Below are 115,343 nucleotides of genomic sequence, written 5' to 3' on the forward strand. Positions count from 1 at the left end.
ATTACAATTTTAGTTATTAAAAGTTTCCTTAACTTGGAAGCTTTTTTATTTCATGACATTTTTAATGCTTAAGCTATATCCCAAGAAATGTATATTTGAAATGTACTTGCAACTATAGCTTTATGATACACCTGGATTTTGAAAAAGATTACATTTTAGAAAATGATCGGGTAAGACTCCGTCCCCTTGTTTTGGATGATATAGAGATACTTACCAATTTTTCAATAAACGAACCTGAATTATGGAAGTATTCATTGTTACCGGCAAATGGCATTGAGAATTTACAGATCTATATAAAAGCAGCTTTGGAAGCACGGGCCTCAAAGACCGCCTATCCATTCATAGTATTCGATAAAGCAACCAGGCAATATGCTGGCAGCACCAGATTTTACGACATACAGCAGCATCACCAGACCACACAGTTAGGTTTTACGTGGTATGGGAAAAAATTTCAGGGTGCCGGCCTTAATAAGAATTGCAAGTTCCTCTTACTTCAATTTGCCTTTGAAGAAATGAAGGCGTTTCGGGTTGAATTTAGAGCAGATAACACCAATAAGCGGAGTATTGCCGCCATGAAAAGCATAGGCTGTAAAGAGGAAGGTGTACTTCGGGATAATTGCGCCAGCCCAACCGGTAGAAGAGATAGTATCGTTCTCAGCATTTTAAAAGATGAATGGTTTGAATACGTGAAAACCGAGTTGATGAATAAGATTGTTATATAAAGTCCTATAGACTTTTAAGGATAAAGATTTACTCCACATATTGGGTAGTAGGCCTTTTTGTAATTTTAGGAATATATCGTACTTTCGAGGTTTATCACACCACATTTATGTCGCAATTTTGGTTATACTATAAACTAGGCCTGGAACATGTACTAGACTGGCTGGCTTATGATCATATTTTATTTTTAATTGCTCTGGTAGTCTCCTACTCCTTTTCAAGTTGGAAACGTGTACTTTGGCTAGTAACCATTTTCACAATAGGCCATACTTTAGCACTATTCTTATCGGTTTATCAAATCGTTATCGTTAAAAGTAAATGGGTAGAACTACTTATTCCGGTTACCATTTTAATTACGGCCCTATTCAACATATTAACCGCCAAAAGGAAGGAACATCATAAGAACATAGCCATTCTGTATTTTACAACGGCATTTTTTGGAATTATTCATGGGTTAGGGTTTTCCACCTATTTCAAGATGATCGCGGCTAACAGTTCAGCTAAATTTTTTCCGCTATTAGAATTCGCATTGGGAATAGAGTCTGCTCAAATAATAATTGTGTTATCTGTGCTCATTTTAGCTTTCATATGTCAGGAAATCTTTAAAATCTCCAGAAGAGATTGGATATTGGTTGTATCGGCTATCGTAATTGGAGTTATTCTCCCTATCCTTAGAGATAATTTTCTTGCTCTTTGATGTGAATATTTATTCAAAAAAATCATATCCTAATTGCAATATTATTGAATGTCAAATATTTATAAATTCACCATCTTCTCATAATCGTTAATCAAATTAGCATCTATGCCTAAAGAAAAGCAACTTAAATATGATAAGGCCTATCTTAGAATTGCACGAGAATGGGGAAACCTGTCACACTGTAAAAGGAAAAAAGTTGGTGCGCTTATTGTGAAAGATAGAATGATAATTTCCGACGGATATAATGGTACCCCCACGGGATTTGAAAATTGCTGTGAAGATGAAGAAGGATACACCAAATGGTATGTGCTTCACGCAGAAGCCAATGCCATATTAAAAGTTGCTTCCTCAACCCAATCTTGCAAAGGAGCCACGCTTTACATTACCATGTCGCCCTGCAAGGAATGTAGCAAACTAATACATCAGGCAGGAATTACGAAGGTTGTATACTATATGGATTACAAAGATAATTCCGGACTGGATTTCCTACGAAAAGCAGGAATAGAACTATATCAAGTAACAGAACTGGACAATTGAAAAACAAATCGAAAATATATCTCCCTTTATTGCTCGGACTGGCTTGCGCCGCAGGAATTCTGTTAGGTGCGAAGTTAGACTTTTCCAGTACTCAAGGGCTACTCTCCTCTAACCCCAAAAAGGAAAAACTAAGTCGGTTAATCGACTATATTGATTACGAATATGTAGATGATGTGAATACCGATAGCATCGTAGATGTTACCGTAAATCGAATTCTGGAAAACTTAGATCCACATTCCGTTTATATCCCTCAGCAAGAATATGCTACTGTTACTGAAAATATGCAGGGAGATTTTGTGGGTATAGGTGTTAGTTTTTATAACGTTAATGATACTGTTGTAGTAATTCAGGCATTAGAAGGTGGTCCCAGTGAAAAATTAGGAATTAAAGGAGGAGACAGAATTTTATATGCGAACGATGAGCAGTTATTCAATAAAAACATAAGTAACGACTCTCTTATTTCTCAGCTTAAAGGAAAAGAAGATTCAAAAGTTCATTTAAAAGTATTCAGAAAAGGAGTAAAGAACCTGCTTAATTTTAATGTAACCAGGGCAAAAGTGCCTCTTAAAAGTGTAGATGCCTCCTACATGTTATCTAAGAATTTGGGATATGTAAAAATAAATCGATTTTCCGAGACCACTTTTCAGGAATTCAAAAAAGCACTAAACAAGCTGAAAAAAGAAGGAGCTAAAGAGATTGCTATCGACTTAAGGGACAATCCCGGGGGATACCTTTCCGAAGCCATCAGTATAGTAGATGAGTTTTTAAAAGACGGGCAACTAATATTATTTACCAAAAATAAAAAAGGAGATATCGAAGAAACCTATTCTAACAGAAAAGGTTCTTTTGAAGACAGCAAACTATACGTTCTTATAAATGAGAACTCTGCCTCTGCAAGTGAGATTGTAGCAGGTGCGTTTCAGGATAATGACCGAGGGACAATTATTGGGAGAAGGTCCTACGGAAAAGGTTTGGTACAAAGAGAAATGGGATTGGGAGATGGTAGTGCTGTTAGACTTACAATTGCCCGATACTATACACCTACAGGCCGATCCATCCAAAAGTCTTACGAAATGGGCAATGAAGCCTATTTTAATGATTATGTGCGAAGGTACAAGAATGGAGAACTAGTACATGCCGATAGTATTCATGTAGCTGATTCCTTAAAATACACTACTCCCGGCGGAAAGATCGTATACGGCGGTGGAGGTATTATTCCAGACATCTTTGTTCCCAAGGATACCAATATGGAAAAGGAGAACCTCACTTATATGCTAAAGAGTGGTATTTTCAACCCATTTATCTTTCAGCAACTGGAAAAGGACAGAGCTTTCTACAATGCTTTAGCATGGGAAGAATTTCAAAAAGAAAAAATTATAACCGATCAGGTTGTCACCGAATTTCTAAGCTTTTTAAGCTCTCAAAATTACCCGGTAAAAATGACTGAATATAAGCCGCTTTTAAAAAAATATTTAAAAGCAGTAATGGCACAACAGCTTTTTGGAAATAATGAATTTCAACGAATAATTAATGAAGATGACCGAATTATTAAGAAAGTAATTGAATTATCTTCAGATAACTAGTATATTCGTCATTATGGATTCTTATAACGACTATACCGCCATATTCCTATTGCTCTCACCTCTTTTTTTTTATATAGTAGCGGTTAGTTTCAGACTTTTAGATAATAGTGCACTGCTGTTTCTTCAAAAAGAAATCCTTGTAGATTCCTCTAATGTTTCACTAAGAGCCATTAAAGAGCAAATAATCTCCTCAGCCGATTTCAAGTTTAAAAAACAACTAAAAAGAGCACTTCTTTTTAGAAAACTACATCGCGTCTTTATTATTTTAATGCTGTCTTCATTACCTATTACAATAACAACCTATTTTTTGCTATTCTAACTTATCATGAACCTGTGTTGGTAAGTTATCATTCCAAATACTGAGTATATCCAGGGCAACATTTGCACCGCTTCCGCTGGCAATTGCAAACTGACTTCTATGTCCGGCTAAGGTACCGGCAACATATAGATTTTCTACAATAAGATGATTCTCATTCTTTAGTTGTATTCTGTTCTTAGAAGCAAGGGCTCTTTGATGAGGCATAATATAAGGTTCCAAGCCTTTAATAGATAATAAATCGGTATAACCAACGGCCACTACAACCACTGCAGCTGTATAGAAATTCTTGTTTGTTTTTACTAAAAAACCGGTTTCTGCCGGCAGAATTGACAACACTTTTTCCTTAGCCATTTGCATCACCTCAGGGTATAATTGTTGCAAGTGCAAGGGTCCCTGAGAAAGAATATCCTTCCCTTTTGTACCGGGAGCCAATCCCAATACATTATTAAAAACTGCGTTTTGCAGATGAGAAGTTTTCTGATGTAATATAATTCCTACCCTCTTATTTTTCGCGTAGGATTTTTCTGAAGCCGATCCAAGAATATAGGCGCAAGACATTCCCGCAGCACCCCCACCAACAATTAATACATCAAAATCCATTATCGTTTACTTTTTCTTTCAATAGCTTTAGAAGTAAGTAAAATAAGAAGCAGGACCACAACACATGTAGCTGCCAAAACTCCAATTAATGCAATGGCACTATCACCTTGAAGCAAATTGTCAAAATCTATAACACTCACATTGTATACAATTACAACAAGCGAAAGCACAATTAAAAGGTAGATAAATATTTTCATGTAAATAAATTCTGAATATTAGTAGCAAATAATTTAACCGCAATCGCCAGTAATATTACTCCGAATATCTTGCGAATTACGTTGATTCCTTGTTTACCAAGAAAATGTTCGATTTTACCTGACGATTTCAGGACAATATATACAAAAATGATGTTTACAATAATGGCCACAATAATATTCACCGCTTCATATTCTGCTCTAAGTGACAACAGTGAAGTCATTGTTCCCGCACCGGCAATTAAAGGAAATGCTAAGGGTACTACAGCTGCTGTTTCCGGGGCATCGTCTTTATAAAGTGTTATTCCCAAGATCATTTCTAATGCTAAAAAGAAGAGAATGAACGATCCCGCAACCGCAAAGGAGTTAACATCAATTCCAATAAGGCTCAATATTTCGGCCCCTACAAACAAGAAAAGTATCATGATTATCCCGGCAACTATGGAAGCTTTTTCACTTTGTATTTTTCCGGCTTTTTTCTTGAGATCGATAATTATCGGGATACTTCCAATAATATCAATTACAGCAAATAAAATCATACTAGCCGTAGCTATTTCTCTAAAGTTCAACTTCATAATAAACCCTTTTAACAGCTGCAAAATTAAACTTTATATATAGAAGAAAAATCTTTTATTGGTATAATTTTAATGAAACTCAACTTCATAAAATAGCTTTTAAAAACTTGTATTAGATTGACTTAATTGGATATATTTGCCGCATGTTTCAAATAGGCAAAACCATCGTTTCTGAAGATATAATCCAAAAGGATTTTGTGTGCAATCTTTCTGCCTGTAAAGGCGCCTGTTGCATAGATGGAGATGCCGGAGCACCGCTAGATGCTGAAGAAACAAAGATCCTGGAAGAACTTTACCCCAAGATCAAACCTTTTTTAAGAGAAAAAGGAATTAAAGCTATAGAAGAGCAAGGCACTTTTATTACAACTGAAGATGGTGAGCTGGAAACTCCTCTTATAGAGGGAGCAGACTGTGCTTATGTAACCTTTGACAATAAAGGGACAGCCCTTTGCGGAATTGAAGAAGCCTATAATCAGGGGGAAATTTCATGGAAAAAACCTGTTTCCTGTCATTTATACCCTGTGAGAGTTCAAGATTATTCTGAATTTGCAGCAGTTAATTATCATCATTGGCACATTTGTGATGACGCCTGTTCTCTAGGAAAAGAACTACAAGTTCCGGTCTATAAATTTGTAAAGGAAGCCCTTATCAGAAAATTTGGTGAAGACTGGTATATGGAACTGGAAAAGACAGCAACCGAGATCAACAAATAGCACCTCTACACTAAACAACTGATTTTAAAACAGTTAAACCTCTATTTTAAAATTATTCGTACTTTTACTATTCCCTCGAAAATTCGAACCGGTAACTTTATCGGTATCCCCACAATTATTAAGAGCCCCAGGAACATTTTGAAGTTTTATTCACCTTTAAAATCTTTTATCATGAAAAAGACAATTTTAACAGGGGTTTTAGCAATAGCATTCATCATCCCTTCGCATGCTCAAATTTTAAAAAAACTAAAGAAAAAAGTCCAAACACAAGTAGAGAGAACTGTAGTCGATAAAGCTGCGGAAGAAACAGACAAATCTCTGGACAAGATAATGCATGTGCAACTCGAAAAAAGCGGATTTCCTATTGGAATGGAACAGGTAGATCTCTCGGAAGTTCCTCAGACATATGAATTCGATTGGAAATACGACATGAAGATCACTTCTAAAGACGGAGATGTAACCATGAATTATTTCCTAAAAAAAGATCAACCTTATTTTGGAGCTAAATTACCTAATACAGAAGAAATGTTCATGGTGATGGATCCTATCAGAAAAATTACAGTAATGTACATGGGAAGTGAAGCTAACAAAATGATTATGGCAACAAAAATTCCCGAAGGATCTTTAGAGCAAACCGAAGAGTACATTAAAAATGAAAACAAACTACAGGACATCAACATTAAAGAAATTGGCAACAAAACAATTCTTGAATTTAACTGCAAAGGCTACCAGACAGAAAATGAAGATGGCGTCTATACTTTTTATGTAACTACAGATGCCAGAATAAGCTTTCAGAATATTTTCAATACTGGCAAAGATAATATGCCGGACTCCTTCAACCCTGAATGGCTTCAAAACGGCGAGGCTTTAATGCTGCAAATGATCATGGAAGGAAAGAAGAACGCTAAAAAAAATATTACAATGACATGCATAAATCTTGAAAAGACATTTTTCAAAATAAAAAAAGCAGATTATTCCAATTAGAAAATAAATAATAGTCAACAAGACCTTAAGCTTTGACAAAAAACGCTTTTAAAATCGACAAACTACTATCACATCCTTATCTAAATTCCTACAATTTAAATATTAAATTCGGGGATATTAACAAGACAATTTTGTTAATTTTCTTAGCATTGTTTCTAAAACTTCACCCATGGTATTATTTTCATAATTTCGCCTAAAAACCCCTCCCATCTGTCAACTAATAAAAGCGCTTCATCTCTTTATTTAAAAGGGCTTAAACCCGTATTAGACATTCCAACAACCAGCTCAACAAAACCAATATATTATTTTGATAATCAACCAAGTAAATAACACGTTTAACATTTTACTAAGAATTACTTATCAACTCTCTGTTAAAAACTTTGTTGAAAAGCTTTGCTCAAATTCTTTCAAATTCTAATTGATTTTTCAATCTTTGTTATCGATAGCTTTTGAAGCTAAAATTACAACCACAAAACATCATTTTCATGGCACAACTAGAACCCATTTTACAAGAAAACAAAGACCGATTTGTAATCTTTCCAATCAAACACCACGACATATGGGATTGGTATAAAAAAATGGAAGCTAGTTTCTGGACGGCAGAAGAAATTGATCTTCATCAAGACCTTACCGACTGGAATAATAAGCTAACTGCAGATGAGCGTTATTTCATAAAACACATTCTAGCATTTTTTGCAGCTTCTGATGGAATTGTGAATGAAAACCTTGCCGAAAATTTTGTAAATGAAGTGCAATATGCAGAAGCAAAATTCTTCTACGGTTTCCAGATCATGATGGAAAACATCCATTCTGAAACCTATTCACTATTGATAGATACTTATGTGAAAGATGAAGAAGAGAAAAATCAATTATTCAAGGCAATAGAATATTTCCCGGCGATTCAAAAGAAAGCTAACTGGGCATTAAAATGGATAGAATCCGATTCTTTTGCTGAAAGATTGATAGCTTTTGCAGCGGTAGAAGGAATTTTCTTTTCCGGTGCATTTTGCTCTATCTTCTGGCTTAAAAAACGTGGATTAATGCCAGGACTTACCTTCTCTAACGAGTTGATTTCTCGTGACGAGGGAGTTCACTGTGATTTTGCTGTCCACTTACATAACAATCACTTGGTAAACCAAGTATCTAAAGAGCGTATTCGTGAGATCATCGTAGACGCTTTAAACATTGAAAGAGAATTTGTTACAGAATCTTTACCAGTAAGTCTTATTGGAATGAATGCTAAGTTAATGACAGAATATCTGGAATTTGTAGCAGACAGATTACTAGTAGAACTGAACTGTGAAAAAGAATATGGAAGTTCTAATCCATTCGATTTCATGGATATGATCAACCTCCAAGGAAAAACCAATTTCTTCGAAAAGAGAGTTGGAGAGTACCAAAAAGCAGGTGTAATGAACAAAGATAAAGACACCAATCAAATAAGTTTTGACGCAGACTTTTAGTCTAGCGCAATAACCGGCTGCCGCCGTTACCCCAAAACGGCGGTATTTGGTTACTAAATTACCCCCTATTACCAATACTCGAAGCAGTATTCACCGCTTCACACTTAAAGTCATTAAAAATATCTTGTTTATGAGATGCTTCCTTCTCATGAACTCCTAAATATATAAGCCTATGTATGTACACAAAAGAGACGGCCGCAAAGAGCCAGTGATGTTCGACAAGATCACCGCAAGAATCAGAAAACTTTGTTATGGTTTAAATGAAATAGTAGATCCTCTTAAGGTTGCCATGCGTGTAATTGAAGGTTTATATGATGGAGTAACCACAAGTGAACTGGATAATCTGGCTGCAGAAGTTTCTGCTACCATGACTACCTCCCACCCGGATTACGCTCGTTTGGCCGCAAGAATTTCGGTTTCCAACCTGCACAAGAATACCAAGAAGACCTTTTCTGAGGTAATGACAGATCTTTATGAATATGTAAACCCCAGAACCGGTAAAAAAGCTCCGTTATTGTCAGACGAAGTTTACAAAGTGATTCAGGAGAATAAAGACCTGTTAGACTCTACCATTATTTACAACCGCGATTTCAATTACGATTACTTCGGGTTCAAAACTCTGGAGCGTTCGTATTTATTGAAACTGAACGGTAATATTGCAGAGCGCCCTCAGCATATGTTGATGCGAGTTTCGATAGGTATTCATATAGATGATATTGAAGCAGCCATAGAAACCTATGAGCTGATGTCTAAAAAATATTTCACTCACGCCACTCCTACTTTATTCAATTCAGGAACTCCAAAACCACAAATGTCGTCTTGCTTCCTGTTAACTATGAAGGATGATAGTATCGATGGGATTTACGATACACTAAAGCAAACTGCTAAGATCTCTCAATCTGCAGGAGGAATTGGCTTATCTATTCATAATGTACGCGCAACAGGATCGTACATATCGGGAACGAACGGAACTTCTAACGGAGTTGTACCTATGCTTCGTGTATTCAACGATACCGCACGTTATGTAGATCAAGGAGGAGGTAAAAGAAAAGGTTCTTTTGCAATGTATGTAGAGCCTTGGCATGCCGATATTTTCGATTTCCTGGACCTTAAAAAGAACCATGGAAAAGAAGAAATGCGTGCTCGTGACCTATTTTATGCCATGTGGATCCCGGATCTATTCATGAAACGTGTAGAAGAGGATTCTACCTGGACACTTATGTGCCCTAATGAATGCCCTGGACTTTTCAACGTTCACGGAGAAGAATTCGAAGAACTATACCACAAATACGAATCTGAAGGAAAAGGCAGAAAGACCATCAAAGCCCGTGAATTATGGGAAAAGATCTTAGAATCTCAAATTGAGACAGGAACGCCTTACATGCTTTATAAGGATTCTGCCAATAGAAAATCAAATCAAAAGAATTTAGGGACCATCCGTTCTTCCAATCTTTGTACCGAGATCATGGAATACACGAGTCCCGATGAAGTTGCAGTTTGTAACCTTGCATCCATTGCTTTGCCAATGTTTGTAAAAGGGAACGAATTCGACCATAAAGAACTTTATAAGATCACCAAAAGGGTTATTAAAAACCTTAACAAGGTGATAGATAGAAATTACTATCCGGTAAAAGAAGCTGAAAATTCCAATATGCGCCACCGTCCGGTAGGACTTGGAGTACAAGGACTTGCAGACACTTTTATCAAACTAAGATTACCATTTACCTGTGATGAGGCTCAAACCTTGAATCAGGAGATCTTCGAAACCCTTTACTATGCTTCTGTTACGGCCTCTATGGAGCTTGCAAAAGAAGAAGGACCTTATTCAACTTACGAAGGTTCTCCAATGAGTAAAGGTGAATTCCAGCACAATATGTGGGGAATAAAAGATGATGAATTAAGTGGTCGTTGGGATTGGGAGAAACTTCGCCAGCAAGTGCTTAAAAATGGAGTTCGTAACTCCTTATTAATGGCACCAATGCCTACAGCTTCCACTTCTCAAATTTTAGGGAACAACGAGGCCTTCGAACCTTATACATCTAATATCTATACACGTAGAGTACTTTCAGGAGAGTTTATTGTAGTGAACAAACATCTTTTAGAAGATCTTGTTTCTCGTAATCTTTGGACAGAAGAAGTGAAAGATGCTATTCTTAGAGCTAATGGATCTGTTCAAAACATCGATATTATCCCACAAGATCTAAAAGAACTTTACAAGACCGTTTGGGAATTAAGCATGAAAGACATCATCGATATGTCCAGACATCGCGGATATTTCATAGACCAGTCGCAATCGCTTAACCTATTCATGGAAAATGCTAATTTCGGAAAACTTACTTCTATGCATTTCTATGCCTGGAAAAGCGGACTGAAAACAGGAATGTATTATCTAAGAACCAAGAGTGCGGTAGATGCTATTAAATTCACGCTTAAAAAAGAGGTTAAAAAAGAACAACCGGCTGAAGCCTATGCAGGTGTTGCAGAAGTACAACCAACTCCACAGGCTGCACCAATAAAAATGGATGCAGAAAGCAGTTCGCTCTCGCCTGAAGAATTGCGCGCCCTAATTGCGCAATCTAAAGAAGCAGAAGGTGACGATTGCCTAATGTGTGGGTCTTAAAAATTTTATCCCCAACTAATTTTAGTTAACTAAAAAAGGAAGTGGCACACAGCTTACTTCCTTTTTTTTATTTTTGAATGATGGATCTATTTTGGGCGTTCCCCTTTGGGGCGGGCTCTCGCGACTCGCTTTTAAAAACCCCTAAATGGTTTTTAAAGAGCTCAAGCAAATCGCTCCATCCCTAACGCAAGTAACACGATATGATGAACTGGGAACAACTCCTTTCCTTAAAACGATATGGAGACAAGAATAAACGACTTAGAAAAGAACAAAACGAAACCCGATTAGGCTTTGAAGTAGATTACGACAGGATTATCTTCTCCTCAGCCTTTAGAAGTCTACAAGATAAAACACAGGTCATCCCGCTTTCAAAAACCGATTTTGTGCATACGCGCCTTACTCATAGTTTGGAAGTATCGGTGGTGGGAAGGTCGTTAGGAAGACTTGCAGGACAAAAAATCCTTGAAAAGCACCCACATTTAAAAACCATTCACGGGTATCAAATGAATGATTTTGGAGCCATTGTGGCCGCTGCAGCCCTTGCCCACGATATTGGAAATCCGCCCTTTGGCCATTCGGGAGAAAAAGCTATAGGAGAGTACTTTAGCATTGGTAATGGGAAACGCTTTAAAGAACAGCTAACCCCTGCCCAATATCAAGATCTCATCAAGTTTGAAGGAAATGCCAATGGCTTCAAGATTTTAACAGAGAATCGCCCGGGGATTTCCGGCGGACTCCGTTTATCGTTTGCCACCTTAGGCGCTTTCATGAAATATCCAAAAGAATCGCTTCCTCACAAACCCACAAGAAATATTGGAGATAAGAAGTTCGGTTTTTTTCAGAATGAAAAAGACATCTTTGAAGATATTGCTGCAGAACTAGGCTTAAAGCAAGTACGCTCTGGTGACCATATCGCCTATTCAAGACATCCTTTAGCTTTTCTTGTAGAGGCCGCTGATGATATTTGCTATACCATTATCGATTTTGAAGACGGCATCAATCTGGGGCTTATAAATGAAGAATACGCTCTTGAATACCTCATCAAACTGGTAAAGAACAGCATTAATACCGCTAAATATAATTCCCTTACCAATACTGCCGACAGGTTAAGCTACTTACGAGCTTTAGCCATAAACACCCTGATTACTGAGGCAGTAGAATTATTCTTACACAATGAAGAAGCTATCCTTGCAGGCGAGTTCCATGAATCTTTATTCGATAAAAGCAGCTATGAAGCTCAAATAAAAGATATCATAAAAATAAGTGTAGAGCGAATCTACCAAAGTGAAGAGGTTATCGATAAAGAGATCGCGGGTTATAAAATGTTGTCACATTTGCTGGACACCTACACCCATGCCTTCCTTCCAGAAGGCGATCTGCCCGATTCCAACTTTAACATACTGGTAAAAAGATCGGCTCCTAAACTGAACATTCCCGAAGAACAATCGGTATACCAGACATTGCTTCAAATATGCTCTTACACCGCTTCTCTTACCGACGGAATTACCGTTGCTTCTTTTGAAAAATATAAAGGACTGAGGTTATAATTCAAAAACGTAGATCATGAAACAACATCGCTATTCTGTAAATATGGAATGGACAGGTAATCTGGGAAAAGGCACGGCAGGTTACTCAGAATTTAGTAGAGCTCACAAGATTTCTGCCAGCCACAAATTACACGATATTCTAGGCTCTTCCGATCCCGCTTTTCGAGGAGAGCCCTCCTGTTATAACCCCGAAGAATTATTGGTTTCTTCAATTTCCTCCTGTCATATGTTATGGTACCTGCATCTTTGTGCAGTGAACAAAATTATTGTGATCAATTACACCGATTCGGCTACCGGAGTAATGGAAGAGGACATAAATGGAAGTGGAAAATTCAAAGAAGTTAGTTTATACCCACTAGTGAAAGTTGAAAAAAGAGAGATGATACAAAAAGCCTATGAGCTGCATGAAGAGGCTAATAAAATGTGTTTTATAGCCAATTCTTGTAATTTCCAAATTACACACCATCCAGAAATAGATAGTCTGGACTAATTAAAGGATAAAATATAAATCTGGTATTAGAACTGATAAACCACACCTACACCCAGCATCTGCTTGAACTGCACTTTTGGCCCCAAAGTCTCTAAGGTGCCATCTCCATTGGTATCTTCCTTAAACTTAACATCGTCATCATATTTTAGATGAGAGCCAATATTCGCCTTTACAAAGTCGTTAACAACTAGGTTAAGATTCAATTCCCAGTCTACATCTACATTTCCGAACTTGTTCAAATAATCTGAATAGAAGCTCAACTGGTTATCAATATTCACATTATCGAAGATTTCTTTAGAAAATCCGCTGGTAACTAAAAATCCAAACTCTGTGCGCACGCTTTCTCCATCTTCAATAATAACTCCTTCATCATTCTTTATAGCAGGTGTTACCCCAAACATCCCTTCATTGGCCAAAGTTTGATCTAATACAAAAGTGGACTTTTGGGTAACAGGAGATACATATACTGTAAGATCTTCCTTAGGGTCGGTATATTCAGTTCCAATCCCTAAAAAAGCATAGGCCGGCGCCATGAATTTGGAGATAGGTTTTTTGGTTTCGGGATATTTATACCCATTTGCAAATTGGGTCTTAAAATTGAATTTTGCCGAATATCTGAAGTTAGAAGTAGAATCTCTTCTATACCCAAATGTAGAATTGAAAGTTACGGCATCTTCGGTTTTTCTTAATTCCCTTCCCTGTTCGGCATTTAAACCAAACCTTATAGATGCGTCATTTTTCCAGGAAAGCAGTTTCTTTTTATATTTACGTTCAAAATTTCCATGAAATAATGCAGAAACGGAATTATTTCCTCCTGAATTCCAGTTCACAAAAGCCACCTCATTCAAAGTAACTCCTACCGCATTCTTCGATGTCCATAAAATAAGCACTTCCTGGTTTGCCATCATGGTAGTATCAGCCGAAGTGGTATCGGTTACGACTCTATTTATTTTATACTCTGATGCAGAAACAGAGAAATTGATAATTAAAAAGAGGACGATGAGTAATTTTAAATGCTGCATGTACTTAAAAATATTTGTGGATAGGCAGGAAGATTTATTTAAGCTTGTAATTTATTACTTTTAATATACTTTTAACGTCAATTTTTGAAATTTCATATAATTCTTCTAAAGTTCCGTGCTCAATAAAGCTGTCGGGCACTCCTAAACATTCAAAATCAGCATGATATTGATGGGAAGCGGCAAATTCCAGCACTGCCGAACCGAATCCTCCGGTTACCACTCCATCTTCAATCGTTATAATTTTTTCGAACTTTTTAAAAACTCCGTGAAGCAATTCTTCATCTAAAGGTTTTACGAATATAGCATCATAATGAGCCACCTTTTCAGGCTCTTCAAGCAATTTAATAGCCTCCTTCACATTTTTAGCAATACTACCAATGCTTATTACGGCAACCTCACTTCCATCTTTCAACTTAGCACCTTTTCCATATTCCACTTTCTGGAAATTCTGTTTCCAGTCTACTCGTATTCCCCTACCTCTGGGATAACGAATTCCAAGAGGCCCACTTAATTCCAGTTGGGCGGTGTAGAGTAAATTTCGAAGTTGAACTTCATCACTCGGGGCTGCGATCATCATATTGGGAATACAACGCAAATAAGCCATATCGAATACCCCATGATGTGTTGCCCCGTCTTCACCTACAAGACCGGCTCTGTCTAAACAAAATATCACCGGTAGATTTTGAAGCGCAACATCATGAATAACCTGATCGTAAGCCCGCTGCAGAAAAGTAGAATAGATATTACAAAATATCTTAAATCCCTGGGTTGCCATTCCTGCTGAAAGTGTTACAGCATGCTGCTCGGCAATCCCAACATCAAAAGCTCTAGCGGGAAAGGCTTTCATCATATATTTAAGGGAACTACCTGTGGGCATAGCGGGGGTAATCCCTATGATCCTCTCATTTTTTTCAGCTAACTCTACTAAAGTGAGTCCGAACACATCCTGATATTTTAAAGGAAGTCCGTCGGTATCATAAGCAAGCAACTCCCCCGTATCTGGTTTGAATTTTCCCGGGGCATGATACTTCACTTGGTCTTCTTCAGCCTTTTTTAAGCCTTTTCCCTTGGTAGTAATCACATGTAAGAATTTTGGGCCGCTAATCTCCTTCAGCTCTGTGAAGATTTTCAATAGGCTCTCAATATCATGACCGTCTACCGGGCCAAAATAGTTAAAATTAAGCGCTTCAATAATATTATCCTGCGAAGGCTTGTGGCCTACTTTCGCCTTTGTAAGATATTGTTTTAAGGCCCCAACACTAGGGTCGATACCAATGGCGTTGTCATTTAGAACTACCAGCAAGTTTGCATTGGTCACCCCGGCATGGTTCAAACCTTCAAAAGCCATCCCACTGGCAATGGATGCATCTCCAATTACAGCAATATGTTGTTTCTTAAATTCACCTTTTAAGTTAGAGGCTAATGCCATTCCTAAGGCAGCCGAGATTGAAGTTGATGAATGCCCAACCCCAAAAGTATCATATTCGCTTTCTTCCCGCTTAGGAAAACCGCTCAAGCCATTAAGCTGCCTGTTGGTATCAAATCTATCGCGTCTTCCCGTCAGGATCTTATGCCCGTAGGCTTGATGCCCAACATCCCAAACTAATAAATCATCAGGAGTATTAAAAATATAATGTAGTGCAATGGTGAGTTCCACCACTCCTAAACTGGCTCCCAGATGTCCTTCTTTAGCCGCTACAATATCAATAATGAATTTGCGTAATTCGACTGCGAGAATTGGTAGCTCTTCAATAGAAAGTTTACGTAGATCTTTAGGAGAATCTATTTTATTTAGAATACTTTTTGCCATGGAAAGCAAAGGTACATTTTGAAATTGTATTTTTGAAGATGCAATTAATTTTTGACGACAGCTATTTTATGCGGAAGGCTTTACAGGAAGCTGAACTCGCATTCGAAAAAGGAGAAATTCCGGTAGGAGTAGTAGTGGTAATTGATAACCGGATTATCGCCCGAGGTCATAATCTTACCGAGATGTTACATGACGTTACTGCACATGCCGAGATGCAGGCAATTACTGCAGCCGCAAACTTTTTAGGGGGGAAATATTTAAAGGACTGTACAATGTATGTTACCCTCGAACCCTGCCAAATGTGTGCCGGGGCACTTTACTGGAGTCAGTTATCCAAACTGGTATTTGCAGCGACCGATCATGAGCGTGGCTACAGAAAGATGGGTACGAAGTTGCACCCAAAAACTAAAGTTACCAGCGGCATTATGGAAGAAGAAACTTCTTCTTTATTAAAACGCTTCTTTATAGAAAAACGAAACCTGAACTAGCAACTAATTCAGGTTTCATTTTAAATAAGCAAGTGAAAGTAAATATCTAAACTTCTTTCAAATCCTCAGGAATATCCCACATGTTTTCTAATTCTTCCAATGACTTGCCTTTAGTTTCAGGAATATATTTCATGGTGAAGAAGATGATCCCGATAATAAAGGCTGAAAAGATGAAATACGGAAGAGAACCGTTCCAGAAATCTCCATTATTCATTTCGCTTTCTGCAACCACAGGAAAAGATTGGGTTACAACGTAATTCGCCGCCCACTGTGCTGCCACCGCAATAGACATGGCTGCACTTCTAATATTATTAGGGAACATTTCAGATAAGATCACCCAAACCACAGGCCCCATAGACATTGCAAAAGATGCGATAAATAACAACACACCTATTAACGATAAGATCCCAACAGAATCTGTCATTAAGGTCACCCCTAACAAGACAAATCCTACGGTCATCCCCACAGAACCTATATAAAGTAACGGCTTTCTACCCAACCTGTCTACCGTTGCCATAGCCACAAAGGTGAAAATCAGGTTGATTCCGGCTAATAGCACTTGCTGTTGCAGGATATCATCTTTTCCAAAACCTAGTGCCTGCTCAAAGATATCTGCACCATAATACAATACGGCATTTATTCCTGTAAATTGCTGCAATACCGAAAGCACGGTTCCAATCACAATTATCGAGAAGATTCCTTTTGCAAAGATGTTCACTTTTGATTTCGATCTATCTTTTTCAAGAGATTTTTCGATTTCTTTGAATTCCAATTGGGCAATGTCTTCTCCATGAATTCTAGCCAAAACTCCTAAAGCCTTAGATTTTGAACCTTTCATAGCCAACCAACGCGGACTCTTAGGCACAAATAACAATAGCACAAGAAAAAGCATGCTTGGCACTAATTCTGACCATAACATATACCTCCATCCATTTTGAATGTTTTCAGCCTCGGTGGCACTATTTCCAATAAAATAGGTAACCAGGAACACTAAAAAGAAACCAAGTACGATAGCTAGCTGATAGTAACTCACTAAGGTTCCTCTAATTTTTGCAGGAGCGATCTCGGCGATATAGGTAGGCGCATTCATAGACGCGATTCCAATTCCTAATCCTCCTAATATTCTAAATACCACCAATAATGAAACCGACTGCGGTAAGAACTCCGGCAACCCAGAACCCCAGGCAGATAATGAAAATAAAATAGATGAAATAATAAGAGAGTATTTTCTACCAATAGCTGAGCTTAAAGGCCCGGCAACAATAGCCCCCACAAAACAACCTAATAATGCGCTTCCTACTACCCATCCTTTCATTCCCGCATCTAAGTCGAAATACTGACTAAAATAATATTGGGAACCATTTATTACTCCTGTATCATATCCAAACAACAAGCCCCCGAGAGCGGAAACTATGGTTATAAGAATGAGGTATGTTTTGTTTTTCATATAAATTAATTAATAGGCATTAAACGTTTAATCGTATTGGTTAAATAATATATTACTCGGTTGATTCTATTTTCTTCATTTCTCCTGAAGCCACCTCCAAAGCGGTATAATCCAGTTTCCACCCAATGGTCTCTACGATCTTTTCAATAAGAAGGATTGTGCTCAAAGCTTCTCCTCTGGCTTTTTCTATAAGACCACTTTTAGGGATCTTATCTACAATATGCTTTTTAGCATCTCTGTTTATATCGGTAAGATCGGATGTAGTAAAGGGATTTGCCCAGCCTTCCCGCTTATCATAATATTTAAAATCGGTTTCTACGGTAAGTAATTCGGGTTCAGGAAAATTGGTTAAAATGATCTTCTTGGCCTCTGTATCGCTATCCATTCTAATCTTACTTAAGTCGAAACCTATGTGTGCCTTAGCCGTAATTAGAACAATGGCTTTCTTTTTACCAAAGATCAGACTCACATATTTCTCCTTTAGATTCTCGTAATGATAGATCTCAGAAAAATCACCTTCTACTGTGATGAATTTGCAAACGCTCTTTATTTTATCCATCAGGATCACCGATTGTTCATCGGCCCTACTCTTACTACGGCTCTTATTAAACCAAGCAAATATGAAATAAGCCAGAATGGCGCCCGCGGCAAGTCCTATAAAAAGAGTTTCCATAATTCAAATATAGTTAAAAGCTTTGCGAATGTTAGCCTACAATATTTACGATCTTTCCTGGTACAATGATCACTTTTTTGGGAGTTCTTCCATCTAGCTGCTTTTGAGTTCTTTCATCGGCCATCACGGTCTTTTCGATCTCTTCCTTGCTCATATCTAGCGGCAGTTCTAACGTAAACCTCATCTTACCATTAAAAGATACCGGATATTGCTTAGTACTTTCCACTAAATATTTCTCTTCACATATAGGGTAAGTAGCTGTAGATATAGATTCTTTGTGCCCTAACTTATTCCAAAGCTCTTCTGCAATGTGTGGAGCATAAGGCGCTATTAAAACTGCTAAAGGCTCCAATATCTCACGCTGATTGCATTTTTGAGCCCCAAGCTCATTCACACAAATCATGAAGTTAGAAACCGACGTATTAAAGCTAAAAGCCTCAATATCTTCTGTCACTTTTTTAATGGTCTTATGTAAAGTTTTTAAGGAATCGGCTGAAGGTTTTTCTTCTGAAACCTCGAAAACATCCCCATTATGATAGAGTTTCCATAATTTTTTTAGGAAGCTGTGCACCCCGGTGATACCGGCAGTATTCCAGGGCTTAGCCTGTTCTAAAGGCCCAAGGAACATTTCGTATAAGCGCAAGCTGTCCGACCCATATTGCTGCCCAATCTCATCAGGATTTACCACATTATATTTAGATTTCGACATCTTTTCAACCTCTCTCCCAACGATGTATTTCCCATTTTCGTCGGTAATAAATTCGGCATCTTTATAATCGGCTCTCCAATTCTTGAAGGCTTCAATATCAAGTTCTTCCGAAGCATTTACAAAGGAAACATCGGCATGGATAGGCTGCACTTTTTCATTGGTAATAAGATTTTTGGAAATGAATTTATTCTCTCCTTCCAGCCTATATACAAATGCGCTGGTCCCTAATATCATCCCCTGATTGATCAGCTTTTTGAAAGGCTCTTCCACATTTACAAATTCACGGTCTTTCAGGAATTTTGTCCAGAATCTGGCATATAACAAATGGCCCGTTGCGTGCTCGCTTCCTCCAATGTATAAATCTACATTCTCCCAGTAATCTTGTGCTTCTTTTGAAACAAATACCTCATCATTCTGAGAGTCCATATATCTAAAGAAGTACCACGAACTTCCTGCCCATCCAGGCATGGTGTTAAGCTCTAATGGATACACTCCTTCTCCCTGTTCTTCTTCTCCCACTATCTGGTTGGTTTTAGAGTTCCATAACCAGTTCTTTGCTCTTCCCAACGGTGGTTCTCCTTCTTCGGTTGGCAAGTATTTTTCTACCTCGGGTAATCTAAGTGGTAGATGTTCTTTGTCTATCATTTGCGGTAAACCATCTACATAATATACCGGGAAAGGTTCTCCCCAATATCGCTGACGAGAGAAAACTGCATCCCGCAAACGGTAATTGGTCTTGCCTTTTCCTCTATTTATATTCTCAAGTTCTTCAATAGATTTTCTTAAAGCCTCTTTATATGGAAGTCCGCTCAAGAAATCGGAATCTGCTATTATAGTTCCATCTTTTCCTGAAAAAGCTTCTTCTGAAATATCTATATTTTCAAAGATGTTCTTAATAGGAATATTAAAATGTTTGGCGAAATCGTAATCACGCTGATCTCCGCAAGGCACGGCCATTACAGCTCCTGTCCCGTAACCCGCCAACACATAATCTCCAATCCAAATTGGTACAGGCTCCTTAGTAAAAGGATGCTCTGCATACGCTCCTGTAAAAACCCCGCTTATGGTCTTAACATCGGCCATTCGTTCACGCTCACTTCGTTTTGCACTCTTTTTAATATATGCTTCAACTTCTTCTTTTTGCTGAGGAGTAGTAATTTTTTCTACCAGTTCATGCTCAGGGGCTAGTGTCATGAAAGTAACACCAAATATGGTATCAGGACGCGTGGTAAAAACACTAATGTCTGCGCCGGTACTTTGTTCTTTGAACTTCACCATTGCTCCCACCGATTTCCCGATCCAGTTACGCTGACTTTCTTTTAAACTCTCACTCCAATCAATCCCTTCAAGACCTTGTAATAACCTTTCGGCATACGCAGAGATTCGCATGCTCCATTGGGTCATTTTCTTGCGTACTACAGGATAGCCACCACGCTCAGAAACCCCATTCACTATTTCATCATTTGCCAAAACTGTTCCCAACTCCGGGCACCAGTTCACTTCAGTTTCGGCTAAATAGGTTAGTCTATATTTTAGTAATAGCTGCTGTTTTTCTTCCGCAGAGAAAGAGTTCCACTGTGCTGCGCTAAATATTTCAAGATCATCATCACATGCAACATTCACTTTTTCATTTCCTTCTTTAGAAAAAATGATCTCTAATTCAGAGATAGAGCGAGCTTTATCTGCATCTTTATCATACCAGGATTCAAATAGCTGAATAAAGATCCATTGGGTCCATTTATAATATTCAGGGTCGCTTGTGCGTACTTCCCTGCTCCAATCGAATGAAAATCCTATTTGGTCGAGCTGTTGTCTATAACGCGCAATATTCTCTTCGGTAGTAATAGCAGGATGTTGTCCCGTTTGAATAGCATATTGTTCTGCAGGTAACCCGAAACTATCGTATCCCTGAGGGTGTAACACATTGAAACCTTTATGACGCTTGAAACGTGCATAAATATCGCTGGCGATATAACCTAAAGGATGCCCCACATGCAGCCCCGCCCCAGAAGGATAAGGAAACATATCTAATACATAAAATTTAGGTTTATCACTGCTGTTGCTGGCTTTAAAAGTCTGGTTCTCTGCCCAGTACTTTTGCCATTTGGCTTCAATCTCGTTAAAGTGGTAACTCATTTTTTTGTTTTTCTGAAAAAATAGGAATGTGAACCTTCTGTAAAAAAGGCGTACAATTATACCTAAAATAGGTATACTGCGCGCAAATTTACAATTTTAAACTTCTTATAATAAGCATAAGGCATTAGAATATTAGGCTTTTCTAGCTTCAATTTCCATAGGAAGTAGACACTCGTAAATAAATGTATTTATTGGGGTTGGAACATTAAGGGACTTACCTTGCCTAACAATGTAACCATTAAAATTTTCTAATTCTGAAGGTTTTCCAGCCATGATATCGCGCTGAGTGGAAGCGGTAGTTCCTGCAGGTTGTTTATCTAGTGCTTCGAAAGCCATTTTTAAATGTTCTGTAGATAGATTGATACCCTTAGCATCTGCCACGGCAATAATTTCCAATCCTGTTTTTTCCATAAGCCCTCTCAGGTACTCTCTATTTCTAATGATGTCTAGCGAAACTCTGGTTAAACCTCCCAAGGCACTTATCATGCTTATAAAAAGGAATTTTTTCCAGATCTCCATGTGGATATTATCCGGAATAATGTTTTCGATCTCAGCTTTATTAAACAGTGCTTTTAAATCCAGTACCCTTTTAGATCTCGAATTGTCCAGTTCCCCAAAAGTAATGCTAGGATTAAAAGAAGGATGTTTTATTTTCCCGGGAGCTTCAACGAAACTTACAATGCGACATAGTCCGGCTAACACATTTTGCGAAGGTAAGATCTTCTGTAATTTTTCGGCATTGTCGGCTCCATTTTGCAAGGGAAGGACGATAGAATCTTTTTTAAGAATAGGTTTGAGCTTTTTTGCCACCTCTTCTATTTGCCAGGATTTCACTCCTAAAATAACGAGATCGGGTTGTGGTACTTCCTCTATATTGCTAGTTACAAGACCGGGATGAACGGTGAAATCACCATTGATACTTTGCACCTGTAATCCATGCTTTTTGATAGCTTCCAAATGTGTCCCTCTGGCGATCATACTCACGTTATACCCCACCTTTGCTATACGACCTCCAAAATATCCGCCTATGCCTCCAATTCCGTAAATTAGTATTTGCATCTGTAAAATTTTCATCTAAATTAAAGCAATAAGAATAAATTAGAAACTTTGAGCGTTTTAAAGAAACGAAATCATTTACTTTCTTATTTTTACACAAAATCTGAAGCCACTTTATGAGTACATCTTTTGAAAGGTATCAAAAACGACGACTAATCTCGTCTTATTTTTCTGTAGTCATTAGTATATCTCTTGTCCTATTTCTACTAGGTTTACTGGGACTTTTAGTACTAAACACAAAAAAAGTAGCCGATCATTTCAAGGAGCAAATAGCTCTTACCGTTTATTTAAAAGATACAGCGAAAGAGGTTGAAATGGAACAGCTCAAGAAAAGCCTGGCACTTGCCGAATACACTAAATCCAGCACCTTTGTTTCTAAAGAGGAAGCAGCCGAGGAGCACAGTAAAGAAATTGGAGAGGATTTTATGGAATTTTTGGGATACAACCCTCTGCAAAATTCTATTGATGTATATATGAAGGCCGACTATGTTTCTCCCGACCAAATAGATAAGATCGCGGAAGAACTAACTTCTAAGAACTTTGTAGATGAAGTGGTTTACGACAAACCTCTAATCTCTTTATTAAATGACAACGTCAAAAAAATAAGCCTTTGGATTCTTATAATTAGCGGGGTTTTCACTTTTATTGCTGTACTGTTAATTAACAGCTCCATAAGACTGGCTGTGTATTCTAAGCGATTTATTATTAAAACGATGCAAATGGTTGGCGCTACCAAAACATTTATACGTCGCCCGTTTATCTGGCAAAGCGTAAAACTAGGAATTATCGGGGCTATTCTGGCATTAATTGGAATGGGAGTAGTACTTTATTACATAAATAATACCTTCCCTGAACTGGAGCTCCTTAAAGATGCTAGTTTATTAATAAGTCTTTTCGTTGGGATCTTTTTAATGGGAATCTTTATAACCTGGTTAAGTACATTTTTTGCTACCTCCAGATTCCTAAACCTAAAGACAGACGAGTTATATTATTAAATTGCAAAAGCAATTTGAACCGAATGAAAACCAATAGAGATGAGTAAGAACAACAAACCTTTTCACAAACAGGATCTTAATTTTGTTTTCGGAAAGAAAAATTATACAGTAATGTTTATTGGCCTTGCCGTTATTGCATTAGGTTTTATTCTTATGGCAGGCGGTGGTAGCGACGATCCTACTGTTTTTAACCCAGAGATCTATAATTTTAGAAGAATACGTTTAGCACCCGCTTTGGTGCTTCTTGGCTTTGGAATAGAAGTATATGCCATTTTACTGAATCCCAATAAAAAATAACAAATTTGAACGCATTTGACGCTGTAGTCCTTGGAATAATTCAGGGCCTAACCGAATTTTTACCTGTTTCCTCAAGCGGGCATCTTGAAATTGGGAAAGCAATATTAGGAGATAACAGTATTCCCAGCGAATCTCTAATGTTTACTGTAATTCTTCATTTTGCAACTGCACTAAGCACCATTGTGGTGTTTAGAAAAGATGTATGGGAGATCCTTGGAGGGCTCCTTCAATTCAGGTGGAATGAAGAGACCCAATTTTCAATCAAAATAATAGTATCGATGATCCCCGCAGCTTTCGTTGGGCTATTTTTCGAAGAAGAATTAGAATCGCTTTTTGGGGGGAACATCCTCTTTGTAGGTTTCATGTTAATTATTACCGCCCTTTTACTATGGCTTGCAGATAAAGCTAAGTTTACAGGAAAACCTGTTAGTTACACCAATGCTTTTGTAATTGGAGTTTCTCAGGCAATTGCGATTCTTCCGGGGATATCAAGATCGGGAGCAACTATCTCAACTTCAGTATTACTTGGAAATGACAAATCCAGAGCTGCAAGATTTTCTTTTTTAATGGTCGTTCCGCTTATTTTAGGAAAAATAGCCAAAGATCTCTTAAGTGGAGATCTTACCGAAAGCACCACAGCTCCCTCTCTCTTAATAATAGGATTTGTTGCAGCATTTTTAGCAGGCCTAGTAGCCTGCACCTGGATGATCGCCCTGGTTAGAAAAAGCAAACTTTCATATTTTGCTATTTACTGTTTTATAGTAGGAATCATCGCAATAGGTTTTGGATATGCAAACTAGAGAATATACTGTAGAAGACTTCAAAGAAGGTCAAGTCCTGCTTTTTGACAAACCTTTGGGATGGACCTCATTTCAGGTGGTTAATAAGGTAAGATGGCTTATAAGACAAAGTTGCAAGATAAAAAAGATCAAGGTTGGGCATGCCGGAACTCTAGATCCGTTGGCTACAGGTCTGCTTATAATTTGCACCGGAAAATTCACCAAGACCATTGATGAGCTTCAGGGACAAATAAAAGAATATACCGGAACCATAACCTTAGGTGGAACTACTCCATCTTATGATCTGGAAACCGAAATCGATCAGACTTTTGACATTGCGCATATTACCGAAGACAAAGTACATGCAGCTACTAAAAATTTTATTGGAGAGATAGAGCAAGTTCCTCCGGTTTTTTCAGCATTGAAGAAAGACGGAAAAAGACTTTATGAGTATGCCAGAAGCGGAGAAGAGGTAAAGATCAATTCCAGAAAAATCAAGATTTCGGCTTTCGATATTACCGATATCCGATTTCCTGAAGTAGATTTTAGAGTGGTTTGTAGTAAGGGCACCTATATTAGAAGCTTGGCGAATGATTTTGGGAAAGCGCTTGAAAGCGGGGCACATCTTTCAACCCTTAGACGTACAAAAATTGGTAATTACCAGGTTACCGATGCTATAGATATACCTACTTTTGAAAAATTACTACCTTAAGCACAGAATAAATACCTGACCCTGGCAGTTTTAATTCTATGGATTTTTTTGACAAACACAAAGCTCTTATTATTACCCTTCTGTTCTTTGCAGTATTATTGCTAGGGCTTTATAATTTCAATTTATCGAATAACAACCGTAAGACACGGGAACTATTAGTAGACCTTGAAAGTTTTAAAACTGAAGAGCCTATACAGGAAGCACCCAAAGCTGAAGAAAATGTTGCAAAACCTAAAGCAGTAAAGACACATCAGGCCTTCAATGAAAACCAGGAAACTCGTGAGACCAATTTCGATCAGCAGCTAAATGAAATCTTCGAAAAGAACAGTGCATCACAAAGTGAAAGTACACCTTCAGAAAATTCAGGCGCTTCAGGAGATTATACACTTCAAAAAGCTACAAAAAAGCCCCAGCAAAAAAGATCGGACGGAAATAATGCTGCTAAAATCACCTCTACTAAATCTGGCGGAATAGATAACAGTTCTATTTCATTCTCCCTGAAAGACAGAACGGCCATAAATATTCCAAATCCTATCTATACCTGTGATGTTGCAGGAAAGATAGTTATTAACATAAGCGTTAATGAAGAAGGCCGAGTGATAAAAACAGCCATCAATAAAGGAAGTTCTACATCCCAGAATGAATGTTTGACCGAACAGGCATTAGAATACGCATCACAAGCCATTTTTAGCAGGTTAGCCGGCCGAAACAACCAACCCGGCACCATTACCTATCAATTTAAACCTTAAATATTATGAGTGAATTAAAACGTTGTGGATGGTGTGTGGGAGATCAACTTTATGAAGCTTATCATGATGCTGAATGGGGTGTCCCGGTATATGATGATGCAACACTATTTGAATTTTTAGTTTTAGAAACTTTTCAAGCAGGTTTAAGCTGGATAACAATCCTTAGAAAAAGAGAGAATTTTAGAGCTGCTTTTGACGATTTCAACTACCAAAAGATTGCTGAATATTCAGAAGAAAAGATTCAGGAACTACTGCAAGATGCTGGAATTATTCGAAACAAATTAAAGGTTAGGGCTACTGTTACCAATGCCCAAGCTTTTATGCAGGTGCAGCAAGAATTTGGAACCTTTAGTAAATACATCTGGGAATTTGTAGATAACTCTCCTATTCACAATGAAATTACCGACTATAAAAAAGCTCCTCCCACCACCCCGATAAGTGATAAACTTAGCAAAGATCTAAAGAAGAGAGGTTTCAAATTTGTGGGGTCTACAGTGATTTATGCTCATATGCAGGCAACAGGAATGGTTAACGACCACGAAATAGAGTGTCACCGTTATCATGAAATAAAGAGGCTTTAGCTCTTTAGAAATTTCAAGAATTCTTCTCGAGAAATTTCTTCTGCTCCCAAAGATTCTAAATGCGGGGTATACACCTGACAATCTATAAGTTTTACTCCCTCCTCCTTAAGCTTTTCTACAAGTTTTATAAAACCGTATTTAGATGCATTGCTCACTTTCGAAAACATGCTCTCACCACAAAAAATCTTTTTTTCTTTTAAGTAAACTCCGTACAATCCACCCACCAATCCTCCTTCCAGCCATACTTCTACCGAGAGTACCGAGCCTAACGTATGTAATTTGGAATAAGCTTCCTGCATTTCTGAAGTGATCCACGTTCCATCCTGATCTTCTCTTTTTATTGTAGCACAATTGGCCGCCACCTCTTTGAAAGCTATATTGTAGGTAACTTTAAAAGTTTCCTTTTTAAGCAATTGTTTCATGCTCTTGGAAACCTTTAATTTCTTCGGAAAAAGAACCATACGAGGATCCGGGCTCCACCATAAAATAGGTTGTGAAGCATCATACCAAGGAAAAATTCCGTGATTATAGGCATACAACAATCTCCCTGCCGAGAGGTCACCGCCAATAGCAAGTAAACCATCTTCATTGGCCTGGTCTACAGAAGGAAATTGATATTTTAAAGATTTTTTATGCACTATGCAGGACTAATTTTGTCTTCAGTAAATAAAAAAGCTGTTTTAAAAGTTTTTGAGATTTGGGAATGAACCATAACAGGTTAACCAATATCAACTTTCAAAACAGCTCCATTATCCGATCTTCTTACTTAAAATCGGTAAGTCTCTCTTATTTAAAATGGAAGATCATCAAAATCTTCGTCATTCAAATCTTTTGCAGGCTCGAATTGATCTGCCGGTGGCGGTACATTTTGTCCTGCAGGTGCTCCTGCCTGTAAGTTTTCAATTCTCCAACCCTGGATAGAATTAAAATATTTTGTTTCCCCCTGCGGATTCACCCACTCGCGCCCTCTTAGGTTAACACCAATCTTTACCGGCTGCCCGACATGGAAATTGTTCAGTAAATCTGTTTTATCCTGAACAAATTCTATCATGATATGTTGAGGATATTGCTCCTCTGTAGTAACTACTACCTCACGCTTTCTAAACCCATTGCTTCCAAAAGTTTGGGTTTCTCCTACCATCTTAATTTTACCTTGTACTTCCATTCTACTATTTATTTGCTAATAATAATTTCCAGGCTTTCGCCGGTTCGTCGTTCTGTAAATATAATTGTGCTTTTAGATGAATCTTTTCAAGACTGTTTGACTTGATCGTCTCTAAAGCAGCTGCTTCTTCTTTTAAAAAAAGCTGAATCTCTTCCTGGGATGGCAACTCTTCAACATTCCCTAGTTTCCCTAAGTCATTTCCGGTTAAGACTTTACTGGTTCTTATTTCTTCCGGAATACTATCAACTCCTATCCCAAGACTTGCTAATGGTTTAGGAACTTCAAACATTCCCATATTGGCTCTGGTATACCAGTTCCCACCCATTCGGGCAACAAGATCTATTTTATGCTGATCTATAAAGCCGGTATCATCGAGAATAGCTTCATCAAAATGCATCCGCACCACCTCACATATCACCAAATTCCCTGCACCGCCTTCCTGACCAAGCTCTACCACTTCATTGATCTTACACTCAAATTGCACCGGAGATTCTGCCACTCTAAATGGCTTTACAACATCCGATTTCAACATGGTCAAGCCTGCTTTTTCAAATTCATTTACACCTTCTTCATACTCTGTGCTGGAAAGTGACATTTGCTGGACTATATTGTAATTCACAATGTTTATCACAACCTCCTTCGTGGCCTTAGCATTTAAAAAAGTGTGTTTAACTGTATTGTCTCTACCTCTTCTTGCTGGTGAAAAAACAAGAATTGGTGGGTTAGCACTAAATACATTGAAAAAACTGAAAGGAGACAAATTTGGCCTTCCTTCCTCGTCTAGAGTACTGGCAAAAGCTATTGGCCTAGGACCAACCGCACCAAGTAAATATTGATGACGTTTTCCTGTACTTATTTCAGATGGATCTATTGAGAGCATATACAATTTTCCACAAATATAACGAATAGAGGGAGGAATGAAAAACCTCATCCCAACAATAATATTAACACAGATTAGTTATCTTTAAAACCTTCTAAATATGGTTTCATGAACTTTTCTTACGAGAGAAACTTTACACGCTGGTTTATTATTATTTCCTCCTTATTAATCGTGGGATTAATATTATGGAATACCTCCATTTTCTTTGAAAGGCTAAAACAGGATGAGCGTGACAAAATGAAGATATGGAGTGCCGCACAGGCTTTTTTAGACAAGGCAACTGAAGATACCGATATAGAGCTCACCCTTCAAATCTTAAATAAGAACACCAGTATTCCAACTATTTGGGAAGATGAAAAAGGAAATATTATAGATGGTTTAAACTTACCCTTAGAAACCAGGAAAGACCCAGAGAAACTTAAGAATTACGTGGCTCAACTCAAAACCGAGAATGAGCCTATTGAAATGTTCCTGAGCAAGAATAGGGTTCATAAAATCTATTACGGAGATTCTCCGTTGCTCACAAAAATCAAATATTACCCTATTTTTCTCCTACTTATCATATTTCTTTTCATTGGGGTGGTCTATTTCTTTTACACCACTACTAAATCGAGCGAACAGAATAAGCTATGGGCAGGAATGGCAAAAGAGACCGCTCATCAAATAGGAACCCCTTTGTCTTCTTTAATAGGTTGGACAGAAATTCTTAAAGCCGAAGATGTAAATCAGGTTTATATTGAAGAGATTGAAAAAGATGTGGAACGCCTAAAGACCATCACCGACAGGTTTTCTAAAATTGGCTCTATGCCCAAACTTTCAAAAACGGATATCGTTAAAGCTACCCAGGAAAGTTTCGATTATTTAAAAGTGCGTAGTTCTAATTTAATAGATTTTAGCCTTAAGCTTCCAGAAGCTGCCATCTATGTTAATTTGAACGAATCATTATACAGCTGGACCATTGAGAATCTGGTAAAAAACGCCATAGATGCCATGCGAGGAAAAGGAGAATTACAACTTGAACTTAAACAAGATTCCAACTGGGTCTACATCAATATTAAAGATACCGGAAAAGGCATCTCTAAAAGTAAACACCAGCTTATCTTCGAGCCAGGATACACCTCTAAAAAACGCGGTTGGGGCTTAGGACTTTCCTTAGCCAAAAGAATTATTGAAGAATACCATAATGGCAAAATAAAGGTGCTAAGCAGCGAAATAAATAAAGGAACTACTTTTCAAATCGCTTTGAAAAAGATCTAATACCCAGACATTATTTCCCGTAAATCTTCAGGAATTCTATAGGTCTTCTCTAAATTGAAATCGAAACACACCGCCACATCCTTACCCACAGCACACACTTCTTCCTTATCATTTAGAATTACATGCTCTAAGCAAAAACTGCTATTTTTCATATACAGCAACTTCGTCTTAATGGTTGCCGTTCCCGGGTAGTATAACGATTTTTTAAAGTCGCAATGAGTAGAAACCAGCATAGGCCCTTTTTTCATTTGGTCATAATCTTTAGCTAAGCCCGTGGCCTCCCAAAAATTGACTCTTCCAGACTGCATAATTCGCATAAAAACCAAATTGTTCACATGGCTGTATGTGTCCAGATCACTCCAATCAATTCTTATTTCCAAGCTCAACTTATACTCTTCAAAACTCATTAGAAATTGGCTTTAATGCTTTTGGTAAGATCTTCAAGCTCTTCTTTTGAAACAGCTACCTTGTTTCTAAAATCCATTTCACTCATTTGATTTAAAGGAATAAGATGAACGTGTACATGCGGCACTTCTAAACCTATTACTGCCATCCCCACGCGTTTACAGGGAACCGTTTTTTCTAAGGCTATCGCCACTTTTCTAGAGAACTCCATCAACCCTTGATATGTATCTTTCTCCAGATCGAAGATCTTGTTAACTTCTTGCTTAGGTATACACAGCGTATGCCCTTTGGCGTTAGGGTTGATATCTAAAAACGCTAGAAACTCATCGGTTTCAGCTACTTTATATGCGGGAAGTTCTCCGCTTATAATTTTTGAAAATATAGTTGCCATAAATGTGATTTTGGTTAAAAATAAAAAATCCTTTCCAAAGATAATTTACTATTAACTTTAGAAAGGATGATATTTTAAATTCTTGAAAAAATTACTCTCTCCAGATCTCTAGAATTTCGAAATTCATGGTTCCATTAGGCACACTAATTTCAGCTATCTCACCTACTTTTTTACCCAACAAACCTTTCCCAATAGGGGAATCTACAGAAATTTTTCCTGTTTTTAGGTCGGCTTCACTTTGTGCTACCAATTTATAAGTCATCTCCGTTCCATTCGTCTGATTTTTAATCTTCACCAAAGAATGCACTAATACTTTAGAGGTATCAAGCTGAGATTCGTCTATCACACGAGCATTTGCAACTATCTCTTCCATTTTAGATATTCTCATTTCTAAAAGTCCCTGTGCTTCTTTAGCTGCGTCGTACTCTGCATTCTCGCTTAAATCTCCTTTATCTCTAGCTTCTGCAATTGCTTCAGATGCTTTTGGACGTTCCACATCTCTAAGTTGATTGAGTTCATCTTTCAACTTCTTTAAACCTTCTGCGGTATAATAAGATACTTTACTCATTGTTTTATCGTTTAACCATTAGCTTTTATAAGGGCCAGACCCTTGAATGCTAATTTTGTTATATAATTTTCATGATTTTATAAAACTAAATCCCTTGTCCCGGATTTAGTCAAGCTTTTCAAAGAATAGCGCTTTAAGAATGAATTCAGTTTAAAGAGCTACTAAATACAAAAAATCCCATGCTCCATGGGATTTATCTAAACAAATATAATAAATTTAAAAATTGAAAACAATTTAATTCTTGTTCACAACAATCATCTCCATGATAAAAAAATTGCTTTATATAGTAGTACTTTCTTCTTTCGCTTTCGGATGCTCTTCAGATACCGAATCGGTAAAGAACCCTTATTTAATAGAGACAAGTTTTACCGCAAAACTGAATCTGAGCTTACCTGAATACAACAGCCTCAACTTTCCGGGAAACACTTATGCCAACTATAATTACGGCATAAATGGTTTTGTTGTTTACAATATTAACAACACCCAGTATCTGGCATTTGAGCTAACCGATCCAAATCATGTCGTAAGCGACTGCTCAAGGCTAAGTGTAAACGGCATTATAGTTTCCTGCAATTGCAACGACGGGAATAAATACAATCTTCTTACAGGGGAGCTAACAGAAGGTTCAGGAGAATATTCTTTAAAACCATACCGTGTAAGAAAAACCGGCAATATCTTAGAGGTATATAATTAAACCTCTCCCCTTATTCTATAAGGAGAGAGGAGTATTAAGCTTAAAATTTTAATGTTAGCCCCAATAAAAAGTTAGTTCCAGCTTGAGGATAAAATCCCGCGCCTTCTATGGTTGTAATTGTTCCAGGATTTGAATAATCATCGTCATAGGTATAGAAATAACCATTAGATTCATATTCCGCATTAAAAATATTGTTTACAAGCCCAGATACTATCACCGATTTAAAAACGGAGAAATCGGGTAATTCATAGAATACATTCAGGTCGTTCACAAAGAAACTATCCAAAATTGAAGTTTCGCTATCTATATTTCCCATATACTGCTCTCCCACATATTTAGACAACAAGCCTATTTGCAGGTTTTTCAGTGGCTGATACGAGATCATATTCGAGGCTACAATCTCTGGTGAGAATGAAATATTGGTCTTTCCTAAGTTTACCAGTTCCCCATCTCTTGAGGTTAGGAAATCTCTGTTTTTATTGGTGCTTAAAGCCAGGTTAGGCATTAGCCTAAGCTTATCGGTCACCAAAATTTCTGCATCCAGCTCTATTCCCAAGCGGTAACTATCTCCACTGCTGGTACGCAAAGGAGAACCTACATCGTTCAATTCTCCCGAAAGTACTAACTGATCTTTGTAGTCCATATAATAAACATTAGAATTCAGTTTGAATTTTTCTGAAGTATAGCGATATCCTAGTTCAAAATCGTTCAATTTTTCGGCTGTGCTAATTCCCTCTTCAAAATCATTTCTAGATGGTTCTCTATTAGCTCTTCCATAGTAGCCATAAAACTGGTTATTTTCATTCAAGTGATATGTAATTCCTGCTTTAGGATTGAAAAAACTGAAATTCTGAGTTACATCAATAGGCACAAGATCTGAGGTAATTCCGCCTGTTTCATAATCGATGAATCTCCCCTGCATATCGGCAAAGATTTGCCATTTATCATTTAGCCTGAAGGTAGCTTTAGAAAAGACGGTAACTTCCTGTTTTGAAGCATCACTGAAATAATATCGATCTCGTATCTCCGACCCCCCAGCGTATTGTGCCCAAATAACTTCTCCAAAATGGTCTCCTTTATAGAGGCTATAAAAAGCTCCTGAGTTAATTTCCCATTGTGAATCTTTGTAATTCACATTGGCATTCACTACATAGAAATCATTATCCAACCATCTACGGCGAATTAGATTGGTCGTGTTAATGGTTTCTTCACCTATTGAAATAGGAGTGAAATTATAATCTGAAAAATCTTCATCTTCCTTATACTGCTCAAAGAATCCACGTCCATACGTGTAGTTCAACCCTAAATTTGTTGACCAATTATTATCAAATTGCTGATTCCAGTGCAGTTGATAATGATCCTGTTTATAATCATCTACTTCATTATCATAGAACTGAACATTTCCAGCTTCATCTTCATACATCCCGGCAGAATTAAAAGTACGATCTGTTCTTAAAGTGTTTTCATCTATACCATTCCATGACTGATAAGTTATCTCATGCCCTCCAAAAGTAATTGCTTTAATAAGTGTATTATCGTCTATATAAGATGCTTGCAAAAAGTAAGATTTTAAATCGGAATCGGCACGATCTATATATCCATCACTTGCAATAGCAGAAATTCTACCAGCAATTTCAATATGATCCTGTAATAGCCCTGTAGTGAATTTCACACTATGCTTTCGAGTTGCGAAGGAACCAAAAGAATTAGCGATCTCTCCACCGGCCTCTTCAGAAACCGCATCTGTGAGCAAATTTAAACTCGCTCCAAAAGCACCAGAACCATTTGTGGAAGTCCCTACTCCTCTTTGCAGCTGTAAATTTTCTACAGAAGAAGTGAAATCGGGCAGATTTACAAAGAAAGAACCCTGACTTTCTGAATCGTTAAAAGGAATACCATTAAGTGTTACATTCACTCGGGAAGCATCGCTCCCACGCACTCTAAAATAGGTATAACCCACACCGGCTCCGGCATCGGAGGTGGTGACCACAGAAGGCAAATAATTTAGCATAAAAGGAATATCCTGTCCTAAATTGCGCTTTTCCAGCTCTTCTTTGCTAAGATCGGAATGTGTAACGGGAGAATTGGCATCAACTCGAATTGCTTTTACAAGCACCTCATCTAATTTTTCTGGAGGTTTGCTAATAGTGTCTAAATCTTGTTGTGCATAACCTATTGCTGACAGTAGCATTAAGGCCGAAATACTGAATAAAAGTTTCATTCGTAAAATTTGAATTTGTACGAATAAAAGGGGCGATTATTCTTATGGTTAATTAATTGATTAAAATAATTGCATAAAAAATCCCTGATAAATTGCTCGAGCCAATTCAACAGGGGGTGCATACAATTAGTGATACTAAAAAAGTATCTTTTTCCCTTGGCAGCATTACCCGCCCAGGTTCTTTGGGTATGATCTCAGCTACTTTTAGAACAAGTCCATCAATAGCACCCCTTTGAGATGTCCGGCAAATGTAATAAGCTTTTTTCGATTTTTAATACGATTGATTCATTTTAAAAGAATTGGCGTAATTTTAGCAATATTTGAGCTATGAAAAACACCAAACGATCCATAACCTTTAAGGTAATAATAGGATATTTATTAGTAGCTGCCTTAGCTGCTATGGCCGTATGGTTCATTTATACTCAGGTAGTTAAATTCTCTTCCCTCACTCAATCTAACACTCTTAACAATCAGCAATTGGTATTGGTGAGCGAAATTGCTACCGAGCTATATGAAACGGAGAATACCGGCCGAAGATTCATCCAATCTGGAGATGAGACTGACCTAAACCGATATTCCAATCAAATCAAAAGCATTCAAAATAGTCTAGATTCCCTAAAGGGCACTTATGCCGATGAAACTATGAAAATTGAACTGGATAGTATTTCCCTTCTACTTTCCAGAAAAGGGGACAACTTAGAGGAAATCCTTCAGCTTAGATCTCAGGATAGAAACACGAATTATTACAAGGAGGTTATCCAGGAACTTCAAAAGGTAGACGAGTCGTTTAACGAGCCCGATTATGAAAACAGATTTTCCGATCTTGAACCACATCAACGCCGAGTATTAATACAATTATTAGAATTCTCCCAAGATGAAGAACCTGCCGAAGAATCCAGTAAAAGCACGCAAGCTCTGGTAGCTTCTGTAAAAAATGTCTTGAGCGAACTGGAGAAGGAAAATCAACGATTTAGAGAGGTTATCAACAAGAAAGAAAATGAACTTCTGGAAAATGATATGGTGCTCAACCAGCAACTTAGAAAACTTTTGAGCGTTATTGAACAGGAAGAAAGAGAAACCTCTTTACAAAGGGTAGAAAACTCGCAAAATCTATTAGAAGAAGTCTCTCGAATTATAATAATTGTAGGGGTTTTGTGTATTTTAATAATACTCTTTTTTCTTTTTCTAATTGTGCGTGATGTTTCACGCAGTCAGCAATATCGAATAAAACTCGAGGAAGCTCAAGTGTTTACAGAGTCACTCATGAAACGCCGAGAGCAGTTCATGGCAACTATCACTCACGACCTTAGGTCGCCTTTAAACACAGTAATGGGCTATACCGATCTCATTGAAAAATCGGGATTGAACAACAAGCAGGAACACTATTTGGGCTATATTAAGAAGTCGTCGGAATATATTCTTCACCTGGTAAATGACCTCTTAGATCTTTCCAAATTGGAGGCAGGGAAAATGCTGATTGAATACCTTCCTTTTAATCCTAAAAATTTAGTTGAAGAAACTCTAACCAATATTATTCCCATAAATGATAAGAAGAATCTTAAGGTCGTGGTGGATGCTTCAGAAGAAGCCGACTGTAAAGTTATTAGCGACCCTTTCAGAATAAAACAGATCCTATCAAATCTAATTAGCAACGCCTATAAATTCACAGAATCCGGAGGGATTACAGCTACAGTTGCCTTAGAAAAAGAAATTGGGGATGCTTATACCCTTTTAATACGCTTAAAGGATACAGGTATTGGGATCTCAAAAGAACGACAGGAAGAGATCTTTGAAGAATTTTCTCAGGAACATGGCGAAATTGAAAAGAAATACGGTGGTACAGGCTTAGGGTTAGCTATCACTAAACGCATCACCAAACTACTTCATGGAAGTATCAGCTTAAAAAGTGAGCCGGGAAAGGGCAGCGAGTTTTTACTAAAAATCCCGGTGAAGAAAGTTGCTGAAGATATAAGGCCGTCCCAAGAACCTGAACTGCCTAAGATTGAATTGAATGGCAGGAATATTCTAATAGCCGATGATGAAGCTTCTCAACTGGCCCTTACCAAAGAGCTTATTAGATCGGTAGGGATGAATTGCGACACAGCGAAAGACGGAGAAGAAGCCATTGCAAAATTAGTAAGTAAAAATTATCAATTAGTCATTACCGATATTCAAATGCCAAATATGGATGGTTTTCAGTTAGTGAAGGCTATTCGAACTAATCCGAATCTTTCTGAAATACCTGTAATTGCGGTTTCTGGAAGAACCAATGTGAGTGATACTACTTATATACAGGCGGGATTTACAGATCATATGCTAAAGCCCTATAAACCGAGAGATTTTCTATTAAAAATAGGCGAAGTATTAAAAGTGAATTTAGAAAACCACCCTAACACCCATAGGAAACCTTCTGCTAACGACATGTATAGCCTTGATGAGATATTACTTTTTACAGGTGACGATCCAAAAGCATTAGACACCATCCTAAAAGCTTTAATTGACAGTACAAAGATCAACATAAAAGAGATTTCTTATGCTCATAAACAAAATGATAGTGAAAGAATTGCTCAGATAGCGCATAGAATGCTACCTATGTTCAAACAATTACGAGCAGATGATATTGTTAGAAAATTAGAATTATTAGAAATAAAGAAATTCAACTTAGATAGCAAAGAGCCCCTTGCTAGTTTACTTCTGGAGATAGAGGTACTTCTGGAAGCGCTGAACAAAGAGATTAAAGCTTAATATTGTACTGTTTAAGCTTGTTATAAAGAGTTTTTCTATCAATAGACAGAAGTCGAGCAGCTTTACTTTTATTGCCATTTGCCTTTTCCAAGGCATCTAAGATCATAGCTTCTTCATTCTTGCTTTTAAATAGGCCATAAGATTCGTCAGTTTTTTTCGCGGCAGAGATCTCATGTGGTAACACCTTTAAAGGTATTATATCCTCCTGTGTTAAAAGAACAGCGCGCTTCACCATATTCTTCAGTTCTCTCAGGTTTCCTGGCCAAGAGTAGTTCTGAAAAGCCTCGATAGCTTCTTCACTAAAACCAACTACATCCTTTTCCAATTCGGTATTTGCTTCATCTAGGAAATGTTCTGCAAATAACATCAAATCATCACTTCTATCTCTAAGAGCAGGAACCTGAATAGAAAATTCGTTCAATCTATGATAAAGGTCTTCTCTAAAGTTACCTTCTTTTACAGCTTCTGCCAGATCTTCATTGGTAGCCGTTACCACTCTAATATCAACTTTAATTTCTGAATTACTACCTACAGGTTTTATTTTTCTCTCCTGAAGCGCTCGTAATAACTGGACTTGTAGATCATAGCCTAAATTTCCTATCTCATCCAAAAATAATGTCCCTCCATTTGCAGCTTCAAAATGCCCCGTTTTATCCTGAATAGCGCCGGTGAAAGAACCTTTTAAGTGTCCAAAAAATTCGCTGGAGGCTATTTCTTTAGGAATAGCACCGCAATCAACAGCTATAAAGGGAGCATCCCTACGCTTGCTTTTATCGTGTATACTCTTTGCCACCTGCTCCTTTCCTGTACCGCTTTCGCCCATTATTAGAACCGACATATTGGTAGGTGCTACCAGATCAATATAGTCGTTTAATTTGTGAGCAGCATCGCTTACCCCCTTAACAAATTCGTTATTGGATACTAAAGTTGTTTTTTCTTTTTTAACTGAAACCTCTTTTGTCACAGATTTTTGCTTCCCTGTAACCTCTTTCTGATTTAATGCATTGTTTATTGTTTGCAAGATAGCCTCCGGCTGAAATGGTTTTGAAACATAATCGAAAGCCCCTTCTTTCATAGCTTTTACAGCCATATTTATTTCGGCATAATTAGTCATCACAATAACCTGGATTCCCGCAAATTCTTCTTTTACTTTTGAAAGGATCTCGATTCCATCCTTATCGGGGAGACGCACATCGGTAAGAATAACATCAAAATGTGAAGCTTTTAATTTTTTAAATGCCTCAGCGGCAGAAAATGCAGCCTCTGCCTTATAACCCTTTTTCGCAAAAAAGGTATTGAGCATGGTAGCAAATGCTACATCATCTTCTATTATAAGGATTGCTGCCATAAAAAATACACTACTTTAATATTCAGCAAATTTACTAATTATGAGCGGTTGAGGGCGTAAATAAACAGACAAAAAAAAAGCTGCCAAAAATGGCAGCTTTCTCTAGTTTCAAAAGTTGGTTATTAGTCTTCTTTTTCAACATCCTCTTGATCTATCCAATTACCTTCAGCATCTGCAAATACTGTTTTGGATTCCTGATCTATTTGTAATTCAATTTTAAAAACGATCTCTTCATCACTTTCTTTGATATAGGCTTCAGTTGCCTGTGATCCTGCATAATCTTTAGTAATAGCCTCATTAATGGTTGCGGGCAATGCCGCTACATCAATCTTTTTGAAATCATCTTGTATGGCAACAGACTCTGTTGCTTCTACTCCAACAGTAGCCTCGGTTGTTACCTGAGCGTGTGCAGTTGCAAAGAACAAGCCTATTGCAGCAAATGTTAATCCTAGCTTTTTCATAATTTTGGTTTTTGTGGTTGTTAGTTTAATTAGGAAAATCGTACCAAAAAGCAAAGATCCCAAAACAGCCTTGTAAGACCTTATTAAATAAGGAACTCTAAATATTTCGAATAATTAATATTTAAAAAATAAATGTGGAAATAGGTTGATGTCTGGCAAAAAGTGTAGAACATTTCCACAGCTTTTGTTTAAAATGGCAGATCTATAAAGAAGGCTTTTGTCGTTGACTCTTTTTTTCTGCCAGAATTTTTTTCTCGCGAAGTCTTTTCAACTTTGAGGCTTTTGAAGGTTTTGTCTTTTTACGCGGCTTGGGCTTTTTAAGAGCCTCTTTAATTATTACTTGAAATCGTTTAATAAGGTTTTCCTTATTTTGATGCTGACTACGAGATTCACTATTTTCCAGAATGAGTTCTCCTGTTTTTGTAAGCCTAGATTCTAACTTTGCTAATAGCAAAGTAACTTCCTCCTCAACAAGTCCCTTAGAATTGGGAATATCAAAATTAAGAATGACTTTTGAAGCAGTTTTATTAACATGTTGCCCCCCCGCACCGGAACTTCGTACTGCTTTAAACTTTAGTTCCTGTTGGATAATATCAAAATTGGGCATATCTAATTTACTTGGTGCGTATCCTTTAAAAGGTCGGCAACAGTTTTAACCGGATTAAAGGTACATACCGGAACCTCTACAAATATGGTATTCCATTTTGCCATAGCTCCATTCCACAATCCGGGTCTTTCCAGTGCCTTTAATTCTTTCCCCTCTTTTGTCTTAGATGCGATAAAGCTTGTCGCAGGATCAACATATTTATGAAGATCAAATGATTTTCCTTTATAATTTTTAAGTCCGCATACCAAGTCTACCGGATTGAAATGCGTGGCGTTCTGCGCTATATCTTGCTGACGAGAATCTTTTTGATCTATTTGTGCACCTTCAATTATTTGCAAGGATTTTATTCCATTTTCCATCTTCACCAAAAATGGTCCACCTCCCGGCTCACCTTCGTTTTTAACCATTCCACACACCCGAAGCGGTCTGTTCAAACGATCTTTTAGATGCTCAATTCTTTCGGTTTTCGAAAGCTTTTCAAAACCGGCTTCCATTTCTACAAAAAGTTCATCCCCTAGAAATGACAAAACCCTGTTTATTTCTTCCTCTGAAACTTCGTTATTATCCAAAAGTTCTAAGAATGAAAAGCATTGTTCTTCCATTTTTAAGAGAAGCCCTGCGAGCATCTTCTTATACCCCGCAACTTCTTCGGAATGAGAAGAAGTTACAACATTGTCTATATTCTTTATAAAAACCAGATTGGTATCCAATTGATTTAAATTTTCTATCAACGCTCCGTGCCCTCCAGGTCTAAAAAATAAATTCCCATCAGCTGTTCTAAATGGAGTGTTATCTTCAGCTGCAGCAATGGTATCAGTTTTGGGATCCTGGTAGGAATAGGTAATTTTAAATTTGGTATTAGTTGCATTTTCAACTCTTGACTGAATTCTTTCAAATTCAGTTTCAAATTTTTCCTTATGCCCTTCAGAAACTGTAAAATGTAATTTTGCTACGCCAACTACCTCTGCATATTGAGCAGCTTCATACAAATGCTCTTCAAAAGCCGTAGCGGTAAAACCCTGATATTTATGAAATGGCACTAAGCCTTTAGGATAATTACTAAGATCCAATCCAGGAGAAAATAATATACTTTTTACCAAAAGGTATTTTTGAATATCATCGGTAGCCGTATCGAATTCGGAGTAATTTTCACTGGCATATTTTAAAGCCTGCTTGTAGAAAGGTAATTTTTCAATGTGGGAAAAGAACTTCTCTAAAGACGTATTTTCAGGTTTATTTAGATAAACAGGAAGGCTTTCCTTTTTAGGATCAAACTCCTCCATAAAGGCATGCAAAGCTTTAAACATTCTGGTTGCAGCACCCGATGCTGGTACGAATTTTAAAATGTTAAGCTTGTTTTTATTTGCATCATAGAAACTTGCGAGCTTAGTAATTTGATCATCAGAAAAAGCTTTAATGCCATTCCCTACGGTAGCTGCAGCCTGAATATCTACTGCAACATTCCCTCTTTTGAAAATATTCAACTGGTCCTGAACATTTTCAACACTTATTCCTTTCTCCCCGATCAATGTGAGATCTGCTTTACTAAACTTCAAATTCTATGTTTTAATAATTCATTAATTACTGAAACTGCAGTTTCAAATCGTCTATCTTCGTCTCCTTCTAAAACTATGTAAGGGCGAAGGTTTTGCTGTAGGGAGCTTTCAAACTTTTTAAACATTCCTTCCCGATCTTCCGGTTTATCGCGAAGATCATCAGGAGTCCATGGGACATCAATATTAGTTAAAAAGTAAATGTCGTACCAATTGTTTAACGCATATTTATGAAGTTCAGGATGGCAATATCCTTCATAATAAGCTTCAGAATACACTTTTAATTCTAAAAGATCGGTATCACAAAATAAGACTTTATTTGCAATTTTGGAAAGCCTATTCTCTTCATGCATTTGTCCTTCGGCAATAGGAAGAATATCTGAAGGCTCACAAATCTCTTTATTAACATCCCATTTATGCTGAAGATATTCTCTCATGTATTCTTTTACCCAATAGGTGTTATAATACTTAGCAAGCCTAGCCGCCAGAGTGGATTTCCCGGTAGATTCCGGGCCAAATAATACCGCCTTTATGCAGGCTGAAGGTTGTTGTTTAAGCTTTTCTTCCATGCCATATAGCCATAAACGGCAATTACTGTAAATAATAAATACTGAAAACTGGTAAGTGTTAAACCTTTATAGAAATACAAAGGCACAGAGATAATATCTCCTATTATCCAATAAATCCAATTCTCTATTTTCTTTCGGGCCATAAGCCACATTCCCACAAAGAATACTGCCGTAGTAAGGGTATCGACATAGGCGGTCCAATCAGTCCATTTATCAAAGAATTCATATACCGCGAACACAAATAAAACAGTACCAATAAAAATGACCCCGGAAATAATATGTTCTTTTCTACTCATTCTAGTTACCGGTGTAAAATGTGTAGCATCAACTTTTCGGGTCCATACGTACCAGCCATAAATACTCATAGAAAAGTAATACGCATTTATCATCATATCCCCGAGTAAGCCCCATTGCCATAATAGATAAACAAAAATTAAGGTGCTTACAATCCCGGTGGGATAAACAAGGATATTTTCCTGTTTTGAATACCATACCGATAAGAAACCGAAAATAACCGCGATTACTTCAAGAAAAATGAACAGGGTGGGATATTCGTAATACTGGCCAAAGAAAAAATCAAAAATCGGCTGCATAGTCGCTTCGGTCAGATTTTACAATTTTAATATACATTAATCCGCGGTCTACCGCCTCCAGAGCTGTTTTCATTTCAGCATTCAGGATTCCCATTACCTTGTCGTACTCTCCATATACCTGAGTACTAAGCGGGGTTTCTTTAATGGTGAGCCCCGAAGCTCTGAGACTCTTAATGAAGTTAATGATTGCAGGTTCGTAATTATCCTGAAGCGGAGTTAGTGTAAGTTCTACTGAAATATCCATTTGCTGATATCATTTTTAATGGTAAGCATCAAAATTAATGATAATATGGCAGTAGTCTTATTAATTATGATTTAAATGTACTGAGCTTTTAACCTGCCAGATTGTAAGAATTCCCCAGTTTCAAATGCAGTCCCTACCACAACCATATCTGCTCCGGCAATAAAAGCTGCTTCTAAATGAGAAACATTTTTTATCCCTCCACCAACTATGAGGGGAATATTTACAGCTTGTTTTACCTTTGAGATTATTTCTTCAGAAACAGCATAATTCGCTCCACTTCCTGCTTCAAGGTAGATTAATTGCTTTCCGGAAAACTGGCCGGCCAGAGCTGTATCTACAATTGTTTCCACGTCTATTTGAGATATAGGCAGCGTACCGCTAATTCTTTGTACAGCACATTCCTTACCTCCATCTATTAAAATATAACCTGTAGGTATAATTTCTAAAGTGGAATCTTTTAATTGTTTAACCGATCTCACCTGCTGTCCTATCAAATATTCAGGGTTTCTGCCTGAGAGCAGACTTAAAAAAAGCAACGCGTCTGCGGCTTCTGCTATTTGAGATTCATCTCCCGGAAATAAAATCACGGGAAGAGAAGTTTCTTTTTTAACAGCCTGTACGGTTCTTTGAGTTTTATTGATTTCTACGCTGCTTCCCCCTATGAAGATATGAGTGGTTATTGCCGGCAAAGATTGTATAAAAATGTTTGTTTTAGATTCATCGAACTTATCGGGGTCTATAAGAACTGCCAATAATTTCTTTCCTGAACCTATTTTTGAAATAATATCCTTAAATATAGATGTCATTTATTATAACTTATGCAGTTAGCCCTGCAGCTCTTTGAGCAAACACACAGGTAAAGCCCTCAAATTCCAAAAATTCAAGATCAAAATTAGAGATCCTGCTTTTATAAGTTACTTTTCCGGTGGTGACGGCATCTTCAAAATCGAAGTCATTAATATAGATATGCTGTAAAAAGCCTAAGCCCGGTTCTGCCTGAAGTTTATAAATTGATTCCTTTGCTCCCCAAACAATAGTTAACTTCCTAATTAAAGCTTCTTCATTTGCTAAGGTGTGGTATTCTTTTAAAGGAGTAAACTTTTCAGCTATTTTCATGATCTTATCCCGCTGCTTCTCTACATCGATTCCAACTTCTTCATCACTTATTATAATTGCAGTAAACTGGAAAGAGTGTGTTATAGAGATAAACTTATCATCCTTTAAGTGTGGCTTTCCAAATTCATCGTAATATAAATCATGATCGGTGTAGCCTTCATTTGCTAATAAATGCCTGATGCTCATAAAACCACGCTTATGAATTTCCGATTTCATACCATCTACTCGAGCCCTACAGTTCTCGGTTAAAACAACACCTTCGCTAAGCCACTGGTAAGACTCTTCAATCTTCCAAATGAGCACTTTAGTATGAGGATTCACTGTTATTGTTTTGTAAACGGGCATAACTTTTTATTATATATTACTTACTTTTGCAACTGAAAAATTGCTATAAATCAAATATAATAATATGTCTACTAAAACAGCGCCTTATACAGCCTATAAAGTAAAAGATATTTCCCTTGCCGACTGGGGAAGAAAAGAAATTGAACTTGCCGAGGCAGAAATGCCAGGTCTAATGTCTCTTCGAGAAGAATTTAAAGATGAGCAACCTTTAAAAGGAGCTCGTATTGCCGGATGTTTACACATGACAATTCAAACGGCAGTGCTTATTGAAACTCTAGTTGCTTTAGGAGCAGAAGTTACGTGGAGCTCATGTAATATTTTCTCTACGCAAGATCAGGCTGCCGCTGCAATTGCAGCGGCAGGAATTCCTGTTTATGCCTGGAAAGGAATGACTGAAGAAGAGTTTAACTGGTGTATCGAGCAAACATTATTCTTTGGGGAAGACAGAAAGCCGTTAAACATGATTCTTGACGACGGTGGAGATCTCACTAATATGGTATTAGATCAATATCCTGAATTAGCTAAAGCCATTAAAGGCATTTCTGAGGAAACTACTACCGGAGTTCACAGACTTTATGAGCGCATGAAAAAAGGAACACTTCCTATGCCAGCTATTAACATCAACGATTCTGTTACAAAATCTAAATTCGACAATAAATACGGGTGTAGAGAAAGTGCTGTAGATGCTATTCGTCGTGCTACCGATATCATGCTAGCAGGAAAAAGAGTGGTTGTATGTGGTTACGGAGATGTTGGAAAAGGAACCGCTGCTTCTTTTAAAGGTGCAGGATCTATAGTTACTGTTACTGAAATCGACCCAATTTGTGCATTACAGGCAGCAATGGACGGATTTGAAGTTAAAAAACTAGAAACTGTACTTCCTAAAGCAGATATCGTTATTACTACTACAGGAAATAAAGATATTGTAAGAGGAGAGCATTTTGAAGCGATGAAAGACAAAACCATCGTTTGTAATATTGGGCACTTTGATAACGAAATAGACGTTGCCTGGTTAAATAAGAACCACGGAAACACAAAGGACACTATAAAGCCTCAAGTAGACAAGTATACCATCAATGGTAATGACATTATTTTACTTGCTGAAGGAAGGTTAGTAAACCTTGGATGTGCTACAGGTCATCCAAGTTTTGTAATGAGCAACTCATTTACCAATCAAACTTTAGCACAAATAGAGCTATGGAAAAATTCTGGTGATTACAAGAACGAAGTATATATGCTTCCTAAGCATTTAGATGAAAAGGTTGCGAAACTTCACCTTGAAAAAATAGGTGTAGAATTAACTGAACTTTCTACGGATCAGGCTGATTATATTGGCGTAACAGTAGAAGGACCTTTCAAACCTGAGTATTACAGATACTAGTCATATTTATATTTTAAAAAAGCCTCCTATTCTAAACAATAGGAGGCTTTTTAATTTTATGGCTTGTATTAGTTGAAATCTGCTTTCTCCAAAATACGCTTAGCCCGGAGAAAATCTGCCTTTAAAACCTGAACTCTCATACCATTAATTCCTAAACCTGCCAGACCCGCAGCGCTACTTATAGATTCATCAAAGATCTTGTATTGAATGTTTTCCATATCAAATAAATTCCTGATAATAGCTATCTCGAAAGCATTAGGAGAGTTTAAAATGGTAATGAAATCCATATCTATTCTAATTTAATAGAATTAAAAATAAACAAAAAAACCCTTTCTGTTTCCAGAAAGGGTTTTATATTCTATCTAAAAGATAAACTATGCTTCAAACGGTTCGATAGAAACGAAAGATTTATTGTTCTTCTTTTTAGTAAATTTTACAATACCATCAACTTTGGCGTGTAAAGTGTGATCTTTTCCTCCATACACATTCTCACCTGGATTGTGTGTATAACCTCTTTGTCTAACGATGATATTTCCAGCAATAGCAGCTTGTCCACCAAAAATCTTAACACCTAAGCGTTTTGATTCTGATTCTCTACCGTTCTTGGAACTACCAACTCCTTTTTTGTGAGCCATTTTATTTCCTTTTTAGTCTATTAAAAAATTAACTTAAAGCAGCAATTAATTCAGCTTTCTTCATTGAAGAATAACCTTCTACTCCTTTATCTTTAGCCATTTCTCTAAGTTCAGCAACAGTGTTAGAACTTAAATCAGAAGAAGCAGTAGTTTCCTCTTTTTTGGCTGAAGAAGATTTTTTTCCTCCTTTTACTGTAATCCCGGTAATTGAAATTTCAGTTAAAGACTGACGGTGACCATTTTTCACACGGTAACCTTTTCTTCTTTTCTTTTTGAAAACAATAACCTTGTCTCCTTTAAGGTGCTTAGTGATTTTTGCATCAACTAATGCTCCTTCTATAGCTGGGGCGCCTAAAGTAATAGAATCTCCGTCACCAGTTAGCAAAACCTTGTCAAAAGAAACGTTGTCTCCTTCTTCACCGGCTAAACGGTTTACAAATACTCTTTGGTCTTTTGCAACTTTAAATTGCTGCCCTGCTATCTCTACAATTGCGTACATAGCGTATTTATTAATTAATTATTTTATAGATTCACCTGAAATTTTAATTCAAGCGGGTGCAAATATACTCCTAATTAATTAATTCACAAAGTCTTTGTTCATTTTATGGGCTGTGTCTTTTTCCCGCTTTAGTGTTCCAGGAATCCTTAAACAATTGCATATACATAAGCGTTAGTATGATACTGGTTGCAAATCCCATTACAGCTACGACAAATAGTACTATTCCAATACCTATCCCGTAATCGCTGCGCCACATTGAGAGTAATTCATTTACAAAATCAGGTTTTATTTCAGTGGCATAGATTCCAAAAAATATAGTGAAGATAATTGTCGCATTAAACCCCGTTAATAATCCTGCCATAAATCCCTTTTCATATTTAAACTTTTTAGCTTCAATAAGCCGGTAATGCTTAATGGCCTCGTACATCCCATATGCCATTATTACACCATTAAATAAGCTAAAAATAGGCTGTTTATGAGCTCCAAACAAAGACAAAATTAGAAAATAGGCAATTAAACCTGCAGCAATTGCAATACCATATTTTATGGGTATACTAAACTGTTTCATAATTCATAGGGTTTTATACTTTAAAGTTCTTAAAAAATAAACTTTTAATCACTTAACAGGCTGTTAATTTTAATATTCTAATAAAAAACGATTACTTAATATAGTATCTTTTATAAATCCTCATAATTTTTGTAACATTAATATATGTATACACACTAATATAGCACCATTAATAAAAACTTAAACAATGATCCAAAAAATCAAATTATCAGCCTGTGCGGTAATTCTGGGGGTAGCCGGATATGCACAAGAAGTTGAATTTACCGAGTATGATCTTGACAACGGACTGCACGTTATCCTGCACCAGGACAATACAGCTCCAGTTGTTACTACCTCTGTAATGTATCATGTAGGAGCAAAAAATGAAAATCCTGAACGCACCGGGTTTGCTCACTTTTTTGAACACCTGCTTTTTGAAGCAACAGAGAACATTGAAAAAGGTAGTTGGTTCAAGTTAGTTTCCTCTAACGGAGGCTCTAACAACGCTAACACTACCGACGACAGAACTTATTACTACGAAAATTTTCCATCTAACAATTTGAAATTAGCTCTTTGGATGGAATCGGAAAGAATGTTACATCCTGTTATCGACCAAACGGGAGTAGACACTCAAAATGAAGTAGTGAAAGAAGAAAAAAGACTTCGAGTAGATAACGCCCCTTACGGGCAAATTCTTGCAGAGGTAAAAAAGAACCTATACACTAAACACCCATATAGATGGGCAACTATTGGTTCTATGGACCATCTTGATGCTGCAACACTTGAAGAATTTCAAGCTTTCAATGAAAAGTTTTACGTTCCAAATAACGCTACTTTAGTCGTTGCTGGAGATATCGATATTGCCAAGACCAAGACTTGGGTAAAGGATTACTTTTCAGATATTCCTAAAGGAGCTGAAGTAAAAAGCATCGACATTAAAGAAGCACCTATTACCGAGCAAATTAACGCAACTTACGAAGATCCTAACATTCAGTTACCTGCAATTGTAACAGCCTACCGTACTCCTTCAATGAAAGAAAAGGATGCTTATGTATTAGACATGATCTCTTCTGTTTTATCTGACGGAAAATCATCTAGACTGTACAAAAAAATGGTAGACGACCAAAAACAAGCGCTTCAAGTGGGAGCATTTAATATAAGTCAGGAAGATTACGGACAGTATATCATTTTTGGAATTCCAATTGCAGATACTCCTTTAGACACTTTATTAGCAGAGACTGATGAGGAAATTGCGAAACTTCAAACCGACCTAATCTCAGAAAGAGAGTTTGAAAAACTTCAAAACACCTTTGAAAACCGATTTGTGAATTCTAATAGTAGTGTTTCAGGTATAGCCAGCTCTTTAGCTACTTATCATGAACTATACGGCAACACCAATTTGATAAATAATGAAATTGATATTTATCGATCTATCACAAGAGAAGATATCAAAAGAGTTGCAAATCAATATTTAAACCCAAACCAAAGATTGGTTTTAAAGTATTTGCCAAAAAGCAGTGATTCAGAAGAAAAAAATTCAAAATAAGACACATGAAAAATAAATTAACAGCATTAGCAGTTGTATTCCTGATGTCCTTTGGGATTCAGGCACAAGTAGACCGCACAAAGCAACCGGAAGCAGGACCAGCACCTAAGATTAATCTGGGAACTCCTGAAACCTTCAAATTAGACAATGGCATGAAAGTGCTTCTTGTTGAAAATCATAAATTACCAAGAGTAAACATGACTCTTACTTTAGACAATCCACCTCATCCAGAAGGAACTAAAGCAGGGGTATCCTCTTTATTAGGAGATTTACTTGGGTCCGGGTCTCAGAATATTGAAAAAGATGCTTTCAATGAAGAGATCGATTACTTAGGAGCAAACGTAAACTTTTTCTCAAGTGGAGCTTCAGCAAATACATTGTCTAAATATTTTCCGAGAATTTTAGAATTGATGGCTGAAGGTACTTTAAATCCTAATTTCACTCAGGAAGAATTTGAAAAATCTAAAGACCGTACTTTAGAAGGCCTGAAAGCAGATGAAAAAAATGTTGCTGCCAATGCTAGAAAATTACGTTCAGCACTTGCCTATGGTAAAAATCACCCATATGGAGAGATGGAAACCAAAGAAAGCATTGAAGCTTTAACTTTAGAGAATGTAAAGAACACTTACAACGACTATTTTGTTCCGCAAAATGCATATTTGGTGATTGTTGGTGATGTTACTTTAGAAGAAGTAAAGCCAATGGTTACTAAATTATTTGGAAATTGGAAGAAGAAAGACCTTCCTTCATTTACAATTCCTCAACCATCAAACGTACAGTTTACCCAAGTTAACTTCATGGATATGCCCAATGCGGTTCAAAGTGAAGTTGCCGTTGTAAATACCATACAACTTAAAAAAGGTGATAAGGATTATTTCCCTGTATTGGTTGCAAACCAGATTCTTGGTGGGGGTGGAGAAGGAAGATTATTCCTTAACCTAAGAGAAGATAAAGGGTATACTTACGGAGCCTACTCCAGCACAAGTGACGATAAATATGTTTCAACTTTTGTTGTAAGCGCTAGTGTGAGAAATGCTGTTACTGACAGTGCAGTAGTTGCGTTTTTAGATGAGATACACCGTATTAGAAATGAAAAAGTTTCTACTGAAGAGCTAAACAATGCAAAAAGCAAATATGTGGGTAATTTTGTGATGGCTTTAGAACAACCAACCACAATTGCACGATATGCACTGAATATTGAGACAGATGATCTACCGAAAGACTTCTACCAGAACTACCTGAAGAAAATTAACGCGGTAACTGCTGAAGATGTACAACGTGTTGCTAAAAAATACTTTATGGTAGATAAAGCAAGAATTGTTGTGACCGGAAAAGGAAGTGAAGTAGCTGCCGCACTGGAAAACCTTTCTTATAATGAAAAAGCTATCCCGGTTAAATACTTCGACAGATTCGCAAATTCTATCGACAAGCCAGAGTTCAACAAAGCTGTTGACAAGTCGGTTACTGTAGAGTCAGTTTTTAACAAATACCTAAAAGCAATTGGAGGAAAAGAAACAGTTTCTACTGTAGAAAGTGTAATGATGCTTGCACAGGCTGAAATTCAAGGACAAAAATTAGATCTAGAAGTTAAAAATACCGCTTCCGGAAAATCGGCTACTGTTATTGCAATGGGAGGAAATCCTATTAGCAAGCAAATTTTCAATGGAGAATCAGGGTTCGTAGTAGCTCAGGGGCAAAAAGTTGAATTTACTGAAGAGCAAATTGTGGCAGCAAAAGCCTCAGCTAATCCATTTCCGGAACTTGAGCCGAATGGAGCGAAAATCATGGGAGTTGAAGCCGTAGAAGGTAAAGATGCTTATGCTGTTGCCCTGACAGATGACACTACCAATTATTATGATCTTGAAAGCGGATTGAAGGTAAAATCTGTTAAAACTGTTTCTCAAGGCGGACAAACCATGTCTATCCCTACAGGATTCAGCAACTACCAGGAAGTTAGCGGAATTAAATTCCCATTTACAATAAGCCAGTCTTTTGGACCACAATCATTTGAATTCAACGTTACTTCAGTAAAAGTAAACGAAGGAGTAAGTGATAGTGATTTTGAAGAATAGTTTGTTTTTTATTAAGGGTGAAAGGACCGGCTTTTAAAGGCCGGTCTTTTTGTTTTTGGTATATAAATTTCTCGCCCGGTTCACTAAAAAAACACCTAAAAGGATGATAGCAGCAGATAATAGTTGAAAAGAAGTAAAAACCTCCCCATCAAGAATACCCCATCCTAAAGCCACTACAGGAATTAGATAAGTAACAGAAGTGGAAAAAACAGGGTCGGAAATCTGAATAAGTTTATTGAAAACAATCATAGCAATCCCTGTTCCTACTACTCCAAGAATCATTACAAATACTAATGAAGTTGATACTACTGAATTTTGAAGGACTTCAGCAAACGAAAAATCGGTAAAAAACAATACACCGAGCGCAGGCAGTAATAGAACCAAAAAATTTCCGGTAGTAATCCCCAGCGCCGATATATCGTGCATATATCTTTTAATGATATTCACATTCAAGGCATAACAAGCTGCGGCTATAACCACCAAGCCTGAATACATATAGTTTTGATCTGGATTCACCTGAGCACCACTTAAAATCAAACCTACAGTTCCTAAAAGTCCAATTATTACCCCTAAAGCTTTATTTTGGGCAAGAAGTACTTTAAAAAATAAAACCCCGAATATAAGGGTCATTAAAGGGGTTGTGCCATTTAAAATAGATGCTACAGCGCTATCTATTTCGGTTTCAGCAAATGCAAATAAATATACAGGAAAGAAGGACCCTATAAAGGAAGAGAGCACGATCCATTTCCACTGAGCTCTGTTTATCTTCAGCAAACTTTTAAAACCTACGAGGAGCAAAAATAAAGCAGCAAAAATAATTCTAAAAGATCCTAATTGAAGAGCACTCAACCCAACCAAACCTTTTTTAATAAGAATAAAAGAACTTCCCCAAACAATGGAGAGCAGGATAAGATATATCCATTTTAAATTTTTTAAAGGCATTTTTAGGAAGGGTAAGAGATTCAATTTCTACGAAGAGCGAAAATAGAATAAAATCTTCTTGAATGGAAAAAGGTTATTTTAAAACTTTACTTCCATTGAAGTGTTTCCATAAGATGTTTCATATCCTTTTTAAGATACGCCGCTGCAGGCATTATGGAATCAAAATTAGGTTTTTGATTGAAGTATAAGGAACCCGTCATGAAGTGTTTTACACTATCGGTTACATAGAATTGAGCTTGCGAAGCAGCATCTCCATCTATCTCATAGAACATCCCATAAGTTTTATGTACTGGATTTACATAGATATCACCCTCAATAAAATCGGCTTTTATTGTATGTTGCAATGGAAGCTTTTGAGCATCGGCTAGAAGAGAATCTAAATTATTATTCACTTCCTGATAGGTAATAAAAATAGCAGCATCCAATAAAGGATATTCAATATTCACCCAGCAGGGCACCTTCGTTTTCCCTAAAGAAATTGTTGCCAAGTTATTATTTTCAAAGTGATAAGGACAATCGAGAGTATCTGTTACATAAACAGCTTCAGGGTATTCTAAAGCCAGGAATGCTGGCGGCTTCGGCCGAACCTCGTCTTTACAGGAAGCAAATAACACCACAACAAATAAAGAAGCTATCAATTTTTTCATATTGGTTCTATGCTCAGCTTTATTTGTTTGATGCGCTTATCGTCTATTACTTCAATAGTAAATTTATAGTTCAAAAACGTTATGATCTCATTCTTCCTAGGGAATCCCCCTGAAATTTCGAGTAGAAATCCAGCAAGAGTCTCCGACTCCCCTTTATTTTCTTCAAAGGCAATAGGATCGTCCAGCCTAATTATTTTATAGAAGTTTTTTAAAGGTGTTTTCCCTTCAAAAACAAAATTATTGTCGTCCAACTTCGAGAACACAAGGTCTTCATCATCAAATTCGTCACTTATATCTCCAACAATTTCTTCAATAATATCTTCTAGAGAAACCAAACCACTCGTACCTCCGTATTCATCTACAACTATTGCCAAATGAATTTTTTTCTCCTGAAATTCATTCAAAAGGTCGTCTAATTTCTTGTTTTCAGGAATAAAATAAGGCTCGCGCAATAAAGAAGTCCAATCAAAATCTCTAATATCAATAAACGGCAATAAATCCTTTACATATAAAATTCCGCTGACCTGATCGATATTATCTGTATACACCGGTATTCTAGAGTAACCATTCTCAATAATCTCAGGAATCACCTCTTTAAAAGATTGTGCCACATTCAATGCAAAGATATCCATTCTAGGACGCATCACCTGTTTTGTATCGGTATTTCCAAAGGAAACTATCCCTTTCAAGATCTTCTGTTCTTCCTGTGTAGTATCTTCCTCCCTTGTTAATTCTAGAGCCTGAGAAAGATGATCTACACTTATATAGCTTTTTTGCCTTCCTAATTTCTCATGGATATACAGCGTCACTGCACGCATGGGAGTACTTAGAGGAGAAATTAAAGTATCCAGAACATTTAAAGGATATGCCATGAAATTAGAAAATTTCACGTTGTTCCTGCTGGCATATACTTTTGGTAAGATCTCTCCAAATAGCAATATAAGAAAGGTAATAATACCTACTTCTACCACAAATTTGAAATTGATTCCGAAGAAAACCGCATTCATATTTCCGAAGAAATCATCGGTTACTGCATCAAAAAGTAAAACAGTCGCAATATTAATAGTATTGTTGGCTACTAAAATTGTGGCAAGCAATTTTTTTGGTTTCTCTAATAAGCGAACTACAATTTTTTGAGTGTTGCTCATTTTCCCATTTTCGGTAATAAAATTGGCCGGGGTAAGAGAAAAGAAAGCCACTTCAGCGCCCGAAATAAGTGCCGAACACACAAGCAGCAAGAATAATGCTATAATGCTAATGACTTGCGAGAAGTCTATTGATATAAATGCTAGAATTAAACTGGGAGGATCTGGATCCAATTGCTTTTATTTTAGTTAAACTTAAAACGGTAAATCGTCTTCATTATCATTTCCCGCTGATTGACCTGCAAAAGTATCATTTTTTGGTGCGGTAGCAGGAGAATTAGTTGGTGTATTTTGGGTTCCCGGAGATGAAGGCTCATTCTTGGGAGTTAAAAAAGTGAAATCGGTACATTGAATTTCTACGGAATATCGCTCTATTCCCTTATCATCAGTCCATTTTCTACTTTTTAACCTACCCTCTACATATACTTTATCTCCTTTTTTAAGATATTTCTCACATATTTCGGCAGCCTTATTTCTAACTACAATATTATGCCACTCTGTATTTTCTACTCGCTGACCTGTTGCTTTATTCGTATAAACCTCATTAGTCGCTAACGGAAATCTACCTATAGACCCGCCACCTTCAAAATAATGCATTTTTACATCGTCTCCCGTGTGCCCAATCAACATTACTTTATTAAGTGTACCTGTCATGATTATATTTTTAAAAAAGCGAAATTATTGCAATTAGATCAAAATTCATTCTAAATTAAAGAAAATAATTTAGCTGCCCTAAGCAAACCTAAAATAAGAATTTCAGAAAAGCTCTACTTTAATATTTAAGTAAATTCAGCAAATTCAAAATCGTTTAAAAAATTAGCAATAAGCACAGGAACAGGGTAATCCTGAAGTGCTCCCACAGAGACCGCTATATCGGGTAATTCAATCTTTTCAATCACCCAAAAAGTAGTGTAGAGATGTTGATGTGACAGCTTATGAATAATAGGAGTATCATTATATAGGGTAATATCCAACATATCCACTCCCGTATAACTTTTGAATTCGGCCTTATTAATTAATTCTTGCTGAGTTACGGGCGCCTCGGTTTCAACTAAAGGAAACTGATATAAACCTTCCCAAATACCTTTCCCCGAACGCTGCTCTATTAATGTGTTATTTTCAAGTGAAATAAATACCAAATAATTGAAATATCGCTTCTTGATCTTCCCTTTTTTAAGCTTGACCGGCAATTCGCTAATCTTATTATTCTTTAATGCCAAACAACTTGCGGCTAAAGGGCAGCTACCACACAAAGGCTGCTGAGGCTTGCACTGCAAAGCACCGAATTCCATGATTGCCTGGTTATAAGTCGCGGGATCCTCCCTATCCATAACCTCCATTGCCAACTGTTTAAATATTTTAATACCCTCACTACTATTAATAGGAGTATCTATATCAAAATATCTGGCTAGTACTCTGTAAACGTTTCCATCTACTACCGCAACAGGTTCATTATAACAAATAGAAGCTATGGCACTAGCGGTATAATCTCCCACTCCTTTTAATTTCAGCAATTCTTTATATGATTCTGGAAAGATGCCATTTAAGTTGTAGGCCACATTTTGCGCTGTTTCATGTAAGTTTCTGGCTCTGGAGTAGTACCCTAAGCCTTGCCACAACTTTAACACCTCTTCCTGAGAAGCATTTGCTAGATCAAAAACGCTTGGATACGCCTCTGTAAAAGCAGAATAATACGGTAAACCTTGATCAATTCTTGTTTGCTGAAGCATAATTTCACTTAACCATATGCGGTATGGCTCACTTGTTTCCCTCCAGGGTAACTCCCTTTTACAATTCAAGTACCACTTAATCAATGTTTTATGAAATAACATACCCATTAATGTTTGATTACAATAATAATTCTTTATTTGGTTACTATTTAATGAATTAGGATTGAAATATTGGAGATTTAATTCTTATATTTGCCCCCTTGAAAATTAAGAACCCCAATTATAATATTAAATAGTACGAAAATGACGAAAGCAGATATCGTAGCCAAAATTTCAGAGAAATTAGGAATGGAAAAAGGTGATGTTCAAGCTACTGTTGAAACATTTATGGAAGAAGTTAAAACTTCTTTAGAGAGTGGAGATAATGTATATTTAAGAGGTTTTGGAAGCTTTGTTATTAAAACAAGAGCCGAGAAAACTGGAAGAAACATTTCAAAAAACACTACTATTAAAATCCCAGCTCACAACATTCCGGCATTTAAGCCTGCAAGGGTATTTGTTGACGGTGTTAAAAGTAACGTAGAGGTTAAGTAAAACACTTCCTTAACAAGGAGTAAGAGATAGAATTATTAATTTTAAAATGTAACACTATGCCAAGTGGTAAAAAAAGAAAAAGACATAAGGTAGCTACTCACAAGCGTAAGAAAAGAAGTAGAGCTAACCGCCATAAGAAAAAGTAGTGCTCCCACTACTTTTTTTTAGTAAAAGACGTTCTTTGAAAATGAAATCGGTATTATAAAAATTGTAATATCCAGATTTCTTCAGGATTGAAAATCCTGTGAAAATTTATTGTTTAATCCATCTGTGCCTGCTTAGGCAGCATAGATAAAAATCTAAAAGAGTGGACAAAGAGTTGATTATCAGATCCAGTTCCTCTGCTGTAGATTTTGCCTTAATTAAAGATGGAAAACTAGTTGAATTACACAAAGAAGAAGACGACAGTAATTTTGCCGTTGGTGATATTTTTATCGCTAAAATAAGAAAAGCTGTCCCGGGATTAAATGCCGCATTCGTGAATGTTGGCTACACAAAAGATGGTTTTTTACACTATCATGATCTCGGACCTCAAATTTCTTCTTTGCTGAAGTTCGTAAAACGTGTAAGCACAGGTAAGTTAAAAGATTATTCTTTACAGAATTTTACTTTTGAAAAAGATATTGATAAAGACGGAAGTATTTCTGAAGTCTTAAAATCAAATCAGTCGCTATTGGTACAAGTGATGAAAGAACCAATATCCACCAAAGGCCCAAGAATAAGCTCAGAGCTTTCTCTTCCGGGCAGGTATATTGTTTTAGTGCCTTTTTCTAATAGAGTTTCAGTTTCACAAAAAATTGAAAGCAAAGAAGAAAAAGACCGTCTTAAAAGACTGGTAAAAAGCATTAAACCAAAAGGATTTGGTGTTATTGTACGTACCGTAGCAGAAGGCAGAAAAGTAGCAGAGTTAGACAGAGACCTCCAGAATTTATTAGGTCGCTGGACAACCATGTGTAAAAAATTATATAAAGCTCCACATCCATCAAAGGTATTAGGAGAATTAAACAGAGCATCCTCTATTTTGAGAGATGTTTTTAATGATTCGTTCACTTCCATTTGTGTAGATGATGAGACGCTTTATGCACAAATTAAAGATATTGTGGCAGAAATAGCGCCCAATAAAGAATCAATTGTAAAATTGCATCAATCCAATGTTCCAATTTTTGAAAAATTTGGTATCGAAAGACAGATAAAAACATCCTTCGGAAGGACTGTATCGATGAGCAAAGGTGCCTATCTTATTATAGAGCACACAGAAGCCATGCACGTCATAGACGTCAACAGCGGTAACAGGTCCAATAAAGCAAAAAATCAGGAAGAAACAGCCTTAGAAGTTAATTTAATCAGTGCTTCAGAAATCGCCCGTCAGTTGCGTTTACGTGACATGGGAGGAATCATCGTAGTAGATTTTATCGACATGAATAAAGCTGAAAACAGAAAAGCCCTTTTTGACCATTTACGGGAAGAAATGAGCGATGATAAAGCTAAACACAAAATATTACCTCCAAGTAAATTTGGATTGATACAAATAACCAGACAACGCGTACGGCCGGAAACGAATATCAAAACACGGGAAGAAAATCCCAACGGTACCGGAGAAATTGAGGCTCCAATCATCGTGATAGATAAGATTAAAACCGACCTGGAAAGGCTGATCAAAAAGAATCATAAAAAGATCACCTTAAGCACGCACCCATTTATTGCAGCCTTCTTAACAAGAGGCTTTCCATCACCCCGTTCACAATGGTTCTTTGACCATAAACGCTGGGTAAAAATTTTACCAAGAGACGCTTACACGTACATGGAATACCACTTTCACGATAAAAACGGGGAAGTATTAGAATAAACTTATTATTCTTAAAACTAACGCCTTTCATTAATTTGAGAGGCGTTTTTTTATACTTATAATTCAAGGCAGCGTAATTATCTCTTTAGACTGAAATGCCCTTTTAGAACTCCATATTCTTCAATTAAAATATGATACCAGTAATCTCCACCCGGCAGATTTTTCCCTTTCAAAGTGCCATCCCAGAAAAAGCCTTCTCCACTACCAGACTTTAATAGCTTTCCATACCTGTCAAAAACCCTAATTTCTGAAGCTGGAAAATAAGACACCCCATTCAAGCGAAAAACGTCATTATAACCATCACCATTGGGAGTAATAAATTTAGACGCCACAATATGCGGGAATTCCTTATAAACTGTTTTACAACCACTCATATCGCGCATATAGCCGGTATAAACACCACTTGGCACCTCATTAAATACACTTGAGAGCTGATAGTTAATACCATCTATAGAATATTCAAATGTTCCCGAGTTTGCCGGGTTTATAATAACAGAATCTCCCTCAGAAGCAATACTTTCTATTTCTGCATCATCTATGGGGGAAATAGTGAATTTTTTGATCGCACTACAGCCCTGATTCGAAGTGATTGTAACCCTATAATCCCCCGCCTCATTGATAGTTATACTTTGAGAAGTTTCGCCTGTAGACCATTGATAATTAAAACCTGAAACCTCAGCATTTAACATCAGGGATGAATTTGGACATAGTTGAAGGTATTCATCTTCAACCTGCGGACTTTCATTAATAGTAAATTCTATAGCTGTTCGTGTACTTGCCGGACAATTGTAAAGAAGATTTGCGGCTTCTACATAATAAACACCGGAAATATCAGGTTGAAAAGTAGTAGACCCACCTCTTAGCAAATTCCCACCTGCTGGCTTGTCATACCAACTCGCCGTTTCTCCTTCTCCAATTTCAACTGATAACACAGGAATGGGTTCATTACTACAACTACTTACATCCCCCAAACTTAAGGGAGGATCAGGGGTTTTGATGACATGAATATAAAAAGCCTCTGAGGCCGAACTACACAGGTTATTATTTAAGTTGACCTGATCTTCAGCAACCTTAACTCTATAGTATTTAGAAGAAGTTAACTGAGGTGTATTATATATGCTCCCAGTCTCACCAGGAATGTCACTCCATATTTCTGAATTCACACTTTCCTGCCATTGAAAAACATGAGTGTTATAAACAGAAAAATCAGGGGTAGCAGTCAGGATTGTGGCAACAGGTGTTTCCTCTTCACATACTACAAATTCGGTATCATTTGTTTCAGGTGAAGAGATCGTTGTAAGATCTCCACAGGAACGAAAGATAATATCATCTATAGCCAGATCATTTCCGCAACCGCCTTCCCCGTTGTTAAACATTTTAAGTATAACCTTATCCTGTCCCGATTCACTTTTAAAAGTCAAAGCATATTGCTCCCATTTAGGCGAAGCAGAAGACGAAATAACTCCGGTGCTTCCTTCTTTTAATAGCTGAGTATCGGTTTCATCCCAAATCTCAAAGCGTACATTTATAGGAATTTCCCTATTTAAACAGGCAGTGCTGGTTGGATCGTAAATATTTATAAGATAGGCTGAAAATTCATAGGAAGTATTTTCGCAAAGCCCGGAAATGGATGTTTTAAAAAACTGCCCTGAAGTATAATCGGCATTTACAATAAGCGCCCTACCATTAGAAAGTGTATAAGTCGGTAAATACGAGTGCCATGAAAGAATTTGTTGACCTAACTGATTCGAAATGGTATATTGCCCGTCTTGCGGATCTTGCGTGACATAAGTATAGCTGGTAATTTCAGGATCTAGAGCCGGGCCATATCCTGTTCCAGATCCAAAATCTTCCTGAAATATAGGGTCTCCCTTACTTCCTTCACAAAAACCCAATTGCCCAACACATAGATTGAAGGAAAATAATAATCCAAAAAGGAAAAAATATCGAGTCATTTTCAAATATACAGGAAATTCAAGGTGAACCACTAAAATAAATAATCTGCATAAATAATAGCTAACCTAATCTCTACCCACAATTTTTTAATCGAACTCAGCTTTCAGTCATTAGAAAGCGTTTTTTTACCATTGTATTTTTACCTTTGTGATGATGAATTCTAAAGCTAACCAAAAATCTTACACTGTTAAAGAAGCTACTCTTAAACTAGCTCAATACTGTGCTTATCGAGATAGATCTCAAAAGGAAGTGGAAGATAAACTCAGGGAAATGCGAATGATTCCAGCTGCTTGCGAGCAAATCATTATAAAACTTATGCAAGAGAATTTCTTAAATGAAGAACGCTTTGCCAGAAGTTTTGCAAGAGGGAAATTCAGAATTAAAAGATGGGGAAGAAATAAAATAAAACAAGAACTAAAATTACGCCAGATCTCTACTCCCTTAATTAAAATAGCGCTTACTGAAATTGACGAGATAGAATACTATAGCTGCCTTCAATATCTTGCCGAAAAAAAGCTTGCTCTAATTAAAGAGAAGGACAAGAATAAGAAAAAGAACAAGCTCATCGCATTTTTACTTCAAAAAGGATACGAATCTAACCTCGTGTACGAAGTAAGCAATACTCTTATAACTTGATATTGTTCTTTTTATGTGTTCTATAAATGGCTTGTTCATTTTTATGATCTATCCATCCCTGCCCTTTCCATTTTCTCATGGTATTATCAAAATACCTCATAAATCCAAGATTATAAACAGCCTTAGATAAGTTAGTAAGATTCCTGGAGGTAGCACGTAAACTCATGCTAAATCCAGCTGTAAGATATGTCATCTGATGCCAGTAACCTTCCGGCATATACAATGTCTCTCCGTGATTTAGTTCGGTTATATAACCCTGAGCCATTTTTAAGGCAGGGAATTTTTCGAAATCCGGGTTTGTGAAGTCAATATCCTCTCTAGAGATTAACGCATGGGGAACTTTGTACAAGAATTTACTTTCTGAGGGCGGATATAAGATACATTGCTTTTTCCCATGAAAATGAAAATGAAGGATATTGGCATAATCGATATCGTAATGCATGAACACTTTTGAATTTGCTCCTCCAAAGAACAACATGGGCAGCTGCTTCAAAAATCGCAAACCCATATCAGGAAATTTGAAATCTTCCTGTAGCTTAGGCACTTCCTTTAAAAGATGATAAAGAAATATGCGATAATTAGTAGGTTTGGATTTCAGCAAATCGATGTACTCCGACATCTTCATTTTAAGATGTGGTTCATTAAATTTAAATTCAGAAGTAATTGGCCTATCATCATATAAAGGCACCGTTTTCTCACCGGCAACTTCCTTTATATAATCTAACGACCACTTATTATAGGCCGGCCAGTCTTCTATTAGATGCTCTATTACTACCGGCTTTTGCGGTTGTACATACTTCTTAATAAAATCTGCCTTAGAGATCGTCTTTTCTCGAGGGATCTGGGTTAACTGCAATCGTTCTTTCATCATTCAATACCTGCAATTTTGTGCGTTTTTTCTATCGCACGTTTATTTTTATAATCTATCCACTTTTGCCCTTTAATTTGGCGCATGAAATTATCGTAATTCCTTGTAATTATCAAACTCCTTAACACTTCCAATATTTTCCCGGGCGATCGGGGTAAAGATCGTAGTGTTAAAGATAAACACGGACTTTCATATGTTATATAATGCCACCATTTACTGGGGATAAAAAGTGTATCTCCATGCTTCAAGCTTGTTTCAAAACCTTTTGCTTTGGCTAACGCCGGATATTTATTAAAATCTGGAGCACTCATATCGATGATTTCCATACTCACAATAGAATAGGGCACCTTATACAAGTATTTGGTTTGATCTGGCGGATACAGAATCACTTTCTTCTCTCCTGCAAAATTGAAATGAAAGTTATCGGCAAGATCCATGTCATAATGCATTACCACCTTTCCGCCTTGTCCGCCAACAAACAGTACCGGAAGGCGTTTAAAGAATTTCACTCCCAAATCGGGATACTTAAAATCCTTTACCAATTCGGGGCAATTTTGAAGTAAATTGAAAAAGAACATTCTCAAATCTGTTGGTTCAGATTTGAGAATGTCTATATAATCTGTCATTTTTACCCGTTGTGCAGGCGCATGACTTTTCTGATTGCCTTTTGCGGGTTTTCCATCATACAGAGGGACTATTAAATTTCCCGCTTTTTGTCGAAAATATTCAAGATCCCATTTCCTGGTCGCACCCCAGTCTTCACTTAAATCTTCAATTACAACGGGTTGCTGCGGAATAAAATACTCCCTTAAAAAGGTTTCTTTTGAAATTCCCCTCACCCGAGGTATGGATGTTAAGTCCAGCTTCACGACAAAATTTAAATTTTCGCTTTTTGCTTATTTTGAGCTTCTAAATTTCTTTCAATAGTATGTCCCGGTCTTGTCCATTTTGGTTTTTCACCAAGATTCTGAAATTTAGAATCTTCTGCAGCTACAGTTTCAGGTTGCGCTTTTTTCACAAATGGTTTTTGAGGATTCAAGCCCAAAGCCTTAAACATCTCCATATCTTCACTAACATCCGGATTAGGAGTGGTAAGCAATTTATCTCCTGCAAAAATGGAATTTGCTCCAGCAAAGAAACACATAGCCTGTCCTTCTCTACTCATTTGAGTTCTTCCTGCTGAAAGTCTTACCTGAGTTTCTGGCATAACTATTCGTGTAGTAGCAACCATACGTACCATATCCCAAATAGACACAGGTGCTTGTTCCTCCAAAGGAGTCCCTTCTACCGGAACTAAGGCATTGATAGGTACAGATTCGGGTTGCGGATTTAAAGTTGCCAAAGCAACCAACATCCCCGCACGGTCTTCTATAGTTTCTCCCATTCCAATAATACCACCACTACAAACGGTAACATTGGTTTTACGCACATTCCCAATAGTATCTAGTCTATCCTGATACCCTCGTGTGGAAATTACTTCTTTATAATATTCTTCGGAAGAGTCTAAGTTATGATTATACGCATACAATCCTGCCTCAGCCAAACGCTGCGCCTGATTTTCTGTGATCATACCTAGTGTACAGCATACTTCCATATCCAGCTTATTGATGGTTCTTACCATTTCTAATACCGAATCAAATTCAGCACCGTCCTTCACATTTCTCCAGGCCGCCCCCATGCACACTCTGGAACTTCCCGAAGCTTTCGCGCGAAGTGCCTGAGCTTTTACCTGATTAACGCTCATTAAGTCATTCCCTTCAATATCGGTATGATATCTGGCTGCCTGTGGGCAATACCCGCAATCTTCCGGACAACCACCAGTTTTTATAGATAGCAACGTGGAAACCTGTACGGTATTTGGATCGTGGTGCAACCTGTGTATGGTAGCTGCTTCATAAAGCAACTCCATAAAAGGTTTATTATATATCTCTAGAATCTCTTCTTTTGTCCAATCGTGTTTAATAGCCATGAAAATTGATTTGAATTCAAAAATAACTAAAACTAAGCTTTCTTAGTTGTTTCGTATTAAAAGTTTTATCTCCCCGGCCTATTCAGGCAAGAAATTATAAATTTATATTTTACTTATTAGAATGCTTACCGCATTCCCACCAAAGCCAACGGCATTCACCAGTATATTATTTAATCTTTTTGGTACCTTGCTTAAATTAGAAAAAGGAACCGGAATAAATTCCTGATGTTGTAACATTAAAACAGCCAGCTCCATGCTCAAGATTCCCGAGGCACCAAAGGTATGCCCCAGTTTCCATTTGTTAGTTGTTATTGCCGGCAACTCTTCTCCAAAAATGGACCTAATGGCATTTAGTTCGGCCTGATCGCCTTTTATAGTTCCCGGGGCATGCATTACTACAGCGTCAATTTCATTTACCCCAAAATTACCAATAGCCATTTTCATCGAATTCTGAAAACAATCGCCTTCAGCTGAAATGGACACCGAATGTGTCAATTTTTCTGTAGCATATCCAATTCCCGTTATCTTAGCTAGTGCATTTTCTGAAGTGTTTTCAAGGCATGCTACTCCCGCCGCTTCCCCTAAAACCATAGAATTTCGTGTTTTTCCCATTTGCAAAGCCTGGCATGGATATTCGAGATCTTCCGAAGCGTATATTTTCATAGCCTTCATCTGAGAAATGGTAAAAGGCGTTAGAGCAGCTTCACTCCCGCCTACCATAAACTTATCTGCAAGCCCTGATTGCAGCCATGCCACCCCATTTAAAACAGCATGCAAACCCGTAGAACAGGTCACACTGTGTGAGATGTCGGGACCAGCAGATTGAATATCCTGAGCTACCCAAGACGAGATATTACCCAATGTGGTAGTAGGAGATGCTAATATTTCCGCTTTCTTAGTTTCCAAAAAAAGCTGATGATATTTTTCAAAAAGCTGAGTAGCTCCTCGGGAGCTTCCAATATTCACCCCAATATCATCCCCTTTTTTCCAGCCTGCATCCTTAATCGCCTTCCTAGACGCATATACAGCAAACAACACCGATTCATCCAGATTTTTGAACTGCAAATTAGAAGCTCGAAGTTCTGCAATCGCTTCTTTTACTTTATTCGGAAGAAATGCTGCAAACGCTTCTATTCCCTGAAAATCGCGTTTTTCTATGAAGTGCTTAGTATCCTTATAATTTTCCCATATCTCTTCCGAGGTACTCCCCAAAGAGGAAATTGTGGTAAGGGATGTAATATAAACCGGAGTTTTCAAGTAGTAGATTTTTCAGCAAAAATAAGTCCTAGGGCAGCTTTATTTAAATTTAAACTCTTAAAATTATGAAATCAAGTTCTATAAGCAATTATGAGGTTTAACAAATTCTCTCCTTTCTATTTATTCCTGATAATAAAGATTAAGTATTGAATCCATTTCCTGCCTTCCTGCTAAAATAGCTCTTAATTTTTCCAGCATTTCAAAAGGCAATAATTCTTTTAAAGGCTGTGCTACTTTTTCAATTTGCACAAATGCATCTTCCAGCTGCAGGTCCCATTCTTTATGAAAATTTAGAAGGTCATCCGGAAACACGGTCGTTCTTTCTGTTCCTTCATCTATAGCTTTGAAGGCTTCGGAAACATTTAAATATCCATAATCATCGGTGAGTTCTTCCCCTGGATAAATATCTCTCACCGCTATCTCAAAGTCGTAAGCTGTTGACAGGCAATTAGATCTAAAACTATGATTCACATATTTAGCAATATCCCAGCATAGCACAAAGTTTCCCTTGTTATTCCTAAATGAATATTTATCTATCATTTGTTGGGAAAGTGGCTTCATTTCCGAAACCTGAACAGGTGTATATACCTGGTCTAATTCTTCCTGTACCCAGGTAATACTTCCTTTAGGGATGAATTTTGTGGCCACTACCCCGTAGCCTATCTCATCGCTTATAAATCTGATTTCCGTATCTGGATGAATCATAAAATTCCATAATTTACTACCTAAAGTAATAAATTATGGAATTGCTTTTTCAAAATAATTTGATGTCAATTAAAATTTTTCCAGCGCAGATTCTATGCTTTGATAGATCTTTTGTAACTCCTTATTAGAAGTAATATATGGCGCTAAAATATAGATGGTACTTCCTAAAGGCCTTAGAAAAACTCCATTTTCCATAAAATGACTGAATAGTTGATTTCTAAGATTGCCATAGCGTTCCATTTTTACATTCAAATCAAAAGCATAGATCACTCCTAATTGTCGGGCATTGGTCACTTTTGGATGAGTTTTAATTCGTTTGTGAAAATTAGCATGGCTCTTAGATATTCTTCTAATATTCTCCTGCATTTCATCAGACTTCAATAATTCTATCCCCGCTAATGCTGCTGTACAAGATAAAGGGTTGGCGGTGTAGGTGTGCCCATGAAAAAGACCTTTAGAGATCTCATCGGCATAAAAAGCATCATACACCCGCTGAGAGCACGAAGTCACCGCCATAGGCAACAACCCGGCGGTAAGCGCCTTAGACATGCAAATAATATCTGGTTTTGTTTCTAAATAATCGGAAGCAAAATATTTACCCGTTTTCCCGAACCCCGTCATGACCTCATCGGCAATGGTGAGTATCTCATTTTCCTTACAAATTTTCAGGATCTCATTCAAGCCATGAGCATCGTGCATTTTCATGGCGGCAGCTCCTTGCACCAAAGGTTCGTAAATAAATCCTGCAATTTTATACTCTGAAATAAGCTCTTTCAACTTTTCGCGTATTTCTTTTAAATTAGAGAAAGTAGGCACAGGTATTCGTACCACTTTTATAAAATGATCTTCAAAAGCACCATTATAAACTGATAATCCTGAAACTGACATGGCCCCAAAAGTATCTCCATGAAAACCTTCTTCAAAAGCAAGCATTACGTTCCTGTCATTCCCAAGATTATGATGATATTGCAAAGCCATTTTAATACCAATCTCAGTAGCCGTGGAGCCATTATCACTAAAAAACAGCTTTTGCTGATTTTCGGGAAGAATGCTCATTAAAGCTTCCGACAATTCCACGGCCGGCCTATGGGTAAACCCGCTAAACACCACTTGATCCAACACTTCCATTTGAGCGGCCACTTTAGAAGTAATTGTTGCATTACAATGCCCATACATACAAGTATACCAGGAAGAAATGCCATCTACATATTCATTTCCGTTCTCTCCATATAAAACAGCCCCTTTCGCCTTAACAATGGCCAACATTTCGGGATAAAGTTTATGCTGGGTAAGTGGATGCCATAAATGTTTTTGATCTCTTAGAGAAAGGCTCTCACTTTTTACTGAATTTTCCTGCGCTGAATCCTGCATCAATTATTTTTTTAATACCGATCTGAAAATTTCGGCATATTCTTTCACTACATTTTTATCGAAATAAGGCTCTTCTTCAATTCTGCCTAAAGCAGGAATCCCGCTTATCTCTACAATTGCTTTTTCTGACGTTTTATTTTCTTCGCCATTGAAAATAATTCCGGCGACTTTTAAGTCTCTACTCTTTAGAGCTTCTAGAGTAAGTAAACTATGGTTGATGCTTCCAAGGTAATGTCGGGAAACCACCATAATTTCATCCTCGGGAGCCATAAGATCGGCTATAGTTTCTTTGGAATTTATAGGAACCAACAGCCCACCTGCACCTTCAATTACCAAAGTGTTCGAGGTTTCCGGGCGTTTAATATTTTTGGAAGTCATTTTTACTCCATCTATCTCTGCAGCTGCATGCGGACTCATAGGAGTTTGCAATGCAAAACTATTTGAATGAAATACGGTCGTAGCATTTGAGACTAGGGCCTCGACCTTATGAGAATCACTCTTATCAAGATCACCTGCTTGAATTGGTTTCCAGTAATCGGCTTCTAGAGCTTCGGTAAGAATAGCTGACACTATGGTTTTTCCAACCTCTGTCCCTATGCCTGTTACAAAATATGTTTTACTCATTTATATTAAATTTTTCTCCGCAGTTCTCACATCGATAAGAGTATTTTACATAAAATGGTAATACTCCAAACACCAGGCCTATCAAAAAAGAGATAAGTGATTTTATACCCCTAATCTCACTGGCAAATACCACTTTCTCACTATCACATTTAGGACAATGAATGGCTACACCTTGATCGGTGACCGAATATTTATCTGCGAATTTTAAAATATTTTTAGCTCTTTCAAAATCTTCAGAGCGTACTTTTAATTTAACTCCCCCAATAGCGTTGCTCACCAGAGGGTCGGTATTAATTGTATGTTGATCGGCCATGAAGACCTCAATTCCTTCCGATTCCAGTCGGCCTTTGAAGATTTGAGCTTCCGAGGAATATGTGAAAACCGCTACGGTTTCAAAAGTTTCTTTCATAATAACGATCTTGCCAAAAGCTTAATTAAACTTGTTATTTCTGTTTCAGTATTAAAATTATGTAAGCAAAATCTAAGCCGTTCTTCTCCCAATGCAACGGTAGGCGATAGAATGGGTTTCACATTAAAACCTTCACTTTTAAGTTTTTCTGCAATTCCTTTCACTTTTACATTCCCAGGGATCACACAGGAATGGATAGCCGAGTTACTAGCTATGAAGTACGTCTGCAAGTTATAATGAGAGATCTCTTTTTTGAAAAAACCTATGTTCCTTTTTAATTGCTTTAACGGACTTTCAATAAAGTCTCCAGAAGATTCCTGAAGATAATGATAGGCTGCATAAATAATTGCCACATCATGCGGCGGTAAACCTGTACTATAAATAAAGCTTCTAGAAAAGTTTATAAGATAGTCTTGAAGATCCTGGCTACCTAAAACTGCAGCACCATGGCACCCCAAGCCTTTTCCAAAAGTCATAATTCTGGCAAAAATCCTGTTTTCCAGTCTTAATTCCTGCACAAGGCCTTCCCCTTTTTCACCATAAACACCAAGAGCATGAGCCTCATCTATAATCAAATAGCAGGAATATTTTTCCGACAATTTTACCAAACCAGGAAGATTAGGGATATCTCCATCCATAGAAAATATAGATTCGGTAACAATATAAATATGTGCGGAAGTCTCTTTATCTAGCTGAAGAAGGATCTTATTCTCTAAATCTCCGAGATCGTTATGTTTGAATTTATAAGAATGGGCTTTCCCTAATGAGATGCCATCCCTTATAGAGGCATGAGAAAGTTCGTCATAAAAAACAATATCTCCTCGCTGGGGAACACTTGAAAAGAAGCCCAGATTAGCATCGTATCCCGAATTGAAGATAAGTGCTGTTTCTGAATTATGAAAACGAGCTATAAATTTTTCAGCATCTTCAAAGAGCTGATGATTTCCTGAAATAAGCCTTGAGCCTGTAGCTCCATTCTGAAAGAATTCATTTTTAACTACTAGTTCTCTTGCTGCAGAAGCAATTTCTGTAGATCTGGAAAAACCCAAATAATCGTTAGAGTAAAAATCTATAGACTCATCGGAAAAAGATAATGAACGGAAAGAGTTATTCTCCTTTCTTTTCTCTAAGCTTTTCTTTAATTTTAAGGGGAGTTGCCGCATGCGGTAAATTTACAACATTCATAAATCTCAATAGATATGACAGCCATACAATTTGGATTACAAATTGGAATTGCAGCCCTTGCCGGCTTGGTAATTGGCCTGGAAAGAGAATTAAGAGGGAAAAGTGCAGGCCTTAAAACCAATGCTTTAGTAGCCACGGGGGCTTGCGTATTCCTGTTAATTTCATTTGAATTCAAAGGGCTGCCTTACGTTGATGCAACTCGTGTACTTGGCCAGATAGTAACAGGGATAGGTTTTATTGGCGCAGGTACTATCCTGCATCACAAGAGCAGCATTAAAGGACTTACAACCGCGGCAACAGTTTGGTGCAGTGCAGCTGCGGGCTGTTTGGCCGGTCTTCAGTTATATTGGGAATTAGTTATTTTAGGAGTGCTGATATTAACCATTAATTACGGCCTCAGCTTTTTAGAAAAAAAACTACCTAAATAAGGTAATTAAGCTACTATTTGTCTTTATCATGTACAATATTATCTTCCGGAGTATCGTCGGTTTCACTTTTTAAGACCCCTGATATCCTTTGATACTTCCCTTCAAGATCATCCATTACCGAACCTTTCCAAAGCCTTATTCCCGAAAAGTATGAAGTCCTTCCTATTAAATGTGCACTTACTGGCGCAGTTAACAATATGAACAATAGAATTGCCATTACTCTGGTTGTAATGGAAAGATCTTTAAAATACACTGCCGCGGCAACCAGCAGCAAACCAATTCCTAAGGTTGCGGCTTTGGTAGTAACCGAAATCCTCAAATAAGTATCCGGCATACGCAATAAACCAACTGCAGCCAGAAAAATGAAGATGGTTCCAAAAAAAGCGAGTATGCCAACAATTAGATCTGTCATTACTTATTATTTCTTTTTTGAATATAATATGAAAAAGCTACTGTGCTTAAGAATGCAATTAGAGCAAGAATCATGGCCACATCCAGAAGCGAAGGTTTATTATTTAAAATGGCATAAGCCCCAATAAAACCAATCCCGGTTGTAATTATTAAATCCAGTGCAATTACCCTATCAACGATACTGGGCCCTTTCAGGAAACGTATCACAATAAAGATCACCGAAAGCGATAATACCGGCATAACGAAATAGTATAAAAATTCATGTAATGTCATCTCAATATCTCCAATATGCGTTTCTCAAATCCGTTCTTTATACTTTTTATAAATTCTTCTCTACTGTTAATATACATAGAATGAACATATAAAACCTTTTTATCATCAGATACATCTAAACTTAGGGTTCCCGGGGTTAGCGAAATAAGGTTGGCTAATAATGTGATCTCCAAGTTCGATTTTGCATCTAAGGGTATTTTAACTATTCCCGGAGACATATTATAATGAGGGGTCATTACCTCATACGCTACCTGTAAATTCGCTTTTATCAATTCTACCAGAAAGAAAAACACGAACCCAATTACCTTGGGTAAGATTCTAAAATATTTAGCATTTCCGCTTCCTGAAGTAATCATCCTTAACATCAAAAAGTTAAGAACAAAGCCAAAAAGATAGTTTGCAAAAGTAAAATCTCCTGTAAGCGCAACCCAAATGAAGGTTAAAAGAATATTTGATAAAAATCTATTTTTCATCGATTCAATTTTGGATTGTTATTATAAACCGCATCAATGTACTGCTGATTGTCCATAAGCTCATTTGCGACCCTTACAGATACCTGCTGAATATGTTCAGCCCCAAACCCGATATATAGCGAGACCAAAGATAAGAATACAACAGGAGCGATCATTTGAGTTTTTCTCACCAGCTTCAATTTGGCAAAATATCTAAAGTTCAGACGTTTCGGAAAATCCGTTTTATCTTTCCACACAATTGCCGCCCATACTTTAGCAATAATTATTAGCGTAATTAAACTCGCAAATACTATAGCTCCTACCACCCACCATCTTTCGGCAGTGAATCCGGCAGAGATTAGCGAAAGCTTAGGCCAGAACCCTGATAATGGCGGGATACCCACTAATGAGAATAATGGAATGGCTATTAATAAACTGATTTTTGGGTATTCGGCATACAGTCCGCCTAAGGCACGCATACTATTGGTACCGCGAATTCTATATGCTAAACCACTTACCATAAAAAGGTTGGTTTTAACTATGATATCGTGTATTAAATAAAAAATTGTTCCGGAAATAGCAAGTTTGGTAAACAAGCCTAAACCAGCTATCATATACCCTATATGGCAGATGATAAGATAAGAGAATACCTTTCTTAAATTATTTTGTACCAAAGCTCCCAAACCACCACTTATTAGGGTAAGCACCGCCATTGCCAATAATATATTCTGAAGAAAAAGGTCGCCCACAAAAATTAAGGTGAATACTCTAATAAGAGCATAAACTCCAACCTTAGTCAGCAATCCTCCAAAAATGGCAGACACTGCCGAGGGCGGAGTGTGATAGGAATCTGGTAACCAGAAATACAAAGGAAAGACTGCAGCTTTAATTCCAAAAGCTATCAAGAACAAGATTGCTGTAATTTCCACTAGTCCTCTATTTTCTATTGCCGCAACTTTCATAGAAAGATCAGCCATATTTAAAGATCCCGTTAAACCATATAGCACCGCAATTGCAGTAAGGAATATCATGGATGCCAGAATATTGAGTGTAAAATACTTAACCGCACCTTCCAATTGGGCTTTTTCGCCACCTAAGGTTATAAGCACGAAAGAACTTATAATAATAATTTCGAACCATACATAAAGGTTGAAGATATCCCCCGTTAAAAACGCTCCATTAAGTCCCAATAAAAGAAAATGAAAGATAGGGAAATACCCGAACTTAAGTCGTGCAGCCACTACCGAGGCCGAAGAGAAAGTGGAAACTGCCACTCCTGATAAAGCTGTTAATAATACTAGGGTGGCCGATAAGGTATCTCCCACGAAGATAATTCCAAAAGGTGCTTTCCAGTTACCTGCCTGTACTATTTGAGTTCCGTTTTCCCAAATATGATAGAACAGCCAGGCTGAAACAGCAATATTGATAACTCCTCCCACAATACTAATTACTCGTTGCCAACTGATCTTTCTCCAGCAAAACATTAATACGATGCTCAATAGTAATTGAAGCAATAGGGGGTATAAAACTATTTGTTGTGTCATGAATCTTTATCTATTGCGTTCATCTCATCTAAATCATCGGTCTTAACCACCTTGTAAGCTCTTTTTATCAAAATAATAGCAAAGGACTGCAGCCCGAAACTAATTACAATAGCTGTTAATATCAATGCCTGAGGAACAGGGTCTGCATAAATGCTTTCAAAAACTTCTGAATCTCCGGGAATTATAGGAGGACTCCCTTTTACTATTCTACCAAGTAAAAATATAAGAAGGTTCGCTCCATTTCCCAGAATAATGATACCTAAGATGAGCTTCACTAAACTTCGGCGTAAAATCATATAGATTCCCGCAGCGTAAAGCACTCCTATTAGTATTGCTAAAATTACTTCCATATGCTAAGCAGATTCTGTAATAGTAAAGATTATTGTTAAGGTTACTCCCACCACTACAAGGTAAACCCCGGTGTCAAAAAACAAAGCAGATCCCAAAGAACCTAAAATAGGCAAGTGTTCAGGATACCATAGGCCTGTCATAAATGGCATATCAAAGGCAACAATAGGCGCTATCCCACTTAAAAAAGCCAAAGCCAGACCCACCGGCATTAAAAACCCGGGATGAATTCTAATTAAGCCTTTCGTGTTTTCCAGCCCCTTTGCAAAAGCATGCAATACCCAGGCTATGGAAGCTATTAATCCTCCCACAAAACCTCCTCCGGGAGAGTAGTGCCCTCGTAATAAGATAAATATTGAAAACAACAGCAATACCGGTAAAAGGTATGTAGATGCTGTTCTTAAAATTATTGTTTTCATCGTTAATTAGATTTCTTAAATTCCTGATTCTCTATCGCTGGTCTGATTTCTTAAGCCGTAACTTTAGCAATCCAAATACCCCAATTGCTGCAATTGAAAGCACAGAGATCTCAATCATGGTATCTGCACCTCTAAAATCAACTAGAATCACATTCACAACATTCTTTCCATGTGCCAGCAAATAAGCGTTGTTCGCATAAAAATCGCTTACCTCCCCATTCACAGGCTCTGCCAGTACCTCTAATACCAATACGGTGATAATTGCACCAACGGCGAGAGATAGCACACCATCTTTGATGCGCGTTTTATAATCGGATAATCGTAAATACTTAGGCAATTTATAAAGTACTAATACAAATAATATAACCGTTAAAGTATCTATAGAGAACTGCGTCATGGCAAGATCGGGGGCGCTGTAAAATACAAAAAGCAAACATATGGCGTAACCTATTACTCCCATAGAGGCTACTGCTGCCAATCTAGACCTGGTAAATACGGTATAAAAAATAGCTACCAGCATAATAAGAGAGATCACTGCTTCATATATGGTAACCTTAGAAAATTTATCAAAATTTATATTGAATTGAGCAGTATTATATAGGGAATACCCCGTTAACGCAATAAGAACTACTAAAATAGTAGACACATAACTTCTAAGGTACCCGTTCTGGAAGAAATTGGTCCAAATATCAGAGAACTTCGTAAACCATACCCATATTTTAAGGGAAATAGATTTAGGAGATAAAAATTCCAGTTTAGCTATTCCTGCTTCTAACCTGGCAGTTGGCTTTATTAAGAAATATAAAATTGTTCCAATTACAATAGTTAGCACGCTTAGCCAAAGAATGGTATTAAAGCCATGCCACAATTGTAAATGCACTTCGGCTCCATCTTTCCCCAAGGCTGAAACAACCGGCTTAATCATAGACGATTCTATAATCCCCGGAAACACCCCAAATACGATACCTGTTACAGCCAATAATAAGGGTGGCATCCATAGTAACGGACTTGGCATTCTCACCTTTTCAAATCTTTCGGGAAGTTTTCCCGCAAAAGGGCGAATTCCTGCAACAAATCCGGAGTAAAGCAATAATATTTTAGTAATTACAATAAGTACTATCAACAAAATGGCACTGTACTCAAAATGAAGTGTCGACTCATAAGTAAGTTCTTTTCCCAGGAAGCCAATACTTGGCGGTATCCCGGCACTGGATATAGCAGCCAGAAACCCGGCAATTGCTACCGGAAATAACACTTTTCTAAGGCCTCTTAAAACTGTAGTATCCCTCGTTCCGGTTTGAAGATCTATTACTCCAGTCATTAAGAACAAAGTCGCTTTATATAAAGCATGAACTATAATAAATACAGAAGCAGCTAACAGTGCATCGGTAGTACCTTGCCCAATTAAAAATACTAAGATTCCTAAAGCTGAAATGGTGGAATAAGCGAGAATCCCCTTTAGATCTGTCCTAAAAATAGTATGTACTGCAGAATATACCATGGTAATGGCTCCTACCACAATTAAAGTAGAATTCCATAATTCATGAGCACCAAGTACAGGAGTAAGGCGCATTAATAGATAGATCCCGGCTTTTACCATAGTTGCAGAGTGCAAATATGTAGAAACCGGAGTTGGTGCTTTCATAGCTCCGGGCAACCAGAAATGGAAAGGAAATTGTGCCGATTTAGTAAATGCGGCCACAAATATTAGGACAACAATTATGCTATAGTATGAATTACTTCCAATATCTATTCCTGAATTTAGCATTTCAGCAATGCTGTAAGTTCCAGTAACAACACCTAAAAATATTGCTCCTACCAGCAATGCCAACCCACCAAGACCTGTAATGCTTAAAGCGGTAATAGCAGATTTTCGGGAAGCTTCGTTAGAATTATTGAAACCAATTAAAAAAAAGGAACTAATACTTGTTAACTCCCAAAACACAAAGAGAGAAATAAGATTATCTGACAGTACCAGTCCTAACATCGCTGCCATGAACATACTCAGATATCCGTAGAATCTATCTAAGTATTTATGGTTCTTCAAGTAGGCTGCGGTGTAGAGAAACACTAAGAACCCCACTCCGGTAATCATTAAAGAAAACAAAAGTGAAAGTCCATCCAAAGTAAAACCAAGACCTACCCCAAATGAGGGAACCCATGAATGCATTTCGGTAATTACTTCTCCATTAGATATCCTGCCAATAAATTGGGCAAAGTAAATAAATAAAATCAACGGGATTGCTGCAGAAAGGATTGCGAACTTTCCTCTAAAAACCTTCCCGGTAAACACCAGAAACAAAGAGAAAATAAATCCTAATAGTATTGCTATAAGCATGTGTTACTTCAAAATTCTGTTATAGGCAAATATAACAGTAATTATTGAGGAATATCTAGTGAAAAATGCACTTTAAGGGCAAGAAGTGTATCTAATTAGAAGGTTAGGAAATAAATAATGATTTACAAAGTTATTCTTCAGCAAGAATCTTAAAATAATAAAAATTAAATAAGCTGAAACATGAATGAATTTTTATCTGAGAAATAATATTATTGTTTTTCGATGATTTTTAGATATGTTTGTTATCGATAAACAATAAATAAATTCAAATGAAACCACCTGTACTTCTTAAGACCATTCTTGATATTTGCTTCTTCTTACTAATATGCAGCTTGTTTTCCCCTTTAGAACTGCTTATTCACTTTCAAATGAACGACTCACCTCTTCCTATAGAATTGAACAATAGACTGATCACCACCTTTAATTACAACACAATAATTCTTTTAATAATAAATTACAGCATCACTATTATCTACGTTTACATAGTATATCTACTTAGAAAATTGGTAAGAAGCTTCTTTAAGAATGCGTATTTTACAAGACTACAAATCTCTCTGTTCAGATTGATTGGACAACTTATTATCCTTGCAACTATCAGTGAATTTATAATGAGCCTCTATACTACATTGGTATTAGATAAAAGAATTGGATTTAACTTTAGCATAGATGGTAGTCACAACAATCTATTTTATACCTTGGCAATAGGCTTATTTTTCATCTATTTAGGAAAGCTCTTTAATAAATCTAAAAGCTTGCAGGAAGAAAACGAATTAACTGTGTAAATCATGGCAATACTGGTAAATTTAGATCGAATGCTTGAAAAGCGGAATATGAAAAGTAGCGAACTTGCCGATGCAATAAATATTACCACCGCCAATCTCTCCATTTTAAAAACAGGAAAAGCAAAAGCGATTCGCTTCTCAACCTTAGAAGCAATTTGTGAGGCTTTGAAGTGCCAACCAGGAGATCTTTTAGAGTATAGCTCAGAACTTTAAAAAGTAGTAATTTCAAACAAAATAATAATCAACAAATAAATCACACCTATGCGCTTACTCCTTATTGGGCTATTTATAAGCAATTTGTGTTTAGCACAAACTAATTCGTATGATATTTCTTTTGAAAATGCAGTTCATCATGAAGCAAAAATCAAAGCAAATTTCCCGCAACTTAAAGCTAATTCTCTCATATTAGAAATGAGCAGCTCCTCTCCCGGAAGGTATGCTATTCATCAATTTGCAAAAAACATCTATGACCTTAAAGCAACAAACAGCAAAGGTGATGCATTAGTGGCAGAAAGAGTTTCTCCAAGCACTTGGAAAATTAAAGGGCATGATGGGGAAGTAAATTTAGAATATCTGCTTTTTGCCAACAGAGCCGATGGCACTTACTCTCAAGTAGATGAAACCCATGCACATCTTAACATTCCCGCAACTTTTATATATCCTAAAAATCTAGAACATCGCGAGGTAGAAGTCCATGTAAATATCCCGAAAGAATCTAATTGGAAAATTGCCACCCAATTAAAAAAGCTTCAAGAAGACACCTTCTATGCTCCCAATCTTTATTATTTTATGGACAGCCCAATAGAGGTAAGCGATTTTGAAATGAAAGAGTTCAACATGGATGGAAAAACAATTCGTTTCGCCCTTCATCAAAAAGAGAACACCGCTCAGTTTGAAACATATTTTGAACAGGTTAAAAAAATTGTCGAACAGGAAAAAATGGTATTTGGAGAACTTCCTGCCTTCGACTTTGATACGTATACTTTTTTAGCCTGCTATTTGCCGCACGTTTCAGGCGACGGTATGGAGCATAGAAACAGTACCATTTTAACAGATACAGAAAGCATCGAAGAAGGTGGAATGAAAAACAACATTGGAACCGTTTCCCATGAATTCTTCCATGCTTGGAATGTTGAAAGAATACGCCCCCATGATCTCGAACCTTTCGATTTCACTAAGGCCAATATGTCGGGAGGCCTATGGTTTGCCGAAGGTTTTACAAGTTATTACACCAATTTAATTCTCACGAGAGCAGGAATAATTTCCAATGAAGACTATGTAAATGGCTTGAATGGCACCTTCAATTATGTTTGGAACTCACCTGCACTAAAGTTTTTTAACCCGATAGAGATGAGTTATCAAGCTCCTTTTGTAGATGCTGCTACTTCCCTAGATCCAGTTAATAGAGAAAATACTTTTATCTCTTACTATTCCTACGGAAGCGTTTTAGGTCTGGCTTTAGATCTAAGTTTAAGAAAAAAAGATCTCAATTTAGATGATTTCATGAAACAGGTATGGCAACAACACGGAAAAAAAGAGGTGACATACACCATTGAAGATTTGCAGAACATCTTGTCAGATTATGCAGGAAAAGAATTTGCTGTCAACTTTTTTGAGAGGTATATCTATCACAGTGAGATGCCAAACTATATGGAACTTTTTGAGAATGTCGGGCTAAAAATTAAACAAAACAAGAATGAAGTAGAATTTGGTGCAGCTATTAAAAATGCGAAGGAACATATTGTAATATCTGGAAATCCTCACCGGGGGAAACCGGCTTACAACGCTCTTTTAGAAGCGGGGGATATAATTACTTCAGTTGACGGAATACTTATAAAAGACAAAACTCAATGGGGGCAATTATTAGAAAACTACGCTCCAGGGAAAAGTATAGAAGTAAAGTATATGAGAAATAACAAAGAAGCTAAAACACAGCTCCATCTTTCTGCAAATACCACATATACCATATGTATAAACAAAGAAGCAAGCAAAAAGGCAATCAAGGCCCGGGAAAAGTGGTTACAAAAACGCTAAAAAAACAAAAAAGAAAAGGCCCGTTAGTAAAAAACGGGCCTTTTTATATATGAAATATTCAGTATTTAGTCTGCCAGAATAATGGCTTTATTAGCCTTCATTTCAAGAACTCCTCCTTTAATGTTATAGAATAACACATTATCAGATTCTTTTCTGAAGTCCCCGGAAAGCTTTTCCATCATTTCCTGACCCGCTGCAGTTAAATTGATCTTCACTTCACCTTTTACTAAAAGGGAAATTATAGGGGCGTGATTATTCAGCATTTGAAATTCCCCATCTATCCCGGGAACTTTCACAGCATCAACTTCAGCGCCAAACACAACTGCTTCAGGAGTAACAATTTCTAGATACATATTTTATAAGATATTCAGCATAGAGCATTTCTCCAGCTATTTAAACTTCCGGAGAAATACACCCTGCTTAATTTTTAAGATTCAGCCAACATTTTTTCTCCAGCTTCAATAGCTTCTTCAATGGTTCCTTTAAGGTTAAAGGCAGCTTCAGGAAGGTGGTCTAACTTACCATCCATAATCATGTTAAATCCTTTAATCGTATCCTTAATATCTACCAACACTCCTTTTAATCCTGTAAACTGTTCTGCAACATGGAAAGGCTGAGATAAGAAACGTTGTACACGTCTTGCTCTAGAAACCGCTTGTTTATCCTCTTCTGAAAGTTCTTCCATACCAAGGATAGCGATAATATCTTGTAATTCTTTATAACGTTGTAACAACTCTTTTACTCGTTGTGCGCAGTTGTAGTGATCTGCTCCAAGAATTTCTGCTGTAAGAATTCTTGAAGTTGAATCTAGAGGATCTACCGCAGGGTAAATACCAAGCTCGGCGATCTTTCTAGAAAGTACCGTTGTAGCATCTAAGTGAGCAAACGTTGTTGCCGGCGCCGGGTCAGTTAAATCATCCGCAGGCACATAAACCGCCTGTACAGATGTAATAGATCCATTTTTAGTAGAAGTAATACGTTCTTGCATTGCACCCATCTCTGTTGCCAAAGTTGGCTGGTATCCTACTGCAGAAGGCATACGCCCTAATAATGCAGATACTTCAGATCCTGCCTGGGTAAAACGGAAGATGTTATCTACGAAGAAAAGTACATCTTTTCCTTGTCCTTCTCCAGCTCCGTCACGGAAATATTCAGCTATAGTAAGTCCTGAAAGTGCAACACGTGCACGTGCTCCAGGTGGCTCATTCATTTGTCCGAACACGAAAGTTGCTTTCGAGTCTTTTAAAGCAGTTTTATCTACTTTAGAAAGATCCCATCCACCTTCTTCCATAGAGTGCATAAAATCGTCGCCATATTTTATAATTCCAGATTCCAACATTTCACGAAGTAAGTCGTTCCCCTCACGAGTTCTTTCTCCAACTCCTGCAAATACAGAAAGACCACCATGTCCTTTTGCAATGTTGTTAATTAATTCCTGGATTAATACGGTTTTACCAACTCCAGCTCCACCAAATAATCCAATTTTACCCCCTTTTGCATAAGGCTCGATCAAATCGATTACCTTGATACCGGTGAATAAAACCTCGGTAGAAACCGATAGGTCTTCAAATTTTGGCGCATCACGGTGAATTGGCAAACCAGCTTCACCTGCTTTAGGCAAATTATCCAATCCATCAATGGCATCTCCAATCACGTTGAACAAACGGCCATAAACATCTTTTCCAATTGGCATTTGAATAGGCGCTCCGGTAGCCACTACTTCCACACCTCTACTTAACCCATCGGTAGAGTCCATAGATACAGTTCTTACGGTATTCTCACCAATATGTGATTGTACTTCAAGAACCAAAATGGAACCATCCTTTCTGGTAATTTCCAAGGAATCGTAAATTTTTGGCAAATCAGCATTCTCGTCGTTGAAAACTACATCAACTACAGGGCCTATAATTTGTGCAACTTTACCTGTGATTTTAGACATTATCTAATTCTTTAATGTTAAATATTAAAATCTATAAAAACTTATTGCATAATTACTTATAAATAAGAATATAGCATAAGTCATTTTCAGGCTGCAAAGATAGTTTTTTCTTTATAATTTTCTACAGGCCCTTCCATAACTTTTTAAATGAATTTATTTTTCGGCTAAAAACAGACTTAAAATCTACTTAAAAGCTCTCAAAAGATTCACTCTCAGCCACCTCTTTCAACTTTACAAGAAACAAAAAAGCCCCTTCTAAATACAGAAAGAGCTTTTTTATATATTATAGGTATCGAATTTATTCCACGGTTACCGATTTAGCCAGGTTTCTAGGCTGATCGACATTTTTACCTAACATTACCGCGATATGATACGACAGTAATTGAAGTGGAATTGTCGTTAACAATGGAGTTAAAGACTCGATAGTTTCAGGAATTTCAATAACATAATCGGCAAGATCTCTCACTGCTTCATCTCCTTCAGTCACAATTCCGATGATTTTACCTTTTCTGGATTTTATCTCCTGAATGTTACTGACTACTTTTTCGTAATGACCTTTTTTAGTAGCTATAACAACTACAGGCATTTGCTCATCAATTAAAGCAATAGGACCATGCTTCATCTCTGCAGCAGGATAACCCTCAGCATGTATGTAGGAGATCTCCTTTAATTTCAAAGCTCCTTCTAAAGCTACCGGGAAATTATATCCTCTTCCTAAATATAGACAATTTGGAGCCTCCTTATATTTATCGGCAATAAGCTTGATGTGATCGTTCGCTTCAAGCACTTTACTGATCTTTGCCGGAATTCTATCCAATTCCTGTAAGTGATATCTAAAATCTGAATCTGAAATAGTCCCTCTATGCTTCGCTAATTTTAAAGCAATCATAGTAAGTACTGTAATTTGAGTGGTAAATGCTTTTGTTGAAGCCACTCCAATTTCCGGCCCCGCATGGGTATATGCACCTGCGTGCGATTCTCTGGAAATAGAAGACCCTACTACATTACATACCCCAAACACAAATGCTCCCTTTTCTTTTGCCAATTTTATAGCCGCCATAGTATCTGCAGTTTCTCCACTTTGAGAAATTGCTATAACAACATCATTTTCATAAATTATAGGATTACGGTACCTGAATTCGGAAGCGTATTCTACTTCCACAGGTATTCTCGCAAAATCTTCAAAAATATATTCAGCAACTAGACCGGCATGCCAAGAAGTACCGCAAGCCACTATTAAAATTCTTTTTGCGTTTGCTAAACGTTCGATATTATCATCTACACCAGCCATTCTCACAATACCTTCATTCACCAACATTCGCCCTCTATAGGTATCGATAATTGCATTTGGCTGCTCATAGATCTCTTTCAGCATAAAATGCTCGTAGCCACCTTTTTCAATTTGTTCCAGATTCAACTGAAGCTCCTGAACGTATGGATCTACTAAAGAGTCATCGTGTATTTTTCTTACTTTAATCTGTTTTTGAGTTCTCACAACAGCCATTTCTCCATCTTCAAGATAGATAGCGTTGCTGGTATATTCAATAAATGGAGAAGCATCAGAAGCTATAAAGAATTCATTCTCACCAATACCAATTGCCAAAGGACTTCCCAAACGCGCCACCACCAGCTCGTTTGGTTTTCTTTTATCAAAAACGGCAATAGCATAAGCACCAACCGATTGATTTAATGCAATTTGCACTGCTTTCCCAAGTTTCACTTTCTCATTAACCATAACGTCTTCAATCAGGTTTACCAATACTTCTGTATCGGTATCCGATTCGAACGTATAACCACGTTTAATTAATTCCTTTTTCAGGGTATCGTAATTCTCGATAATTCCGTTATGAATAATCACCAAATTCCCAGAATTAGAATAGTGAGGATGCGAATTCACATCATTAGGAACCCCATGAGTTGCCCAACGCGTATGACCAATCCCTACCGTTCCTTTGGTAGAAGTAGCTGTCTCTTCAAATTTGTCCTTTAAATCGGAAACTTTACCTTTTGTTTTACATAAATTAAGTTCTTCTCCATCATATAAAGCAATTCCGGCACTATCATACCCTCTGTATTCAAGGCGCTGAAGGCCTTTCAGAACGATAGAATATGCTTCTCTATGCCCAATATATCCAACTATTCCACACATATCTTAATTGTTTGTTTCTGTATAATAAATATTCAATTTCAGCCTTTTTGAAGAATCGGTGGCTAAATTACCATGAAGAACCGTTCCTTCAGGACTCATAACTGAAGCTCTTGGAACTCTGCTTATCCCATTTATCGGTGTTTTTAATGCCACATTAGCAACATCATTGATATTCTGAGTTACCACCAAACCTAATTTTACATTCTCTAAATCTTCATCATTCAGCAAATTACTTATATACTGTGTAATTTTTATCTTATAACTTACACCGTTCTCATCTTCATCTCTAACTAATCTCCCGGAATGGATTATTTTAGAATTCACCGGAGCGGCTGTATTCCCCGTCTGATCTATTTGATAATCAACCAATACAGTATTGGTTTCTAAATTGTACAAATAAATACGCTCCGGTTCTGAAACCCCTCCGTCAACTTCGTTTTTATTCACATAAAAAGTGAGGTTCGCTTCGTTTATCAACCAGTTTTTACTTCTCAATTCCTCTAATTCCGCTTCATCTTCAAAGAGTTTAATTACGGCTATGCTACCAGCTCCTCCCTTTAAGTAAAGATTTTCAGACCCAATAAGTGTATCAGCCTGAGCGATCTCTTCTTCAATTCCGGCAGGAAATTCTTCAGAAAAAGTATTAACTCTGTTTGGGCCTAAATTTATTTTATAAGATCCCTGAACACGTTCGGTTGAATCATCTTCAGGATCAGAACTATAAAATAAAGTAATGCCTGCATCGGCGTTCGACATGTCAAGCAATAGCATTTCCCCATTTTCATTAACAGGTGCCGCTTTAAAATACAGACCTCTTATAAAGTTTTTGAAATTGTTATTGTTTGAAAGTTCTGAAGAACCTTCTTTGTTGATAATGTTATCCTGAAAAAACTGAACAGGCAAGTTCACTCTTAGCCTTGGAGCTTTTCGAATAGTATCAGTCTCTCCCTCATCATTTTTCTCAAAATACACCACTTCCTGGGCTGAAGGTTTAAATGTTTCGTTAACGTACAACGGCTCTCCGATGAGATTATTTTCAAATAAACTGGCCTGATTAGAGTAATATTTCTGGCTGGTCTCAAAATTAGCTTCAGGATCAAAATCGTTTAAAAAATAATTCGACCTGGTAATAGACAATTTAAATGGAGCATCCCCAAAAATAGAATCTAACTGATAAACAGCATTTCCGCTTTCATCAGCTTCTAAAGCAGTGTTAAAATAGGGCAGAGTTAAGACCACACTATCCAAAATTGCATTTTCACCAAATTCGGGTGCAGCTGAAGACAAAGAAACCTGTGTCAGTATATTTGCAATTTGCTGCCCATATACTGGATCTTTATAAACTCCTAACAAATTAGATGATAGCGAGTTTGTTTGCACAGGGCCAAGTCTCTTGCTATAAGCCCTAACATTTGCCTGATAATTTGGCAAAGAATCCATTTCACCACCAATTAACTCACCTCCAATGGAGTTATAGTCGTCATCACAGGATATAAATGCTGAAACCAACAACAAGGTTATTGGTAGAAAGCGTAATTTTTTCAAAAATGTCATTCGGTATAAGTTACTTATTGTGGTAAAACTTTAGTAGTATAAAATTCTTGGTAGGCTGAAGAGAATTCCTCGGGGGTTTTATATCCTAAAACCGGCTGATCAACTTTTTCCAGATACTTGGTTAATTCAGTCGGGATATTATCGCCTCCAACAATTACCGCATCCGAATTATCAATTGCCGTTTTCATGATATTCACATAGTTTGGTTTTTTAAGATGCTTTACATCTTCTTCTTCCAATCCGTCAAAAAGAACCTTTTTATACATATTTTTATCTAACGTATCTTCAAAGCTTTGATTGTATACCGAAGTAACAATTTTCGCGCCAGAGAACAACGGCTCATTCCCGTAGTAATTTTTTAGATACAATGGCAATAATGAAGAAAGCCATCCATGAACATGTATAATATCTGGAGACCAGTTTAATTTTTTCACGGTTTCAATTACTCCTTTGGCAAAAAATATAGCTCTTTCATCATTGTCCGGGAACATATTCCCATCCTCATCGGTTAAAGTTGCCTTTCTTTTGAAATAATCTTCATTATCTATAAAGTAGACCTGCATGCGCTCTTTTGGGATAGAAGCAACTTTAATAATAAGTGGCATATCCAAATCATCAATCACCAAATTCATTCCAGATAATCTGATAACTTCATGTAATTGATGCCGCCTTTCATTGATATTTCCATAGCGCGGCATGAAAATTCTGATTTGACCTCCAAGGCCATTAACCATTCTGGCAGCTTCAAAAGACATAGATGATATATCGGTTTCAGGCAGGTAAGGTATAACTTCAGATGATACGTATAATATCCTCTTATCTCTCATAAGTATTTTGCTTTTGCGAATAAAAAACATGCAAAATTACAAAATTTTATGCAGTTTGCCAGTAATATATTAAGTTTGCACGTTGTTAATTTTATAATAAAATGCAGATTTTTAAAGAGAAAGGCGCCTTACAAAGCGTAATTACAGCTCTAAAAGAAGACAAATCGGTAATTGGATTTGTTCCAACAATGGGAGCTTTGCACGAAGGACACCTCTCGCTTGTAAAGCAGGCAGCCAATAGTTGCGACGTAGTGGTGGTGAGCATTTTTATAAATCCCACACAATTTGATAAAGATTCAGATCTAAAAAATTACCCCCGCACTTTAGAGTCTGATCTCAACCTCTTAAAGGAATTAAATCTAAATATTCTTGTATTTACCCCTAATGCCGAAGAGCTGTATGATGGGAAGATAACAGCAGAACATTTTGATTTTGATGGTATCGAATACGAAATGGAGGGAAAATACAGAACCGGTCATTTTGATGGAGTTGGGACCATCGTAAAAAAATTATTTGAGATCGTACAGCCTAATTTTGCATTTTTTGGGGAAAAGGACTTTCAGCAATTACAGATAATCAGAAAATTAACTCAAAAACACAAACTGCCAGTAGAGGTAGTAGGTTGCGAAATACAAAGAGAATCTAACGGCCTAGCAAGGAGTTCTAGAAATGAACGACTAAAGGCCGAAGAACGAGAAAATGCTTCGTTTATATACCAAATACTGAAAAAAGCCAATATGAAATTTGGCACAGAAAGTGCAAAAGAAATTAGCGAATGGGTGAAAAAAGAATTTCAAACGCACCCTTTTTTAAAATTGGAATATTTTGAAATTGCCAACAGCCACACGCTAAAAACGGTTATAGATAAAGAATCAGGAACTCCTTACCGCGCATTTATCGCTGCGTACGCCGGAGATGTTAGGCTTATAGATAATATGGCCTTGAATAATTAAATTTAGAATATGCAAATTCACGTAGTAAAGTCAAAGATCCACAGAGTAAAATGCACCGGTGCCGACCTAAATTATATAGGCAGTATTACTATTGACCAAGATTTAATGGACGCTGCAAATATTATTGAAGGAGAAAAGGTTCAAATTGTGAACAACAACAATGGAGAGCGGTTGGAAACCTACGCTATTCCCGGACCACGAAATTCTGGCGAGATCACTTTAAATGGTGCCGCAGCAAGAAGAGTTGCAAAAGGAGATATCCTTATATTAATTACCTATGCCATTATGGAACTTGAAGAAGCTAAAAAATTCAAGCCTGCTTTGGTATTTCCTAATGAGGAAAACAATCTTTTGAACTAGGTTTTGAAAAAAACCATCATAAAAATCTTAAAAATAATACTCCCACTCCTGTTGGGAGTTTTTTTGATCTGGTACTCCATAAAGAGCGCTACTCCTCTAGAGAGACAGGAATTGCTGCAAAATATTACACAGGCACATCCTGGTTATATTTTGTTATCAATGTTTTTTGGGTTGTTATCCCACCTTTCACGTGCTTATCGTTGGAAATATCTATTAGAACCCTTAGGCTATAAACCTAAATTTTTAAACAGCTTTATGGCTGTAATGGTGGCATATCTGGCAAACTTTGGCATTCCTAGATCGGGGGAGGTATTGCGGGCTGTCACAATTTCCAGTTACGAGAAAATTCCCTTCGAAAAAGCCTTTGGTACTATCATTTCAGAGCGTGTAGCCGATTTTATCATGCTACTATTAGTTATTGGTTTTGCAATGATTCTCCAAACAGAATATCTTCTCGGTTATTTTCAAGAGAATAACATCAACCCACTTTTCACCTTTGCGGCTTTATTAGGACTTTTAGTAATTGGAATTCTTATACTTCAACAAATAAAAAGGTCGAAAAAAGGCTTCATGCTTAAGGTCAAAGTATTTGCCAAAGGTTTGTTAGAAGGAATGCGCAGCATATTTAAAATGAAGCATAAAACAGCATTTTTACTGCACACCTTATTTATTTGGGTGATGTATTTAGCGATGTTCTACGTGCTAATCTATACTGTCCCCGAAACTGCTTCCCTGCCTTTTGGTGTGGTTATGCTTGCATTTGTTGTGGGTTCCTTTGCAATTTCAGCCACCAATGGTGGAATTGGAGTTTATCCTGTAGCAATTGGCGCTAGTTTGGTGCTTTTTGGGATTAACAAACAAGGTGGAGAAGCATTTGGATGGATCACGTGGGGCTCACAAACCCTTATGATAGTTGTTATTGGAGGCTTATCCTTTCTTTTTCTTCCCATTTTAAACCGTCAAAAATAATACCTACCTTGTGTATAGTCTACAAATCATAACCTATGCACAAAAAATTATTCTTGCTACTGGCATTAATAGCACCCAGTATTCTCTTATCTCAAACCATTTACAAGAGTTTTAACTCTAATAAAATGGGAGGCGAACGACAGTTAAAGATTCAACTTCCACGAAATTATGAACAGAATAAAGACAAATCTTACCCAGTACTAATTGTACTGGATGGCGATTATTTGTTTGAACCTGTAGCCGGAAACGTTGATTACTACTCTTATTGGGAAGATATTCCAGAAATGGTAGTCGTTGGAATCAATCAAGATAGAACTAGAAATAGCGATGCTCTTTACGATAAGGAAACATTTCTGCCAACAGAAAGCGGCGCAGCATTCTTCGAATTTATAGGTATGGAATTAATGCCTTTTTTAGATACCAATTACAGAACTGCACCCTTCAGAGTTATAATTGGTCATGACTACACCTCCAATTTCATCAACTATTATCTATTAAAAGAAAACCCATTATTCAAAGGTTATATCAACTTAAGCCCAGATCTTGCCCCAGAAATGGCTAATAGAATTGTGACATCACTTTCAAAAGCTGAGTCGCCGGTATGGTTTTACATGGCAACCTCATCTGAGGACATCCCTAGTTTAAAGGAACGAATAATTGATTTCGATATAAAATTAAAGCAGATAGATAATAAGAACATTCATTATAATTTCAATAATTTTGATGCTTCAACTCATTACACACTAGTAGGAAATGCAATCCCGAAGGCAATCGAAAATATTTTTGAAGTTTACAGGCCAATTTCCATGAACGAGTACAATCGAGTGCTTTTACAAACCTCGGTTTCGCCTTATGAATATTTAGTTGAAAAATATGAAAAAATAGATGACCTTTTTATGCTGGAAAAACAGGTTAGACTAAATGATTTTATGGCTGTTTATAATGCGATTGAAAAAACAGAACGTTATGACGAGCTACACGATCTATCTAAATTAGCAGAAAAACACTATCCTAAAACCATGCTTGCCACCTATTTTGAAGCTAGATATGATGAAGAAATGGGAAATCCGAGACAAGCTATGAAAAGCTATCAAAAAGCCTACGGCCAAGAACCTATTGCTTTTATTACTATAGATTTCATGTTGGATAAGGCACAAAAAATTAAAGACGATTTCGGTTATTAATCACCGACACACCCTACAATACTATTATGGCTAAAACAAAAACCACTTTCTACTGTCAAAACTGCGGTGCGCAACACTCAAAATGGCAAGGACAATGTTCTTCCTGTAAAGAATGGAACACCTTAGTAGAAGAAGTTGTTCAAAAGCCAGATCAAAAAGATTGGAAACCACAAGTACAACGCGAAGTAAAGCGAACAGCCAAACCTTTAAAGATCGCTGAAATAGAGGTATCAAAGATGCCCCGCCTGAATACCAATAACGGGGAACTAAACAGGGTGTTAGGTGGAGGAATTGTCCCAGGCTCACTCACGCTTTTGGGTGGAGAACCGGGAATTGGAAAGAGTACACTATTGCTACAAATCTCCCTTCATTTACAACAAAAAACTTTATACGTTTCCGGGGAAGAAAGTCAGCAGCAAATAAAAATGCGCGCAGAACGCATCAACCCTATTTCTGCAAACTGTTATATTCTAACCGAAACAAAGACTCAAAACATATTTCGTCAAATAGAAGAATTGCAACCGGAAATAGTGATCATCGATTCCATTCAAACCCTACACAGCGATTATATAGAAAGTTCTGCCGGAAGTATTTCACAAATTAGAGAATGTACCTCTGAACTTATAAAATACGCCAAAGAAACAGGGGTTCCCGTTATTTTAATTGGACATATCACCAAAGAAGGTAGTATTGCGGGACCTAAGATTCTTGAGCATATGGTAGATACCGTGCTTCAATTTGAAGGAGACAGGAATCATGTGTATAGAATTTTAAGAGCTCATAAAAATCGATTTGGCTCTACGCATGAAATTGGAATCTACGAAATGCTTGGCAGCGGACTTCGGGAAGTGGCGAACCCTTCTGAAATTTTAATCTCTAAAAACGAGGAAGGCTTAAGCGGGACTGCTATAGCAGCCACTTTAGAAGGAATGCGACCGTTGATGATCGAAATTCAGGCATTGGTAAGTTCAGCAGTGTATGGAACACCTCAACGTTCAACTACCGGGTATAATGCTAAAAGATTGAATATGCTCTTGGCAGTTCTTGAAAAACGAGCCGGATTTCGACTGGGCGCAAAAGATGTCTTCCTGAATGTTACCGGTGGGATCTCGGTAGACGATCCCGCAATAGATCTTGCTGTAATTGCCGCAATTTTATCTTCCAATGAAGACATGCCGATTGAAAAGGATATTTGCTTTGCCGCAGAAGTGGGACTTGCGGGAGAAATACGCCCCATTACCCGTGCAGAACAACGCATTATAGAAGCTGAGAAACTCGGTTTTGCAACTATCATGATCTCCAATCAAACTAAGCTGCCAAAAGCAAATTATGCCATTAAAATAGAAAAAGTAGCCAGAATAGAAGATGTAGTAAATTTTCTATTTGGCTAACTTTTAATTTTATAAGCAATTATGGTGCAGGATTCGGTATAGATTCGTGCACCTCATTGATCTCTGCAATAAGCTCTTCTGAAAGCTCAATATTGATACTTTCAATATTCTCTGAAAGCTGCTCCATTGAAGTAGCTCCTATAATAGTACTTGTAACGAAATCTTGTTTTTCAATAAAAGCCAAAGCCATTTGCACAGGGCTTATACCGTGTTTTTCGGCCAATTTGCAATAGCGAATGGTCGCTTCAGTAGATCTTTCATTTGAATACCTCCCGTACTGAGGGAATAAAGTAAGTCGCGCATTTTCAGGCTGAGCTTTAAGGTATTTTCCACTTAACACTCCCATTCCAATTGGAGAATATGGTAGTAAGCCCACATTTTCACGATGGTAGATCTCGGTAAGACCAATTTCATCTTTTCTATTTAATAAACTATATGGGTTTTGCACAGTGCTCACTTTTGGGGCCCCGTGCCTGGCCTCCTCCACGCAACGCATCAACCCAAATGGCGACTCATTTGAAAGTCCGATCTGGCGAATCTTCCCTTCTTTAATAAATTCATCTAAATTGAAAAGCACCTCTTTGAAATTATCATCCCACTCTTCGGAAGGGTCTCTTTGATAACCGCGTTTTCCGAAAAAATTTGAATTTCTCTCGGGCCAGTGCAATTGGTACAAATCGATATAATCTGTTTGCAACCTCTTTAAACTTCCATTAATGGCATCGGTTAAAGCAGCTTTGCTAAAGCCAAGATTAGGGCGAATATGTTCTGTAGCCTTTCCGGGACCCGCAATTTTAGAAGCTAATACCACCTCATCTCTTCTTCCCGTTTTCTTGAACCAGCTTCCAATAATCTTTTCGGTACTACCCTGAGTTTCTTTACTTGCAGGAATAGAGTACATCTCTGCCGTATCTATAAAATTCACCCCTTTATCTAGAGCATATTCAATTTGCTGATGTCCTTCTTCTTCAGTATTCTGCTGTCCCCAAGTCATGGAACCTAAACATATTTTACTGACTTTTATATTCGTATTTGGGAGATTGGTATATTTCATATTAATTATTTGTTAGTCGAAAAGCTTTGAAGCCATCAACTTAAATGTTTTTAAATATTCTTAAATCGGAATTAATCAATTTCGTTAAGCATTTGACTTATCTCATCTAACTTAGGAGTTAAGATCACTTCGATCCTTCTATTTTTTGCCTTACCTTCAGCAGTGGTATTGGATGCAATTGGAGCATATTCTCCACGACCCGCAGCGGTAAGGTTTTGAGCATCTATTCCTTTATTTTCTCTAAGAATCTGCACTATGGAGGTAGCTCGTTTTGTTGAAAGATCCCAGTTATCTTCCAACTGCCCTTTCCCACCATACGGCACATTATCGGTATGCCCTTCAATTAGCACTGCAATATCAGAATTTTTAGCCAGGACCTGTCCCAACTGCTCAACGGCCTTTCTACCCTCACTATTTACAGCCCAACTTCCAGAGCTGAATAAAAGTTTATTCTCCATAGAAACATACACTTTTCCATTGCGCTGCTCTACGGTTAGGCCTTTCCCTTCAAAATTGGTCAAGGCATTAGAAACTGCTGTTTTAAGAGCATTCATTTTAGCATCTTTTGCCGCTATTAAACTCTCCAGCTCATCTATTCTTTTTGATCTTGAAGCCAGATCTCGTTGTAGTTTTTCTAACCGTGCTTGTTCAGTTGCCAACTTTTTCTCCTTTTCCTCCAATTCTGCAAGCAATTGTCTGTTTCGTTTTGAATTTTCAGCTAAGGCTGAAGAACTATTGGCTTCTAAGGCATCAAATGAATTCTTTAAACTTCCGTATTTTTCTGAAGTATCTTCATAATTTGCTTTAAGCTGATCGTAATTAGCTTTTAAACCATTATAATTTTCCTGTAATGCTGTCAATTCTTGATTACTCTTAGCTTTATAATCCCTAAGATCATCGGTTAGCTTTTGATTCTTTGAAATAGCAGCATCATACTGCGAATGTAAATCATCATAGACTTTTGAAGATACGCAGGATGAAAATGTTAGACCTAATAAAAGACCTAATGCAAGCACTTTTTTGGACATGGTTCTATATTTAATAGTTACTTTCAATTTCTACCAGAACAGGGCAATGATCGCTATGTTTGGCTTCAGGGAGAATTACAGCGCGCTTCAACTTCTCCTCTAAGGGCTGAGACACAAGATTATAATCAATTCTCCATCCTTTATTATTCTCTCTGGAATTCGCCCTATAGCTCCACCAGGAATAATGGTCTGGCTCCTTATTGAAATGACGGAAAGAATCTACAAATCCACTTTTCATGAATCCATCTATCCATTCCCTTTCCACAGGTAAAAATCCTGAGGTATTTTTAAGGCGAACCGGATCATGGATGTCTATAGCTTCGTGACAAATATTATAATCTCCGCAAATTATAAGATGGGGAATATCTTTTTTCAATCTGTCTATATATGTCTGAAAATCTGCCATATATTGAAGTTTATGTTCAAGTCTATTGATATTGGTGCCCGACGGGAGATACAGACTTATAACTGAAAACCCGTCAAAATCGGCACGAATATTTCGACCTTCAAAATCCATATAACCTATCCCAGTTCCATATTGAACATTTTCAGGTTTATGCTTGCTTAAGATAGCTACTCCGCTATAACCCTTTTTTTGGGCAGAATACCAATAAGAATAAGGGTAGCCAGCTTCTTCAAAAAGCTTTAAATCCAACTGATCTTCATTTGCTTTGATCTCTTGTAAGCATATAACATCGGGATTTGCCTGTGTAAGCCATTCTAAAAAACCTTTACGAATGGCAGCTCTAATTCCATTGACATTGTAAGAAATAATCTTCATTCTCTAATTTTATTTGACCAAAATTAAGAATTCGTATCTATCCTTAATTGGTTATAATTCATTATTTATTTTACGATAAAGCGCTTAACCACGCCTACTTTTCGAGTTCCAATTCTAAGTAGATATACTCCTGATGCGCCATAAGACATATCGAAGTTGTATTCATACCCATTCCCATTATTGTCTACCATATTCTCTAACATTTTCTGCCCAAGAATATTGTGCACAGTTACCCGTAAACGTTGGTCGAATTGTGTTTCCAGAAATGCTGTGAAGAGACCATCCCTTTGATCGGATATTAAGAGATTTGCTTCATTTAAAAGAAAATCATCTAACGAAAGTGTGCTGTCTGTAATTCGTACAGAATAATCATGTGTAGTTCCATACTGCATTACACTACAGGGGTTGTTAAGTTCTCCATCAAAAGAAGTGTCTCCCGCTCGAATTCTAAGCAAATGCTGCCCTAAAGGCGCCTCTTCTTGTAAGCTGAAGTCATAGGAATAGGCAGTATTACCTGAAGGTATTGTTTGTCGGGATATCAATAATTCATCATCGTCAAAAACTCCGTTATCATTTAAATCTATCCACATCGAGAACTTTTCATCATCTGAAGAATCGAATAATGTTTTTACTGTGACAGTAAATGTTCCCTTTGATCTATCCAAATCTGTAGAAAAACCTATAAAATCGGCATATCCATTCGTGCACGGAATTCTTTCATTTAATATATCTCCCAGCTCAAAATAAGAGATCCCATCACCAAAGGAATCGCAATCGGATCCTTCCGGAATACAATTTAAATTAGCAACCGATTTAGTTTTTGCATCGTTTGCCGGATCTCCATCCCCCTCTAAATTTGTTTCTGAATAAATGGTATATCTTCCAAATCGTGATAAATTTACTTTACTGGAAAAAGTATGAACAGCATTCTCTCCCACTCCTATAGTACCAGGGTAAATTTCACTTACCTCCCTGTTATTTCCAAGCCTGTAGATAACCGGAATATTGGATTGTGGCTCCCCTCCAAAATTCTCTATGGTTACAGTGACATCTTCTGCGGAAGATAAAGTTAATCCGGTATATGGCGAATCTATAGACGTTATACCCACATCTTTTGGGAATAAATTCTTCACATTTACAGTTAAAGCATCATTTTCAGAATTTTGATCGCCTTCTAAGTTGGTTGTTATAATAAACTCATATAACTGACCAACAACCGATAGATTAGAGGGTGTAGAAAAAGTGAAATCTACTGAGGTTGTTCCCGCAACACTCCCAGTAAAGGTTTCTGTAACAGTTTGCCCGCCATTAACACTATAACTTACAGGGAAATTAGACTGAGTGGCTTCTCCAAAATTCCTAATGGTCACTGTAACAGCTTCAGATGATCCTAAAGTGGAGCTTACGGGATCTACTAAGGCTATTATACCTACATCATTGGCAACATCGGCTGCTAGTTTAAAAACTCCAACCTTATTTTTTCTGTTTGGCGCTTCAAAATATTCTCCATTATGCCAAAAGCTGATATCATCGGCAGGGTCTACAGTTAAATGTGCATAATCACCATATCTCGAGGAAGGGTCAGGGCTTCTGCCTTCTACAATAGTAGATTCTTTTACAGTCATAAGCCCTAACGGGTCGTTGGAATATCGACCTGTGTAACGCAGGGAGGGAAATATGGGAGTTTCAGGACTATCGTCCAACACTGTAAACGCCAAGCCAATATTTCCATTCTTATCCATTCCCATACTTCCGCTGAATCTATCGCTTTTATCAGGAGCATACGTACCTTCCTGATATACGCTCCATGCTCCACCGTTTCTATCTTGCCGTAATTCGTACCATCGTATTCCGGCATGTTCGGCAGCGGTTGGATCTATATCTACTACAAAATTCATTACTGCCGAGTTATAGCCCGGAAACCTTCTATACTGAGTCATGTACATCATGGTAGCTTGTAAAACATCCAGATCTGGAGCCTCCCCAGGCTGCGATAAATTAGAAAATGCACCTCCATCAAAAGTGGCAATAAAAGGACTTACACCACTTGCAGGTCCTAACTCCTGAGACTCAGCAATGGTAGAATTTGCCGGCACATTCCAGTCTACATTTATATTCCATATTTTTAAATGGTCTTCAGACACCCCAGCCCACGCATCATCTTGCATGAAAACAATTGGAGAATTTCCCTTTGGAGGTATTTCTCCACCCATAGCATGAAAACCTGCAGGACTATAAAATCCATTTGTATTTATACCGGGAAGCGGAAAAGACACCACCTTAGCGGTGGCTCCCGTTAACATTTTATCTCTTTCAAAAACATATACTACCTGACTGGTACTGGCCGTATTTGAATTTTTATTGGTGGTTACATAATAGCCATCGCTCCAAACAGAAATCTTTGGATAATCTGGTAAAGCCCCACCCGTAGGAAATCTATACGTATTCCAGCCATCATTCACCGGATCGGACCCTTTTGAGACTGCCACTAAAAAACTCTCCGGTGTATCACTAAATTGGGTTATAAGAAACCTATCTGCAAATTCATCATATAAAATAATTGGGTCTCCTAAAGTTTCATTAGAAAATTCTCCACCAATACTAGCTAAGGAAGCAGGAGGCGAGACCTGATTTCCATTTTTATCAAATATTGAAAATGCAGAGTTCCAGCCATTAACGTAATGATTTGGCCCGGCCGCCCCGGTAGGATCGGTAGGAGTGGAACGAGAAGTTGCTGCATCAAAAGTTAATTTTGGTTCCTTTACAGGAAGTTTTCCGAATTCTTTTTGACGAGTTTTATCTAAGGCCTTGGGCAAGCCTTTCCCAGGAACAACTTTATTAATTCCACGATTTCTGGGATTAAACAATTTATATTCTGAAGAAGGGGCCTTTAGCTTTCTTTTACTAATTGCTGAAACCTCTACTGCTTTTGCAGAATCTATATAAACCGGTCCCGAAATTTCTCTTTTTTGAGCTGTAGCCTGAAAAGAGGCCAAGAATAACATCAGGCTTAAAATAGGTACTATTTTAATCATATTTTTCAATAAAAAAGCAAATCGCCATTACGAGTTTAAAAATAGGCATTTATTAAACAAATGAGGTAGGGGCATATTAATTTTAAGCAAATCTATGCAGGTAAATCCTATATATAACTAAGATAGAGGTAAAACAAAAAAGCTGCACTTCCAAAATGAAAATGCAGCTTTTTTATACATTAGAAATAATCTAACTATTTCCCATCCATTTCTTGAAGTTAACTTCAGCATCGATTATTGAAGCTAACTCAGAGATTAGAACTCTTTTCTGAATCATTGTATCTCTATATCTTACGGTAACCGATTTATCCTGAAGTGAATCATGATCTACCGTTATACACAATGGGGTTCCAGCTGCATCTTGACGGCGATACCTTCTTCCAATGGCATCTTTCTCATCATATTGTACTTTGAAATTCCACTTTAATTCATCTATAATTTCCTGGGCCAATTCGGGTAGGCCATCTTTTTTAACCAAAGGTAGGATGGCTGCTTTTGTAGGAGCTAAAATAGCCGGTAATTTCAGTACCGTTCTACTGCTTCCATCTTCCAGTGTTTCATCTTTTAAAGAAGAAGATAATACCGCAAGGAACATTCTATCTAATCCGATAGAGGTTTCAACTACGTAAGGCACATAATTCTCATTTAATTCTGGATCAAAAAATCGTAATTTTTTACCTGAATGCTCTTCATGTGCTTTCAAATCGAAATCTGTACGAGAGTGAATTCCTTCCAATTCTTTAAACCCAAATGGGAAATTGAATTCTATATCTGCAGCTGCATTAGCATAATGAGCTAATTTATCATGATCGTGAAAACGGTAATTCTCTTCGCCTAAATTAAGAGAATAGTGCCATTTGAGACGTGTTTCTTTCCAGTGCTCATACCATTTTAACTCTTCTCCCGGACGCACAAAAAATTGCATTTCCATCTGCTCAAATTCACGCATTCTGAAGATGAATTGTCTTGCAACAATCTCATTTCTAAACGCCTTTCCCGTTTGAGCAATTCCAAATGGAATTTTCATTCTTCCGGTTTTTTGAACATTGGAAAAGTTTACAAAAATCCCTTGCGCTGTTTCCGGTCTCAAATAAAGATCAGACGAAGTATCTGCAGAAGCACCCATTTTTGTTCCAAACATTAAATTGAACTGACGCACATCTGTCCAATTTTTAGAACCTGTATCTGGATCGGCGATTTCCAGTTCTTCTATAAGCGCCTTTACATCAACTAAGTCCTCATTAGTAAGCGAACGTCCAAGACGTTCTAATATTTCTTTACGCTGAGATAGATACCTAATAACCCTATCGTTAGTAGAAACAAATTCTTCCTCATTAAAGGCATCTCCAAAACGTTTTTTAGCCTTGTCTATCTCCTTCTGCGCTTTTTGTAATAATTTTTCAGCATAATCTTCCACCAAAACATCGGCACGATAGCGCTTTTTGGAATCTTTATTATCTATTAGCGGGTCGTTAAAAGCATCAACGTGACCAGAAGCTTTCCAAGTTTTAGGATGCATTAGAATAGACGCATCTATTCCAACTATATTTTGATGCAGTTGCACCATGCTTTTCCACCAGTACTCCCGAATGTTCTTTTTAAGTTCGGCACCATTCTGACCGTAGTCGTAAACTGCACTTAAACCATCGTAAATCTCGCTTGATGCGAATATATACCCATACTCTTTGGCATGGGAAATCACATTTTTAAATAAATCTTCTTGTTTTGCCATACTGCAAAAATAAAAAAACCGCCTTGATAACAACCAAGGCGGTTCCTGATTTTTAAATATTTGTTATCTTAAGCTGAAAGAGGAGGTTCCAATTAATTGAGCCCCGGCGTACACATATACTTTATAAGTACCTTCTAACAATCTTTCCTTTTTAGTATTAGACAATATACACACATCTAACTCTTCATTTTCGTAGAAGATTTTAGAAGATGCGCTATACACCATTACACCACCATCGTGCTGTACGGCTATTTCATCGCCTACAAGTTCATTTTCAGGATTGTAAACCTGTACATACATATTCTTTTCTCCGGCTGCCGCTAAGGCATTCTCGGTAACTGTAAAACAAGTTCTTATCTGGTCTATCCTGTTTGTGCGGTCATTCTCAACCAGTTTTCCACTGTTTCTAACAATTACCCCCTCACCTTTTAAAGAAGTAACTTTTAATTGAGCAGCTCTATCTACTTTAGTTGAAAGACTCTGATTGGTTTGTTGCAAAGAATCAGATACTCGAACTTTTTCTGCCAGTACAGTATTTGTACTATCTATCGTAGTAGCCAAAAGCCTGTTTTGATTACTCAAGCTATCCACCACTCTAAACAGTCTATCTTTTTCGCTTTTTAAATTTCCTATTTCTCTTCTATATCTGGAGATCATTACCAGATTAGCGTCATTGTCTTTCACTGAATCTAATAAAACTGCAATACGCTGGCGCGCATCAACAAGGTCTTGATCCATTACATCGTTGGTAGCAATGGCTTCGTCATACTTAACTATTAAATCATTTAATTCATCTTCAATAACAGCTTTTTCCTTTTGAAGAATCTCTTTATTTTCCTTTTCCTCGTTATAAAATTTAACCGTATAAATACCTAAGGCTAATAATGCTACAGCCAAAATACCGGTTAAGATCTTAAGTGCGGTATTACTCTTTTTTTCGGTCATCATATTTTGAAATTTAGTTTGTAAATTTATGAGTTTAAGCACGCAAATTACAATTCATTAACAAATGTTTCACGATTTAATCAATTTATTTTATCCTGAATCCTGTGCGATTTGCGGATCAAATCTTGCTAAAAATGAACATATTATGTGTGTTCTTTGTCTACATGATATCCCTGTCACCAATTATCATCTTGATAACGACAATCCTGTTAAAAAAGTATTTTACGGTAGAGTTGAAATAGAAAACGCTTGCGAACTCCTTCTATTTAGAAAGAAGGGAGCCGTTCAGAAATTGATACACGAACTTAAATACAAAGGAAGACAGGAAGTTGGAGTATTCCTAGGAAATTGGCTTGGCACCGAACTCTCTATGCTTCCAAAATATAAAGAAATTGATGTTGTCATTCCCGTACCACTACATAAAATAAAACAACGGGAAAGAGGCTATAATCAGGTAGAAGGTTTTGGCAAACAATTAGCAACTAGTTTAAACATTCCTTATTTAGATAATGTCCTGTTTAAAACTTCAGTTTCCGGCTCTCAAACCATAAAAGCACGATTTGCCAGATGGGGCACTATTGAAGAAACTCTTATCATGAAAAATCCCGACTTAATTACTAACAAACATATTCTTCTTGTAGACGACCTTGTTACTACCGGAGCAACTTTAGAAGCATGTGCTAATGTACTTAAAAAGGCTTCAGGCGTTAAAATAAGCATTGCAACTATGGCTTATACCGGTTAACAAAATAAAAAATAATTGTTTCTTTGCTTAAAATTTCCATATTTAATGAAAAAGTATCTTTCACCGTTGACCTTAGTGCTTTTTACGCTGCTTTTTGTGCAATGTGCAAAGAAAGGAACTCCTACCGGAGGAGAGAAAGATGTGCTGCCTCCAAAATATGTAAGAGCGACTCCCGAGAATTATTCGGTTAATTTTAAAGATGATGAAATACGTATCTATTTCAATGAATATATAAAACTGAACAAAGCACAGGAGCAAATAATATTTTCTCCCCCAATGGATCCAAAACCGGAAATTACCCCTTTGGGAAATGCCAGCAAGTACATCAAAATAAAATTAAACGATACGCTTAAAGAAAATACTACCTATGCCTTTAATTTTGGCACCAGCGTAGTAGATAATAATGAAAACAATCCGTTACCTTATTTCAGCTATGTTTTTTCTACAGGGAGTTACATAGATTCGCTGTCAGTAACCGGAACGGTTTCTGATGCCTTATTAAAGCAAGCAGAGCCATTTATTTCTGTAATGCTATATGAGATTAATGATACCTACTCTGATTCCTTGGTTTACACTACTCCTCCTCGCTATATCACAAATACACTGGATAGTTTAAAGACCTTCAGCTTAAACAATTTAAAAGCAGGAACCTATCAATTAGTAGCTCTTAAAGATCTTAATAACAATTATAAATTTGACCCCGCAAAGGAAAAAATCGCTTTTTTAGAGACACCTATAACCATTCCTACAGATTCCTCTTTCAATTTAACGCTGTTTAAGGAGGAGCTTGCATTCAAGCCGGAACGCCCAAAACAACTCGCCAAGCAAAAGATTCTTATTGGATATCGAGGAAAACTTTCTCTAGATAGTTTAACACTAAATCCTGTTACCAATACCCCGTCAAACTTTGAATATCGCTTTACCAAGGTTGCCGACAAGGACAGTTTACACTTGTGGATAAAACCCGCCATTGAACAAGACAGTCTTAAATTTGAACTTATTTCATCAAAAAAAAGAGATACTCTGCTTACACGTTTAAGTGAAATGCCAAAAGATTCTCTAATTATTACCACTGAACCTTCCGGTAATATTGAATTCAATAATGATTTTATAATAAAAGGAAATACGCCTTTGACAGGAAAAAATGATTCCCTGATTCGTATAATAAACAAGGACTCGCTACCTATAGATTTCACTTCGCAAATAAGACCTCTCGATAATAGTATTCGTATAAAATTTGAAAAGAAAGAGAGTGAATCCTACCAAATTAGCCTTTTCCCAGGTGCAGTTACCGATTTTTACGAGGCCACCAATGATACAATTGTTAAAGTGCTTAGAACAAAAGCTTTTGCCGACTATGGCAACATCACCCTTAACCTTCAAAATGTGAGAGAATTTCCAGTTATCGTACAGCTAACAGATGAAAAGGGAGCTGTAAAATCGGAGCTATACAGTACTTCAGAGAGCCGCTTAAGGTTCAGCAACATCAATCCCGGAAAATATCTTATTCGCGTGATTTACGATAGCAATTCTAATAAGAAATGGGATACCGGTAATTATTTAAAAAGAATCAAACCCGAAGAGATCATTTACTTTCCGGAGATTATGGAAGTGCGTGCAAATTGGGATATCAATCAGACATTTATTCTAAAGTAAATCGATCTCTATCTGCTAGGAATTTTAAATTATTGCGAGTTGAACTAATATGCTCATTTTTTAGCCGAATTACCTGGGTAAATTCATCAGATCGATTATTAGAAAAAAGCGGAGCTCCAAGACTGTCATATGCTGCAGTATGTCCATTATAATTATACTCATTTCCATCCATTCCTGTGCGATTTACCCCAATACAATAAGCCATATTTTCAATAGCTCTGGCCTGTAAAAGAATATCCCAAGCATGGATGCGGGTTTCCGGCCAGTTTGCCACATACAATAGCATATCGTAATCTTCGGTGTTTCGTGACCATACAGGAAACCGTAGATCGTAACATATTAGAGGACATATTTTCCAACCTTTATATTCTACGATAAGTCTATTTTTTCCTGCGGCATAAGTTTCATTTTCCTTTGCTAAGGTGAAAGTATGGCGCTTATCATACTTTTCGAAAGAACCATCCGGAAATACAAAATAAAGCCTGTTATAGAACTGCTCTCCTTCTTTTACTATAAGACTGCCCGTAATAGCTACCTTTTTACTATTAGCTATTTCCTGCATCCAGTTAAAAGCTTTTCCGTTGGGTTCTTCATAGAGAGATTCAGCATTCATAGAAAAACCTGTGCTAAACATTTCAGGCAGCACTATTAAATCTACTTCCTCCTGGATATCATCGATTTTCTTAGAAAACACCTCTAAATTCTGTTCAGGATTTTCCCAAATCAGGTCTGCCTGAATAACTGCTACGTTTAAATTTTGCTCCATATGTAAAGCTATTAAATTTCGAATTCCTGCTGCTAAATGCATGTTAAAAGATTGCATTGGAGGGAGAATATAAATAGTTTTATTTAAAATTCCAGCGTTATGAACATCGACACTTTTTTTAAACAAAACTCTTTTGCCTCTAGCACCTCGCGAGGTTTAATTTCCGGTTTTATTGGCGGTTTAGCGGGAACGGCAGTTAAAAGCTTAATTGAAGGAGTTTTACCGGTTAGGAAAATTGAACAGAAGTCGGCACAATTAAAAATTGTAGACGATCTCTCTACCAAAATAACGGGCAGCCCTATAAGTCAGCAAAATGAAGTTTTAGCTGAGCAATTGGTGAATTTCCCTTTTGGAGGAAGTATAGGAGCGGCGTATGGATACGGGAAAAAGGATAAAGATCAAATGCGGTTAATTGATGGAGCTATTTTTGGTGCTACCACTTGGGTTTCTACTCATGAAACTTCATTACCAATTATGGGACTGGAATCAAAACCTACCAACATCCCCATTAAAATGCAGGCAAATGAGCTATTTGCACATTTAGCTTTTGGTATTACTACAGAGCTGGTGCGAAGTCTTGTGAACGAACGTTTAAAGAAATAATCACTATTTTATAAATAAAAAACCCGAGTTTTATTTACTCGGGTTTTTTATTTATATGTGTTTTAAAACGTATTATTTCACACTCGCTTTTAGATACTCTCGGTTCATTCTTGCGATATTTTCTAGAGAGATCCCTTTAGGACATTCTATTTCGCAAGCTCCAGTATTGGTACAGTTACCAAATCCTTCCTTATCCATTTGCTCTACCATTGCCAGTACACGGCGATCTGCTTCTACTTCTCCTTGTGGCAATAAGGCAAACTGACTTACTTTAGCTGAAGTAAATAGCATAGCACTTGCATTCTTACAGGCTGCTACACACGCCCCACATCCAATACAAGTTGCTGCATTAAAAGAATCATCAGCATTTTCCTTTTTAATAGGAATAGAGTTTGCGTCTATCGTATTTCCAGAAGTATTCACAGAAACATACCCATATGCCTGCTGAATTCTATCAAAAGAAGTACGATCTACAATAAGGTCTTTTATAACCGGGAAGGCAGTAGCTCTAAAAGGTTCGATAACAATAGTATCTCCATCTTTAAAAGTACGCATGTGAAGTTGACAGGTAGTGATCAATTTATCAGGACCGTGCGGCTCTCCATTGATTTGCAGTGAACAGGCACCACAAATTCCTTCACGACAATCGTGATCAAATTCTACCGGTTGCTCACCTTTATTTACCAAGTCCTCATTAAGCACATCTAACATTTCAAGAAAAGACATATCTCCGTCTATTCCATCAATGATATAATCTACCATTTTCCCTTTAGCTTTGGCATTTTCTTGACGCCATATTTTTAATGTAAGCTTCATATTTTCAATTTGAAGATTTAAAGATTTGTTGATGCGCATGTATGAGCACATTTACCAAAGCTTCAAATTATTTATAACTTCTAGTTTTCAACTCAATATTTTCAAACACCAACTCTTCTTTATGCAAGATTGCCTCACTTGGTTTACCTGTATATTCCCAGGAAGCAACATATTTAAAGTTTTCATCATCTCTTAGCGCTTCCCCATCTTCGGTTTGATACTCTTCTCTAAAGTGACCTCCACAAGACTCTTCCCTGTGCAATGCATCTTTAGCGAAAAGCTCCCCTAATTCAAGGAAATCTGCTACTCTTCCTGCCTTTTCTAATTCAGCATTCTTAGTATCGGCAGATCCGGGTACTTTCACATTTTTCCAGAAATCCTCACGCAGTTCAGCTATTTCATGAATCGCCTCTTGCAATTCTTTAGCGTTTCTGGACATTCCACATTTGTTCCACATGATCTTACCTAATTTCTTATGGTAATGATCTACAGAATGTTGTCCTCCGGCGTTCATCAATTTATTGATTCTATCTGTCACATCCTTTTCAGCAGCGTCAAATTCTGCAGTATCGGTTGGAATCTTTCCTGTTCTAATATCTTTAGAAAGGTAATCTCCAATAGTGTAAGGAAGAACAAAATATCCGTCGGCCAGCCCTTGCATTAAAGCAGAAGCACCTAATCTGTTCGCTCCGTGATCAGAAAAGTTTGCTTCTCCCGCTGCATAACACCCAGGGATAGTAGTTTGTAAGTTGTAATCTACCCAAAGTCCACCCATTGTATAGTGAACCGCAGGATAGATCATCATAGGAGTTTTATATGGGTTTTGATCTACGATCTTCTCGTACATCTGGAATAAGTTACCGTATTTAGCCTCTATAACTTCAGTACCTAATTTTACAACCTCTTCTTTTGAAGGGTTTTTATGCCCTGATGTGAAAGCCTTTTCTTTTCCATAACGCTCTATAGCGCTCGCAAAATCTAAGTATACAGCTTCTCCAGTTTTATTCACTCCATATCCCGCGTCACAACGCTCTTTCGCAGCTCTTGAAGCCACATCTCGTGGCACCAAGTTTCCGAAAGCAGGATAACGACGCTCTAAATAATAGTCTCTTTCTTCTTCTGAAAGATCGGTAGGCTTTTTCTTTCCGGCTCTAATTGCTTCGGCATCTTCTATTTTCTTAGGCACCCAGATACGGCCATCATTACGCAATGATTCCGACATCAAGGTTAGTTTAGACTGATGATCTCCAGAAACCGGAATACAGGTGGGGTGAATTTGAGTATAACATGGGTTTGCAAATTGAGCTCCTCTACGGTGCGCTCTCCAAGCCGCCATTACGTTACTTCCCATTGCATTGGTAGAAAGAAAGAATACGTTTCCATACCCTCCGGAAGCCAATACTACCGCATGAGCTGAATGACGCTCGATTGCTCCCGTCACCATGTCTCTAGCGATTATTCCTCTGGCTTTCCCGCCCACAAGTACAACATCCATCATTTCATGACGATTAAAGGCTTGAATCTTTCCACGGTTTATCTGGCGATTCATTGCAGAATACGCTCCTAATAACAATTGTTGCCCTGTCTGCCCTTTCGCGTAAAATGTACGTGAAACCAATACCCCTCCAAAAGAACGGTTATCCAGCATTCCGCCATATTCACGTGCAAAAGGAACTCCCTGAGCAACACATTGATCTATAATATTTCCTGAAACCTCAGCCAAACGATATACGTTAGCTTCACGAGAGCGATAATCTCCTCCTTTTACAGTATCGTAAAACAATCTGTAATTAGAATCTCCATCTCCTTGATAATTCTTTGCGGCGTTAATACCACCCTGAGCAGCAATAGAGTGTGCCCTTCTTGGAGAATCCTGGTAACAAAAAGTCTTTACGTTATATCCAAGCTCTGCCAATGTAGCTGCTGCACTACCTCCGGCAAGCCCTGTTCCTATTACAATAATATCAATATTACGCTTATTGGCAGGGTTAACTAAGTTGATGTTATTTTTATAGTTGATCCACTTTTCTTCAAGTGGTCCTTCCGGTATCTTTGAATCTAAAACTGACATAAATCTTACCTATTGAACGTTATTAATATAATGAAAAAGAGCTATAAAAATAAACCCTAACGGAATAACTATCGCAAATGCAACAGTAAAGCCTCTCAACCCTTTTGAATATTTGTTATTGAAACCAACAGACTGAAATGATGAAGAAAAACCGTGTATTAAGTGAAGCATCAAAAAGATGAATGATAGCACGTATAAACCTGTTCTTACTGGGCTTTCAAATTTTGCAACTAGTTCTCCATAATATCTAGTTGCATCTTCAGGATGAGACTGAATATATTTATGAACTATTTCCGGAAACCAGAAATCGTAAAAGTGAAGCCCTAAGAATGCCAGAATAACCAGACCAGAGTAGATCATGTTTCGAGACATCCAGCTAGAATTAGCGCTTCCATTAAATCTTACATAATTAATACTTCTAGACCTTCTGTTTCTTATTTCAAGGACAAACCCCATTATAAAGTGAAAACACACCCCAAATATCAAAATAGGCTGCAATAGAGCCTGCACTAAAAAATTAGTCCCCATAAAATGGGAGATCTCATTGAAAACGTCTGGACTAATAACCGACGTTAAATTGATAGTAAAGTGTTGAGCTAAAAATAAGACTAGGAACAGTCCAGATAAGGCCATAGCAAACTTTCGTGCTACAGAAGATTTTAGAAATCCACCCATGGGTTTTATTTTTTTATAAAATTTTGATAGCAAAAATACACCTCCTACCAGTTATTAACAAACTTTAAGCTTGTTTTCAACTCTATTTAGAACTAATTTAAAAAGGTTTATGAATTGTTTATCTAGACAGGTAAATATAGCCTTGACGTATTATTAAATAAGAGTTAAAAACAAATAAAAAAAACAAAGTATATTTCCATTGATTTCTCCCTCCAAATACCTCAAAGATTATTAATTTAGTAGGACATCAATTCCTATTCATTTCAATGGATTTTATCGACTACTACAAAATTCTGGAGCTGGATAAATCTGCTAGTCAGGCTGATATTAAAAAAGCCTATCGAAAACTGGCAAGAAAATATCATCCAGATCTCAACCCTAATGATAAGAGTGCCCAGGCAAAATTTCAACAAATAAATGAAGCCAACGAAGTACTAAGTGATCCTGAAAAACGTAAAAAGTACGACCAGTATGGCAAAGACTGGCAACATGCCGAACAGTTTGAAAAAGCAAAACAACAGCAGCAATATTCGGGTGGAAGTTTCAACAGAGGGGGACGACAACAGCAACAATATTCCGGAAGTTTTGATGAGGATACTTTTTCTGATTTTTTTGAACAGATGTTTGGTGGTGGGGCCCGAAGAAGAGGAGCAGGAAGAAGCCCTCAATTTAAGGGACAGGACTTTAATGCAGAATTACAACTTAACTTAAAAGATGTTTACACCTCTCAAAAACAAACCCTCACCGTTAACGGTAAGAACATCAGGCTAACAATACCTGCAGGAGTAGAAAACGGACAAACCATACGCATAAAAGGACACGGGGGCCCTGGAATGCAGGGTGGGCCGAAAGGAGATTTACTTATCACTTTTAAAATAGTTAATAATACTGCTTTTAAAAGAGAAAAGGAAAACCTGTATTCAGAAGAAGAGATTAACCTCTATACTGCATTACTGGGAGGTGAGATTACCATTAATACCTTTACAGGTAAAGTAAAACTAAAAGTGAAACCTGAAACTCAATCGGGGACCCAGGTTAAATTAAAAGGAAAAGGTTTTCCAAAATATAAAAAGGAAGGCGAATTTGGAGATCTCTATATCACCTACAAAGTGAAGATGCCAACCAAACTCACAAAAAAGGAAAAAGAACTTTTTCACGAACTTCAAAAATTGCGCTCATGAATTTAGACGAACTTATTTCCACTCAGGATATTTGCTTGAATTATAAGGTAGAGCACACTTTTATACATTCATTACGCGAAAGTGGGCTTATAGAAATTATTACTTTAAAGGAAAAGGACTACGTGCACTGCGATAGGATTTCTGAATTTGAAAGATTTCGACGACTTCATTACGAGCTGGATATAAATCTGGAAGGACTGGAAGCAATTACCAATTTACTAGAGCGACTGGAGCAACTTCATCAGGAAAACCAGCGGTTAAAAAATAGACTGGAGATGTATGAATAGCTCAAACGTTAACGAAATCTAAAATTTTTTAAACATAGTTTAACAGGATTTGAATATAGTCTCTTTAATTTTATGCCCGGTTTTCACTTTTAAAGTGGAAACTTCACGAAATTCTAATTTTTAAAGTACAGTATGAAATACGATCCAATCGACAAAAGTCTGTTTGTAAAGAACCGTAAAAATTTTATGGCCCAAATGAAGCCTAAAAGTTTAGCCGTTTTCAATTCAAATGATGTCTATCCTATTAGCGCAGATAGCACCATGCCTTTTCAACAAGCTCGTGATATTTTCTACCTTTCGGGCGTAGACCAAGACAAAAGTATATTGGTACTATTTCCGGATGCTCCTCATGAAAAACACAGAGAGATTTTATTTCTAACTGAAACCAATGATCACATTGCTGTTTGGGAAGGTGAAAAACTCACAAAAGAAAAAGCATACGACACCAGTGGAATAAAAACAGTATACTGGTTAAAGGATTTCGAAAAGATATTCTTTGAAGTAATGACCCAATGTGAGACCGTTTATTTCAACACTAACGAACATTACAGAGCAGCTATTGAAACTGAAACCCGAGAAGCCAGATTTGTAGAATGGTGTAAAAAACAATATCCCGCACATCAGGTCGCCAAAAGCAACCCTATTTTGCAAAGATTGAGATCCGTAAAAGATCCTCTTGAGCTGGAATTGATGCAAAAAGCCTGTAATATCACTGAAAAGGCCTTCAGAAGAACCTTGGATTTTGTAAAACCCGGGGTTTGGGAATATCAAATTGAGGCTGAATATATGCATGAATTTTTGAACAATCGCTCCAAAGGATTTGCCTACACACCAATTATTGCTAGTGGAAATAACGCGAACGTGCTTCACTATATAGAGAACAATCAGCAATGTAAAGCCGGAGATCTAATTCTATTAGATACCGGAGCTGAATATGCGAATTATTCTAGCGATATGACTCGTACTATCCCTGTATCAGGAACCTTTACAAAAAGACAAAAAGAGGTTTATAATGCAGTGAACAGAGTGAAAAATGAGGCTCAAAAAATGTTAGTCCCAGGAACTATCTGGGCCGACTATCATGTTGAAGTTGGTAAGTTAATGACCTCAGAATTACTAGGCTTAGGATTGCTAGATAAAGCCGATGTGAAGAATGAAGATCCAGACTGGCCGGCCTATAAGAAATATTTCATGCACGGTACTTCTCACCATATTGGTCTAGATACACATGACTATGGAATTCTAACCGAACCTATGCAGGCAAATCAAGTATTTACTGTAGAGCCTGGAATTTATATTCCTGCGGAAGGATTTGGAATTAGACTGGAAGATGATCTGGTAATCCAGGAAAAAGGAGAACCTTTTAACTTAATGGGGAACATTCCTATTGAAGCAGAAGAAATCGAAGATTTGATGAATTCATAGTTTTCAAAGAGTAATTTTAAAAGCTCCATTCTTCAGAATAACACTGAAGGATGGAGCTTTTATTTTTTTTCACTAAGCTGTAGCCTTAGTAATGTTACTATTGTTTGTTTCCCAAAAATAAGAAATCCAAAAACTAAGAAAAGCAGGGATCACCCATCCCAATCCATAGGCGCTTAATGGAATATAAGTCTGCAAGTTTTCATAAACTCCTTCCTCTAAAATATACTTCAGGGCATCCGGTAAACTAAAAATAATGGTCGCTACTACTGTAGCTATCATAATTTTTCTGGTACGTAACTTAGCCGGCATCACATTCAATAAAATCAATACAATAGTGAGTGGGTAAATAAGTAAAAGTATGGGTAGGGCGATATTTATAATCGCATCTACAGAAAGTGCCCCCATTACTACTCCAAGTATACAAGTAAGACTTACCGTTACAGGGTACACCCAGGTATTATGTATTCTCTCGGTTATAAAATCGGCTATCCCCGTAACAATTCCTACAGCGGTAGTAAAACACGCCAAAGCAACCAAAATTGCAAGACTTATCTTCCCCCAAGCCCCGACACTTAAAAAACTAATCCCGGAAAGCAATTCTGTTCGAGTAACATCAGGAGCAAACTCAGCATTTACTAAGGCACCGTTATATATAAGACCACCATAGATAAGGAATAAACTTAATCCTGCAAGAATAGCGGCAGAAGTTATTAGCTGCCTGATCTCTGCCTCTTTTGTATACCCTTTCAACTTTACAGAAATAATAATTACTCCCCCTACAACTAAGGCCGCAATAGCATCGAAGGTTTGATAACCTTCAAAAAACCCAGATAACACAGGAGTTTCTCCTACAGGCTCTAACATAGGTGGATGAGAAGAGAAAATACCGTTCACCACGATTATCAGCAATAGTAGCAGAATGGCGGGCGTTAGAAATTTCCCAATGTTATTGATAACCGTTGAACGTTTTATCACAAAAATAAATACCAGGCCAAAATAAAGAATACTGGTAGTTAAAGCACTTATATCGAAATAGGGCGCAATGGCAATTTCATGAGTTACCGCGGCAGTTCTTGGGGCCGGTAATAAGGCACATATTAAATATATGATGATGCAAAATATAAGGCTGAATAATGGCGATATTTTCTTTGCGAAATCAAACATTCCTCCTTGTAGCCTTGCATGTGCAAAAATCCCCAACAAAGGCAATCCCACTCCGGAAATAACAAATCCCAATGCCACTAAATACCATTCTCTTCCAGCCGCAAACCCAATTAAAGGAGGTAGAATTAAATTTCCTGCACCAAAAAAAAGAGCGAATAAGGCAAAACCAACTACAAAAGCTTCTTTATTAAATTTCATTTTGCCGTTTCAATTTTTATAATATATTTCACAAATGACAATAACCTACAAGAATACTCCTGTATTTTATAGCACCAAAGGTACCGGAAATCCGCTGGTTTTATTACATGGTTTTTTAGAAAGCCATAAAATATGGCTCCCTTTTACAGATAAACTATCTAGCGAGCGACAAGTAATTCTAATCGATCTTCCCGGACACGGACAATCGGGAACTTTAAGCGATGTTCATAACATGGAGCTCATGGCAGAAGTGGTTAGGGAAGTATTAAATAATATAGGAATCTCAGAAGCAAGTATAGCAGGGCATTCGATGGGTGGATATGTGAGTTTGGCATTCTATGAAAAATTTCCTACTATGGTTAAAGCTCTTGCGCTTATCAACTCTACTTCCGAGGAAGATTCAGAAGAGAGGAAATTTAATAGAGATCGCGCTATTAGTTTAGTGCAAAAAAATAAACGAAGTTTTGTGAGCATGGCTATTTCGAACTTACTCACTAAAAAAAACGATCAAAAATTTAAAGGAGAACTAAATATCTTAAAAGAAGAAGGACAAAAACTTACAGAAAACAGCATAACCGCCGCGTTAAAAGGAATGAAAATTCGTACAAATAAAACCGAATTATTAGCTCAATTTAAGGGACAGAAAATTATTGTTGCCGGACAAAAAGACCCCGTAATGAGCTTTAATTCAGTGAAGCGTGTAGCTAAAAAAACGAATTCCACCTTGAAAACATTTCCTGACGGCCATTTATCTTTTATTGAAAATGAAGCAGATCTTCTGGAAATAATGCTTTTAATCGATTAAATAGTGGTTTTTGTCGGTTTTTTAACTTTTTTTTATAACTTTGAATTTAGAATAAAGAAAATCAACCCTTTATGAAGAAAAAAAACCAAAAATTATTTTCATTCGCAGAGGTGTATTGTAACCTTTTTGGCCACAAATTAAAAGTGTCTAAAAACGTTACAAATCATATTCATGAATATACATGCGAAAAATGCGGTATAGAAATGACCGATACCGCCAACGGCTTTTTAGCAAAGCTAACTCCTAAGTTTAAGGAGACCAACGATTATATTGCTAAGATCTATAAAAGAAGAAAGCAGAGGCGCTACGCAAATGCCACTTAGTCTTCTTCTCTATCCATTGCATTCCAACCCTTAGCAATAAGCGGAATTTTAGTATCTCCCCTTGTTATTAAGTGCATCCCTTCCCGCTCTTCTGTCATATAGCCAATAATACTGAAATTTGGATTTCCTTTAATTTTATCGAAATCTTCCTGAGCTACTGTAAACAATAATTCGTAGTCTTCACCACCACTTAGCGCAATAGTTGTACTATCTAGTTCAAACTCTTCACAGGCTGCAATAACGGCAGGATCTAAAGGTATTTTATTTTCATATAAATTAACTCCTACCTTCGAATTTTTACAAATGTGAATAATTTCAGAAGATAAGCCATCGCTAATATCTATCATAGAAGTTGGTTTCACCTCTAATGATCTCAACAAAGGGCCAATATCCTTACGAGCTTCCGGTTTCAATTGGCGCTCAATTAAATAAGTGTATTGATCAAGATCTGGCTGAGAATTAGGGTTCACTTTAAAAACCTCTTTTTCACGCTCTAAGATTTGCAAGCCCATATATGAAGCTCCCAAATCTCCTGTAACCACCAAGAGATCGTTAGGTTTTGCCCCACTTCTATAAACCACATCTTCTTTTTTAGCCTTTCCTAATGCTGTAACACTAATAAGCAAACCTTTTGTAGAGGAAGTAGTATCTCCTCCAACCACATCTACATTATATATCTTTGCAGCTAGCTCTATTCCGGCGTACAACTCTTCCAGTGCTTCTACCGGGAATCTGTTAGAACAGGCTATTCCAATGGTAATTTGCGTAGCCTCTCCATTCATGGCATATACATCAGAAAGGTTTACCATTACCGCCTTATACCCCAAATGCTTGAGTGGCATATAGGCCAAATCAAAATGCACCCCTTCTACGAGCAAATCGGTGGTGACAAGTGTTTCGTATCCATTGAAATCAAGTACCGCCGCATCGTCTCCAATACTTTTAACAGTCGATTTCAATTTGGGGGCTAAATTCTTGGTAAGTAAATCAATGAGTCCAAATTCTCCCAATTCTGAAAGGTTTGTTCTGCTTTGCTGACTATCTTCTAACATGAAAATTGGTTTTAAAGCGCAAAAATAAATGAATATTCTTGCAACAAGGTCAATTTTAATAGGTTTTATGAATTTTAAAATATTTCTACAGTAAGCCTTATCCTGCTAATCTTTAAGAAATAGCACCTACATGGGCACTACGAGAGACTTTAAATTCCATTGGATAAACCTATAATCACATACGCAAAACAAATGTTACAGATATGGTAAACCGCTTGTTTTGTAGTATATTTGCACAAAATTAAGACTAATCTTTTTAGCTATGATAAAGGTAAGCGAAGACGCAAAAAAAAGGATTGCACTGTTAATGTCCGATGAGGGATACAATGCAACGACCGATTACGTGCGTGTAGGAGTGAAAAGTGGCGGATGTTCGGGATTGTCGTACGAATTGAAATTTGATAAAAATCAGACAGAGAGCGATAAGATGTTTGAAGACAATGAGGTAAAGATCGTTGTCGACAAAAAAAGTGTGCTCTATCTGGCTGGTACTATCCTCGAATATTCTGGCGGCTTAAATGGCAAGGGATTTGTATTTAACAATCCCAATGCGCAACGCACTTGTGGTTGTGGTGAAAGTTTTTCACTATAAATCAATATTTTGTCCGAAGCAATTCGGAAAATTCATTTAGAAATTACAATAATGGCATATACTGAAGACGATTTAAAGAAAGAGCTCGAAACGAAAGAATATGAATACGGATTTTATACAGATATTGAATCTGATACTTTCCCCGTAGGATTAAATGAAGATATCGTTCGCGCAATTTCAAAAAAGAAAGAAGAACCGGAATGGATGACCGAGTGGCGACTGGAAGCATATCGCGCCTGGGAGAAAATGATAGAACCGGAATGGGCAAATGTGCACTATACTAAGCCCGATTTTCAAAACATTTCTTATTATTCTGCTCCTAATAAAAAACCTAAATATGAAAGTTTAGACGAGGTAGACCCTGAATTGAGAGCTACTTTTGAAAAGCTGGGTATTTCTCTGGACGAGCAAAAAGCCTTAGCAGGTGTTGCTGTAGATATTGTTATGGACTCTGTTTCTGTAGCAACTACCTTCAAAAAGACCCTTGCAGAAAAAGGAATTATCTTTTGCTCCATTTCTGAAGCAATTAAAGAACACCCCGAGCTTGTAAAGAAATATATAGGATCGGTCGTTCCTAAAAAAGACAATTTCTATGCGGCGCTTAATTCTGCTGTATTTAGTGATGGTTCTTTTTGTTACATACCTAAAGGCGTACGCTGCCCTATGGAACTCTCTACGTATTTCAGAATTAATCAGGCCGGGACGGGGCAATTTGAAAGAACGTTGGTGATCGCCGATGAAGGAAGCTATGTAAGTTACCTTGAAGGATGTACCGCACCATCTAGAGATGAGAATCAATTACACGCAGCGGTTGTCGAGCTTATTGCTTTAGACGATGCTGAAATAAAATACTCTACAGTTCAAAACTGGTTTCCAGGAAACAAAGAAGGAAAAGGTGGAGTTTACAACTTTGTAACAAAACGTGGAATTTGCGAAAAGAATGCAAAGATCTCCTGGACACAAGTTGAAACAGGATCGGCCGTAACATGGAAATATCCTTCTTGTATCTTAAAAGGGGATAATTCTATTGGAGAATTCTATTCTATTGCCGTTACCAATAACTTTCAGCAGGCAGATACCGGAACAAAAATGATTCACTTAGGTAAGAACACCAAAAGTACCATTATATCTAAAGGTATATCTGCAGGAAAATCTCAAAACTCATATAGAGGTTTGGTTCAAATAAATAGTAGAGCTGAAAATGCTCGAAATTTCTCTCAGTGTGATTCTTTACTTATGGGAAATAAATGCGGAGCACATACTTTCCCGTATATAGAGGTGAAAAATAAATCGGCACAGGTAGAGCATGAAGCTACTACCAGCAAGATTGGAGAAGACCAAATTTTTTATTGTAACCAGAGAGGAATTGATACCGAAAAAGCAATTGCATTAATTGTAAATGGTTTCAGTAAAGACGTATTGAACAAGCTGCCTATGGAATTTGCGGTAGAAGCTCAAAAATTATTGGAAATCTCTCTTGAAGGTTCTGTTGGATAATGAAAAGGATTTTTTTCATACTTGCTCTGGCACTAGCATTTGTTGCCTGTGAAGAAACTAGGGAAAAACCTGTAGAATTGGTAAAACAACCTACGGAGGCCGATAGCATTAAAAGCTATCAGGGGAATTATATTGCCGTGGGAGAAGAAGCTGTCTTCAAGGGAAATCAATTCGTTTATCAGGTAAAGATGGACTCTTTAGCTAAGCAGTTAAAGCGCTCTATGGAAAATTATAAACTTGACAACGAATACACACTCCCAATAAGTATAAAAGGAAAAGTGACTGATAACCCTAGCAATACAGGGTTTTCAGAAATTATAGAAATAAAAGAAGTTCTGGATGTTCTTGCAAAGAAACGTCCGGAAAATATAGAAACGAAGAATTAAACTATCTGGGGAATCTCAGATGCATACCAAATTAATATGCTTAAAATAACTAATTTACACGCAAACATAGAAGACAAAGAAATTCTTAAAGGGATCAATCTTGAAATCAACCCTGGAGAAGTTCATGCTATTATGGGACCTAACGGTTCTGGTAAAAGTACATTGTCTTCGGTAATCGCAGGGAAGGAAGAATACGAAATGACTGAAGGGGAAATCATCTTTGAAGGTGGAGACCTTACAGAATTAGATCCTGAAGAGCGTTCTCACAAAGGTATTTTCTTATCATTCCAGTATCCTGTTGAGATTCCAGGTGTTTCGGTAACAAATTTTATGAAAGCATCGCTTAATGCACATAGAAAAGCGAATGGACAAGAAGATATGCCGGCCAACGAAATGCTGAAAATGATTCGTGAGAAATCAGAATTACTTGAAATGGATCGTAAATTTTTATCTCGTTCTCTTAATCAAGGATTTTCAGGAGGGGAGAAAAAACGTAATGAGATTTTTCAAATGGCAATGCTAAACCCCAAATTAGCAATTCTTGATGAAACCGATTCAGGTTTGGATATCGATGCCCTTAAAATTGTTGCTAATGGCGTTAATAAATTAAAAAGCAAGGATAATGCTGTATTAGTGATAACACATTACCAACGCTTACTTGACTATATAGTACCAGATTTTGTACATGTAATGTTAGATGGAAAGATAGTAAAATCTGGAACTAAAGAATTGGCGTACGAGCTGGAAGAAAGAGGTTACGATTGGATAAAACAGGAACAACTTTAAGAGCTAGACCACTAATTCTTACAACCTGTTTACCAACTATTCTCAACATGAAATTGAAACAATGGAACTAAAAGATAAATTAATATCCTCCTTTTTAGCTTTTGAAGAAGCTTTTGATGTGGATTCAGACATACACGAAGTAAGAAGTAACGCCATAAAGGAGTTTGAAAGCCTTGGTTTTCCTAGTAAAAAGGAAGAAGACTGGAAGTACACTTCTTTGAATACGGTTTTAAAGCACGATTATAGTGTCTTTCCTAAAAAAGAAGACGCCCTAGAATATCGTGACATCAAGAAATATCTTATTCACGATATAGATACCTATAAACTTGTTTTTATAGACGGGATCTATTCTTCACATCTTTCAGAAACTACACACGACAAGATAGATGTTTGTTTAATGTCTTCAGCTTTAAGCAAGTCAAAATACAAACCTATTATAGATGCTTATTTTAATAAAATAGTGCCAAAAAATGGGTTGAATTCCCTGAACACTGCTTTTTCAAAAGAAGGGGCATTTATTCATATCCATAAAAATAAGCTGGCAGATAAACCAATTCAAATTGTCAATTTCTCTACCGGGAACGAATCTGCATTAATGGTGCAGCCTCGTAACCTAATTGTTGTAGACGAGAACTCTCAAGCTCAGATCATTGAACGGCATCAAAGTTTGACAGATCATCCTGTGTTTACCAATTCGGTAACAGAGATCTTTGCAGGAAAACGTGCTATTGTAGATTATTACAAGATACAGAATGACAGAGCTTCAGCTTCACTAATAGACAACACTTTTGTTGAACAGCAAGAAGAAAGCGTTTGTTCTATGCATACTTTTTCTTTTGGAGGGAAATTAACAAGAAATAATCTTAATTTCTACCAGCGTGGAGAACGATGCGATTCAACCATGAAAGGGATTACAATTATTGAAGATAAACAACACGTCGATCACAATACCTTGGTGCATCACATCTTCCCTAATTGCGAGAGTCACCAGGATTATAAAGGTATTTTTGATGAGAATTCTACAGGAGTTTTCAACGGGAAAGTACTGGTTGAAAAAGAAGCCCAGAAGATCAACGCATTTCAATCTAATAATAACATTTTGTTAGACGATAAGGCTACCATCAATTCAAAACCGCAATTAGAAATTTTTGCTGATGATGTTAAATGTAGTCATGGTTGTACTATTGGTCAGTTAGATGAAGAGTCTTTATTCTACCTTCGAG

The 115,343-nt window shown here is 37.2% G+C and carries 117 protein-coding genes (1 of these 117 cut by a window edge); 49 read left to right on the plus strand and 68 right to left on the minus strand.

What is annotated here, in order from left to right; genetic code table 11:
* Positions 1-122 precede the first annotated feature (122 nt).
* The 5 genes from L1I30_RS01815 (at position 123) to L1I30_RS01835 (ending at position 3,856) form a co-directional block, all read left to right on the plus strand.
* The gene (locus L1I30_RS01815; protein ID WP_236132539.1) at positions 123-722 is read left to right on the plus strand and encodes a GNAT family N-acetyltransferase; all 600 of its coding nucleotides are present in this window, start codon (positions 123-125) and stop codon (positions 720-722) included.
* Positions 723-829: 107 nt separating this feature from the next.
* Positions 830-1,417: a HupE/UreJ family protein gene (locus L1I30_RS01820; protein ID WP_236132540.1), complete on the plus strand. Its 588-nt coding sequence runs from the start codon at positions 830-832 to the stop codon at positions 1,415-1,417.
* 105 nt (positions 1,418-1,522) lie between these two features.
* Positions 1,523-1,954, plus strand: coding sequence for a deoxycytidylate deaminase (locus L1I30_RS01825; RefSeq protein WP_236132541.1), 432 nt, complete (start codon positions 1,523-1,525; stop codon positions 1,952-1,954).
* A complete protein-coding gene (locus L1I30_RS01830; protein WP_236132542.1) occupies positions 1,951-3,537 on the plus strand; it encodes a S41 family peptidase in 1,587 nt (528 codons plus the stop codon). The genes L1I30_RS01825 and L1I30_RS01830 overlap by 4 nt, the downstream gene beginning before the upstream one ends.
* 13 nt (positions 3,538-3,550) lie before the next feature.
* A complete protein-coding gene (locus L1I30_RS01835) occupies positions 3,551-3,856 on the plus strand; it encodes a hypothetical protein (RefSeq protein WP_236132543.1) in 306 nt (101 codons plus the stop codon).
* Here L1I30_RS01835 and L1I30_RS01840 read toward each other — a convergent pair.
* From L1I30_RS01840 to L1I30_RS01850, 3 genes are read right to left on the minus strand one after another with little or no spacing between them, the layout of a single operon-like run.
* Positions 3,848-4,456: an FAD-dependent oxidoreductase gene (locus L1I30_RS01840; protein WP_236132544.1), complete on the minus strand. Its 609-nt coding sequence runs from the start codon at positions 4,454-4,456 to the stop codon at positions 3,848-3,850. The two genes, L1I30_RS01835 and L1I30_RS01840, sit on opposite strands and share 9 nt — an antisense overlap.
* Positions 4,456-4,653: a hypothetical protein gene (locus tag L1I30_RS01845; RefSeq protein WP_236132545.1), complete on the minus strand. Its 198-nt coding sequence runs from the start codon at positions 4,651-4,653 to the stop codon at positions 4,456-4,458. The genes L1I30_RS01840 and L1I30_RS01845 overlap by 1 nt, the downstream gene beginning before the upstream one ends.
* Positions 4,650-5,225, minus strand: coding sequence for a MarC family protein (locus tag L1I30_RS01850; protein WP_236132546.1), 576 nt, complete (start codon positions 5,223-5,225; stop codon positions 4,650-4,652). Before L1I30_RS01850 ends, L1I30_RS01845 begins: the two co-directional genes overlap by 4 nt.
* 143 nt (positions 5,226-5,368) lie before the next feature.
* On the opposite strand from L1I30_RS01850, the gene L1I30_RS01855 reads away from it, so the two are divergent.
* The 6 genes from L1I30_RS01855 to L1I30_RS01880 all read left to right on the plus strand — a co-directional run bounded on the left by L1I30_RS01855 (position 5,369) and on the right by L1I30_RS01880 (position 13,042).
* A complete protein-coding gene (locus L1I30_RS01855) occupies positions 5,369-5,938 on the plus strand; it encodes a DUF3109 family protein (RefSeq protein WP_236132547.1) in 570 nt (189 codons plus the stop codon).
* Positions 5,939-6,109: 171 nt separating this feature from the next.
* Positions 6,110-6,922: a DUF4412 domain-containing protein gene (locus L1I30_RS01860; RefSeq protein WP_236132548.1), complete on the plus strand. Its 813-nt coding sequence runs from the start codon at positions 6,110-6,112 to the stop codon at positions 6,920-6,922.
* A 485-nt stretch (positions 6,923-7,407) separates the two neighbouring features.
* A complete protein-coding gene (locus L1I30_RS01865) occupies positions 7,408-8,385 on the plus strand; it encodes a ribonucleotide-diphosphate reductase subunit beta (RefSeq protein ID WP_236132549.1) in 978 nt (325 codons plus the stop codon).
* 172 nt (positions 8,386-8,557) lie between these two features.
* A complete protein-coding gene (locus tag L1I30_RS01870; protein ID WP_236132550.1) occupies positions 8,558-11,005 on the plus strand; it encodes a ribonucleoside-diphosphate reductase subunit alpha in 2,448 nt (815 codons plus the stop codon).
* Between the two features lie 203 nt (positions 11,006-11,208).
* Positions 11,209-12,552: a dGTP triphosphohydrolase gene (gene dgt / locus L1I30_RS01875; protein ID WP_236133042.1), complete on the plus strand. Its 1,344-nt coding sequence runs from the start codon at positions 11,209-11,211 to the stop codon at positions 12,550-12,552.
* 16 nt (positions 12,553-12,568) lie between these two features.
* The gene (locus L1I30_RS01880; RefSeq protein ID WP_236132551.1) at positions 12,569-13,042 is read left to right on the plus strand and encodes an OsmC family protein; all 474 of its coding nucleotides are present in this window, start codon (positions 12,569-12,571) and stop codon (positions 13,040-13,042) included.
* A gap of 26 nt (positions 13,043-13,068) precedes the next feature.
* Here L1I30_RS01880 and L1I30_RS01885 read toward each other — a convergent pair whose 3' ends face one another.
* Complete coding sequence (locus tag L1I30_RS01885; RefSeq protein ID WP_236132552.1) at positions 13,069-14,064, minus strand: DUF3078 domain-containing protein; 996 nt, start codon at positions 14,062-14,064, stop codon at positions 13,069-13,071.
* A gap of 34 nt (positions 14,065-14,098) precedes the next feature.
* Positions 14,099-15,874: a 1-deoxy-D-xylulose-5-phosphate synthase gene (locus tag L1I30_RS01890; RefSeq protein ID WP_236132553.1), complete on the minus strand. Its 1,776-nt coding sequence runs from the start codon at positions 15,872-15,874 to the stop codon at positions 14,099-14,101.
* A gap of 38 nt (positions 15,875-15,912) precedes the next feature.
* Between L1I30_RS01890 and L1I30_RS01895 the strand changes: the two genes are divergently transcribed.
* Positions 15,913-16,362 (plus strand): nucleoside deaminase, encoded by a 450-nt coding sequence (locus L1I30_RS01895; protein WP_236132554.1) that lies wholly within the window; start codon positions 15,913-15,915, stop codon positions 16,360-16,362.
* A gap of 46 nt (positions 16,363-16,408) precedes the next feature.
* On the opposite strand, the gene L1I30_RS01900 is transcribed toward L1I30_RS01895, so the two are convergent.
* The 4 genes from L1I30_RS01900 to L1I30_RS01915 all read right to left on the minus strand — a co-directional run bounded on the left by L1I30_RS01900 (position 16,409) and on the right by L1I30_RS01915 (position 22,386).
* Complete coding sequence (locus L1I30_RS01900) at positions 16,409-17,809, minus strand: sugar porter family MFS transporter (protein ID WP_236132555.1); 1,401 nt, start codon at positions 17,807-17,809, stop codon at positions 16,409-16,411.
* 52 nt (positions 17,810-17,861) lie between these two features.
* Positions 17,862-18,482: a DUF4230 domain-containing protein gene (locus L1I30_RS01905; RefSeq protein ID WP_236132556.1), complete on the minus strand. Its 621-nt coding sequence runs from the start codon at positions 18,480-18,482 to the stop codon at positions 17,862-17,864.
* Between the two features lie 31 nt (positions 18,483-18,513).
* Positions 18,514-21,327, minus strand: a complete 2,814-nt coding sequence (leuS, locus tag L1I30_RS01910; RefSeq protein WP_236132557.1) for a leucine--tRNA ligase — start codon at positions 21,325-21,327, stop codon at positions 18,514-18,516.
* 132 nt (positions 21,328-21,459) lie between these two features.
* The gene (locus L1I30_RS01915; RefSeq protein ID WP_236132558.1) at positions 21,460-22,386 is read right to left on the minus strand and encodes a ketopantoate reductase family protein; all 927 of its coding nucleotides are present in this window, start codon (positions 22,384-22,386) and stop codon (positions 21,460-21,462) included.
* Between the two features lie 113 nt (positions 22,387-22,499).
* Between L1I30_RS01915 and L1I30_RS01920 the strand changes: the two genes are divergently transcribed.
* From L1I30_RS01920 to L1I30_RS01945, 6 genes are read left to right on the plus strand one after another with little or no spacing between them, the layout of a single operon-like run.
* The gene (locus L1I30_RS01920) at positions 22,500-23,378 is read left to right on the plus strand and encodes a cell division protein FtsX (RefSeq protein ID WP_236132559.1); all 879 of its coding nucleotides are present in this window, start codon (positions 22,500-22,502) and stop codon (positions 23,376-23,378) included.
* Positions 23,379-23,417: 39 nt separating this feature from the next.
* Positions 23,418-23,675, plus strand: a complete 258-nt coding sequence (locus tag L1I30_RS01925) for a DUF3098 domain-containing protein (RefSeq protein ID WP_236132560.1) — start codon at positions 23,418-23,420, stop codon at positions 23,673-23,675.
* A 5-nt stretch (positions 23,676-23,680) separates the two neighbouring features.
* Positions 23,681-24,475, plus strand: a complete 795-nt coding sequence (locus L1I30_RS01930; RefSeq protein WP_236132561.1) for an undecaprenyl-diphosphate phosphatase — start codon at positions 23,681-23,683, stop codon at positions 24,473-24,475.
* Positions 24,465-25,166: a tRNA pseudouridine(55) synthase TruB gene (truB, locus tag L1I30_RS01935; RefSeq protein ID WP_236132562.1), complete on the plus strand. Its 702-nt coding sequence runs from the start codon at positions 24,465-24,467 to the stop codon at positions 25,164-25,166. Before L1I30_RS01930 ends, truB begins: the two co-directional genes overlap by 11 nt.
* Positions 25,167-25,204: 38 nt before the next feature.
* Complete coding sequence (locus tag L1I30_RS01940; protein ID WP_236132563.1) at positions 25,205-25,915, plus strand: energy transducer TonB; 711 nt, start codon at positions 25,205-25,207, stop codon at positions 25,913-25,915.
* A gap of 5 nt (positions 25,916-25,920) precedes the next feature.
* A complete protein-coding gene (locus L1I30_RS01945) occupies positions 25,921-26,496 on the plus strand; it encodes a DNA-3-methyladenine glycosylase I (RefSeq protein ID WP_236132564.1) in 576 nt (191 codons plus the stop codon).
* Here L1I30_RS01945 and aat read toward each other — a convergent pair.
* The 3 genes from aat to L1I30_RS01960 form a co-directional block, all read right to left on the minus strand.
* A complete protein-coding gene (gene aat / locus L1I30_RS01950) occupies positions 26,493-27,134 on the minus strand; it encodes a leucyl/phenylalanyl-tRNA--protein transferase (RefSeq protein ID WP_236132565.1) in 642 nt (213 codons plus the stop codon). The two genes, L1I30_RS01945 and aat, sit on opposite strands and share 4 nt — an antisense overlap.
* A 152-nt stretch (positions 27,135-27,286) precedes the next feature.
* Positions 27,287-27,661 (minus strand): DUF3127 domain-containing protein, encoded by a 375-nt coding sequence (locus tag L1I30_RS01955; RefSeq protein ID WP_236132566.1) that lies wholly within the window; start codon positions 27,659-27,661, stop codon positions 27,287-27,289.
* 4 nt (positions 27,662-27,665) lie between these two features.
* Positions 27,666-28,541 carry a flavin reductase family protein gene (locus L1I30_RS01960; protein WP_236133043.1) on the minus strand — a complete coding sequence of 292 codons (876 nt, stop codon included), beginning with the start codon at positions 28,539-28,541 and terminating at the stop codon, positions 27,666-27,668.
* A gap of 108 nt (positions 28,542-28,649) precedes the next feature.
* On the opposite strand from L1I30_RS01960, the gene L1I30_RS01965 reads away from it, so the two are divergent.
* Positions 28,650-29,798, plus strand: a complete 1,149-nt coding sequence (locus L1I30_RS01965) for a sensor histidine kinase (RefSeq protein WP_236132567.1) — start codon at positions 28,650-28,652, stop codon at positions 29,796-29,798.
* Here the strand turns inward: L1I30_RS01965 and L1I30_RS01970 are convergent.
* From L1I30_RS01970 to greA, 3 genes are all read right to left on the minus strand, one after another.
* The gene (locus L1I30_RS01970) at positions 29,795-30,205 is read right to left on the minus strand and encodes an acyl-CoA thioesterase (RefSeq protein ID WP_236132568.1); all 411 of its coding nucleotides are present in this window, start codon (positions 30,203-30,205) and stop codon (positions 29,795-29,797) included. The genes L1I30_RS01965 and L1I30_RS01970 overlap by 4 nt on opposite strands.
* A complete protein-coding gene (locus L1I30_RS01975; RefSeq protein WP_236132569.1) occupies positions 30,205-30,594 on the minus strand; it encodes an HIT family protein in 390 nt (129 codons plus the stop codon). Before L1I30_RS01975 ends, L1I30_RS01970 begins: the two co-directional genes overlap by 1 nt.
* Before the next feature lie 91 nt (positions 30,595-30,685).
* A complete protein-coding gene (gene greA / locus L1I30_RS01980) occupies positions 30,686-31,162 on the minus strand; it encodes a transcription elongation factor GreA (RefSeq protein WP_236132570.1) in 477 nt (158 codons plus the stop codon).
* 262 nt (positions 31,163-31,424) lie between these two features.
* On the opposite strand from greA, the gene L1I30_RS01985 reads away from it, so the two are divergent.
* Complete coding sequence (locus L1I30_RS01985) at positions 31,425-31,856, plus strand: Rieske (2Fe-2S) protein (RefSeq protein ID WP_236132571.1); 432 nt, start codon at positions 31,425-31,427, stop codon at positions 31,854-31,856.
* 40 nt (positions 31,857-31,896) lie between these two features.
* On the opposite strand, the gene L1I30_RS01990 is transcribed toward L1I30_RS01985, so the two are convergent.
* The gene (locus tag L1I30_RS01990; protein WP_236132572.1) at positions 31,897-34,077 is read right to left on the minus strand and encodes a TonB-dependent receptor; all 2,181 of its coding nucleotides are present in this window, start codon (positions 34,075-34,077) and stop codon (positions 31,897-31,899) included.
* 327 nt (positions 34,078-34,404) lie between these two features.
* On the opposite strand from L1I30_RS01990, the gene L1I30_RS01995 reads away from it, so the two are divergent.
* Complete coding sequence (locus tag L1I30_RS01995; protein ID WP_236132573.1) at positions 34,405-36,822, plus strand: hybrid sensor histidine kinase/response regulator; 2,418 nt, start codon at positions 34,405-34,407, stop codon at positions 36,820-36,822.
* On the opposite strand, the gene L1I30_RS02000 is transcribed toward L1I30_RS01995, so the two are convergent.
* The 9 genes from L1I30_RS02000 to L1I30_RS02040 form a co-directional block, all read right to left on the minus strand.
* Complete coding sequence (locus L1I30_RS02000) at positions 36,812-38,170, minus strand: sigma-54-dependent transcriptional regulator (protein ID WP_236132574.1); 1,359 nt, start codon at positions 38,168-38,170, stop codon at positions 36,812-36,814. The genes L1I30_RS01995 and L1I30_RS02000 overlap by 11 nt on opposite strands.
* 122 nt (positions 38,171-38,292) lie before the next feature.
* Positions 38,293-38,631, minus strand: coding sequence for a hypothetical protein (locus L1I30_RS02005; RefSeq protein WP_236132575.1), 339 nt, complete (start codon positions 38,629-38,631; stop codon positions 38,293-38,295).
* Between the two features lie 202 nt (positions 38,632-38,833).
* Positions 38,834-39,238: an alternative ribosome rescue aminoacyl-tRNA hydrolase ArfB gene (gene arfB / locus L1I30_RS02010; RefSeq protein ID WP_236132576.1), complete on the minus strand. Its 405-nt coding sequence runs from the start codon at positions 39,236-39,238 to the stop codon at positions 38,834-38,836.
* A 2-nt stretch (positions 39,239-39,240) separates the two neighbouring features.
* The gene (locus tag L1I30_RS02015) at positions 39,241-40,794 is read right to left on the minus strand and encodes a DUF4301 family protein (protein WP_236132577.1); all 1,554 of its coding nucleotides are present in this window, start codon (positions 40,792-40,794) and stop codon (positions 39,241-39,243) included.
* Positions 40,791-41,360 carry an AAA family ATPase gene (locus L1I30_RS02020; protein ID WP_236132578.1) on the minus strand — a complete coding sequence of 190 codons (570 nt, stop codon included), beginning with the start codon at positions 41,358-41,360 and terminating at the stop codon, positions 40,791-40,793. Before L1I30_RS02020 ends, L1I30_RS02015 begins: the two co-directional genes overlap by 4 nt.
* Entirely contained in the window at positions 41,321-41,953 is a 633-nt protein-coding gene (gene pnuC / locus L1I30_RS02025; protein WP_236132579.1) for a nicotinamide riboside transporter PnuC, read from the minus strand. The genes L1I30_RS02020 and pnuC overlap by 40 nt, the downstream gene beginning before the upstream one ends.
* The gene (locus tag L1I30_RS02030) at positions 41,937-42,197 is read right to left on the minus strand and encodes a thiamine-binding protein (protein ID WP_236132580.1); all 261 of its coding nucleotides are present in this window, start codon (positions 42,195-42,197) and stop codon (positions 41,937-41,939) included. The genes pnuC and L1I30_RS02030 overlap by 17 nt, the downstream gene beginning before the upstream one ends.
* Before the next feature lie 71 nt (positions 42,198-42,268).
* The gene (locus tag L1I30_RS02035) at positions 42,269-43,003 is read right to left on the minus strand and encodes a phosphoglycerol geranylgeranyltransferase (RefSeq protein ID WP_236132581.1); all 735 of its coding nucleotides are present in this window, start codon (positions 43,001-43,003) and stop codon (positions 42,269-42,271) included.
* Between the two features lie 10 nt (positions 43,004-43,013).
* Entirely contained in the window at positions 43,014-43,658 is a 645-nt protein-coding gene (locus L1I30_RS02040; protein ID WP_236132582.1) for a 4'-phosphopantetheinyl transferase family protein, read from the minus strand.
* 64 nt (positions 43,659-43,722) lie between these two features.
* Here L1I30_RS02040 and ahcY point away from each other — a divergent pair, with 64 nt between their 5' ends.
* A complete protein-coding gene (gene ahcY / locus L1I30_RS02045) occupies positions 43,723-45,039 on the plus strand; it encodes an adenosylhomocysteinase (protein WP_236132583.1) in 1,317 nt (438 codons plus the stop codon).
* A gap of 68 nt (positions 45,040-45,107) precedes the next feature.
* Here ahcY and L1I30_RS02050 read toward each other — a convergent pair whose 3' ends face one another.
* The 4 genes from L1I30_RS02050 to L1I30_RS02065 all read right to left on the minus strand — a co-directional run bounded on the left by L1I30_RS02050 (position 45,108) and on the right by L1I30_RS02065 (position 46,741).
* Positions 45,108-45,326: a putative signal transducing protein gene (locus L1I30_RS02050; RefSeq protein WP_236132584.1), complete on the minus strand. Its 219-nt coding sequence runs from the start codon at positions 45,324-45,326 to the stop codon at positions 45,108-45,110.
* A gap of 87 nt (positions 45,327-45,413) precedes the next feature.
* Positions 45,414-45,674 carry a 50S ribosomal protein L27 gene (rpmA, locus tag L1I30_RS02055; RefSeq protein WP_236132585.1) on the minus strand — a complete coding sequence of 87 codons (261 nt, stop codon included), beginning with the start codon at positions 45,672-45,674 and terminating at the stop codon, positions 45,414-45,416.
* 28 nt (positions 45,675-45,702) lie between these two features.
* Positions 45,703-46,173, minus strand: a complete 471-nt coding sequence (gene rplU / locus L1I30_RS02060; protein WP_236132586.1) for a 50S ribosomal protein L21 — start codon at positions 46,171-46,173, stop codon at positions 45,703-45,705.
* A 103-nt stretch (positions 46,174-46,276) separates the two neighbouring features.
* Positions 46,277-46,741 carry a DUF4199 domain-containing protein gene (locus tag L1I30_RS02065; protein ID WP_236132587.1) on the minus strand — a complete coding sequence of 155 codons (465 nt, stop codon included), beginning with the start codon at positions 46,739-46,741 and terminating at the stop codon, positions 46,277-46,279.
* Between the two features lie 187 nt (positions 46,742-46,928).
* Here L1I30_RS02065 and L1I30_RS02070 point away from each other — a divergent pair, with 187 nt between their 5' ends.
* A complete protein-coding gene (locus L1I30_RS02070; protein WP_236132588.1) occupies positions 46,929-48,266 on the plus strand; it encodes a M16 family metallopeptidase in 1,338 nt (445 codons plus the stop codon).
* Positions 48,267-48,271: 5 nt separating this feature from the next.
* Positions 48,272-50,338: a M16 family metallopeptidase gene (locus L1I30_RS02075; RefSeq protein WP_236132589.1), complete on the plus strand. Its 2,067-nt coding sequence runs from the start codon at positions 48,272-48,274 to the stop codon at positions 50,336-50,338.
* Positions 50,339-50,371: 33 nt separating this feature from the next.
* Here the strand turns inward: L1I30_RS02075 and L1I30_RS02080 are convergent, their stop codons facing one another.
* From L1I30_RS02080 to mutY, 5 genes are all read right to left on the minus strand, one after another.
* On the minus strand, positions 50,372-51,280 hold the full coding sequence (locus tag L1I30_RS02080) for a DMT family transporter (protein WP_236132590.1): 909 nt from the start codon (positions 51,278-51,280) through the stop codon (positions 50,372-50,374).
* A gap of 86 nt (positions 51,281-51,366) precedes the next feature.
* Positions 51,367-51,927, minus strand: coding sequence for a gliding motility lipoprotein GldD (gldD, locus tag L1I30_RS02085; protein ID WP_236132591.1), 561 nt, complete (start codon positions 51,925-51,927; stop codon positions 51,367-51,369).
* Positions 51,924-53,246 (minus strand): gliding motility-associated protein GldE, encoded by a 1,323-nt coding sequence (locus L1I30_RS02090; RefSeq protein ID WP_236132592.1) that lies wholly within the window; start codon positions 53,244-53,246, stop codon positions 51,924-51,926. Before L1I30_RS02090 ends, gldD begins: the two co-directional genes overlap by 4 nt.
* Before the next feature lie 21 nt (positions 53,247-53,267).
* A complete protein-coding gene (locus tag L1I30_RS02095; protein WP_236132593.1) occupies positions 53,268-53,726 on the minus strand; it encodes a single-stranded DNA-binding protein in 459 nt (152 codons plus the stop codon).
* Between the two features lie 125 nt (positions 53,727-53,851).
* A complete protein-coding gene (gene mutY / locus L1I30_RS02100) occupies positions 53,852-54,904 on the minus strand; it encodes an A/G-specific adenine glycosylase (RefSeq protein WP_236132594.1) in 1,053 nt (350 codons plus the stop codon).
* A gap of 123 nt (positions 54,905-55,027) precedes the next feature.
* On the opposite strand from mutY, the gene L1I30_RS02105 reads away from it, so the two are divergent.
* Positions 55,028-55,336, plus strand: coding sequence for an HU family DNA-binding protein (locus L1I30_RS02105; protein WP_308444046.1), 309 nt, complete (start codon positions 55,028-55,030; stop codon positions 55,334-55,336).
* Positions 55,337-55,643: 307 nt separating this feature from the next.
* Positions 55,644-57,182, plus strand: a complete 1,539-nt coding sequence (locus tag L1I30_RS02110) for an Rne/Rng family ribonuclease (RefSeq protein ID WP_236132596.1) — start codon at positions 55,644-55,646, stop codon at positions 57,180-57,182.
* Positions 57,183-57,259: 77 nt separating this feature from the next.
* Here the strand turns inward: L1I30_RS02110 and L1I30_RS02115 are convergent, their stop codons facing one another.
* Positions 57,260-59,137 carry a T9SS type B sorting domain-containing protein gene (locus L1I30_RS02115; protein ID WP_236132597.1) on the minus strand — a complete coding sequence of 626 codons (1,878 nt, stop codon included), beginning with the start codon at positions 59,135-59,137 and terminating at the stop codon, positions 57,260-57,262.
* Between the two features lie 154 nt (positions 59,138-59,291).
* Here L1I30_RS02115 and L1I30_RS02120 point away from each other — a divergent pair, with 154 nt between their 5' ends.
* Positions 59,292-59,774: a regulatory protein RecX gene (locus tag L1I30_RS02120; RefSeq protein ID WP_236133044.1), complete on the plus strand. Its 483-nt coding sequence runs from the start codon at positions 59,292-59,294 to the stop codon at positions 59,772-59,774.
* Here the strand turns inward: L1I30_RS02120 and L1I30_RS02125 are convergent.
* The 9 genes from L1I30_RS02125 to L1I30_RS02165 all read right to left on the minus strand — a co-directional run bounded on the left by L1I30_RS02125 (position 59,764) and on the right by L1I30_RS02165 (position 68,140).
* Complete coding sequence (locus L1I30_RS02125; RefSeq protein ID WP_236132598.1) at positions 59,764-60,645, minus strand: cupin-like domain-containing protein; 882 nt, start codon at positions 60,643-60,645, stop codon at positions 59,764-59,766. The two genes, L1I30_RS02120 and L1I30_RS02125, sit on opposite strands and share 11 nt — an antisense overlap.
* Entirely contained in the window at positions 60,642-61,511 is an 870-nt protein-coding gene (locus L1I30_RS02130; RefSeq protein WP_236132599.1) for a cupin-like domain-containing protein, read from the minus strand. Before L1I30_RS02130 ends, L1I30_RS02125 begins: the two co-directional genes overlap by 4 nt.
* An 8-nt stretch (positions 61,512-61,519) precedes the next feature.
* A complete protein-coding gene (gene bioB / locus L1I30_RS02135) occupies positions 61,520-62,611 on the minus strand; it encodes a biotin synthase BioB (protein WP_236132600.1) in 1,092 nt (363 codons plus the stop codon).
* 102 nt (positions 62,612-62,713) lie between these two features.
* Complete coding sequence (locus tag L1I30_RS02140) at positions 62,714-63,868, minus strand: beta-ketoacyl synthase N-terminal-like domain-containing protein (protein ID WP_236132601.1); 1,155 nt, start codon at positions 63,866-63,868, stop codon at positions 62,714-62,716.
* Between the two features lie 120 nt (positions 63,869-63,988).
* Positions 63,989-64,573: an SET domain-containing protein gene (locus tag L1I30_RS02145; RefSeq protein ID WP_236132602.1), complete on the minus strand. Its 585-nt coding sequence runs from the start codon at positions 64,571-64,573 to the stop codon at positions 63,989-63,991.
* A 69-nt stretch (positions 64,574-64,642) separates the two neighbouring features.
* A complete protein-coding gene (gene bioA / locus L1I30_RS02150) occupies positions 64,643-65,944 on the minus strand; it encodes an adenosylmethionine--8-amino-7-oxononanoate transaminase (RefSeq protein WP_236132603.1) in 1,302 nt (433 codons plus the stop codon).
* A 3-nt stretch (positions 65,945-65,947) separates the two neighbouring features.
* Positions 65,948-66,568: a dethiobiotin synthase gene (bioD, locus tag L1I30_RS02155; RefSeq protein WP_236132604.1), complete on the minus strand. Its 621-nt coding sequence runs from the start codon at positions 66,566-66,568 to the stop codon at positions 65,948-65,950.
* Positions 66,561-66,977, minus strand: a complete 417-nt coding sequence (locus tag L1I30_RS02160; RefSeq protein WP_236132605.1) for a putative signal transducing protein — start codon at positions 66,975-66,977, stop codon at positions 66,561-66,563. Before L1I30_RS02160 ends, bioD begins: the two co-directional genes overlap by 8 nt.
* Entirely contained in the window at positions 66,974-68,140 is a 1,167-nt protein-coding gene (locus L1I30_RS02165) for an aminotransferase class I/II-fold pyridoxal phosphate-dependent enzyme (protein ID WP_236132606.1), read from the minus strand. The genes L1I30_RS02160 and L1I30_RS02165 overlap by 4 nt, the downstream gene beginning before the upstream one ends.
* Before the next feature lie 36 nt (positions 68,141-68,176).
* Between L1I30_RS02165 and L1I30_RS02170 the strand changes: the two genes are divergently transcribed.
* Positions 68,177-68,590, plus strand: coding sequence for an MgtC/SapB family protein (locus tag L1I30_RS02170; RefSeq protein ID WP_236132607.1), 414 nt, complete (start codon positions 68,177-68,179; stop codon positions 68,588-68,590).
* Positions 68,591-68,603: 13 nt separating this feature from the next.
* Here L1I30_RS02170 and mnhG read toward each other — a convergent pair whose 3' ends face one another.
* Genes mnhG through L1I30_RS02205 form a run of 7 tightly spaced genes read right to left on the minus strand, consistent with a single transcriptional unit; the run spans position 68,604 to position 74,375 of the window.
* Positions 68,604-69,002 carry a monovalent cation/H(+) antiporter subunit G gene (gene mnhG, locus L1I30_RS02175; protein WP_236132608.1) on the minus strand — a complete coding sequence of 133 codons (399 nt, stop codon included), beginning with the start codon at positions 69,000-69,002 and terminating at the stop codon, positions 68,604-68,606.
* Positions 69,002-69,274 (minus strand): cation:proton antiporter, encoded by a 273-nt coding sequence (locus L1I30_RS02180; protein ID WP_236132609.1) that lies wholly within the window; start codon positions 69,272-69,274, stop codon positions 69,002-69,004. The genes mnhG and L1I30_RS02180 overlap by 1 nt, the downstream gene beginning before the upstream one ends.
* On the minus strand, positions 69,271-69,747 hold the full coding sequence (locus L1I30_RS02185) for a Na+/H+ antiporter subunit E (RefSeq protein ID WP_236132610.1): 477 nt from the start codon (positions 69,745-69,747) through the stop codon (positions 69,271-69,273). The genes L1I30_RS02180 and L1I30_RS02185 overlap by 4 nt, the downstream gene beginning before the upstream one ends.
* The gene (locus L1I30_RS02190) at positions 69,744-71,270 is read right to left on the minus strand and encodes a proton-conducting transporter transmembrane domain-containing protein (protein WP_236132611.1); all 1,527 of its coding nucleotides are present in this window, start codon (positions 71,268-71,270) and stop codon (positions 69,744-69,746) included. The genes L1I30_RS02185 and L1I30_RS02190 overlap by 4 nt, the downstream gene beginning before the upstream one ends.
* Positions 71,267-71,620 carry a Na+/H+ antiporter subunit C gene (locus L1I30_RS02195; RefSeq protein WP_236132612.1) on the minus strand — a complete coding sequence of 118 codons (354 nt, stop codon included), beginning with the start codon at positions 71,618-71,620 and terminating at the stop codon, positions 71,267-71,269. The genes L1I30_RS02190 and L1I30_RS02195 overlap by 4 nt, the downstream gene beginning before the upstream one ends.
* 3 nt (positions 71,621-71,623) lie before the next feature.
* Complete coding sequence (locus L1I30_RS02200) at positions 71,624-72,037, minus strand: Na+/H+ antiporter subunit B (protein ID WP_236132613.1); 414 nt, start codon at positions 72,035-72,037, stop codon at positions 71,624-71,626.
* Positions 72,038-72,068: 31 nt separating this feature from the next.
* Positions 72,069-74,375 carry a putative monovalent cation/H+ antiporter subunit A gene (locus L1I30_RS02205; RefSeq protein WP_236132614.1) on the minus strand — a complete coding sequence of 769 codons (2,307 nt, stop codon included), beginning with the start codon at positions 74,373-74,375 and terminating at the stop codon, positions 72,069-72,071.
* Between the two features lie 269 nt (positions 74,376-74,644).
* Here L1I30_RS02205 and L1I30_RS02210 point away from each other — a divergent pair, with 269 nt between their 5' ends.
* Genes L1I30_RS02210 through L1I30_RS02220 form a run of 3 tightly spaced genes read left to right on the plus strand, consistent with a single transcriptional unit; the run spans position 74,645 to position 77,191 of the window.
* Complete coding sequence (locus L1I30_RS02210; RefSeq protein ID WP_236132615.1) at positions 74,645-75,157, plus strand: DUF2975 domain-containing protein; 513 nt, start codon at positions 74,645-74,647, stop codon at positions 75,155-75,157.
* Positions 75,158-75,160: 3 nt separating this feature from the next.
* The gene (locus L1I30_RS02215; protein WP_236132616.1) at positions 75,161-75,370 is read left to right on the plus strand and encodes a helix-turn-helix domain-containing protein; all 210 of its coding nucleotides are present in this window, start codon (positions 75,161-75,163) and stop codon (positions 75,368-75,370) included.
* Between the two features lie 48 nt (positions 75,371-75,418).
* Positions 75,419-77,191: a M61 family metallopeptidase gene (locus L1I30_RS02220; RefSeq protein WP_236132617.1), complete on the plus strand. Its 1,773-nt coding sequence runs from the start codon at positions 75,419-75,421 to the stop codon at positions 77,189-77,191.
* A 65-nt stretch (positions 77,192-77,256) separates the two neighbouring features.
* On the opposite strand, the gene L1I30_RS02225 is transcribed toward L1I30_RS02220, so the two are convergent.
* The 5 genes from L1I30_RS02225 to L1I30_RS02245 all read right to left on the minus strand — a co-directional run bounded on the left by L1I30_RS02225 (position 77,257) and on the right by L1I30_RS02245 (position 83,660).
* A complete protein-coding gene (locus L1I30_RS02225; protein WP_236132618.1) occupies positions 77,257-77,544 on the minus strand; it encodes a FoF1 ATP synthase subunit delta/epsilon in 288 nt (95 codons plus the stop codon).
* Between the two features lie 74 nt (positions 77,545-77,618).
* On the minus strand, positions 77,619-79,130 hold the full coding sequence (gene atpD, locus L1I30_RS02230) for a F0F1 ATP synthase subunit beta (RefSeq protein ID WP_236132619.1): 1,512 nt from the start codon (positions 79,128-79,130) through the stop codon (positions 77,619-77,621).
* A 298-nt stretch (positions 79,131-79,428) separates the two neighbouring features.
* Entirely contained in the window at positions 79,429-81,279 is a 1,851-nt protein-coding gene (gene glmS / locus L1I30_RS02235; RefSeq protein ID WP_236132620.1) for a glutamine--fructose-6-phosphate transaminase (isomerizing), read from the minus strand.
* Positions 81,280-81,282: 3 nt separating this feature from the next.
* Entirely contained in the window at positions 81,283-82,833 is a 1,551-nt protein-coding gene (gene bamH, locus L1I30_RS02240; protein ID WP_236132621.1) for a BamH family beta-barrel-assembly machinery protein, read from the minus strand.
* 14 nt (positions 82,834-82,847) lie between these two features.
* A complete protein-coding gene (locus tag L1I30_RS02245; RefSeq protein WP_236132622.1) occupies positions 82,848-83,660 on the minus strand; it encodes a glycogen/starch synthase in 813 nt (270 codons plus the stop codon).
* 101 nt (positions 83,661-83,761) lie between these two features.
* Between L1I30_RS02245 and panC the strand changes: the two genes are divergently transcribed.
* From panC to radA, 5 genes are read left to right on the plus strand one after another with little or no spacing between them, the layout of a single operon-like run.
* Positions 83,762-84,613 (plus strand): pantoate--beta-alanine ligase, encoded by an 852-nt coding sequence (panC, locus tag L1I30_RS02250; RefSeq protein ID WP_236132623.1) that lies wholly within the window; start codon positions 83,762-83,764, stop codon positions 84,611-84,613.
* A 9-nt stretch (positions 84,614-84,622) separates the two neighbouring features.
* Positions 84,623-84,973: an aspartate 1-decarboxylase gene (gene panD, locus L1I30_RS02255; RefSeq protein ID WP_236132624.1), complete on the plus strand. Its 351-nt coding sequence runs from the start codon at positions 84,623-84,625 to the stop codon at positions 84,971-84,973.
* Between the two features lie 3 nt (positions 84,974-84,976).
* Positions 84,977-85,942: a lysylphosphatidylglycerol synthase transmembrane domain-containing protein gene (locus L1I30_RS02260; RefSeq protein ID WP_236132625.1), complete on the plus strand. Its 966-nt coding sequence runs from the start codon at positions 84,977-84,979 to the stop codon at positions 85,940-85,942.
* A gap of 35 nt (positions 85,943-85,977) precedes the next feature.
* Positions 85,978-87,126 (plus strand): alpha/beta hydrolase, encoded by a 1,149-nt coding sequence (locus L1I30_RS02265; protein ID WP_236132626.1) that lies wholly within the window; start codon positions 85,978-85,980, stop codon positions 87,124-87,126.
* Positions 87,127-87,152: 26 nt separating this feature from the next.
* Complete coding sequence (gene radA / locus L1I30_RS02270; protein ID WP_236132627.1) at positions 87,153-88,517, plus strand: DNA repair protein RadA; 1,365 nt, start codon at positions 87,153-87,155, stop codon at positions 88,515-88,517.
* Positions 88,518-88,536: 19 nt separating this feature from the next.
* On the opposite strand, the gene L1I30_RS02275 is transcribed toward radA, so the two are convergent.
* From L1I30_RS02275 to L1I30_RS02300, 6 genes are all read right to left on the minus strand, one after another.
* Positions 88,537-89,571, minus strand: a complete 1,035-nt coding sequence (locus tag L1I30_RS02275) for an aldo/keto reductase (protein ID WP_236132628.1) — start codon at positions 89,569-89,571, stop codon at positions 88,537-88,539.
* 71 nt (positions 89,572-89,642) lie between these two features.
* Positions 89,643-90,599 (minus strand): OmpA/MotB family protein, encoded by a 957-nt coding sequence (locus L1I30_RS02280; protein WP_236132629.1) that lies wholly within the window; start codon positions 90,597-90,599, stop codon positions 89,643-89,645.
* Between the two features lie 10 nt (positions 90,600-90,609).
* Complete coding sequence (locus L1I30_RS02285) at positions 90,610-91,380, minus strand: exodeoxyribonuclease III (RefSeq protein ID WP_236132630.1); 771 nt, start codon at positions 91,378-91,380, stop codon at positions 90,610-90,612.
* A gap of 65 nt (positions 91,381-91,445) precedes the next feature.
* Positions 91,446-94,415 (minus strand): GEVED domain-containing protein, encoded by a 2,970-nt coding sequence (locus L1I30_RS02290; RefSeq protein WP_236132631.1) that lies wholly within the window; start codon positions 94,413-94,415, stop codon positions 91,446-91,448.
* Between the two features lie 190 nt (positions 94,416-94,605).
* Positions 94,606-96,147: a glycine--tRNA ligase gene (locus tag L1I30_RS02295; RefSeq protein WP_236132632.1), complete on the minus strand. Its 1,542-nt coding sequence runs from the start codon at positions 96,145-96,147 to the stop codon at positions 94,606-94,608.
* Positions 96,148-96,210: 63 nt separating this feature from the next.
* Positions 96,211-97,095: a DUF8428 domain-containing protein gene (locus L1I30_RS02300; RefSeq protein WP_236132633.1), complete on the minus strand. Its 885-nt coding sequence runs from the start codon at positions 97,093-97,095 to the stop codon at positions 96,211-96,213.
* A gap of 61 nt (positions 97,096-97,156) precedes the next feature.
* Between L1I30_RS02300 and L1I30_RS02305 the strand changes: the two genes are divergently transcribed.
* Positions 97,157-97,837 carry a ComF family protein gene (locus L1I30_RS02305; protein WP_236132634.1) on the plus strand — a complete coding sequence of 227 codons (681 nt, stop codon included), beginning with the start codon at positions 97,157-97,159 and terminating at the stop codon, positions 97,835-97,837.
* A 45-nt stretch (positions 97,838-97,882) separates the two neighbouring features.
* Entirely contained in the window at positions 97,883-99,493 is a 1,611-nt protein-coding gene (locus L1I30_RS02310; RefSeq protein ID WP_236132635.1) for an Ig-like domain-containing protein, read from the plus strand.
* On the opposite strand, the gene L1I30_RS02315 is transcribed toward L1I30_RS02310, so the two are convergent.
* Positions 99,480-100,259 (minus strand): amidohydrolase, encoded by a 780-nt coding sequence (locus tag L1I30_RS02315; protein ID WP_236132636.1) that lies wholly within the window; start codon positions 100,257-100,259, stop codon positions 99,480-99,482. The genes L1I30_RS02310 and L1I30_RS02315 overlap by 14 nt on opposite strands.
* Positions 100,260-100,358: 99 nt before the next feature.
* Here L1I30_RS02315 and L1I30_RS02320 point away from each other — a divergent pair, with 99 nt between their 5' ends.
* Positions 100,359-100,862 carry a DUF1440 domain-containing protein gene (locus tag L1I30_RS02320; protein WP_236132637.1) on the plus strand — a complete coding sequence of 168 codons (504 nt, stop codon included), beginning with the start codon at positions 100,359-100,361 and terminating at the stop codon, positions 100,860-100,862.
* A 72-nt stretch (positions 100,863-100,934) separates the two neighbouring features.
* On the opposite strand, the gene L1I30_RS02325 is transcribed toward L1I30_RS02320, so the two are convergent.
* The 3 genes from L1I30_RS02325 to L1I30_RS02335 all read right to left on the minus strand — a co-directional run bounded on the left by L1I30_RS02325 (position 100,935) and on the right by L1I30_RS02335 (position 104,424).
* Entirely contained in the window at positions 100,935-101,678 is a 744-nt protein-coding gene (locus L1I30_RS02325; RefSeq protein ID WP_236132638.1) for a succinate dehydrogenase/fumarate reductase iron-sulfur subunit, read from the minus strand.
* 67 nt (positions 101,679-101,745) lie between these two features.
* Positions 101,746-103,749: a fumarate reductase/succinate dehydrogenase flavoprotein subunit gene (locus tag L1I30_RS02330; protein WP_236132639.1), complete on the minus strand. Its 2,004-nt coding sequence runs from the start codon at positions 103,747-103,749 to the stop codon at positions 101,746-101,748.
* A 9-nt stretch (positions 103,750-103,758) separates the two neighbouring features.
* Complete coding sequence (locus tag L1I30_RS02335) at positions 103,759-104,424, minus strand: succinate dehydrogenase cytochrome b subunit (protein ID WP_236132640.1); 666 nt, start codon at positions 104,422-104,424, stop codon at positions 103,759-103,761.
* 266 nt (positions 104,425-104,690) lie between these two features.
* Here L1I30_RS02335 and L1I30_RS02340 point away from each other — a divergent pair, with 266 nt between their 5' ends.
* From L1I30_RS02340 to L1I30_RS02350, 3 genes are all read left to right on the plus strand, one after another.
* The gene (locus tag L1I30_RS02340; RefSeq protein ID WP_236132641.1) at positions 104,691-105,605 is read left to right on the plus strand and encodes a DnaJ C-terminal domain-containing protein; all 915 of its coding nucleotides are present in this window, start codon (positions 104,691-104,693) and stop codon (positions 105,603-105,605) included.
* Complete coding sequence (locus L1I30_RS02345; protein WP_236132642.1) at positions 105,602-105,892, plus strand: chaperone modulator CbpM; 291 nt, start codon at positions 105,602-105,604, stop codon at positions 105,890-105,892. The genes L1I30_RS02340 and L1I30_RS02345 overlap by 4 nt, the downstream gene beginning before the upstream one ends.
* Positions 105,893-106,024: 132 nt before the next feature.
* Positions 106,025-107,317, plus strand: coding sequence for an aminopeptidase P family protein (locus L1I30_RS02350; RefSeq protein WP_236132643.1), 1,293 nt, complete (start codon positions 106,025-106,027; stop codon positions 107,315-107,317).
* Between the two features lie 72 nt (positions 107,318-107,389).
* Here the strand turns inward: L1I30_RS02350 and brnQ are convergent, their stop codons facing one another.
* Complete coding sequence (gene brnQ, locus L1I30_RS02355; protein WP_236132644.1) at positions 107,390-108,679, minus strand: branched-chain amino acid transport system II carrier protein; 1,290 nt, start codon at positions 108,677-108,679, stop codon at positions 107,390-107,392.
* Positions 108,680-108,713: 34 nt separating this feature from the next.
* On the opposite strand from brnQ, the gene L1I30_RS02360 reads away from it, so the two are divergent.
* Together L1I30_RS02360 and L1I30_RS02365 are read left to right on the plus strand one after the other, a co-directional pair.
* Complete coding sequence (locus L1I30_RS02360; protein WP_236132645.1) at positions 108,714-109,484, plus strand: alpha/beta fold hydrolase; 771 nt, start codon at positions 108,714-108,716, stop codon at positions 109,482-109,484.
* Between the two features lie 71 nt (positions 109,485-109,555).
* Positions 109,556-109,807 carry a DUF1660 family phage protein gene (locus tag L1I30_RS02365; RefSeq protein WP_236132646.1) on the plus strand — a complete coding sequence of 84 codons (252 nt, stop codon included), beginning with the start codon at positions 109,556-109,558 and terminating at the stop codon, positions 109,805-109,807.
* Here L1I30_RS02365 and thiL read toward each other — a convergent pair.
* Positions 109,804-110,859 carry a thiamine-phosphate kinase gene (gene thiL / locus L1I30_RS02370; protein WP_236132647.1) on the minus strand — a complete coding sequence of 352 codons (1,056 nt, stop codon included), beginning with the start codon at positions 110,857-110,859 and terminating at the stop codon, positions 109,804-109,806. The two genes, L1I30_RS02365 and thiL, sit on opposite strands and share 4 nt — an antisense overlap.
* Before the next feature lie 262 nt (positions 110,860-111,121).
* Between thiL and L1I30_RS02375 the strand changes: the two genes are divergently transcribed.
* The 5 genes from L1I30_RS02375 to sufD form a co-directional block, all read left to right on the plus strand.
* Entirely contained in the window at positions 111,122-111,451 is a 330-nt protein-coding gene (locus tag L1I30_RS02375; protein ID WP_236132648.1) for a HesB/IscA family protein, read from the plus strand.
* 51 nt (positions 111,452-111,502) lie between these two features.
* Positions 111,503-112,948: a Fe-S cluster assembly protein SufB gene (sufB, locus tag L1I30_RS02380; RefSeq protein WP_236132649.1), complete on the plus strand. Its 1,446-nt coding sequence runs from the start codon at positions 111,503-111,505 to the stop codon at positions 112,946-112,948.
* A complete protein-coding gene (locus tag L1I30_RS02385) occupies positions 112,948-113,334 on the plus strand; it encodes a hypothetical protein (protein WP_236132650.1) in 387 nt (128 codons plus the stop codon). The genes sufB and L1I30_RS02385 overlap by 1 nt, the downstream gene beginning before the upstream one ends.
* Before the next feature lie 36 nt (positions 113,335-113,370).
* Complete coding sequence (gene sufC / locus L1I30_RS02390; protein ID WP_236132651.1) at positions 113,371-114,120, plus strand: Fe-S cluster assembly ATPase SufC; 750 nt, start codon at positions 113,371-113,373, stop codon at positions 114,118-114,120.
* Between the two features lie 61 nt (positions 114,121-114,181).
* On the plus strand, positions 114,182-115,343 hold the 5' portion of the coding sequence (sufD, locus tag L1I30_RS02395; protein WP_236132652.1) for a Fe-S cluster assembly protein SufD. Its footprint extends 152 nt past the window's final position; the window shows 1,162 of its 1,314 coding nt (coding positions 1-1,162); the start codon lies at positions 114,182-114,184; its stop codon lies off the right edge, out of view.

Origin of the sequence: Gillisia lutea (assembly GCF_021568705.1) — a bacterium.
Classification (GTDB): Bacteria; Bacteroidota; Bacteroidia; order Flavobacteriales; family Flavobacteriaceae; genus Gillisia; species Gillisia lutea.

Coding starts and splice junctions, on each gene's coding strand:
- L1I30_RS01850 (WP_236132546.1), bottom strand. CDS start 5,225: ATGAAGTTGAACTTTAGAGAAATAGCTACGGCTAGTATGATTTTATTT.
- L1I30_RS02280 (WP_236132629.1), bottom strand. CDS start 90,599: ATGTCCAAAAAAGTGCTTGCATTAGGTCTTTTATTAGGTCTAACATTT.
- L1I30_RS01860 (WP_236132548.1), top strand. CDS start 6,110: ATGAAAAAGACAATTTTAACAGGGGTTTTAGCAATAGCATTCATCATC.
- rplU (WP_236132586.1), bottom strand. CDS start 46,173: ATGTACGCAATTGTAGAGATAGCAGGGCAGCAATTTAAAGTTGCAAAA.
- bamH (WP_236132621.1), bottom strand. CDS start 82,833: ATGACATTTTTGAAAAAATTACGCTTTCTACCAATAACCTTGTTGTTG.
- bioD (WP_236132604.1), bottom strand. CDS start 66,568: ATGAGTAAAACATATTTTGTAACAGGCATAGGGACAGAGGTTGGAAAA.
- L1I30_RS02310 (WP_236132635.1), top strand. CDS start 97,883: ATGAAAAAGTATCTTTCACCGTTGACCTTAGTGCTTTTTACGCTGCTT.
- L1I30_RS02290 (WP_236132631.1), bottom strand. CDS start 94,415: ATGATTAAAATAGTACCTATTTTAAGCCTGATGTTATTCTTGGCCTCT.
- L1I30_RS02350 (WP_236132643.1), top strand. CDS start 106,025: ATGAAATACGATCCAATCGACAAAAGTCTGTTTGTAAAGAACCGTAAA.
- brnQ (WP_236132644.1), bottom strand. CDS start 108,679: ATGAAATTTAATAAAGAAGCTTTTGTAGTTGGTTTTGCCTTATTCGCT.
- L1I30_RS02360 (WP_236132645.1), top strand. CDS start 108,714: ATGACAATAACCTACAAGAATACTCCTGTATTTTATAGCACCAAAGGT.
- L1I30_RS01940 (WP_236132563.1), top strand. CDS start 25,205: ATGGATTTTTTTGACAAACACAAAGCTCTTATTATTACCCTTCTGTTC.
- rpmA (WP_236132585.1), bottom strand. CDS start 45,674: ATGGCTCACAAAAAAGGAGTTGGTAGTTCCAAGAACGGTAGAGAATCA.
- L1I30_RS01990 (WP_236132572.1), bottom strand. CDS start 34,077: ATGAAACTTTTATTCAGTATTTCGGCCTTAATGCTACTGTCAGCAATA.
- L1I30_RS01815 (WP_236132539.1), top strand. CDS start 123: ATGATACACCTGGATTTTGAAAAAGATTACATTTTAGAAAATGATCGG.
- L1I30_RS02220 (WP_236132617.1), top strand. CDS start 75,419: ATGCGCTTACTCCTTATTGGGCTATTTATAAGCAATTTGTGTTTAGCA.
- L1I30_RS02095 (WP_236132593.1), bottom strand. CDS start 53,726: ATGACAGGTACACTTAATAAAGTAATGTTGATTGGGCACACGGGAGAC.
- gldD (WP_236132591.1), bottom strand. CDS start 51,927: ATGAAAAAATTGATAGCTTCTTTATTTGTTGTGGTGTTATTTGCTTCC.
- pnuC (WP_236132579.1), bottom strand. CDS start 41,953: ATGCAGCCGATTTTTGATTTTTTCTTTGGCCAGTATTACGAATATCCC.
- L1I30_RS02125 (WP_236132598.1), bottom strand. CDS start 60,645: ATGATGAAAGAACGATTGCAGTTAACCCAGATCCCTCGAGAAAAGACG.
- L1I30_RS02145 (WP_236132602.1), bottom strand. CDS start 64,573: ATGATTCATCCAGATACGGAAATCAGATTTATAAGCGATGAGATAGGC.
- L1I30_RS02000 (WP_236132574.1), bottom strand. CDS start 38,170: ATGGCAGCAATCCTTATAATAGAAGATGATGTAGCATTTGCTACCATG.
- L1I30_RS02210 (WP_236132615.1), top strand. CDS start 74,645: ATGAAACCACCTGTACTTCTTAAGACCATTCTTGATATTTGCTTCTTC.
- L1I30_RS01870 (WP_236132550.1), top strand. CDS start 8,558: ATGTATGTACACAAAAGAGACGGCCGCAAAGAGCCAGTGATGTTCGAC.
- L1I30_RS01895 (WP_236132554.1), top strand. CDS start 15,913: ATGCAATTAATTTTTGACGACAGCTATTTTATGCGGAAGGCTTTACAG.
- L1I30_RS02035 (WP_236132581.1), bottom strand. CDS start 43,003: ATGACATCTATATTTAAGGATATTATTTCAAAAATAGGTTCAGGAAAG.
- L1I30_RS02365 (WP_236132646.1), top strand. CDS start 109,556: ATGAAGAAAAAAAACCAAAAATTATTTTCATTCGCAGAGGTGTATTGT.
- bioB (WP_236132600.1), bottom strand. CDS start 62,611: ATGGCTATTAAACACGATTGGACAAAAGAAGAGATTCTAGAGATATAT.
- L1I30_RS01915 (WP_236132558.1), bottom strand. CDS start 22,386: ATGCAAATACTAATTTACGGAATTGGAGGCATAGGCGGATATTTTGGA.
- L1I30_RS02325 (WP_236132638.1), bottom strand. CDS start 101,678: ATGAAGCTTACATTAAAAATATGGCGTCAAGAAAATGCCAAAGCTAAA.
- L1I30_RS01825 (WP_236132541.1), top strand. CDS start 1,523: ATGCCTAAAGAAAAGCAACTTAAATATGATAAGGCCTATCTTAGAATT.
- glmS (WP_236132620.1), bottom strand. CDS start 81,279: ATGTGTGGAATAGTTGGATATATTGGGCATAGAGAAGCATATTCTATC.
- bioA (WP_236132603.1), bottom strand. CDS start 65,944: ATGCAGGATTCAGCGCAGGAAAATTCAGTAAAAAGTGAGAGCCTTTCT.
- L1I30_RS01890 (WP_236132553.1), bottom strand. CDS start 15,874: ATGGCAAAAAGTATTCTAAATAAAATAGATTCTCCTAAAGATCTACGT.
- L1I30_RS02030 (WP_236132580.1), bottom strand. CDS start 42,197: ATGGATATTTCAGTAGAACTTACACTAACTCCGCTTCAGGATAATTAC.
- L1I30_RS02305 (WP_236132634.1), top strand. CDS start 97,157: ATGTTTCACGATTTAATCAATTTATTTTATCCTGAATCCTGTGCGATT.
- L1I30_RS01960 (WP_236133043.1), bottom strand. CDS start 28,541: ATGCTCTCAATAGATCCATCTGAAATAAGTACAGGAAAACGTCATCAA.
- L1I30_RS02320 (WP_236132637.1), top strand. CDS start 100,359: ATGAACATCGACACTTTTTTTAAACAAAACTCTTTTGCCTCTAGCACC.
- greA (WP_236132570.1), bottom strand. CDS start 31,162: ATGAGTAAAGTATCTTATTATACCGCAGAAGGTTTAAAGAAGTTGAAA.
- L1I30_RS02040 (WP_236132582.1), bottom strand. CDS start 43,658: ATGCCCGTTTACAAAACAATAACAGTGAATCCTCATACTAAAGTGCTC.
- L1I30_RS01995 (WP_236132573.1), top strand. CDS start 34,405: ATGAAAAACACCAAACGATCCATAACCTTTAAGGTAATAATAGGATAT.
- L1I30_RS01900 (WP_236132555.1), bottom strand. CDS start 17,809: ATGAAAAACAAAACATACCTCATTCTTATAACCATAGTTTCCGCTCTC.
- L1I30_RS02215 (WP_236132616.1), top strand. CDS start 75,161: ATGGCAATACTGGTAAATTTAGATCGAATGCTTGAAAAGCGGAATATG.
- atpD (WP_236132619.1), bottom strand. CDS start 79,130: ATGTCTAAAATCACAGGTAAAGTTGCACAAATTATAGGCCCTGTAGTT.
- L1I30_RS01945 (WP_236132564.1), top strand. CDS start 25,921: ATGAGTGAATTAAAACGTTGTGGATGGTGTGTGGGAGATCAACTTTAT.
- L1I30_RS02285 (WP_236132630.1), bottom strand. CDS start 91,380: ATGAAGATTATTTCTTACAATGTCAATGGAATTAGAGCTGCCATTCGT.
- L1I30_RS02165 (WP_236132606.1), bottom strand. CDS start 68,140: ATGCGGCAACTCCCCTTAAAATTAAAGAAAAGCTTAGAGAAAAGAAAG.
- L1I30_RS02190 (WP_236132611.1), bottom strand. CDS start 71,270: ATGACACAACAAATAGTTTTATACCCCCTATTGCTTCAATTACTATTG.
- L1I30_RS01965 (WP_236132567.1), top strand. CDS start 28,650: ATGAACTTTTCTTACGAGAGAAACTTTACACGCTGGTTTATTATTATT.
- L1I30_RS02070 (WP_236132588.1), top strand. CDS start 46,929: ATGATCCAAAAAATCAAATTATCAGCCTGTGCGGTAATTCTGGGGGTA.
- L1I30_RS01845 (WP_236132545.1), bottom strand. CDS start 4,653: ATGAAAATATTTATCTACCTTTTAATTGTGCTTTCGCTTGTTGTAATT.
- L1I30_RS02180 (WP_236132609.1), bottom strand. CDS start 69,274: ATGACATTACATGAATTTTTATACTATTTCGTTATGCCGGTATTATCG.
- L1I30_RS01835 (WP_236132543.1), top strand. CDS start 3,551: ATGGATTCTTATAACGACTATACCGCCATATTCCTATTGCTCTCACCT.
- L1I30_RS02020 (WP_236132578.1), bottom strand. CDS start 41,360: ATGGAAGAAAAGCTTAAACAACAACCTTCAGCCTGCATAAAGGCGGTA.
- L1I30_RS01955 (WP_236132566.1), bottom strand. CDS start 27,661: ATGGAAGTACAAGGTAAAATTAAGATGGTAGGAGAAACCCAAACTTTT.
- L1I30_RS02340 (WP_236132641.1), top strand. CDS start 104,691: ATGGATTTTATCGACTACTACAAAATTCTGGAGCTGGATAAATCTGCT.
- L1I30_RS02315 (WP_236132636.1), bottom strand. CDS start 100,259: ATGGAGCAAAATTTAAACGTAGCAGTTATTCAGGCAGACCTGATTTGG.
- L1I30_RS02160 (WP_236132605.1), bottom strand. CDS start 66,977: ATGAAAGAAACTTTTGAAACCGTAGCGGTTTTCACATATTCCTCGGAA.
- L1I30_RS01920 (WP_236132559.1), top strand. CDS start 22,500: ATGAGTACATCTTTTGAAAGGTATCAAAAACGACGACTAATCTCGTCT.
- L1I30_RS02330 (WP_236132639.1), bottom strand. CDS start 103,749: ATGTCAGTTTTAGATTCAAAGATACCGGAAGGACCACTTGAAGAAAAG.
- L1I30_RS02115 (WP_236132597.1), bottom strand. CDS start 59,137: ATGACTCGATATTTTTTCCTTTTTGGATTATTATTTTCCTTCAATCTA.
- arfB (WP_236132576.1), bottom strand. CDS start 39,238: ATGCCCAATTTTGATATTATCCAACAGGAACTAAAGTTTAAAGCAGTA.
- L1I30_RS02345 (WP_236132642.1), top strand. CDS start 105,602: ATGAATTTAGACGAACTTATTTCCACTCAGGATATTTGCTTGAATTAT.
- L1I30_RS02050 (WP_236132584.1), bottom strand. CDS start 45,326: ATGGATTTCATTACCATTTTAAACTCTCCTAATGCTTTCGAGATAGCT.
- L1I30_RS02200 (WP_236132613.1), bottom strand. CDS start 72,037: ATGAAAACAATAATTTTAAGAACAGCATCTACATACCTTTTACCGGTA.
- L1I30_RS01840 (WP_236132544.1), bottom strand. CDS start 4,456: ATGGATTTTGATGTATTAATTGTTGGTGGGGGTGCTGCGGGAATGTCT.
- L1I30_RS02065 (WP_236132587.1), bottom strand. CDS start 46,741: ATGAAACAGTTTAGTATACCCATAAAATATGGTATTGCAATTGCTGCA.
- L1I30_RS02245 (WP_236132622.1), bottom strand. CDS start 83,660: ATGAGAGATAAGAGGATATTATACGTATCATCTGAAGTTATACCTTAC.
- L1I30_RS02185 (WP_236132610.1), bottom strand. CDS start 69,747: ATGAAAAATAGATTTTTATCAAATATTCTTTTAACCTTCATTTGGGTT.
- L1I30_RS01905 (WP_236132556.1), bottom strand. CDS start 18,482: ATGGAAACTCTTTTTATAGGACTTGCCGCGGGCGCCATTCTGGCTTAT.
- L1I30_RS01855 (WP_236132547.1), top strand. CDS start 5,369: ATGTTTCAAATAGGCAAAACCATCGTTTCTGAAGATATAATCCAAAAG.
- mutY (WP_236132594.1), bottom strand. CDS start 54,904: ATGTTATTTCATAAAACATTGATTAAGTGGTACTTGAATTGTAAAAGG.
- L1I30_RS02295 (WP_236132632.1), bottom strand. CDS start 96,147: ATGGCAAAACAAGAAGATTTATTTAAAAATGTGATTTCCCATGCCAAA.
- L1I30_RS01885 (WP_236132552.1), bottom strand. CDS start 14,064: ATGCAGCATTTAAAATTACTCATCGTCCTCTTTTTAATTATCAATTTC.
- panC (WP_236132623.1), top strand. CDS start 83,762: ATGCAGATTTTTAAAGAGAAAGGCGCCTTACAAAGCGTAATTACAGCT.
- L1I30_RS02205 (WP_236132614.1), bottom strand. CDS start 74,375: ATGCTTATAGCAATACTATTAGGATTTATTTTCTCTTTGTTTCTGGTG.
- sufB (WP_236132649.1), top strand. CDS start 111,503: ATGGCATATACTGAAGACGATTTAAAGAAAGAGCTCGAAACGAAAGAA.
- L1I30_RS02195 (WP_236132612.1), bottom strand. CDS start 71,620: ATGGAAGTAATTTTAGCAATACTAATAGGAGTGCTTTACGCTGCGGGA.
- sufC (WP_236132651.1), top strand. CDS start 113,371: ATGCTTAAAATAACTAATTTACACGCAAACATAGAAGACAAAGAAATT.
- panD (WP_236132624.1), top strand. CDS start 84,623: ATGCAAATTCACGTAGTAAAGTCAAAGATCCACAGAGTAAAATGCACC.
- L1I30_RS02375 (WP_236132648.1), top strand. CDS start 111,122: ATGATAAAGGTAAGCGAAGACGCAAAAAAAAGGATTGCACTGTTAATG.
- L1I30_RS01925 (WP_236132560.1), top strand. CDS start 23,418: ATGAGTAAGAACAACAAACCTTTTCACAAACAGGATCTTAATTTTGTT.
- L1I30_RS01820 (WP_236132540.1), top strand. CDS start 830: ATGTCGCAATTTTGGTTATACTATAAACTAGGCCTGGAACATGTACTA.
- L1I30_RS02335 (WP_236132640.1), bottom strand. CDS start 104,424: ATGGGTGGATTTCTAAAATCTTCTGTAGCACGAAAGTTTGCTATGGCC.
- L1I30_RS01880 (WP_236132551.1), top strand. CDS start 12,569: ATGAAACAACATCGCTATTCTGTAAATATGGAATGGACAGGTAATCTG.
- L1I30_RS01985 (WP_236132571.1), top strand. CDS start 31,425: ATGATAAAAAAATTGCTTTATATAGTAGTACTTTCTTCTTTCGCTTTC.
- L1I30_RS02075 (WP_236132589.1), top strand. CDS start 48,272: ATGAAAAATAAATTAACAGCATTAGCAGTTGTATTCCTGATGTCCTTT.
- mnhG (WP_236132608.1), bottom strand. CDS start 69,002: ATGACAGATCTAATTGTTGGCATACTCGCTTTTTTTGGAACCATCTTC.
- L1I30_RS02265 (WP_236132626.1), top strand. CDS start 85,978: ATGCACAAAAAATTATTCTTGCTACTGGCATTAATAGCACCCAGTATT.
- L1I30_RS01970 (WP_236132568.1), bottom strand. CDS start 30,205: ATGAGTTTTGAAGAGTATAAGTTGAGCTTGGAAATAAGAATTGATTGG.
- L1I30_RS02225 (WP_236132618.1), bottom strand. CDS start 77,544: ATGTATCTAGAAATTGTTACTCCTGAAGCAGTTGTGTTTGGCGCTGAA.
- L1I30_RS01975 (WP_236132569.1), bottom strand. CDS start 30,594: ATGGCAACTATATTTTCAAAAATTATAAGCGGAGAACTTCCCGCATAT.
- L1I30_RS02275 (WP_236132628.1), bottom strand. CDS start 89,571: ATGAAATATACCAATCTCCCAAATACGAATATAAAAGTCAGTAAAATA.
- L1I30_RS02005 (WP_236132575.1), bottom strand. CDS start 38,631: ATGAAAAAGCTAGGATTAACATTTGCTGCAATAGGCTTGTTCTTTGCA.
- L1I30_RS02385 (WP_236132650.1), top strand. CDS start 112,948: ATGAAAAGGATTTTTTTCATACTTGCTCTGGCACTAGCATTTGTTGCC.
- L1I30_RS02120 (WP_236133044.1), top strand. CDS start 59,292: ATGAATTCTAAAGCTAACCAAAAATCTTACACTGTTAAAGAAGCTACT.
- thiL (WP_236132647.1), bottom strand. CDS start 110,859: ATGTTAGAAGATAGTCAGCAAAGCAGAACAAACCTTTCAGAATTGGGA.
- ahcY (WP_236132583.1), top strand. CDS start 43,723: ATGTCTACTAAAACAGCGCCTTATACAGCCTATAAAGTAAAAGATATT.
- L1I30_RS02170 (WP_236132607.1), top strand. CDS start 68,177: ATGACAGCCATACAATTTGGATTACAAATTGGAATTGCAGCCCTTGCC.
- L1I30_RS01865 (WP_236132549.1), top strand. CDS start 7,408: ATGGCACAACTAGAACCCATTTTACAAGAAAACAAAGACCGATTTGTA.
- L1I30_RS02300 (WP_236132633.1), bottom strand. CDS start 97,095: ATGATGACCGAAAAAAAGAGTAATACCGCACTTAAGATCTTAACCGGT.
- truB (WP_236132562.1), top strand. CDS start 24,465: ATGCAAACTAGAGAATATACTGTAGAAGACTTCAAAGAAGGTCAAGTC.
- radA (WP_236132627.1), top strand. CDS start 87,153: ATGGCTAAAACAAAAACCACTTTCTACTGTCAAAACTGCGGTGCGCAA.
- L1I30_RS02080 (WP_236132590.1), bottom strand. CDS start 51,280: ATGCCTTTAAAAAATTTAAAATGGATATATCTTATCCTGCTCTCCATT.
- dgt (WP_236133042.1), top strand. CDS start 11,209: ATGAACTGGGAACAACTCCTTTCCTTAAAACGATATGGAGACAAGAAT.
- leuS (WP_236132557.1), bottom strand. CDS start 21,327: ATGAGTTACCACTTTAACGAGATTGAAGCCAAATGGCAAAAGTACTGG.